Source organism: Allobosea sp. CCNWLY174 (assembly GCF_037120455.1).
GTDB classification, from domain to species: Bacteria; Pseudomonadota; Alphaproteobacteria; order Rhizobiales; family Beijerinckiaceae; genus Allobosea; species Allobosea lupini.
The window spans coordinates 1-108,295 of the sequence record NZ_JBBBBQ010000001.1; the positions used below are offsets into that span (position 1 = coordinate 1).

Consider the following 108,295-nt stretch of genomic DNA (forward strand, 5'->3'; position numbering starts at 1 on the left):
GAGAGCCGGCTGGTGCGCGATACGATCCTCGGCCATCTGCGCGGCCCGCTGCTGACCGCGCCGGGGCAGCAGGTCGCAGGCGCCTTCAGCGCCGATCTGCCCGGCCGCAAAAGCGGTGTCGTGATGCCGGCCCCGCTGCCGCAGCCGCGCTACGCCCTCTGGGGCACGGCCTTCGGCGGCACCGGCAACAGCGACGGCGACGGCAACGCCGCCAGCCTGAGCCGCCGCAGCGGCGGGGCCCTGCTCGGGGCCGACCTGATGGTCTACGACGCACCGGGCTCGTCGCTGAAGCTCGGCGTCGCCGGCGGCTACAGCCAGTCGCGCTTCGATCTCGATGCTAGGCTTTCCAGCGGCAAGCTCGAAAGTGGCCATGCCGCACTCTATGCCGGCGCCCGCTTCGGCAACCTTCGCCTCGATGCCGGCGCGGCCTACACCTGGTCGGAGAGCGACATCCGCCGCCAGGTCCAGATCCGCGGCTTTGGCGACCTGCTGCGCCTGCAGCGTCCGGGGCAGGTCGCGCAGGGCTTTGCCGAGCTCGGCTACGGCTTCGCCTTCCAGGGCATCGCGCTGGAGCCCTTCGCACAGCTGGCGCTGATCCGGGTCTCGACCGATGCCGGCACGGAGCGTGGCGGCGCGGCGGCCTTGCGGGTGCTCTCCAGTGACCAGACGCTCGGCTTCACCACGCTCGGCGTCCGCGCCGAGGCGCAGATCGGGGCGATGCCGCTGTTCGCGCGGGTCATGCTCGGCTGGCGCCATGGCTTTGGCGATCTCACCCCGCAGGCCCGCACCGCCTTCGTCGCCGGCACCACCCCGGCCACCGTCTTCGCCGCCCCGATCGACCGCGAGGCCCTCGTCGCCGAGGCCGGGCTCGACTGGCGGATATCGCAGGCCACCGCGCTCGGCCTGACCTACTCCGCCGCCATCGGGGAGCGCTCCAGAGACCACGCCCTCAAGGGCAGGGTCGAGATGCGGTTCTGAGGCAGGACGTCAAAAAACTGAATTCCGCCCTTGCGGACATTCGGAACAGTCGGCCGGAGCTATCGTCTCAATGTCGACCAAAAGCTGCCGAAGCATCGCGGGCGTCGAACTCAGAGGTGATCGCGATGGCGAGCTTTGTCCTGATACCCGGAGGCTGGCAGGGCGGCTGGGTCTACGAAAAAGTGGCTGAGCTGCTCGCTGCGCACGGGCACAAGGCCCTGCCGGTCACGCTGTCCGGCCTCGGTGACGCGCCTGCCCCGACGGCCAATCTCGATAGTCACATCGACGAGCTCGTCGATGTGGTGAGGGCGCAGCGCGGCGACGTGATCCTCGTCGGACAATCCTATGGCGGCATGGTCGTGAGCGGAGCGGCCGATGCCGTGTCGTCCCAGATCCGGGCGCTGGTCTATGTCGATGCCTATGTGCCTGATGACGGCGACTCGCTCTGGTCGCTGACGACACCGCGTTTCCGGGATGTCTTCATCGCGGGAGCGACGGCCGATGGCCTCACTTGCGCGCCGCCCGCCCATCTCGACCCGCGCTGCCGGCCGCATCCGATCGGGACCTTTCTCCAGGCGATCACTCTCAACGGGCGCTGGCGCGAGGTGCCGCGCAAGACCTTCATCGGCGCCTTCGGCTGGGAGGGAAGCCCGTTCCGGGATCTCCATGAACGCCTGAGTCGCGATCCGGAGTGGTCGACCTTCGCCTTCGATTGCGGGCACAACGTCGCACGGCTGAACCCGGAGGCCCTGGTCGAGGTTCTGCTGACGCAGGTTTGACGGCCTGTGATCGCTGCTAGCGCCCGATCACGCCGCGGCGGCGGAGCAGGAACAGGGTCAGCAGCGACGCGCCGAGGCAGGCGAGGGTGACCAAGCCGGCGCCAAGGTCCCATTCCACCCAGGGCAGGCCCTTCACATTGATGCCGAACAGGCCGGTGATGAAGGTTGCCGGCAGGAAGAGCGCGGTCAGGATCGAGAGCGTGTAGAGCTGCCGGTTGGTCTGGTTGGCCGAGCGCACGGCGATCTCGTCCTGGAGCAGCCGGGCGCGGTCCTGCACCGACTGGATGTCCTGGCGCAAGGTATCGACCCGCAGCAGGAGCCGGAGTGCTGCCGCCCGCACCGTTTCCGGGGCCGAGCGTCCTGACGGGGTCTCGGCGAAGCGCCGGAACAGCAAGTGCAGGCCGGCGAGCTGGCGGTGCAGCTGCACGGCCGAGCGGCGCACGGAGCCGACGCGCTGCGGACCGTCCTCCAGCCTGTCGAGCAGGATCTGGTCCTCGATGCTGTCGGTCTCGTCGGAGAGGCGCACGACTGCGTCGGTGACGTCGTCGATCAGATATTCGATGAGATGCTCGAACAGCTCGGCCGGAGAGCCGATCTGTTCGCCGGCATTGAGCGCCTCGACCGCCTTGCGGACCGATTGCAGCGCCTCACGCCGCCCGGTCAGCAGGAAGCGTTCGCCGACAGCCCAGGCGAGGGTGCCGACAGTGTCGGTACGGTCGACGATGTCGCGGGTCAGGTCGTGGGCAATGCCCCAGACCAGGCTGGCGGAATGGTCGAGCCGCTGATGCGTCTCGCGCGAGAGCAGGAGCTCGCGCGCCGCCGGCGGCAATTCCTTGCGCTCGTCGATCCAGGCCTGGGCCCTGGTGTGGACGAGGTCGAGATGCAGCCAGACGAAGCCGTCTTCCGGCGCCAGCGTCGGCGCTTCGTCGCGGGGGATGAGTCTCGGCGTGCCATCCGCAGTGAAGCGATAGGCCCAGACGATGCCGGTCTGCGAGTGGAGGTCAGGCAACATCGGAGTGTCGACCAATGCGATGACGATGCGCTCGCATCAGCACCGCCAGATGACGGTTTCACGACGCTCGCCGTCAGTCGCGGGCGATCGACCCCGTCGCGGCGATCTCGCGCGCCTGCGCCGATTTCGGAATCTTGCCGGGCGGCAGGAATTTCAGCGGCGTGCCGCCGGCCGCTTTCGGCGTCCTCAGGCCGGCCGGCGTGGCCGGTGGCTTGGGTGTGGTCGCGACCTTGGGCTCGCCGCCGCGCCATTTGCGGGCACCGATGTCGTAGCGCCCATCGCGCCAGGCGGCGAATTCGTGCTCGGAGCCGAAGAAGGCGTTGCGGTCGACGTCGCCGGTGATGCCCGGCACGCGGCCGGTCGTGGTGAATTGCCAGAACTCCCACTGCTTGCGCTCATAGCGATGGTGCAGCGGGGCGGCGGTCGAGCGCAGCCAGTAGGGATGGTCGTTGAACTCGCCTTCCAGCACATCCTCGTGGAAGGTGATGTCGGTATAGATGATCGGCTTCTTGCCGGTGTGCTCCTGCAGCCCTCTCAGCATCTCGCGGATCTTGGCGAGCGCCTTCTCGCGCGGGATCTTTTTGCCGCATTTGGCGGATTCGCCGTTCCACTCGACATCGAGCACCGGCGGCAGCGCGTCGGGATCGCGCGGGATATGGCGCTTGAACCAGCGAACCTGGTCCTTGGCCGGCCGGCACCAGTAGACGAAATGATAGGCGCCGCGCGGCACGCCGGCCGCCTTCGCCCCGGCCCAGTTCTTCCTGAACATCGGGTCGAGATGGTCGCCGCCCTCGGTCGCCTTGATGAAGGCGAAGCGGGTGCCGGCATCCTTGACCTTCTGCCAATCGATATCGTCCTGCCAGCGCGAGACATCGATGCCTTGGATCACGCGGCGGCGCGCATCGCGCACCCCGCCATGGGGATCGGAATCGCCCTTCTTGGGATAAAGCGCCAAAGCTGGCTCGGCACCGAACAGGCCGAGCAGGGCGCAGATCGCCAGCTGGCCGGCAGATTTCGCCCTGCGCCGCGCTTCTGGTCTGTTCTCAGCGCGGGGCGCCATGCTTGTCTCCTCTTCGCAGAAAAGGATAGGCGATGGGCGGGTTAAGAGGTGGTTAGCATTCGAGCGGCCGGCTTCAGGCTTGGTTAACCGGCGGGAGGCTGGCGATGGACGATTCCGGCGGCGAGGATCCCGGCAAGGGCAGTCGGGCCCTGGCCTATGGCGTTCATGTCCTGACGGCGTTCGGTGCCGCGCTCGGCTTCCTGGCACTCCAGGCCGTGTTCACCGGCGACCTGACCCAGGCTTTCGTCTGGCTCGGCGTGGCGCTGGTGGTGGATGCGGTTGATGGGCCGCTGGCGCGACGCTTCGCGGTCAAGGAAAGAGCGAAGCGTTATGACGGGGCGTTGCTCGACCTCGTCGTCGATTTCGTCACCTATGTCTTCGTGCCGGCGGCGATGCTGTTGCGGCCGGAGGTGATGGCGGCGCCCTATGGGGTGATCGCGGGCCTTGCCGTGACGCTGGCGAGCGCGCTCTATTTCGCCGACACCGGCATGAAGACCGACGACTGGTGGTTCCGCGGCTTCCCGGCGGTCTGGAACATCGTCGTATTCTACATCGTCGCCTTCGCGCCGCCGGCCTGGCTGGCGCTGGCGGTGATCCTGATTGCCACGGCTTTGATGTTCCTGCCGGTCGTGTTCGTTCACCCGGTGCGCGTGCGGCGCTGGCGCGGGCTGACGCTGGCCGTGCTGGCGCTGTGGGGCATCGCCGCGGTCGCGACGCTGTGGCAGGGGATGGTGCCGGATATCTGGAGCAAGGCCGGGCTTGCGCTGGCGGCCTGCTACTTCGTCGGGCTCGGCCTGGCGCGGGCCAGGATGCCGCGCGGATAGCCCTTATTCGGAATCCGGTCCGGGTCCTTCGCTCTCTACGACCTCGCCGAGCGGCGCCGGCTGGAAGGAGGCGGCCGCGACCGGCCTGCTCGCGCCCGGCATCATCGCTACTGGAGTATGCTCCGGCCCCGGGGTCGGCTGCGGCGGCACCTTGCGCTCGCGCGTCCAAGTCCTGGTGCCGATGTCGAAGCGGCCCTCGCGCCAGCCGGCGAATTCGCCCTCGTTGCCATAGAAGGCGTTGCGGTCGACATCGCCCTTGATGCCGGGGACGCGGCCGGTGGTGGTGAACTGCCAGAAGGCCCAGGGCCGATTGTTGTAGCGGACCTCGGGCTTGGCCGCGGTGGAGCGGATCCAGTAGGGATAGTCGTTGAACTCGCCTTCCAGGATGTCCTTGTGGAAGGTGATGTCGGTGTAGATCACCGGCTTCTTGCCGGTGAGCTGCTCGAGCTCGGTCAGCATCAACCGGATCTTCTCCAGCGCCAGCGAGCGCTCGACCTTCTTCGGGCAGGTCTTGGAGTGGCCGTTCCATTCGAGGTCGAGCACCGGCGGCAGCGCGTCGGGATCGTTCGGAATCTGCTGCTTGAACCAGACCGCCTGCTCATGCGCCGGGCGGCACCAGTAGACGAAATGATAGGCACCACGCGGCACGCCGGCGCGGCGGGCGCCTTCCCAGTTCCGCTGGAAGGCCGGGTCGACATGGTCGCCGCCCTCGGTCGCCTTGATGTAGACGAAGCGGGTGCCGGCGGCCTTGACCGAGGCCCAGTCGATCTCGCCCTGCCAGCGCGAGATATCGATGCCCTGGATCGGATATTGCCTGGCGGCATCGACGCCGGGATGGGGGCGGGCATCGCCCTTGGACGGATAATTGTCCAAAGCGACGCAGCCACCCAGAGCCGTCAGGGCGGCGAGCAGCGCGAAGGGGGCCAGAGACGAGGATTTCATGCGGCGGGCGATCATTTCCCGGACAATTGCGGAGAAAACTTGACGCCCGGTTTACGTTACCGGTTTTTTCGAGCCTGTCAGGTCCGATCAGGACAGGCGCAGCAGCACTGTCGCGATGCCGAGGAACGAGAAGAAGCCGACCACGTCGGTGATGGTGGTGACGAAGGTGCCGGACGAAATCGCGGGATCGATGCCGGCCTTGTCGAGAACCAGCGGCACGGCGACACCGGCGAGGGCGGCGATGATCAAGGTCGCGACCATCGCAAGACCGATGACGACGCCGAGCGTGGGATTGCCGAACCAGAAGCCGGCGACCAGCGCGGTGATCAGCGCGAAGGCGACGCCGTTGAGCACGCCGACGATCATCTCGCGCCGGAAGAACCGGGCCATGTTCCAGCTGCCGAGCTCGCCGGTGCCCAGCGCGCGGACCGCGACCGTCATCGTCTGGGTCGCGGCATTGCCGCCCTGGCTGGCGACGATCGGTGCGAGCACGGCGAGCGCGACCAGCTTGCCGAGCTGCTCCTCGAACAGCGCCATGACGGAGGCGCTGATAAAGGCTGCGACCAGGCTGATGAAGCGCCAGCGAAAGCGGCCGAGCGCAACCTGGCGCACCGAATCGGAAATCTCTTCTTCCGCGTCGACGCCGGCGAGCTGCTTGACGTCGTCGTCGCCGGCTTCCTCGATCACGTCGACGATGTCGTCGATGGTCATGACGCCGACGAGCCGGCCGGCTGCGTCGATGACAGGCGCCGCGACCAGATTGTAGCGCTGGAACATCCGCGCCACGTCCTCGACATCGTCGGTGGCTTGGACAACGCGGCGGTCGTCCTCGACGAGATCGATGACGCTGACCGGGCGCTTGCTGCGCAGCAGGCGGTCGAGCGGGACGGTACCGACGAAATGGTGGCTGGGGTCGGTCACGAAGATTTCGAAGAAGCGCTCGGGCAGGTCTTCGGTCTCGCGCAGGAAATCGATGGTGTGGCCGACCGTCCAGAACGGCGGCACTGCGATCACCTCGGGCTGCATGCGCCGGCCGGCCGAGCCTTCAGGATAGTCGAGGCCCTGCTGCAGCACCGTACGCTCGGCCGGCGTCAGCTTGTCGAGGATCTCGCGCTTGTCGGCCTCGTCGAGGTCCTCGAGGATGTAGACGGCATCGTCGGTGTCGAGATCGCGCACGCCCTCGGCGACGGTCTCGGGCGAGAGCTCGTCGAGAATCTCCTCGCGGACGGCGTCGTCGACCTCGGTCAAGGCGGCGAAGTCGAAATCGTTGCCGAGCAGCGAGATCAGCTTGGGCCGCTCATCCTGGTCGAGCGCCTCGATCAGGTCGCCGAGATCGGCTTCATGGAGTTCGGCGACGAGCTTCCGCAAGGCGGTGACGTCGGATAGCAGCACGGCCTGCGAGACCTGCTCGAGGAAGCGGGCGTCGATCGCGCCATCCTCGTCGCGGACCTTGCGCTCCGGCGTCTCGCCAGGAGCGGGCTCGGCTTCCACCATGGGTCGCTCCGCGATTCGAGGGCTGGAGAATTCAGGGGCAGGGGATTCGCGCCTGAGCGCGTCAGCGCCCTTGTGTCAGCGCCTCCGCCTGATGGCAACGCGTCACGGCGGGATTCGATGCATCCGCAACGAAAAACGGCGACCCTTGCGGATCGCCGTTTCGCGGACCTTCGTCCTAAACTGGTGCGGTCAAGAGGACTCGAACCTCCACGGGTCTCCCCGCTACCACCTCAAGGTAGTGCGTCTACCAATTCCGCCATGACCGCAGCGGCTCGGAGGTCACCGCGTGGTGGCCGTGAACTCCGGAGCGGCGCGGGTCTAGCAAAAGCCGTGAGCCGGGACAAGCCCTGTTCGGACAGTCTTGTTGACGAAGTTCGCCCGGCCGGAGATCGTCAAGGCACAACGCTGCCGCAAGCGCGCTCCATGCGCAGCCAGCTCAGCGATAATCCCCGCCAGTCTGCGCTCCCGCGCCGGCCATGAGCGGATACGGGAGGACGTCGATGCGCGCATGTTCCATTGCTCTGGCCCTGCACACCTGCCTCATGGCGAGCGCAGCGCAGGCCGCCTGTCCCGACGCGGCCGCGATCAGCGGCTTCTTCGCCGATTGGGAGGGAAAGCGCCCGGCCAAGGCCTTGCCCGTGACGAATCCCGAGGATGCGGCCTGTGCGCGCGGCAAGCTCGTCGCCGAGCTTCAGGGCAAGCTCGGCAAGGTCGTCGGCTACAAGGCCGGGCTCACAGCCAAGGCGGTGCAGGAGCGCTTCAAGGCCGATGGGCCGGTCAGCGGCGTGCTGTTCGAGAAGATGATTCTGAACGACGGGGCGAAGCTGCCGGCAGCCTATGGCGCCCGCCCGGTCTGGGAGGCCGACATGCTGCTCGTCGTCAAGGACGAGGGCATCAACACCGCCAGGACGCCCGAGGAAGCGCTGCGCCATATCTCCGGCATGCGCCCCTTCATCGAATTGCCGGATTTGGCGCTGGCGCCGAGCGAGACGCTCGACGGCACGCAGTTGCTGGCGATCAATGTCGCTGCCCGCTTTGGTGTCGCCGGCCCCGAGGTGCCGCTGAACGCCGATGCGGCGACCGTGGCGCTGCTCGCCGAGACCAGGATCGTCGCGACCGACGCGAGCGGGACAACGCTGGCCGAAGGGACCGGCGCCGCGACGCTCGGCAACCCGCTGAATTCGGTGATCTGGCTCGTGCAGGACCTGGCGAAGAGCGGCCGCAAGCTGGCGGCAGGCGACCTGATCAGCGTCGGCTCGTTCTCGCCGCTGACGCCGCCGAAGCCGGGCCAGCAGGTCACCGTCCGTTATGAAGGATTCGCGGGGACGCCGAAGGTCAGCGTCCAGTTCGAGTGAGTATCGCTCAGGCCCCGTCGGCGACGGTTTCGAGCGTATAAACGGTCGGGCGCATCAGCATCTCGGTGATCTCGACCGAGATGCGGCTGCCGGCGACGACGACATGGCCCTTGGCGAAGGGATGGTTGTTGGCGAGGATCTGGACCTCGTCGTTCTCGGTCGCGTTGAGCTCGATGATCGCGCCGCGGCCCATGCGCAGCAGCTTGTAGATCGGCATCTGGGCCGAGCCGAGCACGACAGTGAGCTCTACCGCGACGTTGTCGAGATCGGCCTTCAAAAGCTGCCTCCGCAGACTTAGCTGAAAACAATTCCACGAACTTGCCAGCGACGCGGAAACCGGCGCATGAGCAGCGGCGAAGCGACATGGGCGCCTGACCGGTTTCCAAGAGTTGAACAAACTAGGTTAAGCCAAAGTGAAGACCCGCGAGGCATTGTCGGTTTCGTTCCTGCCTGAGGCGGGTTCCGAGCCGGTGGAATGGGTGATCGCCGACGAGCCGGTCGGCTATGAGGCAGCCGTCACCGAGATGGAGGCCCGTGCCGCTTTGATCGCGGATGGCGCTGCGCGCGAGCGCGTCTGGCTGGTCGAGCATCCCGCGCTGTACACTGCCGGCACCTCGGCCAGGGACGAGGACCTGCTGACGCCGGAGCGCTTTCCCGTGCATAGGACCGGCCGCGGTGGGCAATTCACCTATCATGGCCCCGGCCAGCGCGTGGCTTACGTGATGCTCGACTTGAAGCGGCGCGAGCCCGACCTGCGCCGCTTCGTCTCGGCGCTGGAAGCCTGGCTGATCGGGACGCTCGGAGCCTTCAACATCCGCGGCGAGCGGCGCGAGGAGCGCGTTGGCGTCTGGGTGCGCCGGCCGGAAAAGGGGCAGGGCGCCGAGGACAAGATCGCAGCGCTCGGCATCCGCGTCCGGCGCTGGGTCTCGTTCCATGGCATCTCGCTCAATGTCGAGCCGGAGCTGGCGCATTTCGACGGCATCGTGCCCTGCGGCGTCTCCGATCAGGGCGTGACCTCGCTGGTCGATCTGGGCCTGCCGGTGACGATGCCCGAGGTCGACAGCGCGCTCAGGGCCGAGTTCGAGCGGATTTTCGGGCCTACGGTGGCCGTTCCCTGACGTTTACCTCGCGTTGACCATCCGCCGGGATGCTTGCCCCGTGACGAAACCATGGGGACGATGACGATGAGGATCATCTTCGCGGGCTGCCTGGCGGCCCTGCTTTCAGCCTGCACCACCACCGAGGAACGCATCGCCGGCGCTGCTGCCGGCGCCGGAACCGGCGCGATCATCGGCGGACCGATCGGCGCCGTCGCGGGCGGGGCGGTCGGCGCCTTCGCCGCTCCGACCGTGACCGGCTCGGTCAAGCGGATGCGGGAATAGCGTTCCGGTCAAATCGCGCACGGCGCATCTGCGCGCCGTCGCCTGTTTGCCTTTTGGCTGCGGCGCGCCATAACCCGCACTGAAGAATTATCGTGAGGGAGCGCGCCGTGGCGGTCATCGAGAGCAAGGTCGATCTCAATTCGGCCGAGGCGCGCACCAATGTCGCGGCCTGGAGCGCGCTGCGCGACCAATTGCTGGAACGGCGCGCGACCGCCGCGCTCGGCGGCAATGCCCGCTCGCGCGAGCGCCATACCTCGCGCGGGAAATTGCTGCCCAGGGAACGCGTGCTGCGCCTGCTCGATCCCGGCTCGGCCTTCCTCGAGATCGGCTCGCTCGCCGCTTACGACATGTACGACAAGGACGTGCATGGTGCCGGAATGATAGCCGGCATCGGCCGGGTCGCCGGGCGCGAGGTGATGGTCGTCTGCAACGACGCCACCATCAAGGGCGGCACCTATTACCCGATGACGGTGAAGAAGCACCTGCGCGCCCAGGAGATCGCGCGCGAGAACAGGCTGCCCTGCATCTATCTGGTCGATTCGGGCGGTGCGAACCTGCCGCACCAGACCGAGGTCTTCCCGGATCGCGAACATTTCGGCCGGATCTTCTACAATCAGGCGACGCTGTCGGGGCTCGGCATCCCGCAAATCGCCGTGGTGATGGGCTCCTGCACCGCCGGCGGCGCCTATGTGCCGGCAATGTCGGACGAGACCGTCATCGTCAGGAATCAGGGCACGATCTTCCTGGGAGGCCCGCCGCTGGTGAAGGCCGCGACCGGCGAGGTCGTCTCGGCCGAGGACCTCGGCGGCGCCGATGTCCATGCCCGGCTCTCGGGCGTCGCCGATCATTATGCCGGCGACGACACCCATGCGCTCGCGATCGCGCGCCGCATCGCCAGCAATTTCAACAGCGTCAAGCGGCCGGACATCGACCTCGCCGAGACGGTCGAACCGCTCTATGGCGCGGACGAGCTCGACGCCGTCGTGCCGACCGATCTGAAGAAGCAGTACGATGCCCGCGAGATCATCGCCCGGCTGGTCGACGGCTCGCAGCTCGACGAGTTCAAGCCGCTCTACGGCTCGACGTTGGTCACGGGCTTTGCCCGCATCCACGGCATTCCGGTCGGCATCATCGCCAATAACGGCATCCTGTTCTCGGAGAGCGCGCTCAAGGGCGCGCATTTCATCGAGCTCTGCTGCCAGCGCCGTATCCCGCTGCTGTTCCTGCAGAACATCACCGGCTTCATGGTCGGGCGCGAGGCCGAGACGCGCGGCATCGCCAAGGACGGCGCCAAGCTGGTGACGGCGGTCGCCTCGGCCCGCGTGCCGAAAATCACCGTGCTGGTCGGCGGCTCGTTCGGTGCCGGCAATTACGGCATGTGCGGGCGCGCCTACTCGCCACGCTTCCTGTTCGCCTGGCCGAACTCGAAGGTCTCGGTGATGGGTGCCGAGCAGGCGGCGAGCGTGCTCGCGACCGTACGCGGCGACAATCTCGAAGCCGAGGGCAAGCCCTGGAGCGCCGAGGACGCAGAAGCCTTCAAGGCGCCGATCCGCGACAAGATCGAATCGGAAGGCTCGCCTTATTACGCCACCGCCCGGCTCTGGGACGACGGCATCATCCTGCCTTCCGAGACGCGCCGCGTGCTGGCGCTCGCCTTCTCCGCCTGCCTCAACGCCGAGGTGCCGGAGACGCGCTTCGGCGTGTTCCGGATGTGATCATCGGGCGTCATGCCCGGGCTGGACCCGGGCATCTCAGGCAAGGTGAGACTCCAACGAGTACCTGATCGTCCTGAGATTCTCGGCTCTGCGCTTCGCTTCGGCCGAGAATGACGCCGGGGTAGCGTTACCCGAACGACGCTTCCAGCATCGCCAGATAATCCGCCGCGCTGGCCTGCCGTGGATTGGTCGCGCTCGAATGGTCTTGCGTCGCTGCCTCGGCGATGGCCGGCAGCACATCGCGCGGCACGCCCATCTGCGACAGGGAGCCCGGCAGGCCAAGGCGCTGCGTCAGCCCGGCGACCCAGGCGGCGAGGTCGGCGTCGGCGGAGAGGCCGAGCACGCGGCGCATCTCGGCATATTTCGCGCCGGAGGCCTGCTCGTTGAAGCTCAGGACCGCCGGCAGCAGCACGGCGTTGAGCGTGCCGTGATGCAGCGAGACCTGCTTCAGGCCACCGAGCGGGTGGGAGAGGGCATGGACGGCGCCGAGCCCCTTCTGGAAGGTGAGGCCGCCCTGCAGGGCCGCCATCAGCATCTCCTTGCGGGCCTCGCGGTCGGAGCCGTCTTTGGTCGCCCGCTCGATATTGAGCGCGGCGCGCTTCAGCCCGTCGAGCGCGATCGCCTCGGCTGGCGGGTTCTCTCGCGGGCTCAGATAGGTCTCGATGCAATGGGTCAGCGCATCCATGCCGGTGGCGGCGGTCAGCATGGCCGGCAGACCGAGAGTCAGCTCGGGATCGCAGATGGCGAGCTTCGGGATCAGGTGCGGCGAGATGAAGCCGAGCTTGCGGCCGTCCTTCAGCGTGATCAGCGCGGCGCGGCCGACCTCGCTGCCAGTGCCGGCGGTGGTCGGCACCGCGATCACCGGCGCGACCTTGCCCGTCACCTTCGGGATGCCGCCGAGGATCGCGGCATAGGTTTCGAGCGGGCCGTCATGGCCGGCGAGCAAGGCGACGCCCTTGGCGAGGTCGATCGGCGAGCCGCCGCCGATGGCGACGAGGCCGTCGCAGTCGTGCTCGCGATAAAGCGCCAGCGCGGCTTCGACCGCTTCCTCGGTCGGGTTGGTGGGAGTGTCGACGAAGAGCGGGGCATTGCCGAGCAGCGGCGAGGCGGAGCGCAGGCGCTGGATCAGGTCGGTCGCTGCCAGGCCGCGATCGGCGACGATCAGCGGGCGCGCGATCTTCAAGTCGGTCAGGCCGGGGGCGATGGTCTTGAGCTCGCCGAAGCCGAACTGGACGGTGGTCAGATAGGTGATCGTCGCCATAAAGTCCTCCCGCCCGCTCAGCTTTTCGGGCGGGCCTGCTTTTTGTCGCGCGCCTGGGGCAGCGGCGCCAGCCCCAGAGCCCCGACGCAGACGCAGAACACCCCGGCACCCAGCGCGATAAAGGCATGGCTGCGCTGCCGGCCGGCCGAGCCCGCATAGGATTGGACGATGCGGCCATCGATGGCGGCTTCGTAGATTCGCAGACTGGCCGGGTCGACGAGGAAGCGGACCTGGCCGCGCTTCAGGCTCTCGATCTCGGGGATGAGGACCTTGGCGACCGGCCTGATCACGACCTTGCCGCGATCGGGCAGGGAGGCGTCGACATACTGGGTATAGTAACTGTCGGGGTTGCGCCCGCTGAGCTCGATCAACACCTGCCGGACCGGCAGGGGCGCTTCCAGCTCGATCGCGACGAGCCGGTCGCGTGTGACGGGCAGGATGCCGTAGCCATAGGCGAGGAAGACGAGGCCAAGGGTTGCGACCCCCGCCCACCAGAATGGCCCTGTTTCCGCCTTCTCAGCCGCCATTGGCTTCGCCGGCGCCTTGCCGTTCGCGCCAGTAGCGCGAGGCCAGCGGCCACAGGTGCCAGATTGCGCCGGCAAGCAGGCCGAAGCCGAATAGGAACGAGCGCCGTGCGCCGCCGGTCAGCGTCTCGGCGGTGTCGTCATAGGCGAGGAAGGTCTTGCCGCGCGAGGTCGCCTCGTAAACCAGCTGGCGATCGGGATCGACCAGGAAGCGGACCTGCTGGTCTCGGTCGAGCCGGTCGATGTCGTCGACCCAGAGGCCGCGGGCGGGCCGGTAGAGCCGCCGGTAGTTGTATCGCCCGTCGTCGCGGATAGCGGCGAGCCAGAGGTCCTGCGTGCGATAGGTCGTCGTCCCGCGGCGCCCCGAGCTGACGCGGATCAGCGGCGTGCTGTAGCTCATCGGGCCGACATGGTCGGCGACGAAGAGGTCGCCGCGCGCCAGCGGCAGGGTGCGCCAGCCGGCAACGAGCAGCCAGAGGCCGAGGACGAGGGAGATCGCGGCGCCGAGCCAGTTCCAGAAATCCGGCGGTTTCGCAGCCTCTGCCATCGCGTCTCCGGATCAGTTCTGCTCGATCGTAACACGCTCCTTGGCGGTGTCAGAGGCCGTGCTGCTCGCCCGCCGCTCGAGCACGAGCAGGGCAAGGCCGGCGGCGATGATCAGCGCGGCGCCGAACAGCATGGCCGGTGTCGGCCAGTCGCCGAAGACGAACCAGCCGAAGACCAGCGCCCAGACGATCAGCGTGTACTGATAGGGTACGACAACCGAAGCCTCGGCCAGCTTGAGCGAGCGCGTCACGCAGATATGCGCGACCATGGCGACGATGCCGAGCAGGCCGAGCAGGCCGAGATCGGCGAGACTCGGCGTCACCCAGCCGAAGGGCAGGAGCAGAAGACCCATCACCAGCGCGCCGAGCGTCTGCCAGAACACCAGCGTGACGTCGGGCGTGCCGCGTAATTGCCGGCCCGTGATCATCATCGCCGCGAAGGAGAAGCTGCCGACCAGCGCGATGATCGCCGGCAGGGAAAAGCTCTGGCCGGACGGGTTGAGCGCGATCGCGACGCCGACGAAACCGGCGACGACCGCAAGCCAGCGCCCGGCATCGACGCGCTCGCCTAGCAGCAGCGCCGCCAGAACCACCGCCCAGACCGGCGCCGCCAGCCAGAGCGTCATTGTGTCGGCGAGCGGCAGATAGGACACTGCCCAGTAGAACAGCGCGACCTCGCAGGAGCCGAGCATGACGCGCAGCAGCTGCAAACCGGGCCGCTCCGGCCGCAGCGTGCGCTGCACACCCTGCTTCAGGACGAAAGGCACGATCACCAGCAGCGCCGCAGCCGAGCGCAGCAGCAGCACCTGGCCGACTGTATAGGTCGCGACCAGCCATTTCCCCATCACGTCGTTGATCGAGAACAGGAGGATGCCGAGCAGCATCATCAGGATGCCGGCGAGCGTGGCGTTTCGGCTGGGCATGGTCTCGTGGGAGGCGGCGTACGGGGCGCCCTTCATGACCTGCAACCGCCGCAACCACAAGCGACGTGCATGCAAGGGGAGGGCGCGCCATCGGTGTGTCCCATATTTTTGCATTGACTTAATTAAGTGATACATTAAATAAAAGCCATGGATCGCTTCACGGCCCTGGCTGACCCGACCCGCCGCCGCATCGTCGAGATGCTCGGCCGGCGCGCCATGGCGGCCGGCGAGATCACCGCGCAGTTCGCCATGAGCGCGCCGGCGATCTCGCAGCATCTCAAGGTGCTGAAGGAGGCGGGGCTGGTCAGCGTCGAAGTCAGCGGCCAGCGCCGGATCTACCGGCTCGATCCCGACGGGCTCGATGCCTTCGATGCCTGGGTCCGGCAGGTGCGCGGCTTCTGGAATGCCGGGCTGGACCGCCTGGAACGAGAACTCGCAAAGCCCGACGACGACTGAGGAGAGGCGTGATGAACGAACATGGCGTGGTCCTGGAGAGCGGCGCGGTCCGCTTCGAGCGGCTCCTGCCCGGCCCGCTCGAACGGGTCTGGTCCTATCTCACCGAGTCCGACAAGCGCGGCACCTGGCTGGCCTCGGGCGAGATCGAGCCACGCGTCGGCGGCAAGGCCGATCTTCTGTTCAAGCACTCGCAAATCACCAGCGAGCCACCGCCCGAGCGCTATCGCGAGATGAACGACAAGGGCTGGCCGTCGAAGGGAACCGTCACGCGCTACGAGCCGATGACGGTGCTGGCGATGACCTGGCCGGGCGAGGGCGACGCAACCTCGGAGGCGACCTTCGAGCTCATCCCCGAGGGCGACAAGGTCAGGCTGGTGCTGACGCATCGCAAGCTCGCCGGCAAGGCCGAGATGATCGACGTCTCCGGCGGCTGGCACGCCCATCTCGGCATCCTGGAAGACAGGCTCGCCGGCGATCCGCCACGCGGCTTCTGGTCGAAGATCGAAGGGCTCGAGGCGGACTACGCCGAGCGGTACGCCGATCAGCCGGACTGACAACGGTCGATTTGCGCTGGTTTTGACCGAGCGGGTGAGCTGCTCTCCCGCTCGTGACTTGGTCCTAGGGTGTCGGATCGGCTAAACTTGCTCCGTTGCAACGGAGTATGTCCGTCATGTTGATCAAGCGTCGCGCCGGCTGGGAGATGCCCGAAAGCCAGGCGACACCGGAAGCCGTCTTCCTCAATCGCCGGCAATGGCTCGCCGGCAGTGCCGGCGCCATCGCCGGTGCCGCCTTGCCGCAGGCCGCCGGTGCGCAGGGTGCCGATCCGACGCTCGACCTCTACCCTGCCAAGCGCAACGCGGCCTACACGCTCGACCGGCCGGTGACCGACGAGGAACTGGCGGCGAACTACAACAACTTCTACGAGTTCGGCACCTCCAAAGAGGTGGCCGCCGCGTCGAAGCGGCTGGTCACGCGGCCCTGGACGATCACGATCGACGGGCTGGTCGAGAAGCCGTTCGAGATCGGCTTCGACGACCTGATCAGGAAGGTCACGCTGGAGGAGCGGCTCTATCGCTTCCGCTGCGTCGAGGCCTGGTCGATGGCGGTGCCGTGGACCGGCTTCCCGCTGAAGGAGCTGGTCGCGCTGGCAAAGCCGCTCTCGGGCGCAAAATACGTCCAGATGCAGACGTTCATGAATCCCAAGATGGCTCCCGGCCAGTCGCAGCGCTGGTATCCCTGGCCCTACACCGAGGGGCTGACCATGGCCGAGGCGACGCATGACATGACGCTGATGGTGACCGGCATCTACGGCAAGCCGATCCCGACCCAGCACGGTGCGCCGCTGCGGCTGATCACGCCGTGGAAATACGGCTTCAAGTCGGTCAAATCGATCAGCAAGATCAGCTTCGTCGCCGAGCGGCCGAAGACCTTCTGGGAGGGTCTTCAGGCCTCGGAATACGGCTTCTGGGCCAATGTGAACCCGGAGGTCTCGCATCCGCGCTGGAGCCAGGCCAGCGAGCAGGTGCTGGGCACGCGCGATCGCAAGCCGACGCTGCTGTTCAACGGCTATGCCGAGCAGGTGGCCGATCTCTACAAGGGACTGGAGAAGGAACGGCTCTGGGCGTGAGCCGGGCTTTCTCCCTTCCCAACCAAGTTATCCTGGACAAGCGGCGATAGCCGCGCCGATCCGGGATCCATTCCGGAGCCTTTCCGAAAAAGGTTCCGGAATGGATCCCGGGTCTACGCTTCGCTCCGCCCGGGACGACAAATGATGGAGACGGCAGGAATCGGGTGCCCTGGAGCCCGCTGCCGCGCTATCGTCCGTTCATGCAGAACTTCTGTCTCTTCACCACCGCGATCGGCACCTGCGCCCTGGTCTGGCAGGGCGAGCGCATCGTCGCGGCGCAATTGCCCGAGCGCGACGAAGATGCCGCCCGGCGGCGGCTGGGGCGGCGCTTTCCAGACAGCGTCGAGGCCGAGCCGCCTACCTTCGTGCGGCAGGCGATCGCCGAGGTCGTGGCCCTGTTGGCCGGCGAGCAGCGCGACCTCTCGCATCTGCCGATCGATCTCTCGGCCACGCCCGAATTCAACCGGCGCGTCTACGCCGTGGCATTGGCAATCCCGCCCGGCGAGACCCTGACTTATGGCGAGGTGGCGGCGCGGATCGGCGAGCCCGGGGCGGCGCGGGCCGTCGGTGTCGCGCTCGGCCAGAACCCGATCCCGATCATCGTGCCCTGCCATCGCGTGCTCGCCGCGGGAGGCAAGACCGGCGGCTTTTCGGCCGATGGTGGCGTCGAGACCAAGCTCAGGATCCTGACGATCGAGAAGGCGCGCACCAGCGCCGAGCCGTCACTGTTCGGCGATCTGCCGCTGCAGGCGCGGCTGCGGTAAAGCAGGGCCCGCTGCTGTGCAGCGAGCCCGTTCGGTGTCGGCCGTCAGTTCTTCGCCAGGCCCAGATCCTTCAGCACGCCGTTGCCGCGCTCGCTGAAGGTCTTCACATAGTCCTGCAACTGCGCCGGCGTGTCCCAGACCGGGGTGATGCCGCGATCGGCCATGCCCTTGCGGACATCCTCGCGCTTCATCGTGCGTTCTGCCGCCTCGTAGAGGATCTTGCGGCGATCGGCCGGCACGCCCTTGGGGGCGGCGATGGCGAACCAGTTCTGATAGGTCCAGTCGAGGCCGGCTTCCTTGGCGCTGGGCACGTCGGGGAAGTTCGGGTGACGCTCCTCGGTCATCATCAGGATGGTGCGCACGCGCCCGCCGTCGAGCATCGCCTTGGCTTCGATCGGCGAGCCGGTGAAGGCGGTGATGCCGCCGGCGGCGAGATCCTGCAGCGCCGGAGCGCCGCCATTGCTCGGCACCCAGCGGATCTGGTCGGCCGGCAGGCCGGCCGCCTTCATCAGCCCGCCCGAGGCGATGTGCCAAGAGCCGCCGGTGCCGGTGCCGGACGAGGTGAAGGTGCCCTTCGGGCTCTCCTTCACCGCCTTGAGGAAGTCGGCCACGGTCTTGTAGGGCGCGTCCGCCTTGACCGTGACGCCCGCGGGAATCAGCGAGACGCGCGAGAACATGTCGACGCTGTCGACCGTCAGGTCACCGAGGCCGAGCGTCTTGAAGAACGAGAGCTCCGGGCTGACGCCGCCGATGGTGTAGCCGTCCGCCGCGCCGGTCGCGATCGCGGTATGGCCCGTGACGCCGCCGCCGCCGGTGCGGTTGATGACGTTGACCGGCTGCTTCAGCTCGGCCTCGAGCCCGTTGGCGAAGATGCGCATCACCGCGTCCATGCCGCCACCGGCCGCCCAGGGCACGATCAACTGCACCGGCCGATCCGGGAAGGCGAAGGCCGGCGCCGCGCCGATCGCGAGCGTGGCTACAGCCAGAGCGAACCTGCGGAAACCCTTCATCGTACTCCTCCCATGCTTTGTCATTGCCGAGCTTGTCCCGGCTTCTTGCATGCAAGGAGTAGAGCGCTCTTGTTTCAGCGGCAAGGGTGTATGCGGAATTTTGTATGCAGGACATGGAGGCCCGCTGCCGTCAGCGGACAACGGCTACGGAAACGCTTGGGTCTTCAAGGTACTCGACGCAGGGAGACCAGAAGGCCCGCTGTGACCAGCGTCACGCCCAGCGCAACGAAGAGGCTGGGCGCCTCGCCAAGGAAGACATAGCCCGCAATCGCAGTCAGACCGGGTACGGCGGCGGTGAAGAGCGCAACCCTGGCGGCGCCCAGCAGTGAGACGGCCCGCGTGTAGACGAAGATCGAGACCGCCCCGATCAGGACACCCTGAAACAGACCTTGGACCAGGAGATCCTGCAGCGAGGCGCGAAACAGCATCTTGCCGGGCAAGACGGCGTAGATCGGCAAAAAGGCGAGCGCCGAGACGACTGCGACGATCGCTGCGGCACGCGTCGCCGGGAGATCGAGCTGGTTCACGTAGAGCCCGTAGCCCGACCAGCACAGCGAGGCTGTCAGCAGGCAGGCATCTCCCAGAAGCAGCCGCCAGGACGCGTGCCCGAAGCCATCCCAGGCCATTGCGACGATGCCGAGGCCGATGACCACCAGCCCGATGGTCTGTCGGCCTTGCGGCAGTCTGTTCGTAACGACCCACAGCAATATGGCGGTGGTCAACGACAATGTGCCGTGCAACAGGACGGCACCGTGCGACGCGGGCGTGAGCGCAAAGCCGGCATAGGCGAACAACGCGAAGCCGAGCCCGCCCAAGATCGACAACGCCAGGGCTTGCGCCGGCCGCAAGCCGCTGAAGCCATGCTTCAGCGCGATCGGCAGCAACAGCAGCCCGCCGATGCCGAAGCGCAGCGCCGCCATATCCGGCAGGGTCAAGGCGGTCGAAAGCCCGGCTCTCGACACGAGGACGAAGCCCGAGAACAGGAGCACGACAAGGCAGGCGTAGGCGATGGCTTGCACGTGGCCGGCTCCTCGCCGGGCTCTGTGCCCGGATCTGGCCAACCTGCAGCACCGAAAGCGATGGCGATATTCACTAGCGGGTATACTTGCGCCGAGTGCCACACGAGCCGGTCAGAAGGCCTGCGCAAGGCCGGCCCCTCGGCAAGGCACTTGCTATTCGAGACGCATGGCGACCTCATCTGCCGCGGCTGGACGATTGCGAGATGGGCGAGGACGATGGTTTCGGTGAGACGGCTCGTTCCGGCGGAGTGGCGCGAGGCCTTTCCGATCGTCGTGCAATTGCGGGCAGCGCTCGACGAGGCGGAGTTCCTGCACCGCGTGCGGCGGCAATCCTTCTCGGGCTACGAGCTGGTCGGCGCCTTCCGTGACGGCGCACTGGTCGGCGTGCTCGGCATGCGACCGGTCCATACGTTGTCGCGCGGGGCGCATCTGCATGTCGACGACCTCGTGGTGGACGAGCGGGTCCGCAGCGGCGGCATCGGCCGGGCGCTGCTCGCCTTCGCCGAGGCGGATGCAAGGGCGCGCGGCCTCAACGCGGTCTTCCTCGATGCCAGGCGCGAGGCGATCCCGTTCTACGAGCGCGAGCGCTACGCCTTCCATCCGGCGCCGTCGATGAAGAAGCTGCTCGGCGGGTGAGGCGGCCGCTCACAGCGGGATCGTGGTCGTCTCCTTGGCAGTCTTGTTCACCACCATGGTGTAGTAGCGCGTGACGTTGCTGCCTTCGCCGAACAGCAGCTCGCAGAGCGCCGTCACCTCGCCCATGTCGGCCACGCGAAGCATCAGGATCACATCGGTCTGGCCGGTGACGCCATAGGCCTGGACGACGGCCGGTTGGCGCGCCGCCAGTTCGAGGAAGCGACGCCGGTTCGGCTCGTCATGCCGGGCGAGCTCGATGGCGATGATCACCTTGAGGCCCTTGCCGCTCCTGGTTGGATCGAGGATCGCGACGGTTCGCAGGATCAGTCCGGCCGCTTCCAGCCGCCTGATCCGGCGCAGGCAGCTCGATGGGGCGAGCCCGACCTCATCGGCCAGCTGCGCATTGGTGCGCGAGGCGTCGGCCTGGAGCAGGTTCAGCAGCGTCCTGTCGATCCGATCCATCGCGGGCATCTCCGGCGAGCCTCGTGCAATAAAATTGCATATAGCCGGCGATTTTGACCACCACCAAGCATGCATCGGCGCTAGCGTCCCGGCACCAATCGAGGATTGCCGCCGATGCCGCTCCAGACCCAATTCCAGCGCAAGACGATCGGGACCTTTGCCGTCTACCGCGAGCTCGTCGTGGTCATGGTGCCGATCGCGATCGCGACTCAGGCTCTGGCCGAGTTCGGGGTTATCAAGGCCGTCTCGCCCTGGCTGGCGCCGGCGATGCAGCTTTTCGGCCTGCCGTCGGAGCTGGCTCTAGCTTGGCTGACTGGTTTGCTGGTCGGGATGTGGGGCGGGGTGGTGGTCCTGTTCACTTTGGTGCCGACGCTGGCGCTCAGCAGCGCCGACATGACGGTGTTCTCGGCCCTGCTGCTGCTGGCGCATGCCATCCCGGTCGAGCAGCGCATCGTCGCCAGGGCTGGGCCGAATTTTTGGGCGACGTCGATCATCCGCATCGCCGGGGCGATGGCCTTCGCCGCGCTGCTGCACCAGCTCTTTGCCGCGACCGGCTGGCTGTCGCAGCCGATGGCCCCGGTCTGGACGCCCGCGGCGGGCGAGGGCGGCTGGCTCGGCTTCTCCTACGGGCTGGCCAAGACACTGGTCGTGATGCTCGCAGTTCTGCTCGTTCTGACCTGGGTGATGGAACTACTCAGAGCGGCAGGCATCCTCGATGTGCTCTACAGGGCACTCGCTCCGCTGTTCCGTCTGGTCGGCCTTAAGCCCGAGGCGCTGCCGTTCACCACTGTCGGCCTGTTGCTCGGCATCTCCTATGGCAGCGGGCTGATGCTGGCGGAGGTGCGCCGGCAGCCGATCGAGCCTCGGCAAATCTTCATCGCCAGCGTCTTCATGGGCTTCGCCCACAGCCTGATCGAGGACACGCTGATCATGGTGGCGCTGGGGGCCGATATCGCCAGCATTCTGGCCGGGCGGCTGATCTTCGCGATTGCAGCGACCGCGGCGATCGCTTTTGTCCTCGACAGGTTTTCGGACGCGCCGGTCGCGGCGAGTGACTCCGCGAGCCGCTCTTAGCTCAGACTGAACGCCTCATGGATCGCGCTCTGGACGCCGCCGCCCATGATCGGGCCGCCGCCGGCGACGTGGATGGCGTCGCCGACCAGCGCCGCCCCCAGTCCATGGCGCGGCGTCAGCATCGCGGCGTATTGCTCCCAGCCGTCGCTGGCGGGGTCATAGGCCTCCATCTGGCCGAAGACGCGATTGGTGCCTTCGCCGCCCATGATGAAGACCTTGCCGCGATAGAGCACGGCGCCATGGCCTGAGCGGGCGGTCGGCAGCGGGTTGCGCGGCGCCCATTTGTCGGTCGCCGGGTCATAGGCGTGGTGCAGGTTCGAATTGGTGTGGAAGCTGTCGACGCGCCCGCCGATGACGTGGATCAGCTGTCCGATCGCCAGCGTCCCTGTGTGGTCGCGCGCCGTCGGCAGCGGCGTGCGCTCGCTCCAGGCATCGGCCTTGGGATCGTAGACGCGGTGCCAGTTGACCGAGGTCTTGCTCTCGGTGGTGTCGCCGATCGCGCCGCCGATCGAATGCAGCAGGCCGTTCAGGCCGACGATCGCGGCCGAGCCGACGGGGCGGGGTAGGGGCGCGATCTCGGCCCATTTGTCCGCCTTGGGATCGTAGACGAAGCAGCGCGGATGCGGCTTGCGGTTCTGCTCGAGGAAGCCGCCAATGGCGTAGAGTTTTCCATCGAGGAAGGCGACGCCGACATGGTTGGCTCCCTGCGGCAGCGGCGCGCCGTCAGCCCACTTGTCGGCCTTGGGATCGTAAGCATGATGGTAGGCCCGGTCGGTGCGCTGCTCGCCGTAGCCGCCGACGATATGCATGCGGTCTTCATGCGCCGCCGCCCAGGCCATTTCGGAGCGCGGCAGCGGCAGCAGCGCCTTCATGCTCCAGCGGCCGGGATTGGCGGCCTTGGGTGCTGGTGAATCGAAGACGTTCTGGGAGGCGGCGAGCTCGGGCTTGCCGATCCGGCCGGGCTGGTTCAGCCGCTCGTAATGCCCGCCATGCTGCTCGTGCCCGGGCTGCTGGGCGAGGGTGGGGGCGGCGAGACCGGCGGCCCCGGCGGCGATGAAACTGCGGCGGCTCAGGCTGGTCATGATACGTCCTCCCATGATGAACCTACGGCTGGCAGGGGCGTTGGCAATGGGCGCCGTCGGCGTGCAAGCTGGCGACGGAATCACGACCTGGTGAAAGGCGAGCCGCATGACGCGCTGGCAATGGCTTCTGGCGCAGTTCACGCGACGGCTCTGGGTGCGCTCGGCCCTGTTCTCGCTGCTCGGTGCGCTGACGGCGCTCGTGGCGATCTGGCTGAAGCCGTTCATTCCGCCGGCCGTCTCGGTCCGGATCGGCGCCGACGCCGTCGATAATGTGCTCGGCATCATGGCATCGAGCATGTTGGCGGTGACGACCTTCTCGCTCGGCGCCATGGTCTCGGCCTACGCCGCTGCGGCGACCGGCGTCACGCCACGGGCGACGATGCTGCTGCTGCAGGACACCAAGGCCCAGAACGCGCTCTCGACGTTCATCGGCGCCTTCCTGTTCAGCATCGTCGGCATCGTGGCGCTCAGCACCGGCGTCTATGGCGGCGAGGGGCGCGCCGTCCTCTTCATCGCGACCATCGCGGTGATCGCCCTCGTGGTGGTCACCCTGCTGCGCTGGATCGAATACCTTTCGCGCCTCGGGCGGCTGGGGGAAACGACCCGGCGGGTGGAGGAAGCCGCAGCCGAGGCGTTACGCGAGCGCCGGCGGAAGCCGCATCTCGGTGCCTTGCCGCCACCAGCCGGGGGCATGGCGGAGGGCGTGCCGATCCTTGCGAGCGAGACCGGCTATCTCCAGCATCTCGACGTCGCAGCGCTCGACAAGCTGGCGCAGGCGGCCGGCGGGCGCATCGACGTGCTGGTACTGCCCGGCGCATTCGTGGCGCGTGAGAGCATCCTCGCCCGTTCGAGTCGCCGGCTGGCAGATGAGCAACTCGGGGCCGTGCAAAAAGCCTTCAGCATCGGCGACATGCGCTCGTTCGACCAGGACCCGCGCTTCGGCCTGTCGGTCCTCGCCGAGATCGCCTCGCGGGCGCTGTCGCCGGCGGTCAACGATCCGGGTACCGCGATCGACGTGATCGGGCGCGCGGTGCGGATCCTGTCGATTTGGGCCGGGGAGGGCGCGCAGGAGGAGCCGGTCTACCGGCATGTCACGGTCCCCGGCCTCGACGAGCACGACCTGCTCGACGACGTGTTCACGCCGTTGGCGCGCGACGGAGCCGCCCTGGTCGAAGTCGGCATCAGGGTGCAGAAGGCGCTCGCCATCCTGGCAGCCACCGGTTCGGGCCGGCTGACGCCAGCTGCGCTGCGCCACGCCGAGCTCGCGGCGGCACGTGCCGTGGCGACGCTGACGTTCGAACCGGACCGGCGCGCAGTGGTCGACCTTTCCGCAAGGGTGCGCGCTGCGGCGAAGCTGGGCAACTGAGCCGGCACGCAGCGCGGGCATCGCGGTTGCGCGGCGGGTCCGCTTCAGCATACTGCATGCGCTGTTATCGTGCGGCACTTGAAACGGTTGAAATTGTAAAAAGACGAGGAAGCGCATGTCTGGGCATAACAAGGTCGCGATCATCACCGGTGCCGGCTCGGGCGTCGGTCGGGCCGTCGCCATCGCCTTCCTGAAGGACGGCTATCGCACCGTGCTGGCCGGGCGCCGCACCGATGCCCTCGAAGAGACGATCACGCTCTCGGGCGCGCCGGCGGCGCAGGCGCTCGCGGTCTCGACCGACGTGACCGACAAGACGTCGGTCGAGGCGCTGTTCGCTGCCACCAAGGCGAAGTTCGGCCGCGTCGACGTGCTGTTCAACAATGCCGGCGTCAATGCGCCGGGCGGCGTGCTGCTGGAGGACCTCTCGCTGGAGGACTGGCAGAGGGTGGTCGACACCAACCTGACGGGCCCGTTCCTGTGCACGCAGGAGGCCTTCAAGGCGATGAAGTCGCAGGAGCCGCGCGGCGGGCGCATCATCAACAACGGCTCGATCTCGGCGCAGGTGCCGCGGCCCAACTCGGCCGCCTACACCGCGACCAAGCACGCCATCTCCGGCCTGACCAAGACCGCCTCGCTCGACGGGCGCAAATACGACATCGCCGTCGGCCAGGTCGATATCGGCAATGCGCTGACCGAGATGGCCAAGAAGATGACCACTGGCGTGCCGCAGCCGGACGGCTCGATCAAGGTCGAGCCGGTGATGGATGTCGACCATGTCGCGACCACTGTCCTGCATATGGCCGGCCTGCCGCTCGAGGCCAACATCCTCTTCGTCACGGTGATGGCGACCAAGGCCCCGCTCGTCGGGCGCGGCTGAGGGGCACGCCCCCACAAGCGCCGGCGCCGTGAGCGGCGATCCGCTGTCGTCCTGGTCGGGCCAGTCCCGGCCGTCCACGGCTTGCGACGAGCGGTTTTTGCGCGACACTGTCCGGGGCGACTCGGGAGTGCCGCGCTTGTCAGCCTTCGATGCCTCGGAACAGCGCGAAAGCGCGGATGGTGGGCGCAAGGCCGACCATGACGGGCACGGCGTTCGCATCGAGAGCGAACCCGGCCACGCCGCGCCGGTCGATCCGAAAGTCGGGCGCGCCTATCGCCTGACGATCTGGGGCATCGCGCTCGGCATCCTGATCTTCGCCGGCAATGTCGTGCTCTGGGCGATTGCCGTGGGCAACAACCAGCTGTTCAAGGACGGAGTCGACTGGGTCTACGACGTCGCGCTCTACGGCATCGCGGCGCTGGTCTTCGGCCGCGACGAGCGGGCCGAGAAGCTGGCGGCGCTCGCCATCGGCGCGGTGATGGCGGTCGCGGGCCTGCACACCCTCTACGACCTCTGGGACAAGATCCTGCGGCCGCGGCCGATCGAGCTCTTCACGCTTGGCTTCTCGGCGGCGAGCGCGATCCTGATCGCCTATCTGATCATCGGCGTGCTCTGGCGCTTCCGGGCCGAGACCAACCCGGTGATCAAGGCGACCTGGCTGTCCTCGCGCAACGATGCGATCTCGACCACGGGCTTTGCGCTGCTCGGCCTTGCCGCTCGGCTGCTCCCGGTGCGCTGGCCGGAATATCTGTTCGACCTCTTCGTCGCCTTCCTCTGCTTCCAGGCGAGCTGGGCGATCTGGCGGGCGACGAAACAGACGCAGGATCGGAAGAAAACCTCATCATAAGACAGGGGTCTGTCGTCCCGGGCGACCGAAGGGAGACCCGGGACCCATGCCTGAACCTCCTTCGGGAAGGCTCCGGAATGGATCCCGGGTCTCCGCTGCGCTCCGCCCGGGATGACCCAAGTAGGGAGGCATGAGAAGAAACTTCTCCTCCGACCAAGGTCGTACGACCCAGTTCTTCCGCCTTGATGGCAAACAAAAAAATCCTGTCCGGCTTCTCCGGCGAGCCGCGTGGCGAAATCATGGCAGCCCCTGCAATTCATGCCGAAACGCGCCGATAGCCCGGCTCTTTCGGCGCCAAGGAGCGCCAGAATGTCCGTCCTGTCTCTCATCCGCCACGGCGTGGCTGCACTGGCCGCGAGCCTCGTGCTCGGCGGCGCGGCGCTGGCACAGTCCGGCCCGCTGGTCTCGACCGAGTGGCTGGAGAAGAACCTCAGCGATCCCAAGGTCAGGATCATCGAGGTCAGCGTCGAGCCCGGCATCTACGAGCGTGGCCATATCCCCGGCGCGCAGAACATCGCCTGGCATACCGATCTGGTCGAGACCGTTTCGCGCGACATCGCCGGTCCGGAGAAGTTCCAGACGCTGGCCCGCAAGCTCGGCGTCGACAAGGACATCACCGTCGTCCTCTACGGCGACAACAACAACTGGTTTGCTGCCTGGGGCGCCTGGGTGTTCGACATCTACGGCCTGCGCGACAACGTGAAGCTGCTCGATGGCGGCCGCAAGAAATGGGAGCTGGAGAAGCGCCCGGTCGCGACCAATCCGGTGCCGGTCAAGGCCTCTACCTTTGCTGTCGGCGAGCCGAACAAGGCGCTGCGCGCCCGCCTCACCGACGTCGTCGCCAGCGTCGAGAAGAAGTCGGACGCCCGCATTCTCGATATCCGCTCGCCCGACGAATTCTCCGGCAAGATCATCGCCCCGGCCGGCTTCCAGGAACTGGCGCTGCGCGCCGGCCATATCCCCGGCTCGGTCAACGTGCCGTGGGCGCGGGCGGTCAACCAGGCCGACGGCACGCTGAAGTCGCCGGAAGAGCTGAAGAAGCTCTATGCCGAGGTCGGCATCGACGGCTCCAAGCCGGTGATCACCTCCTGCCGCATCGGCGAGCGCTCGAGCCACACCTGGTTCATCCTGACGCGCGTGCTCGGCTACCAGGCCGCCAATTATGACGGCTCCTGGACCGAATACGGCAACGTCGTCGGGCTGCCGATCAGCAATCCGGCCGGCACAGTCTGGGGCGGCAAGTAAGCTCCCTGATGAGTATCTCCGACGATAGCGGCGCGCTGGACTATGAGCTGGCGCGCCGGCAGGCGGGGGGGGAGCCGATCAGGCTGCCGCCCCTGCGCTACATCGCTGCAGCGGTCGTCGCCGTAGCGATCGCAATTTCCATCTATCTGGTCGGGCGCCATGGCGATCCGGCGCCGCAGCTCCAGCTCTCGCTGATTTTGGGCGCTGCCTTCGGGTTCGTCCTGCAGAGGGCGCGCTTCTGCTTCTTCTGCATCTGGAAAGACTGGCTCGACCGGCGCGATCCGCGCGGGCTGCTCGGTATTTTCACAGCGCTGGCGGTCGGGCTTGCCGGCTACACGCTGATCTATGGCGCCTGGCTGCCCGATCCCACAGGCACGCGCCTGCCGCCGACGGCGCATATCGGCCCGGTCGGCCCGGCGCTGCTGCTGGCGGGGCTCGCCTTTGGCGCCGGCATGGCGATCTCCGGCTCCTGCATCAGCGCCCATCTCTACCGGCTGGGCGAGGGCTCGCCGACTTCGCCCTTCGCGCTGATCGGCGCAGGCCTCGGCTTCATCCTCGGATTCCTGAGCTGGAATGAGCTCTATCTCCTGACGATCTCGGAGTCGCCGGTGCTCTGGCTGCCGCGCCAGCTCGGCTATGGCGGGGCGCTGCTGGCCGGGCTTGCCGTGTTCGGGGCCGCGGCCTGGTGGCTGCTGCGGGCCGGCAGGCCGAGCGAGCAGGGTGCATCGGAGAACGCGCCAGCCGACCCAATCGCCGCGATTGTCCTGCGACGCTGGCCGGCCTGGCTCGGCGGGCTCTTCGTCGGGCTGATTGGCGTCGCAGCTTATCTTCGCCTGTCGCCGCTCGGCGTCACCGCCGAGCTCGGCTCGCGCTCGCGGCAATTGGCGACCGGGTTCGACTGGTTGCCGGCGCGGCTGGAAGGGCTCGACAGCTTCCGCGGCTGCGCCACCCTGATCCGCGACGCGCTGCTGACTCCGAACGGGCTCTTCGTCGCCGGGCTGGTCGCGGCCGCCTTCGCCGCGGCGCTGGCGGCGGGCGAGTTCAAGCCAAGGTGGCCGACCGGCGGGCATGTGCTGCGCGGTCTGGTCGGCGGCGTGCTGCTCGGCTGGGGCACGGTGTTCGGGCTTGGCTGCACGGTCGGGACGCTCCTCTCGGGCATCTCGGCCGGAGCGGTCTCGGGCTGGGTGTTCGCGCTCGGGCTGGTCGTCGGGACGACGGTGACACTGAAGGCGGGGCGGCGGATGCGGCTGTTGGATTGAGGCGCGGTACCCATCTGCCACTTGCGCAACAAGGCGCAGACATGGGGGCAGGCTGGGCTATAACGGTGGCATCGGTTCGAGGATGTCCCCGAGGAAGCTTGTATGTCGATTGCCGCCAAACTGCCCTCCATCCTGATCGCCAATCGCGGCGAGATCGCCTGCCGGGTGATCCGCACCGCCAGGCGGCTCGGCCTGCGCACGATCGCGGTCTATTCCGACGCCGATGCGCACGCGCTGTTCGTCGAGATGGCGGACGAGGCTTATCGGATCGGCCCGGCGCCAGCACGCGAGAGCTATCTCGATGCGCAGAAGATCCTCGCGGTCGCCAAGCAAGCCGGCGCGGCCTGCATCCATCCGGGCTATGGCTTCCTGTCCGAGAATGTCGAATTCGCCGAGGCCTGCGCCGCGGCCGGCATCGTCTTCGTCGGCCCGCCCGCCTCCGCCATCAGCGCCATGGGCCTGAAGGATGCGGCCAAGGCACTGGTCGAGAAGGCGGGTGTCCCGGTCGTGCCGGGCTATCACGGCGCCGAGCAGGGCGTCGATTTCCTAAGCCAGGAGGCCGAGCGCATCGGCTATCCCGTGCTGATCAAGGCGGTCGCCGGCGGCGGCGGCAAGGGCATGAAGAAGGTTGATCGGCCCGAGGACTTCGCCGATGCGCTTTCCAGCGCCCAGCGCGAGGGCAAGAACGCCTTCGGCGATGCGCGGGTGCTGGTCGAGAAATACGTGCTCTCGCCGCGCCATGTCGAAATCCAGGTGTTCGGCGACAGCCATGGCAATGTCGTCCATCTCTACGAGCGCGACTGCTCGCTGCAGCGCCGCCACCAGAAGGTTATCGAGGAGGCGCCGGCGCCGGGCATGACGCCCGAGGTGCGCGCCGCCATGGGCAAGGCGGCGACGGAGGCGGCCAAGGCGGTCGGCTATGTCGGCGCCGGCACGGTCGAGTTCATCGCCGACGGGCGCGACGGCCTCAGGGCCGACCGCTTCTACTTCATGGAGATGAATACCCGCCTCCAGGTCGAGCATCCCGTGACCGAGGCGATCACCGGGCTCGATCTGGTCGAGCTGCAGCTCAAGGTCGCGGCCGGCGAGCCGCTCGGCTTCACCCAGGATGACGTTCGCGCCGAAGGGCACGCCGTCGAGGCGCGGCTCTATGCCGAGGATCCGGAGAAGGGCTTCCTGCCGTCGACCGGCAAGCTCTGGGCGCTGCAATTCCCGCAGAGCGAGGACATCCGCATCGATACCGGCGTCGAGGCCGGCGATTCGGTGACGCCGTTCTACGATCCGATGATCGCCAAGGTGATCGCCCATGGCCGCACCCGCGACGAGGCGCTCGACCATCTCGCCTTCGCGCTCGGCGAGACCATCGTCGCCGGGCCCCGCACCAATCTCGCCTTCCTGAAGAAGCTGGCCGAGGCCGAGGGGTTCCGGAAGGGTCCGTTCGATACCGGTTTCATCGAGCGCAATATCGAGGCGCTCGGGGCCGAGCCGCAGCCGCTCGATGCGGCCGCGGTCGCGGCGGCGGCGCTGCAACTGGAAGAGGAGCGGCAGGTGGCGCTGCTCGACCTCGCTATCGAGCGGACCGGCGATGAGGCCAAGTCCCCCTGGCTCGACGCCGATGCCTTCTCGATCATGCCACGCCCGGCGCTTGGCCTGCCGCTTTTGGTCGATGGCGAGCGGATCGAGGCCAGGATCGAGTGGAACGGCGACGCAGCGCGCGTCTCGTTGCCTGGCCATCCGCTTGATGAGGGCGAGCACGAGGTGACGCTGGCCCGCGCCGAGGCAGGCACCTATCTCGCGCTGCATCGCGGCCGCCAGACCTCCGTCGCGCTGTTCGATCCGTTCAGCGTCGATCTCGATGCCGTCGCCGGTGCTGGCGGCGTGATCAAGGCGCCGATGCACGGCAAGCTGATCGCGCTTTTCGTCACGGCCGGGGAGGCGGTGGTGAAGGGCCAGCGGCTCGCCATCGTCGAAGCCATGAAGATGGAGCATGTGCTGACCGCCCCGCGCGACGGCACCGTCACCGAGCTCGGCGCCGAGCCGGGCGCGCAGGTGGCCGAGGGCGCGAAGGTGGTCGTGCTCGGGGAGTGAACCTAGAGCCCCTTCCTTCCCTGTGACGGCTTCAAGCCTTCGGGCTTGGTGCGAAGCGGTAATGGATGATGTCCATGACCACGGCCTCTTCGCGCGTCCGATTGCGATAGCCGTGCCGGCGGTCGGCTGGGAAGCGCAGCGACTGGCCCTGCCTGAGCGGCCGCCACTCCTCTTCGACCAGCAACTCGACCTCGCCGTGCTGGACGGTGATGTGCTCGACGACGCCGACGTCGTGCGGCTCCGAGATGCTCTCGAAGCCGGGTGCGAAGGTGAGTTCGTAGAGCTCGAAGCCGAACCTCGCCTCGTAGGGAAAAACAAGAGCCCGCTGCATGCCTTCCTGCGACGGGCGCACGCGCAAGTCGGCGGCGTCGCGCAGAAGCAGCACGTCGCCGCTCCCGCCATCGGCCTCCAGCAGCGCGGTCATGGGAACCCCCAGGCCCGTGGCGAGCTTCCAGAGCGTCGCGATCGTCGGTGCGGATTCGCCCCGTTCGATCTGGCCCAGCATCGCCTTGCTGACGCCGGTGCGCGCCGCCGTCTGGTCGAGGCTCCAGCCGCGGTCGCTTCGGATCGACTTGAGCAGCTTCGGGGTATCGACCGGGCCAACGGGCTTCATAGCAGGAGCTCTCCAGTCTGTGCGTTATTGCGCACGGAAAGTTTGTGCGTTAAAGCGCACGCGTCGTTCCTACCATCTGGCCGAAGGCTTGTCCCATGCAGCCGAACACCAGGCTCGACCTCGACCGCATCCGGCAGGCGCAGCGAGAAATTTCGCCGCTGTTTCGCGATACGCCGCAGTTCCAATCTCAGACACTCGGCGAATTGCTCGGCTGCGAGCTCGTCATCAAACTCGAGACTGCCAATCCTATCGGCTGCTTCAAGGGACGCGGAACCGAAGTCGCGATGGCGCGGCTCGCCAGGAGTTCAGGCCCAAAAACTGCGGTTTGCGCCAGCGCCGGCAATCTTGGCCAGGCGCTGGCCTATAGCGGCCGGTCGCGCGGCATCGACGTCATAGTGATCGCGGGGAGGGGCGCCAATCCCGGCAAGATCGAGCGCATCCGCCGGCTGGGCGGAGCGGTCGAGCTGGTCGAAGGCGATATCGAGACTGCCCGCGAGCGGGCGCGGGAGATCGCGGCTGTTGGCGCAGCGTTCCTGATCGAGGACAGCGAGAACCTCGACACCTGCGAGGGCGCGGCGACGATCGGGCTCGAGCTCGTCGAGGGGGCAGGGCGTATCGATACCGTGCTGCTCGCGCTCGGCGGCGGTGCGCTGGCCACCGGCGTCGGCCATGTCATGAAAACCCTGTCGCCAGCGACCGAGATCGTCTGCATCCAGCCGAAAGGCGCGCCGGCCCTGGCGCTGTCGTGGCGCGCCCGCTCGGTCGTGACGACCGAGAGCACCGACACGATCGCCGACGGCGTCGCCGGGCGGTTTCCGATACCGGAGGTGCTCGACGACCTCATCGCCCTCGCCGACCATGTTCCGCTGGTCGAGGAAGCCAGCATCGTCGAGGGCATGCGGCTGCTCTACCGGCATGCCGCGCTCGTCACCGAGCCCTCGGCGGCGCTCGGCATCGCCGCAATGCTGGAAGACCCGGAGCGCTATCGCGGCAAGCGCGTCGCCACGGTTATCTGCGGGTCGAATGTCCTGCCGGAGCGGTTCAGCGCCTGGATGCGGGATTAGAGCGCGTCCAGCGCGACGATCGCCCGCTCGGCTACGGCGAGATTGATCTGCGCCAGAGGGTCCTCGTCTTCGTCGAACCAGGCGGTCGAGAGTCCGCACCAGGCCAGGATCCACATCAGGAGTCGGCGGCGCTCCAGCCCGGATTTCGCCAGCACGATCTCCAGCCGGCGCTCGAAGCGGCCGGGCAAGACCGCGACCGGCGGTTCGGGGTCGGCGAGATCGGGATCGCAGAACAGGATCGTGTATTCGAAGGCGCGATCACCGATCACCGATTTCGGATCGATGGCGAGCCAGCCCCTGGCCTCGAAATCGAGGACGTTGTCATGGTGGAGGTCGGCGTGGAGCGGCACGATCTCGCGCTGCGCCGGAAGCAATTCGTTGGCGACTGTGGCCGCGCGGGCGAGGATGCCACCGTGCTGCCGAGCCATCGGGAAGAGGTCCTTGAACCAGGTTTCCAGCGGGATCAGGCCTGAGGGCGCCGGGCCGCGCGGCTTCTGCAAAGCGGCGATGGCGTCGCAGAGGATGGCCGTCGCCTCGTCATCGCCAGTTGCACCGCTGCGGGCCAAGGCGGCGAGCGAGTGCTTACCGGTGGCGCGCTCGATCAGCATGGCCTCGCCATTGTCGCTGCGGGCAAAGAGGCGGGCGGCGCCGTCGCCCGCCCAGTAGTCGAGCGGCAGGTAGCCGCGCCGTTCGTCCTCGACTTCGGGCAGCTTCAGCATGGCCGGCTGACTCTGGTGCAGGACGGGCAAAAGCTGGCTGGCATGCGTCCTGATCGGCTCGCCGGCGGGGTCGAGGTTCCAGCGGATCAGCCAGGGCGAAAAGGCATTGGTCGGCATCGTCGGTCGTCTATTCCGTCATTGCGAGGGCGAGCGAAGCAATCCAGGGGGATTGCGCGAGCCGCTCTGGATTGCTTCGTCGCTGCGCTCCTCGCAATGGCGCTGGAGGCTAGTCCGCCGCCCGGCCGCGACCGATCAGCGGAAACTGCTCGACCTCGTAGATCTGGCCGGAGACGTGGCCGCTCTCCTCCGACAGCCAGAAGGCGGTGTGGGCGGCGATCTCGGCCGGCTGCATGATCTGGCCGAAGGGCGCGAATTCGAGCGGCACTTCCTTCTCCCAGCCCGGCTTCTTGCCCTCGCGCTGCTGCGTCGCATCCTCGTTGGCGGTGAAGGTCCAGCCGACATTGAGCTGGTTGACCCGGATGTGCTCGCGCCCGAGCGTGTTGGCCAGGTTGCGCGTCATCGTCATCAGCGCGCCCTTCGACATCGAATAGACGGTGAGGTTGGAATTGCCGCAATATGCGTTGATCGAGCCGACGGTGAGGATCGAGCCGCCGGACTTCTGCAGGCGGAAGGCGCGGATCGCCGCCTCGGCGCAGAGCAGGGGCGCACGGGTGTTGATCGCGACGATATGGTCGAAGAAGGCAGCGGTGGTCTCAGCCAGCACGCCGCGCGGATAGATGCCGGCATTGTTGACCAGGCCGTCGATGCGGCCGAAGGCCTTGCGGGTCGCGTCGACCAGCGCCTGGGCCGTCGCCGGCTCGGCGAGATCGCCGATCGCGCCCGAGGTCGCGGGGCCGAGCTTGCGGCAGGCGGTGTCGACCTCGTTCTGCTCGCGGCCATGGATCAGCACCTTGGCGCCCTCGGCGATCAGGCGTTCGGCCATGGCGTAGCCGATACCGGTCGAGGAGCCGGTGACGAGAATGGCCTTGCCTTGCAGTCCGCGCATGTCGTGTCTCCGTTCGGGTCGGTGGCCTTAGTAGCCTGCGAGCGCGGCGCCGTCATGGCTGCATCCACGCCGGCCAGTCCTGCACCTCTGCCGTCAGGCTCGCCCTTGTGGCGAGCATCCACGTCTTGAACACCGCTCTCGAGAAACGAAGACGTGGATGGTCGGGACAAGCCCGATCATGACGGGAAAGGGGACGCCGGCTTGTGGAGAAAGGCCGTGGGCTCTGGCGAGGGGCCTCGGCGAGGATTAGGTTGCCCGCCATGCCGCTCCATATCCTCAAGCTCTGCGTCGGCGCCGACTCGATCAGCGATCTCGAAGAGTGGATCGCCGAGCGGCAGGCGCAGCGCCGCGCCCGGGGCGAGCCGGCGGAGCAACTGCACACCACCCGCATGGTGCCGAAGCGGATCGAGGAGATCGTCAATGGCGGCTCGCTCTACTGGGTGATCAAGGGCCAGGTCTCGGCGCGCCAACGCCTGATCGATATCCGCCCCTTCACCGATGGCGAGGGCATCGGCCGCTGCCACCTGGTGATGGAGCCGGTGGTGGTGCCGGTCGAGCCGCGCCCATTCCGGCCGTTCCAGGGCTGGCGCTATCTGCAGGACAAGGACGCGCCGCGCGACATCGACGGCCGCAGCGGCGATCTCGGCGTCATGCCCGAGCAGATGCGGCGGGAATTGGCAGAGCTGGGGTTGCTGTAGGCTTTACGCAGCGCTTAGGCCGGCGGCTGCGATACGCTTCGAAGCCTTATGCGAGGCCGCCTACATCATGGTGGAAGCGCCGCCCATCGCGGTCAGGCGCATATGATGCGAACCACCATGCTCAGGATTTTTGCTCGCATTGCCGCTTTCGCCAAACATCTCGATGCGCACCTGACGCGCGGCGTCGAGATGCGTGGCCGGCGGCTGGCCGGGCTGAAGCCTCTCGCAGGCGCACGGCCTGTCAACGCCAAACCTCTCAAGGCGCTGCCCCCGCGCCCGGCTGCTATCGCCGCCCACTAAGCCTGAAAATGGTCTTGTGGGCGGCGGTTCGCCTCACACCCCGATATTGTCGATCAGGCGCGTCGCTCCCAGCCGCGCCGCGATCAGTAGCCGGATCGGGCCGTCGGCGCGCGAGGTCACCGGGGCCAGCGTGTCGGCGTGGCGGGCTTCGAGATAGTCGAGCTCGAAGTCGGCGGTGATGATCTCGTTCTGCGCGTCGGCGACCGCCTGGAACAGTGGGTCGTCATTGCGGATGCGGGCGGCGAGGGCCTGCATCACCCGGTGCAGAGTCGGCGCCAGAGCGCGCTCCTCGGCCGAGAGGTAGCGGTTGCGCGAGGACATTGCGAGGCCGTCGGTCTCGCGGAAGGTTGCCAGCGGCACGATCTCGATGCCGAGATCGAGGTCGCGGGCCATGCGCGTCACCACCTTGAGCTGCTGGTAGTCCTTCTCGCCGAAGACGGCGAAATCGGCCTTGCTCTGTGTGAACAGCTTGCAGCAAACCGTTGCGACGCCTTCAAAATGCGTCGGGCGAAAGCGGTCCTCCAGGCCAACGGCGGCCGGGCCGAGCAGCAGCACGCGGCTGGCGAAGCCCGGCGGGTACATCTCCTCGACCGCGGGGAAATAGATCGCATCGGCGTTGGCGGCTTCGAGCTGGGCGCGGTCGCTGTCGAAGGTGCGCGGATACTTCTTGAAGTCCTCATGCGGCGCGAACTGCGTCGGGTTGACGAAGATCGAGACGATGACGCGGCGGGCGTGCTTCTGCGCCTCGGTCACCAGCGCGATATGGCCTTCGTGCAGCGCGCCCATGGTCGGCACCAGCGCGACCTTCTCGCCGGCGGCATGCCAGGCCGCGACGGCCTCGCGCATCGCCTTGACCGTCTCGAACACCGCCACCTGCGACATAGCGCTTCTCCGAGGCATGTCCCGCAAAAGTGGGGACCATTTTTGCGGGACATGCCCAACTATTAAGTTGCGCGAATTCTGATCGTTCGACCGATACCGGTCGAACGGAAAGCGCGCGGCTTGGGGGACGGGTAGCAAATGCCGGCGACGCGGCCAATATCTTCGGCATGAGCGAATCCCGGCGAACAGCATGACGCGCGACAACGGCAAGGCAGTGGGCAAGGCGGGCGAAACGCGCCCGGCCGAGAATGCTGCGCGCTCCAAGCCTGGCGAGATCGACCGTTTCGTCGCGGCGGCGAAGCAGCTCGCGCCGCTCGCGACCGGGCAGGCGGGGCGGCTCGTCTTCGCGCTCGACGCGACGATGAGCCGACAGCCGAGCTGGGATCTGGCCTGCTCGCTGCAGGGCCAGATGTTCGAGGTCGCGGCCAGGACCGGCGGGCTCGCGGTCCAGCTCGTCTATTTCCGCGGCTTCGACGAGTGCCGCGCCTCGGGCTGGCTCGGCGAGCCGCAGCGGCTGACCGGGCTGATGAACAAGATCGACTGCCGCGGCGGGCAGACGCAGATCGGGCGTGTGCTCAAGCATATCCGCGACGAGGAGCGGCAGGTGCCGATTCGCGCCTTCGTCTATGTTGGCGATGCAATGGAGGAAGATGTCGACCGGCTCTGCGCGCTCGCCGGCGAGCTCGGCCTGCGCGGCGTCAAAGGCTTCCTGTTTCAGGAGGGGGCCGATCCGGATGCGAGCGCGGCGTTCGCCGAGATCGCGCGCCTGACTGGCGGCGCCCATGCCCGCTTCGACGTCAACGCGCCCAATTCCCTGCTCGACCTGCTGCGCGGCGCAGCCGCCTATGCCAGCGGTGGACGCGAGGCGCTGCTGAAGCTCGCGGGGCAGAATGCTGCGGCGCAGAGACTGCTGACGGCGATGGAGGGCCGGACATCGTGAGCCTGCTCTACGGTATCGCCACGCTGATCCTGATCTGGTGGTTGGCCAAGCTCTTCGCCGGCTCCGATCCGAAGAAGCTGGTGCGGCTCGGCAAGGTGGTCGGCGGTACGCTTTCGCTCGGTGTCGCGGCGTTGCTGATGCTGCGCGGCCGCCCGGATATGGCGATCTTCCTCGCCGGGCTCGGCGCCTGGCTGCTCGGCTGGAGCGCCTATGGCCCGGGCGGCCTCAAGATGCCGGAATGGGCGAAGGACTGGGGCGGGACCGGCTCGGCCGGGCGCTCGAAGGTCGCATCGAGCCTGCTCGAGATGGAGCTCGACCATGACAGCGGCGGCATCAGGGGCAAGGTCCTGGCCGGCGCTTATGCGGGGCGCGATCTCGACGATCTCAACCCCACCGAACTCAGTGCGCTGCTGCGCGAATGCCTCGCGGGAGATCCCGACGGGGCACGCCTCCTAGAGGCATATCTCGACCGCCGGGCGCCCGGATGGCGTGAAGACGCTGATCGTCACCGCGACGCGGGGCAGCGCAGCCCGGCGCGCACGGGCGCGATGTCGGACGAGGAGGCCTACGAGATCCTGGGGCTTCACCCGGGGGCGGGCCCGGAGGCGATCCGCGATGCCCATCGGAGCCTGATGAAGCGGATCCATCCGGATGCCGGTGGTACCAGCGGGCTTGCCGCTCGCGTCAACCAGGCCAAGGATACCTTGCTGAAAAAGCATGGCTGATCTCCTTTCCGGACCGGTCAGCCGCGGGTGGCGAAGCAGGAGAAGCCGCCGCGCTTGAGCTGGGCGCAGGCCTTCTCGGCGTCCTTGGACTCCTCGAAGCCGGCGAAGCGGGCGCGGAACAGGGTGGCACCACCCTTCTCGACCTTTTCGGTGAAGGCCGAAGCGTCGGCGAGCGAACCGGAGGCCTTGGCGCGGGCGCGGCTGAGGATGTCCTTGGCCTTGGCCTCGTCGTCGGTGGCGCCGAGCTGGATCACCCATTTCGAGGCGATCGCGGTCTTCTCGGCGGGCTTGGGCTCGGCCTTGGCCTCGGGCGCCCTGGCGACATGCGCCACCTTGACCGGAGCCGGGGCCGGTTCGGGGAGGCGAGCCTCGACCTTCTTCGGCATGGGCTGGACCTCGTCCTTGAGCGCGACTTCAGCGACCTTGGCGATCGAGGACGTGGTGTCGACATTCGCCGGCGGGCGCAGGACCTTGCCTTCAGCCGGGGCGGCGCCGATCGACCAGCGCATCGCCGACGGCGTCGTCGTCGCGGCGACCGGGCGCATGTTGGAGAGAGCGAGCGCCTGGGCGCTGCCGCTCAGGGCGCGCGGCGGCGGCATCTGAGCGGTCGTCGTCGTCGCGGCATAGGCGCGGGCGGCGGCGGGCACTTCAGGCTCGGCGCGCGGACGCGGCACCGGGATCGGCGCAGGGGCCGGGGCGGGCTCGGGCGCCTGGGCGACGAGCGCCGGGCGAGCCGGCGGCTCGGGAGCCGGGGCGGGGGCGGGGGCCGGCGCACGATAACGCTCCTGCTGCGGCTCGGAGGCCTCGGCGATCATCGGGGCGCTGCGGCCGCCGGCGCTGGCGCGCGGCAGGCTGGCGAGGACGAGGTCGGACATGATCTTGTCGCGCGAGGCGCCGGAGCGCCCGCCGAGCACGATCGAGACGATCTGGCGGCCTTCCGACTTGGCCGAGGTCATCAGGTTGAAGCCGGAGGCGCGGGTGTAGCCGGTCTTGATGCCGTCGACGCCCTCGATCTTGCCGAGCAGGCGGTTATGCCCGCGAATCGTGCGCGAGCCGTACTGGAAGGAGCGCATCTGGAAGAGCGGGAAATAGCGCGGGAAACGCTCCTGGATCGCCCGGGCCAGGATGGTCAGGTCGCGCGCCGTGGTGATGTTCGGCGGCGAGTTCGGCAGGCCGTGCGGGTTGTAGAAGCGGGTCGAGTCCATGCCGAGCGAGCGCGCCTTGCGCGTCATCTGCTCGGCGAAGGCCTCTTCGGAGCCGGCGATGGCCTCGGCGACCACGACCGAGGAATCGTTGGCCGAGAGGGTGATCATGCTCTTGATCGCGTCCTCGACCTCGATGGTGGAGCCGGCGCGCAGGCCGAGCTTGGTCGGCGGCTGCGAGGCGGCGTAGGACGAGACCTTGAGCTCGGAGTTCATGGTGAAGCGTCCGCGCTCCATCTGCTCGAAGAGCATGTAGAGCGTCATCACCTTGGTGAGGGAGGCCGGGATGCGCGGCGCATCCTCGTTGACGGCGTGCAGGGTGCGCCCGCTCTTCACGTCGACGACCATCGCCGCATAGGGCGGGGCATAGCCGCCCGAGACATGGCGGCGCTTCTTGCGCGCCGCCTCGGCGGGGGAGACCGTCGCTGTCAGCACGACGGCAGCAGCACTCACCACCCCGATGAACGCAAGCCAGCGCCCGCGTCGGGACCCAACGCAACCAGAAGCCATGCAACTCGCCTCAACTAAACCCACCCGTCCGTCGCAGGCTTTGCAGCGTGGCGCGAAGGACACAGATAAGGAGGTTAGGCGGATGCGGTTACGGAGCGGTTAAGCACCGGACGGCTTTCGCATGACCATTTCGCACGGCCGTCACATGGAACGGTCAGGTTGCAAACCGTCGCCGGTGCACGCTGGGGGGCTCTGCGTTTGATGCATTGCAGCGCAAGCTTGACTTTTATGTTGCGGTGCACAATATCAATAAGCGCCCCGGTGATGGACCTTTTCATCTGACCTAGGGGGCACGGAACCCGGGCCACTCCGGCTCGTCAGCAGAGGCGGCGCATCAGCGCTGAAAGGGACACCATGATCCAGCAGTTCGAGACCATCCAGAAGGCTTCCAAAGAGAACGTCGACGCTGCCCTGAAGGCTTTCGGCGCCACCTCGAAGGGCGTGCAGGCTCTGGCCGTCGAGGCTACCGACTACGCCAAGAAGTCGTTCGAGGCCGGCACGGCCACGATCGAGAAGCTTGCCGGCGTGAAGACGCTCGACAAGGCCATCGAGATCCAGTCGGATTACGTCAAGACCGCTTTCGAGGGCTATGTCGCCCAGGTCACCAAGGTCGGCGAGCTCTATGCCGCGATCGCCAAGGACGCCTACAAGCCGTTCGAGGGCATCGTCGCCAAGGCCGTCCCGACCCCCGCCAAGTGATCGCAGTCGAGTGATTCTGGCGCGGCCGGCTTCGCCCGGCTGCAGCTGATCACGACTTGATTTCAAGAAGCCCGGCCTCGGCCGGGCTTCTTTGCGTTTGGGCTCCGTCCGGATGCCCCTTCGCGGCAATGCTCTGGCAACTGGCGGGCGGCTCTCTGCCTGCGTCGCGTTCAGCCTGACGGCAGCGACCCGAGCCAGGAGCCGCAATGAGCCGTTCGACGATTGCCATGGACGCATCGACCGCCACCGAGGCGCCACCGGCGAACGAGTTCCGTGAGCCGCCCCGGGAGGCCTGGTACTGCGTCAAGAGTGCCGGCAGCCTGGCGACCGGCGCGATGGCGAGCGTGACCGTTCTCGGCGAGCAGGTCGTGATCGGCCGCACCAAGCTCGGCGAGCTGTTCGCCCTGCGCGATCGCTGCCCGCATCGCGGCGCGCCCTTGTCCGAGGGGCGGTTCGACGGGGTCGCGATCACCTGGCCCTTCCATGGCTGGCGCTTCGGGACCGATGGCCGCTGCCGGGCGATGCCGACGCTGGTCGATGGCGACGTCACCGATCCCGGCCAGGTCAAGGTCGGCGAATTCCCGATTCGCGAGAGCGACGGCATCATCTGGCTCTATCTCGGTCAGCGGCCGGAGCTTGCGCCGCCGGTGCCTGTCTTGGCCCTTGCGGGCAAGATGCGCTGCCGCGTCGCCGTCTCGGTTCTGGTCGAGGCCTCCTATGATCTCAGCGTGCTCAGTCTGATCGACCCCGGCCATGTCGGCTATGTCCATAACTCCTGGTGGTGGCGGCCGACCGCGACGGCACAGGAGAAGGTCAAGGACTTCGAGCCGCTGCCCTTCGGCTTCCGGATGAAGGCGCACAAGGCGGCGGCGAACTCGCGCGGCTATCGCCTGCTTGGGCGCCCGCAGACGGAGGTCGACTTCCTGCTGCCGGGCCAGCGGATCGAACGGATCCGGCTCGGCGAGCGCGCGATCATCAACGCGACCTTCGCCACGCCGATCGATGCGCGCCGGACGCTGCTGACCAATGTGCTGCTGTCGGACCTGCCGCAGCTCATGCCGCTCGCGCCGGTGATCAGATGGGCGGGGCACGCCTTCCTGCGCCAGGACCAGCGGATTCTCGAACTCGCCCAGCAGGGGCTGGAGCGCAAGCCGACCATGCTGCTGCTGGGGCAGGCCGACCGGCTGGCGCAATGGTATTTCTGCCTGAAGCGCGACTATGCCGCAGCTCGCCGGGAGGGCACGGTTTTCTCCAATCGGCTTGCTCCGGAGCGCCTGCGCTGGCGAACCTGACGGTCAGGTGCAGCTGCCAAGCCCCTGAGAAATTTGGCTATTCCGGTCGCGCTCCAGTGTTGTCCGCTGCAAAAAGGGCGCTTTGCTGTGGCATGCGCTCGGAACGGGCTGGCGAAGCGGGGGAGACGACTGTAAATTCGTGAGCGAAGCACTATCTTGATGTCAGCCTTCGGGACGGACACCTTGAGCCAAGCAGCCACGACGCCCATCGATGAGGACCTGCCAGCCGGCAACACGCCGTGCGGGGACGCGTCCTTTTTTGCGCCGCGTCTGGCATCGAAGCCGCGGGCGCCATCCGGCCCGACCGACAATGACCGCAGCGGAACCGGCACTGCGGTCCTGACCCGCACGAGGACGCGCAAGCCCAATCTCTACCGCGTGCTGATCCTCAACGACGACTACACGCCGATGGAATTCGTGGTGCATGTGCTGGAGCGGTTCTTCAACAAGGACCGGGCCGAGGCGACGCGCATCATGATGCACGTCCACCAGAATGGCGTCGGCGAATGCGGCGTCTTCACCTACGAGGTCGCGGAGACCAAGGTCACCCTGGTGATGGACCTCGCCCGCAAGCACATGCATCCGCTGCAATGCGTGATGGAGAAGAAGTAGCTTTGAACATCATCCTTTCGAAACTGGACTGGGAGCGCTGACCTTGCCGAGCTTCTCGCGCAGCCTCGAACAGGCGCTTCACCGGGCCCTCGCGCTCGCCAATGAGCGCCACCATGAATATGCGACGCTGGAACACCTGCTGCTCGCGCTGGTCGACGACCAGGACGCAGCCGCGGTGATGCGCGCCTGCAGCGTCGATCTCGACACGCTGCGCCGCAACCTCGTCGACTACATCGATGCGGAATTGACCAACCTCGTCACCGACGGGCGCGACGATTCCAAGCCGACCGCCGGCTTCCAGCGCGTGATCCAGCGCGCGGTGATCCATGTCCAGTCGTCCGGCCGGGAGGAGGTGACCGGGGCGAACGTGCTCGTGGCGATGTTCGCCGAGCGTGAGAGCCACGCCGCCTACTTCCTGCAGGAGCAGGACATGACCCGTTACGACGCGGTCAACTACATCAGCCACGGCATCGCCAAGCGCCCCGGCGCCAGCGAGAGCCGGCCCGTGCGCGGCGCCGAAGAGGAGCCGGAGCAGCGCGAGCAGCGCAGCGAGCAGGCCCAGGACGGCGACAAGGACAAGAAGAAAAAGGAAAGCGCCCTCGAGGCTTACTGCGTCAACCTCAACCGCAAGGCGCGCGACGGGCGCATCGACCCGCTGATCGGCCGCGAGGCCGAGGTGCAGCGCACCATCCAGATCCTCTGCCGCCGGCAGAAGAACAATCCGCTGCTGGTCGGCGATCCCGGCGTCGGCAAGACCGCGATCGCCGAGGGCCTGGCGCTCAAGATCGTGCGCGGCGAGGTGCCGGAGGTGCTGGAGGATGCGACCGTCTTCTCGCTCGACATGGGCACGCTGCTCGCCGGCACGCGCTATCGCGGCGACTTCGAGGAACGCCTCAAACAGGTGATGAAGGAGATCGAGCAGCACCCGAAGGCGGTCATGTTCATCGACGAGATCCATACGGTGATCGGCGCCGGTGCGACCTCGGGCGGCGCGATGGACGCCTCGAACCTGCTGAAGCCGGCGCTGGCTTCGGGCGGGCTGCGCTGCATTGGCTCGACCACCTACAAGGAATACCGCCAGTATTTCGAGAAGGACCGGGCGCTGGTTCGGCGCTTCCAGAAGATCGACGTCAACGAGCCGTCGGTGCCGGACACGATCGAGATCCTCAAGGGGCTGAAGCCCTATTTCGAGGAGTTCCACAAGCTGCGCTACACCAACGACGCCATCAAGGCGGCGGTGGAATTGTCGGCGCGCTACATCCATGACCGCAAGCTGCCGGACAAGGCGATCGACGTGATCGACGAGACCGGCGCCTCGCAGATGCTGGTGGCCGAGACCAAGCGCAAGAAGACGATCGGCGTCAAGGAGATCGAGGCGGCGATCGCGACGATGGCGCGCATCCCGGCCAAGACCGTCTCCAAGGACGATGCCGAGGTGCTGCGCAACCTCGAGACCACGCTGAAGCGCACAGTCTACGGTCAGGAGAAGGCGATCGAGGCGCTTTCCTCGTCGATCAAGCTCGCCCGCGCCGGCCTGCGCGACGGCGAGAAGCCGATCGGCTGCTATCTCTTCGCCGGCCCGACCGGCGTCGGCAAGACCGAGGTGGCGCGCCAGCTCTCGCTGTCGCTCGGCGTCGAGCTCGTGCGCTTCGACATGTCGGAATACATGGAGCGCCACACCGTCTCGCGGCTGATCGGCGCGCCTCCGGGCTATGTCGGCTTCGATCAGGGCGGCCTGCTGACCGACCAGATCGACCAGCATCCGCATTGCGTGCTGCTGCTCGACGAGATCGAGAAGGCGCATCCCGACCTGTTCAACATCCTCCTGCAGGTGATGGACCACGGCAAGCTGACCGACAACAACGGCAAGCAGGTCGATTTCAGGAACGTCATCCTGATCATGACCACCAATGCCGGTGCCGCGGACATGGCCAGGAACGCCTATGGCTTCACCCGCCAGAAGCGCGAGGGCGACGATACCGAGGCGATCAACAAGCTGTTCGCGCCGGAATTCCGCAACCGGCTCGACGCGACGGTCTCCTTCGGCCATCTGCCGAAGAACGTCGTGGCCCGCGTCGTCGACAAGTTCGTGCTGCAGCTCGAGGCGCAGCTCGCCGACCGCAACGTTACCATCGAGCTCTCTGACGAGGCGCGCGAATGGCTGGTCGAGAACGGCTATGACGAGGCGATGGGCGCCCGGCCGATGGCCCGCCTGATCCAGCAGACGATCAAGACGCCGCTTGCTGACGAGGTGCTGTTCGGCCGCCTGAAGAATGGCGGCGCGGTCAAGGTCGTAGTGATCCAGTCCGAGACCGGCATCAAGGTGCTCGGCCTCGAATTCCCCGACGGGCCGGTCAAGCCCAAACCGGAGAAGGACGTCGCCGCCGCAGCCGAGAAGCGCACGCGCAAGCCGCGGGCGAAGACGCCGGGCAAGGCCAAGGCGGCCGGCTCCGGCAGCGCCAAGCGCGGTCCGAAGCCGGATGCTCCGGTCGAGCCGCCGAAGGCGCGCAGCGTCCGTACCGTCCCGAAGGTTCCTTTGACCAAGGCCTGATCGGTGTTCTTCAAGCGCAAATCGGACAGTGTGTGGGCTCAGGAGGGAGAGGTCGCCGCGCAGGCGGCCGCTCACGCGCCCAAGGAAAAGCTCGGCTGGTTCGAGAAGCGGGCCCGCCGGCGCCGCCGGCGGATCATCTTCGAGGAAGTGCTGGGCTGGATCATGGTCCCGGCCTTCCTCTATCTGCTCTATCTCGGCTATCGCGCCGTCGGCGGCATCCCGAAGGAAGGTATGGATTTCTTCCAGGAGATCATCGGCCTCGCGATGAAGAGCTTCTGAGCCGACTTGCACTGGGCGCAAGGCCGGCGCGCGGTCTGGTGGCTGTCATGCGACCAGCGTCATGCGCTTTAAGCAAAAGGGCTCGCAGCTGCTGCGGGCCCTTTTGCGTATCTTTCGGTCCGATGATCCGATCCCCGAGCTCATGGCCTTTCGATCGCAGCAGAGCGCTCCCGCCAGGGACCGCATGCAGAGCGATGGCGAGATGACCGAGGCTGCTCCCGATCAATGGCTCAGACCATGGGCGCGCGGCTTTCGCGATGCTGCGATGCTGCCTGCCTGGGTGGTCGGGCTCTCGCTGATGGGCGTGGGCACATTGGCGCGCGATGTCGGCTATCCCGTCGAGGCCGCGGTGCTCTCGACGATCCTGGTCTGGGCCGGCCCGTCGCAGGTGCTGTTCTTCGCTTCGATCGCCGCTGGCGCCGCCTGGAGCGCCATCGCGCTCGCCATCGGCTTCGCCTCGCTGCGCTTCCTGCCGATGACAGTGGCGCTGCTGCCGCTGCTGCGCCGGCCGGGGCAGAGCGTGGCGCAGCAGATGCTGATCGCGCATTTCGTCGCCGTCACCGCCTGGGTCGAGGCGCTCAGGCGGCTGCCGAACATCCCGCCCGAGCAGCGTGTCGCCTATTTCCTCGGCTTCGCCAATGCGCTGATCGTCGTCAGCGCGTTCTGTACCTATGCGGGCTTTCATCTCGCCGGCGTGGTGCCGGCGCCGGTCGCGGCCGGATTGCTCTGCCTGACGCCGATCTTCTTCCTGTCCTCGATGGTCGCCGGGGTTCGCGGCCTCGGCGACATGGTCGCGATCGGGCTCGGTCTGGCGCTTGCGCCCGCAGCCGGCTGGGCGATCGGCGGCGGTTTCGACCTGATCGCCAGCGGCATCGTCGGCGGGAGCGTCGCCTTCCTGATCCAGCGCTGGCGCAAGGCGCGGAAGGCGGGCGCATGACCCAGCCGATCGCCTTCCTCGACGGGCCATGGTGGCCCTATCTCGCGCTCATCCTGTTCGCGGTGCTGCCGACCGAGATCTGGCGCTGGCTCGCCGTCGCCTTCGCGCGGAAGCTCGACGAGCGATCGCCCTGGCTCGAATGGGTCAGGCTGGTCGCGACCTCGCTGCTGGCCGGCGTCGTGGCCAAGCTGGTCCTGGCGGCGCCGGGTGCGCTCGCCGGCGTGCCGCTCGCGGTAAGACTGGCAGCGCTCGCCGTCGCCGTCACGGTGGTGGTCGCCTTTCGCCGCCGGGTGATGCTGGCGGTGCTTGCGGGCGAGGCGGTGCTGATCGGCGGCGCTGTCTGGCTGGTATGATCGCTCAGGCTGCCGCCAGCGAGATGTGCCGGAGCTTGTCGGGATTGCGCACGACATAGATCGCATGGACGCGCCCGTCGCGGATGTCGAGCGCGGTCGCCTGCAGGGTCTCGCCGCGTTCGAGGCTGAGATAGCCGGGCATGCCGTTGATCAGCACCGGCTTGTACAGCGTGGTCGATTTCTGCTGGCTGATCACCTTTTTGGCGATGCCGGCGAAGAAGCGCAGGACGCGCTCGATGCCGTGGAGCGGATTGAGGATCGCCAGCACCTTGCCGCCGCCGTCGCTGTGGAAGGCCACATCCTGTGCCAGCAGCGTCTGAAGGTCGCTGGTGTCGGCCTTGTGCGCGGCCTTGAAGAAGGCCTCGACGAAGCGCTTCGCTTCGGCCGGATCGATCTTGTTGCGCGGCGGCATGTCGATGCGGACATGCTCGCGGGCGCGCTTGGCGAGCTGGCGGCAGGCGCTCTCGCTGCGATCGATGGTGCGGGCGATCTCGGCGAAATCCAGCTCGAAGACGTCGTGCAGCAGGAAAGCGGCGCGCTCGAGCGGCGAAAGCCGTTCGAGCGCCAGCATCAGTGCGATCGGGGCGTCGAGCTGGGTGTCGACATCGGCTTCGGCGGCGCCGATCTCCTCGACCAGCGGCTCGGGCAGCCAGGCGCCGACATAGAACTCGCGCTTGCTGCGGGCCGATTTCATCTGGTCGAGACAGAGCCGCGTGACCGTGCGGGCGAGATAGGCGCGCGGCGCCTCGACCTCGCCCTGGGTTACGTCGCGCCAGCGCAGCCAGGCCTCCTGAACGATGTCCTCGGCATCGCTGACCGAGCCGAGCATGCGATAGGCGAGGCGGATCAGGAAACGGCGATGGGTCTCGAAGAGATCGTCCGGGGCGGTCATGGCAGCGTCTCAGGCGGCGGCCTTGGCCGGGCGGTCGTTTGGGTGGCTCGTGCGGAAGCCGATGGCGATGCGGTTCCAGGTGTTGATGGTGCCGATCAGCAGGGTGAGCTTCACGGTTTCCTCCGGACTGAAATGGCGGAGCACGTCCTCGTAAGCCTCGTCCGGCGCATGGGTCTGCGCGATCAGGGTCAGCGCGTCGGTCCAGGCGAGGGCGGCGCGCTCGCGCGGGGTATAGAGCGCCGACTCGTGCCAGGCGTCGAGCAGGAAGAGGCGGGCCGGGTTCTCGCCCTCCTTGATCGCGTCTGAGGAATGCATGTGCAGGCAATAGGCGCAGCCATTGATCTGCGACGCCCGCATCTTCACGAGGTGGATCAGGCTGTGCTCGAGGCCGCTCTCCTTGATCGAGGCTTCGAGCGCGATCATCGGCTTCATGGTGTCGGGAGCGGTGGTGTAGGGGTTGAGGCGCTTGCTCATGACGGGGCTTTCGGATCGAGGCGATTCCGGCCCGGCGACGACCGGGCCAGCAGGTTACATCGGTGCAGCGTCAGGCCGCGGCCTTCTCGCGGCGACGATCGTTCGGATGCAGCGTGCGGAAGCCGCAATTGATCCGGTTCCAGAGATTGATCATGCCGATGGCGACCGACAGGTCGACGCAATCCTTCTCGTCGAAATGCTCGCGCAATTCGGCGAAGGCCTCGTCGCTCGGGCTGCGGTCGACGAGCCGCGTCAGCTCTTCCGTCCAGCGCAGGACGGCACGCTCGCGCGGCGTGAAGAGCTCGGACTCCTCCCAGGCGCTGAGCAGGGCGATGCGGATCTCGCTCTCGCCGGCCTTGCGCGCATCGGCGATGTGCATGTGCAGGCAGTAGGCGCAGCGGTTGATCTGCGACGCCCGGATCTTCACCAGCTCGAGCAGGCTGTGCTCCAGTTTCGACTGGTTGACGTAGTCCTGCAGGCCGAGCATGGCCTTGTAGGCGTCGGGGGCGGTCTGGAAGCCGTTGAGGCGCTGGGTCATCGTAGTCTCCATCGGGTGGTGATGAAGACAGGACGAGGCAGCCAGCGCCCGCGTGACATGCTCCTCAAAGATTTTTCAGCGCAGCCCGAATTTTTTCCGCGGCCGCCGCCAGATCCTCGGGCTTCGCCATCTCGCTGGCCGGCGGCTTCATCGCAACGCCGTCATGTCGGGGAATGACGTGGACGTGCAGATGAAAGACGACCTGGCCGCCGGCGCTCTCGTTGAACTGCTGCACGGTGATGCCGTCGGCCCCGAAGGCCTGCATCTGCGCGCGGGCGATGCGCTGGGCGATGGTCGCGACATAACCGAGGTCGTCGGCGTCGATGTCAAGGATGTTGCGGGCGGGGTTCTTCGGGATCACCAGCGTGTGGCCGGGCGCGCGCGGCATGATGTCGAGAAAGGCGAGCGCCCGGTCGTCCTCGTAGACGCGATGGGCCGGCAGTTCGCCGCGCAGGATCTTGGCGAAGATGTTGTTCGGATCATAGGCGGTCATCAGCTGAATCCTGATGGTTCGAAGGAGGTCAGAGGGGGTCACCCTTGCGGAAGGGGCTCTCCTCCGCAAGCGCAGCCACTGCAGAGCCGATCTCCCGCCGTTCGCCGGGCAGATAGGCGGCGACGGCGCGGGCGAGGCCGGGATCGGCGAGGAGATGGGCCGAGCGGGTGATCACCGGGCGATAGCCGCGGGCCAGCTTGTGCTCGCCCTGGGCGCCGGCCTCGACGCGGACGAGCCTGTGCGCGATCGCGTAGTCGATGGCCTGATGATAGCAGAGCTCGAAATGCAGAAAGGGGTGGTCCTCGATGCAGCCCCAGTTGCGTCCGTAGAGCGTATTGCCGCCGCGGAAATTGATGGCGCCGGCGATGTTGCGGCCGGCGCGGCGGGCCAGCACCAGCACGATGCGCTCGCCCATGCGCTGGCCGATCTCGGAGAAGAAGCGGCGGTTGAGATAGGGCCGGCCCCATTTGCGCGAGCCAGTGTCCTCGTAGAACGCGTGGAAATCATCCCAGACGCTTTCGGTGAGATCCGAGCCGGAGAGAACGGCGACCTCGATGCCGGCCGAGAGCGCCTCGCGCCGCTCGCGCTTCAGAGCCTTGCGCTTGCGCGAGGCCAGCGTGGCGAGGAAGTCGTCGTAGCTGGCGAAGCCTTCGTTGCGCCAATGGAACTGGATGTCGTGGCGTTCGAGGAAACCTGCCTCCAGCAGCGCCGTCATGTCCGGCTCCTGCGCGAAGGTGACGTGGATCGAGGAGCCGCGCACCTGCTCGCGCAGTGCGTCGAGCCCGGCGATCAGGGCTTCGCGCGCCTCAGCGGCATGCGGCCCTTCGGCGACGAGCAGGCGCGGGCCGGTCGCGGGGGTGAAGGGAGCTGCGACCTGGATCTTCGGATAGTAGCGGCCGCCGGCGCGCATATAGGCCTCGGCCCAGCTATGGTCGAAGACGTATTCGCCCTGGCTGTGGCCCTTCACGAAGGAGGGTGCGGCGGCGATCAGGCGATCGTCCGCATCTTCGACCAGCAGATAGGCCGGCGACCAGCCGGTGCGGCCACCGACGCAGCCACTCTCTTCCAGCGCGCGCAGAAAAGCGTGCGAAACGAAGGGGTTGTCCGGGTCTGCTTGAGAGATTGAATCCGCTTGCTCTGATGACGATGAAGGCGCTTCTCCTCCCCCCTGTGGGGAGGAGAGAGAGGTGGGGGTCGTGCCGCCTGGCGATCGCTCACTCATTGGCCGCTCACCAAGCGGCACCACCCCCATCCCCAACCCTTCCCCACAAGGGGGAAGGGAGGAGCTCTTCAGGGTCGCGCTGGAGACAACCTGAAGCGAACGGGGATTGGCACAGGCGTCCCAGTCCGCGGCCGGGACGCTTTTCAGCGAGGTCGCTACGCGGACTCTGAGGCCCTCGCGCAGACCGGTTTCGCTCAAGGCAGGAAGCCCTCGAAGACCATCTGGTCGGCATGCGCGGCGGCGCGGGCGCGATCCTCCGGCGTGCGCACCGTCCAGCTCATCAGCGGCAGGCCCAGCGCCTTGCGGCAGAGGAAGGGCGCGGCGCTGGGCAGGTCCGCGACCTTCCAGGAGACGAAGTCGGGTCGGCTCTCCTCGAAATGCAGAAGATTGGCGAGGGCATGCTTCTCACTGGCCGAGAGGCGGTCGTAGTCGCCATAATTGTATTCGTTCATGGCGACGATGCCGCGGGCGAAGCCTGGCGCGAGGTCGCGCAGGGCCGCGACGATCACCGGATCGAAGGATTTCAGCACGATCGGCTGGCCCTTATAGGCTTCGAGGATCTGCGCCGTGCGCTTCGCCAGCCGCAGGTCGCCGTCGAAGCGGCTCTTGATCTCGATCACCAGCGGCGTCCGGCCGCCGATGGCATCGAGGAAGCCGGTCAGCGTCGGGATGTCGTCGCTGGCGCCCTTCAGGCCGATCTGCGCCAGCTCGGCCGCCTTTCGAGTATCGACGCGGCCGGTTTCGGCGGTCAGGCGGTCGAGGACGAAGTCGTGGAAGACGACCGCGTCCTCGTCGGCGCTGAGCTGGACGTCGCATTCGATGGCGAAATTGCCGGCAATCGCGGCGGCAGCAGCCGAGAGCGAGTTCTCGATCACGCCGCCGGCGGCATCATGCAGGCCACGATGCGCGATCGGGCGGGCGGTCAGCCAGGCTTCGGCTGCCATCAGGCGATCTCGAACATGGCTTCGACCTCGACGGCGGCGTCGGCCGGGAGGTTGGCGACGCCGACGGTCGAGCGGGCATGGCGGCCGGCATCGCCGAGCACTTCGACCATGAAGTCGGAGGCGCCGTTCATGATCGCCGGCAAAGCGGCGAAATGCGGGGCGGCGTTGATGAAGCCGCCGAGACGTACGCAGCGCTTGATCCGGCCGAGATCGCCGCCGAGCGCCGCCTTGGCCTGGGCGAGCACGTTGATGGCGCAAAGCCTGGCCGCTTCGAGCCCGGCCTCGTTGAAGATCTCGCCGCCGAGCTTGCCCTTGTGCGCGTCGGAGAGCTTGCCATCGAGGCCGAAGCAGATCTGGCCGGAGATGATCAGGAGGTTGCCGGTGATGACATAGGGAACATAGTTCGCAACCGGCGCGGCTGGGGCGGGCAGGGTGATGCCGAGGGCGGCGAGCTTGGTGTCGATGGCGTTCATGATGAGAGGCTCCCGGCCTGCGCTTGACAGGAGCCTTTCATCGCCGATGGCAGGCCGGCCCGCAAGCGCGGCTCGGCGTGGTCGATCCGCCTGCCGGGCAGGGTGGGTCAGGCGGCGGAACGCTTCGCCAGGTAGCGCTCGGCGGGCGCATTGCGCGAAAGATTGGGGCCGAGCGCCAGCCGTGCGGCGGTATAACGCTCGAAATCGGCCTGGTTAGGCAGCGACGGAATGGTGACGAGCTCGCCCTGGTCGAAGCCGGCCAGCGCGGCGTCGACCATGTCGTCGACCTCCATCACCATTTCCGGCGGGAAACCGCCGACATCGACGCCGGCCCGCGCCCAGATCTCGGTACGAGTCGCGCCGGGCAACACGGCCTGGACGCGGACGCTGGCGGCTTCGAGCTCCTTCTGCAGGGAGATGCTGAGGTTCAGCACATAGGCCTTGGTGCCGCTGTAGCTGCCGTTGAACAGCTCCGGCGCCAGGGCCAGCACCGAGGCGATGTTGACGATCGCTCCGGTCTTGCGGGTCACGAAGTTGCGAGCTGCAGCCGCGGCGAGGCGGGTCGGGGCGATGACGTTGAGCTCCAGCATGGTCTGGAAGCGGTCGATGTCGCCTTCGACCAGCGTGCCGGAGACGGACATGCCGGCATTGTTGACCAGCAGGGTCAGGCTTTTGTCGTCGCGCAGGCGCTGCTCGACCTGAGCGAGATTCGCCTTCACCGTCAGATCGGCCTTGAGCCATTCGACCTTGCGGCCGGTCTCTGAATGAAGGCGCTCGGCCAGCGCCGAGAGACGCGCCTCGTCGCGGGCGACGAGGACGAGATCATAGCCGCGGCGGGCCAATCTGTCGGCGTAGACGGCGCCGATCCCGGTCGAGGCGCCGGTGATGAGGGCCGTGCCGAGCTGCTGCGTTGCCATGTCGAATTTCCGTTCGATGTTAGTGCCATTTTTCATGATGTTCATCATGATTGAATTTACATGATCAGTGTCATATAAAGAGTCAAGAGGCTGGATCACCGATTTTTGGAAGGAGCGGATCGATGCGCGTGAGCCGCGAGCAGATGGCGGAGAATCGCGAGCGCATTCTCGATACGGCGGCGACGCTGTTCCGCGAACGCGGCTTCGACGGGGTTGGCGTCGCCGATGTGATGAAGGCGGTCGGCCTGACCCATGGCGGCTTCTACGGGCATTTTTCGTCGAAGGACGATCTCGCCGCTCAGGCGCTCGGGCGCGCCTTCGTCCACTCCGGCCAATGGGCTGCGGAGGCGAAAGCCGCGAAACCACAGGAGCCACTGCAGGCGATCGTCGATCGCTATCTGTCACCGTCGCATCGCGACGATCCCGGTCATGGCTGCCCGGTCGCAGCGCTCGGCAGCGACACTGCACGCCAAAGCGAGGCGTCGCGCCTTGCCGCAACGGAGGGGGTGCGGGCGGCGATCGAGGGCCTCTGCGCCATCACGCCCGGGGCGACCGCGGACGAGCGCAGAAGCAGCGCCATTGCGGGCTACGCCACATTGGTCGGTGCGCTCGTCCTTGCCCGCATGGTCGACGATGCAGCGCTGTCGGATGAGATTCTGGCAGCGGCCAGGGCAGGGCTTCGATCTCCGCAGAGCTGACGGTCGCAACCTCTGTTGCCCGCCTTGTTTGCGCCATTGCCGCAATGCACCTAGATTTGACGGGCTGCAGTTCGCCCCGGCTAAGAGCGCGAATCGAGGATCGGCATGAAGACGTATCGCGGCGGGATCGCAGGCCTGGCAGTGATCGCGGCGACGGGCGCCTGGGCGCAAGCGCCGGCTCCGACTTCGGCGGAGCGCGTCGTGCTGGTGCCGCACCGGGCGGTCTATGATCTCGTGCTCGACGACGGCAAGCCCTCGCGCGACATCACAACGGCGCGCGGCCGCATCGCCTTCGACTTCTCCGGCGATGCCTGCGACGGCTATGCGCTCTCCTTCCGGCAGGTCACCGAACTGACCAGCGAGGGCGGGCCGCGGGTGATCGATGCGCGCACGACGAGCTTCGAGGAAGGCGATGCCAAGAGCTATCGCTTCAAGACCGAGAGCTCGGCCGCCGGCGCACCGGCCGACATCGTCGATGGCACGGCCAAGAAGGGCGATGCCGGCTACGAGGTGCAGTTGCGTGCGCCCAAGGCCGAGACGCATCGCGAGCCGAGCGCCGCGATGTTCCCGAACGAGCAGATGAAGGCGGTGATCCAAGCGGCGCGCGAGGGCAAGAACACCCTCAATGTGCGCCTCTATGACGGCGCCAACAGCGGCAAGGACGTCTACGACACGCTCTCGGTGATCGGCCGCAAGATCACGACGCCGGCCGCCGAGGCGCCGCTGCGCAAGCCGGAGTTCGAGAAGCTCGCGCGCTGGCCGGTGACGGTCTCGTATTTCAAGGTCGGTTCCGGCGAGAGCACACCGGCTTACACCGTGTCCTTCGAGCTCTATGAGAACGGCGTCACCGGCGCGATCAGGCTCGATTACGGCTCGTTCGCGCTGCGCGGCACGCTCACGCGTCTGGATCTGCTTCCGACGAGCGAGTGCTCGAAGTAGTACGGCGGCGCGTATCGCGCAGCGACAGGCCCTTCCCGATCGCGGCGTCGCCGAACTTGGCGCGGACCTTGTCGAGGGCGCTTTCCATCGCTTTCAGCTTCGGTGTCTCCTGATCGGCGAGATCGCCGCGATCGGCCTCGGCCGGGTTGAAAAAATCGCTCATGCCGATGCCGATAAGCCGGTAGCGCGGCCCGGTGCATTCGCGCCTGAGCAAATCGCGCCCGGCGGAAAAGAGGCGCGCCGCGAGCTGGCTCGGCTCGGGCAGGCGCGCGGCGCGGGTGATGATCTGGAAGTCGTGGGTCTTGAGCTTGAGGGTGACGGTGCGCCCAGCGAGTTCCTGCGCCTTCAATCGCTGCGAGGTCCGCTCGCAGAGCCGCCAGAGGATCGGCTCCAGCTCCTCGAAGCCGGCGAGGTCGACATCGAGCGTCGTCTCGGATGAGACGGTCTTGGCCTCGTGCTCGACCGTGACCTTGCGCGGGTCGATGCCCAGCGCGAGGTTGCGCAGGCGCGGCCCGTCCTTGCCGACCAGGCGGTAGAGCGTCGCGATCTCGGCCTTGGCGAGGTCGCCGATGACGCGGAAGCCCGATTGCGCCAGCTTCGCCGCGCCGGCCTTGCCGATGCCGGGGATCATTCCGACGGGCTTGTTGGCGAGGAAGGCGACAGCCTCGGCCTGGCCGATGATCGAGAAGCCGCGCGGCTTGTCGAGATCGGAGGCGACCTTGGCGAGGAACTTGGCGTAGGAGAGCCCGACCGAAATGGTGATGCCGATCTCGTCCTCGATCCGGCGCTGGAAGCGGGCGAGGGTGAGCGCCGGGCTGGCATGATGGAGGCGCTGCGTGCCACCGAGATCGAGGAAGGCCTCGTCGATCGAGAGCGGCTCGACCAGCGGTGTCAATTCCTGCATCAGCCTGCGGACCTGGCGGCCGACTGCGACGTATTTCGCCATGTTCGGCTTGATCACGACTGCTTCCGGGCAAGCTTTCAAAGCTTTGAACATCGGCATGGCCGAGCGCACGCCGGACATGCGGGCGATGTAGCAACAGGTCGAGACCACGCCGCGCTTGCCGCCGCCGATGATCACCGGCTTGTCGAGCAGGGAGGGATCGTCGCGCTTCTCGATGGCGGCATAGAAGGCGTCGCAATCGATATGGGCGAGATGCAGGCTGTCGCGTTCGGCATGGCGCAGCAGGCGCGGCGAGCCGCAGGATGGGCAGCGGCGCACCGGCGCGCGCGTCTCGTCATGATCGCGCAGGCAGTCGCGGCAGAGCGCCCGGGCTGAGACGGCGATGCCGACCTCGTCGCTCACGGCTCGTAGGCTTCGGGCGGGCCGGCGAGAGTTTCGCGCGCCTGCGCCACCATTTCGGGCTTCAGGTGCAGATTTCCGGCAAACTCGAGCAGCAGCGAATCGCTGGCGCAGAGATGGTCGAGGACGCCGAGGAGGAAGCCTGGTTCCTGAGCGGCGCTGCGCAGGGTTGCAGGGCCGAGGCCGGTGACGGCCAGGAACGGTTCCAGGCGTTCCGGCTCGGAAGCCAGGAAGGCGAGGGCCTTGAGCGCGAGGGTCTGGGCTTCCTCGCTGGTGATCGGGTGCGGCATGGCCATCTATCTATGATCGACGAGTCGGGTTTCGGGTTTGCGTTTCGTCAACTGCTCGCATGTTAAACCTAACACTGAACGCGGCCGACAGCCTGGGGAATCCGACATCGGATGATCGGGACTGTGCGGACTGGGGGACAGATGAAGAAGACGGTTCTGATCGTCGAGGACAACGAGCTCAACATGAAGCTCTTCAACGACCTGTTGGAGGCCCATGGCTATGCGACGCTCAAGACGGCCGATGGCATCGAGGCGATCGAGCTGGCGCGCACGCATCATCCCGATCTGATCCTGATGGACATCCAGCTGCCGGAAGTCTCCGGGCTGGAGGTGACGAAGTGGATCAAGGAGGACGACGCGCTGAAGTCGATCCCCGTGATCGCGGTGACCGCCTTCGCGATGAAGGGTGACGAGGAACGCATCCGGGAGGGCGGCTGCGAGGCCTATATCTCGAAGCCGATCTCGGTAGGCAAGTTCCTCGAGACGGTGCGCGCCTATGTCGGCACGGCCTGAAGGGAACCGCTGAGCCATGTCAGCCCGGGTCCTGGTCGTCGACGACATTCCCGCGAATGTGAAGCTGCTCGAAGCCAAGCTAGGCGCCGAGTATTTTGACGTCATCACCGCGACGAACGGCATCGATGCGCTGGCGATCTGCGAGCGCGGCGAGGCGGACATCGTCCTGCTCGACGTGATGATGCCCGGCATGAACGGCTTCGAGGTCTGCCGTCGGCTGAAGCACAGTGCGACCACCGCCCATATCCCGGTGGTGATCGTGACAGCGCTCGACCAGCCGAGCGACCGGCTGAAGGGGCTCGATGCCGGCGCCGACGACTTCCTGACCAAGCCGATCGACGACACGGCTCTGTTTGCACGGGTGCGCAGCCTGGTCCGGCTGAAATCGGTCACTGACGAGTTGCGCCAGCGCGCGCTCGCCTCGCGCCAGCTCGGCATCGCCGATCCGCTGGCCGCGGCCGCGGCAGAAACCGGGCTCAACGGCCGCGTCCTCCTGATCGAGGACCGGCCGCTGATCGCCGAGCGCCTGACACAGGCGCTGTCTGCCTTTCACTCGATCGAGACGGAAACCGATGCGCAGGCCGCGCTCGCGCGCGCCGCCGAGGGCGATTTCGAGATCGTCCTGGTGAGCCTCGATCTGCAGAACTATGACGGCTTGAGGCTGTGCAGCCAGCTGCGCTCGCTGGAGCGCACGCGCAATCTCTCCGTGCTGCTGCTCGGCGAGGCCGAAGACAAGTCCCGCGTGCTTCGCGGCCTGGAGATCGGCGCGCACGACTTCCTGGTCCGGCCGATCGACCGCAACGAGTTGCTCGCGCGCGCCCGGACACTGGTCCGCCGCAAGCGCTTCGCCGAGCGGCTGCGCGACAGCGTGCAGTCCTCGATGGAAATGGCGGTGATGGACCAGCTCACGGGCCTCCATAACCGCCGCTATCTCGACAGCCGGCTTTCGGCCCTCTTCGACGAGTCGGCCCTCAGGGCGCGGGCACTGTCGCTCCTGGTGCTCGACGTCGATCGCTTCAAGGTCGTCAACGACAGCTGGGGCCACGATGCCGGCGACGAGGTCCTGCGCGAATTCGCTGACCGGATCCGCGCCTGCACGCGCGGCATCGACCTGGTGGCCCGCATGGGCGGCGAGGAGATCGTCGTCGTGCTGCCAGACACCGCGCTCGAGGCTGCGCGGGCCGTTGCCGAACGCATCCGGGAACGGGTCGAGGGCGAAGCCTTTCAGATCCAGCGCGGGCAGCGCGCGATCACGGTGACGGTGTCGATCGGGGTCGCCAGCCGGCGGGCGGGCGATGCCGGGCCGGTCGAGATGATGAAGCGGGCCGACGAGGCGGTCTACCGGGCCAAGGCTGCCGGCCGCAACCGCGTCATCGTCGCCAGCGCCGCCTGAATGGCCACGGCGGGCGAGGTAAGGTTTCCAAGTAGGGTTAAGTTTCGATGAATAATGGTGAATCAATCGTCTCCGATTGATTCGGAGGGGCTTCCGCGTAGGGTGATTTCCAAGAGAACGGTTGCCGAGCAGCCGTCCGGAACGCCCTTCGGAAGCCCAGGTTCCGCCGCATCTCCTGGGTCACCGCTGGGCTCGGCCGGTCGATGACGGGATCCTGGCCTCCTCAGCCCCGTCGTCGGCCGGCCACCTCGTTTTCGGGGTCGTCGCCTCAGCGCAGATAGCGCTCGATGATCTCCGGTATCCAGTAGCCGAGTGCGCCGAAGCCGACGAGCAGCAGGACCAGGAGCAGCGCGGCCCGCACGCGATGTGTCCAGCGGCGCGACTCGTCGACCTCGACAATCAGGCGCAGGAAGCCCCGTACCAGTCCGCCCGGGCGCGGCGGCGGTTCGACTGAAGCGGGGCCGTTGCTCAAGCGATGCTCCTGCGGATGGGCGGGCTGCGCCGCCCGGGCAAGTTAGAAGATCGCTACGGCCGGCGCCAGCGAGTTCGCGCGGGACCGGAGCGAACTGCCCGCGTCGAAGGCGCCTGGCAAATGCATCGGCGAATACTGGTCAAGAACTAGGCGCCGGGCGGCCTGCAAGACTGCATTAACGATCGTCGTCTCATGCTAATCTAATAACGATTCGCACGCCCTGCTATTCGGCTGCGAAGCTGCTGGCCTGACATCTTTGCAAAAGCCGACGCCGATCCGGCCGGCATGGCCTCATCGGCAAGCGGACTCCAAGGAGCGATCCATGCGTCTCATCGCATTGGCGCTCTGCCTCGCATTGCTGCCGTGGGGCGGAGGGCCTGTTCACGCGCATAGCTGGTACCCCTACGATTGTTGTAGCGACCGCGATTGCTGGCCGATGGGGCTCGACGCCGATGCGCGCGAGCCCGAGCCGCGCATCGTTCCGGGCGGATACCTGACCCATGACGGGCACTTCGTCGCCGAGCAGAGCACGCGCGTCTCCAAGGACGGTCGCTTCCACATCTGCCGAAGCGGCGGGATGTTGACCGGCTCGGTGATCGCGCCGTCGCAGCGGCCGATCTGCCTGTTCGTGCCGAAGCCGGCCTTCTGACGAGGAGCGGCCGGGCGATGTTGGGGGGGGCGACCGTCTCCGGCGGCACGCTGGCCGGGACCACGACGCGCCTGCAGGGCGCAATCCAATCGATGCGGCCCTGGTGTTCGACCAGAGCAATACGGAACTTGCGCCGGTGTCCGGCATGGCTTCGTCACCAAGCGCGGTAGCGGCGTCGTCACCTTCACGGGTTCGAGCAGCCTCACCGGCCAGACATCGGTCGAAGCGGGCTCGCTGTCCGTCTACCCTCAAGGGACGCGTCGAGATGCGGTTCTGAAGAGGGAGCCGCCGGCGCGAATGCGCCGATTGAATTTGCGTCGCTATGGAGCAAATCTGTGAGCTGCCGAGTTATCGGATGGCAGCCACGGTCCGACCTCGCGATCGTCGCCTGCAGGTCATCATGGCCCGTCGTTAAGAAGAATGGAGACAGCAGCCATGGCGGAAAACGGCAATCACGAAGCGCTGGACGATCTGATTGCGCTCCTGCGCCGACAAATTTCCGACCTGACGGAACAGGCTGCCGCCGCATCCGGCTCCGGGAGCGAAGAGAGATTGTCGGATCTGCTCAACGAGAAGCAGGATCGCCTCAACGAGCTGCTGAAAGAGCGCTCGGCCGGGGAAAGATGACGTCGCAAGCAGTCGCTGGGCGCGCCGCGCTACAGCGAACGGTCAGGCTCAGTTCTGCCCGCCATTGGCGACGCACCGGTCGATGGCCTTGCGCGACACCTTAGCATCCTTGCCGAGCCCCTGGCTCTTCTGGATGGCCTCGCGGCACTTACGGCGCGGGTCATCCGCCGTTCGCTTGGCTGCCATTGCATCGGCTATCAGGAGGGGTGTGCAGAACAGGCTCAAGGCGATGGCCGAACGCAGCGTTTTCATGCGGATACTCCCCACTCGTAGCTGAAGGCGTCTCGGCTCAGGAAAGCAGGCGGGCAAAACCGACACAATCCCCCAAACAGGTTAGGGGTATGCCCTGCCCAAAACGAAAAAACCGCCCTGCGAAGGGCGGTTTTTCTAAACCAGTCAAGCAGTTAGGCGAAACGCCTTACTTGATCTTGGTTTCCTTGAACTCGACGTGCTTGCGCGCGACAGGGTCGTACTTCTTCTTGGACATCTTCTCGGTCATGGTCCGCGAGTTCTTCTTGGTCACGTAGAAGTACCCGGTGTCCGCGGTCGAGATGAGCTTGATCTTGATGGTCACGGCCTTGGCCATGGCGGAGCCCTCGAATAGGTGGGGCCGCCGTCGGCCCGCGCAGAAAACAAAATGGCCGGGCGAGCCCGGCAATCCGATGGGCGGGGAATGCCGTATCGGCGTGGGTAAGTCAAGGAATATCGGGCGGGCATACGGATTTTCCGCTGCCCCACGGCGTCAGAGCAGCTCGCGCACGAAGTTGCCGCGCTTCTCCCAATAGAACGGAACCGGCAGATATGGGGCAAATCCGGCCTTCAGCCGCTCCTCGACCTCGGCGATGATCACCTTGGTGATGGTCGGCAGGTCGAGCTCGCGTGCTTCGTCGAAGGTGACAGAGACGAGGTCGGTAAGCTCCGAATCGGGGCCGATCACGCCCTCGACCTTGCCGGCGACGGCACGGGCATCGACCGCGAAGAAGCGGGTGTCGAAGCGCTTGGGCCGGCGCGGAGGGGTGATGGCGCGGGCGACGAAGGTGACGGCGCCGAGATCGGGGAAGACGCCCTTGGCCGCGAATTCGGCCCAAGCGCCCGCCGGTGGGCGTTCGGGCGCGCCATACTCGGCGCTGCCGAAGAGCAGGCCGGTCTCCTCGAAGGTCTCGCGGATGGCGGCGAGTGCCAGCGCACGCCCGCGCTCCTCGCTCGGCCGCGCACAACGGGCGAGCAGGCGCTGCTCGCAGGGGCCGGCGAGGGCGCCGGTCGCGGCCATGCGCCGATCGCCGGCTTCGATGCGACCGCCCGGGAAGACGTATTTGCCCGGCATGAACTTGTGGCCGGCATGGCGCTTGCCCATCAGCACCCTGGGCTTCTTCCCGGAATGATCGAGGATCAGCATGGTCGCGGCGTCACGCGGGCGCAGGTTGACGCTGGTGCGTGCCCGCTCGGCCTGGGTCAGGGTGACGGTGTGGTCACTCATCGACCGCCCACGGCCTTCATGGCGGGCTGGCGCTCGGGCCTGGGCATGGCGCCGCCGAAGCCGTGCATGCGCAGCGCCCATTGCAGGCCGATGACCGCGCCCTTGGCCGGCTGCATCAGCGCCAGGCTGAGGAAGACGGTCAGCGGCAGCCAGACCCAGAGGTGCAGCGCGATCGACCAGTTGCTGTACTTCTCGGCCAGCAGGATGCCGCCGACGACGATGTGGCCGACGATGGTGATGACGATATAGGGCGGCAGGTCGTCGGCACGCTGATGGTGCAGGGTCTCGCCGCAGGCCGCGCAGGAATCGACGGGCTTGAGGAAGGTGCGAAACAGCTTGCCTTCGCCGCAATGCGGGCAGCGACCGAAGAGGCCGCGACGCATAGCTTGACGCCAGTCGCGAGCCTGGACCGGCTTGGGTTGGTGACAATGTATGGACATGGGATGTCTTCGTTAATGCGGGGCGTCAGCGCTTGCGGCCCGATCGTTTGGGCGGGGGGCGGCCCTGCTTTCGCCCCATAGGTAAAGCAGGCCGTGACCTTTTGCCAGAGCGGTCGGATGTCGCGGGCCTGCCCTCTGTGAGCAACTCGAAGCGAAGCGCACCCGCGACCGGCGCCGCCTCGACCAGTTTGACATGGACGCGGTCGCCTAGGCGCCAGCTTTCGCCGGTGCGATCGCCGACCAGCGCATGGGCGCGCTCGTCATGGCGATAATAGTCGGCGCCCAGGGTTGAGGCCGGGATGAAGCCGTCGGCGCCGGTGCCGTCGAGCTTGACGAAGAGGCCGGCGCGGTTGAGGCCGGCGATGCGCCCGTCGAAGCTCGAACCGATCTGGTCGGCGAGGAAATGGGCGATCAGCCGGTCGGTGGTCTCGCGCTCGGCCGCCATGGCGCGCCGCTCGGCCGCCGAGATCCGGGTCGCGACCTCGCGCAATTCGGCGAGCGAGGTCGATTTCGGCAGGCCGTCATCGCCCAGCCTGAGCGCGGAAACCAAGGCGCGGTGCACGATCAGGTCGGCATAGCGCCGGATCGGCGAGGTGAAATGGGCGTAGCGGCGCAGGTTGAGGCCGAAATGCCCGTAGTTCTCGGCGACGTATTCGGCCTGCGCCTGGGTGCGCAGCACGACCTCGTTCATCAAGAGCTCGTTCTCCGAGCCCTTGATCATGGCGAGGATGCGGTTGAACAGCACCGGCCGCAGCGCCGCGTCCTTGGGCAGCTTGATGCCGATCGAGGCCAGGACCTCGCCGAGCGCCCGCATCTTCTCGAGCGAGGGCTCGTCATGGCAGCGATAGATCAGCGGGATCTTCGCCTTCTCCAACGTTTCGGCCGCGGCGACGTTGGCGAGGATCATGAATTCCTCGATCAGCCGGTGCGCGGCGAGCCGCTCGGGCACGATCACGCGGGTGACCTTGCCATTGGCGTCGAGGACGAGCTTGCGTTCGGGCAGATCGAGATCGAGCGGCTGGCGGGCGTCGCGGGCGCGCGCGGCCGAGCCATAGGCGGCCCAGAGCGGCATCAGGATGCTGTCGCGAATCGGGCCGGTGAGATCGTCCGGCTTGCCGTCGATCGCGGCCTGGGCTTGTTGATATGAGAGCTTCGCGGCCGAGCGCATCATGATGCGGTGGAAGGAATGGCTCTTCTTGGTGCCGTCGGCCTTGAGGATCAGGCGGACGGCGAGCGCCGGCCGATCCTCGCCGCCGCGCAGCGAGCAGAGATCGTTCGAGATCCGCTCCGGCAGCATCGGCACGACGCGGTCGGGGAAATAGACCGAGTTGCCCCGCTCCAGCGCCTCGCGATCGAGCGCCGAGCCATGGCGGACATAAGAAGCGACGTCGGCGATGGCGACGGTGACGATATGGCCGCCGGGGTTGTCGGGATCGTCGTCGGGCGCCGCATGGACCGCATCGTCATGATCCTTGGCGTCGGCAGGGTCGATGGTGATCAGCGGGAGGCTGCGCCAATCCTCGCGACCGGCGAGCGTGGCAGGTTTCGCCGCTTGCGCCTCGGCGATCGTCGCCGGCTGGAATTCGTTCGGAATGCCATGGGCGTGGATCGCGATCAGCGAGACCGCGCGCTCCGACTTCAGCGAGCCGAGGCGCTCGCGCACCCTGGCCTGGGGCGGGCCGAACCGGCTTTCGCGGGCAAGAGAGACCGAGACGAGATCGCCATCCTCGGCGTTGCCGGTCTGCCCCTTCGGGATCAGAGCCTCGCGCCCCTGGGCCTTCTTGTCGACTGGAACGAGCCGGCCGGAGCCGTCGGGGAGGGCACGGAAGATGCCGAGAACCTGCGCCTTGGCCTTACCCATGACCTTGAGGGTGCGGCCGGACCATTGATAGCCCTCGACGCCGCGTAGCTTCGTCAGCTTGAGCAGAACGTGGTCGCCGACGCCGGGGGCGGCCGCTGCCGGGGTCTTCGGCTGGCGGCGGAATTCGCGCTGGCGCTCGAGCAGAATCTTCGGCGCCTCGCCCTGGTCGGCCTCGTTCCATTCGAGCGGAGCGGCGATCAGGTCGCCTTCGCGGTCGCGCGTCTTGATCTCGCAGAGCAGGACCGCGGGCAAGGCGGCATGCGGCTTGACCGGGCCGGAGCTGCCATTTTCCTCCAGCTCGAGCTCACGCAGCAGGCGCTTCAGCCAGATCTTGCCGCCGCCATCGAGCTGGAAGGCCTTGGCGATGTCGCGGCGGCCGGGCTCGCGGCCGGCGGCGCGCTCCTCCGCGATGAAGGCGAGGATGGCGTCGCGGGAGAGATCGGTGTCGGGACGGGGCAAGGGCGCGGGCCTCGTCAGCTGCGGCTGGGCGCGATGATCATGGCTGGTTTCTGCCACGCCGTAACCGGGCGCGCCAGAACGGCCTGTGCAGAACTGCTGCCCGAAAAGGAGAAGGGCTGCCCTTGCGGGCAGCCCTTCCATTGCCGAACCGCAGCCCCGGTAACAGGGCTAAGCGTCACGGAAACTCACGCGCAACCGAACCCCTCATGGGACGAGTCCAGGCCATGCGCCCCCCGCGACAGCGGTTGATGACAATGAGACACTGGATCACCTCCTTTCAGTTGTTACCGACAAGGAGAGGCTAGGGTGATTCCAAGCGCGCCGTAAACGGTAAAGATTCAGCGGCTCACAGAGCCTGCGACTGCAATAAAATCGGTCATTGCGCCGACTTCGGATATTTCTGCTTATTTTGTGGGCAGGTCTTTTGCCTGTTTGGTGATCAGGTTCCGGCCTCGCGCATGATCTTTGCGTTGCGAAGCGTATCGCCCGCAGGAAATCGCTTGGGAAAGCGCTCGCAACACGTTTGTTGCGACGCCCACCGAACCGGAATTCGGGTTGGCACGTGGCTTGCGATCATTCCCGCCAGCCGACAAGGCAACTGCGCCCGGGAGGGGCGCGGTCAACAGGGACCCTCGGGGGACATCGCAGTGAAACTCACTCGTCGCGTGGTCATGGGCGCCGCCTTCGCAGGCGCCACGGTTCTCTCCTCTCTGCTACCGGCGCAGGCGCAAGAGACCATCAAGGTCGGCATCCTGCATTCGCTCTCCGGCACGATGGCGATCTCGGAGACGACGCTGAAGGACGTGATGCTCATGCTCATCGATGAGCAGAACAAGAAGGGCGGCGTGCTCGGCAAGAAGCTCGAGGCGGTGGTGGTCGATCCGGCCTCGAACTGGCCGCTCTTCGCCGAGAAGGCGCGCGAGCTGATCGTCAAGGACAAGGTCGCGGCCGTGTTCGGCTGCTGGACGTCCGTGTCGCGCAAATCGGTGCTCCCGGTATTCAAGGAGCTGAACTCGATCCTGTTCTACCCCGTCCAGTACGAGGGCGAGGAGAGCGAGCGCAACGTCTTCTACACGGGCGCCGCGCCGAACCAGCAGGCGATCCCGGCCGTCGACTACCTCGCCAAGGAAGAGAAGGTCGAGCGCTGGGTCCTCGCCGGCACCGACTACGTCTACCCCCGCACGACCAACAAGATCCTCGAGGCCTACCTCAAGTCGAAGGGGGTCAAGTCCGAGGACATCCTGATCAACTACACGCCGTTCGGCCATTCCGACTGGCAGACCATCGTCTCCGACATCAAGAAGTTCGGCACGGCCGGCAAGAAGACCGCCGTGGTCTCGACCATCAACGGCGATGCCAACGTGCCGTTCTACAAGGAACTCGGCAACCAGGGCATCAAGGCGACCGACATCCCGGTCGTCGCCTTCTCGGTCGGCGAGGAAGAGCTCGCGGGCATCGACACCAAGCCACTGGTCGGCCATCTCGCCGCCTGGAACTACTTCCAGTCGGTCAAGACGCCGGAGAACGAGGCCTTCATCAAGCAGTGGAAGGCCTTCAAGAAGAACGACAAGGCCGTGACCAACGACCCGATGGAAGCCCATGTCATCGGCTTCAACATGTGGGTGAAGGCGGTCGAGAAGGCCAAGTCCACCGATCCCGACAAGGTCATCGACGCGCTGCCGGGCATCGAGGCGCCGAACCTGACCGGCGGTGTCTCGAAGATGCTGCCGAACCACCACATCACCAAGCCGGTGCTGATCGGCGAGATCAAGGCCGACGGCCAGTTCGACGTGGTCTCGAAGACCGGTCTCGTCGCGGGCGATGCCTGGTCGAAGGAGCTCGACGGCTCCAAGGACCTGGTCGGCGACTGGGTCGAGAAGAAGTGCGGCAACTTCAACGTCAAGACCGGCAAGTGCGGCGGCGCCTGAGTTAAGAGGGGGAAGGGCGGCACGGACGATCAACGGCCGGCCGCCCTTCGAATTGCCTGAGCACGCCGCCGGATAGGCCGGCGGCGTGCATACAGCCGACCAGCCAATCGAAGCGAGACATGCGGATCCTTCCCAGCCTCCTGCGCCTGCTTGCGCTCGCGATGACACTCGCCTTCGCGCCGGCCATAGCGCTCGCACAGAGCGCCGACGACGCCTTCGCGCGGCTCAACGCCGACAGCTTCTCGGACACGGCGCGCGCCATCGACATTCTCGTCCAGGGCGCCCATCCGAATGCGGCTGTGATCATCGAGGCGCTGGCCGATGGACGGCTGCTCGCCGGCGGCGGCGTCGTCGTGGTGAAGACCAGGGAAGGCGGTTTACTCGATGCCAGAACCGGGCAGGCGCTCGCAGCCGCACCGGCAGGGCTGAACCCCGTCAGGCTCAACAACAACGTCCGCCGGGTGATCCAGGGCGCGCTCGGCGGGCTCGGGCTGATCAATCCCGATCCGGCCAAGCGCGTCGCGGCGGCCGAGGCGGTGTTCCGGGCGCGTGACGTCTCGGTGCTGCCAGTCCTCGAAGCCGCCATCGCCAAGGAGACCAACGATCGGGCGCGCCGGGCGCTCCGCGAGGCGCAGGCCGCGATCCTGATCGTCAAGACTGACGCGCCGCCCTTCGACCGCATCGCAGCCGTCGATGTGCTGCGCGAGCGCGGCGACCAGGATGCGCTGGCGACGCTGCGCGCCCTGCCGGGCGACGCCTCGCCGGGTTTGAGAGAGGCTCAGGCGCGCGCCATTTCCGAGATCGAGGGCAGGCTCGCTCTATGGCGGGCCGGCCAGAACCTCTGGTACGGGCTCTCGCTCGGTTCGGTGCTGCTGCTCGCCGCGATCGGGCTCGCCATCACCTTCGGCGTGATGGGCGTCATCAACATGGCGCATGGCGAAATGGTCATGCTCGGCGCCTACACCACCTTCATCGTGCAGGAGGTGATCCGGGCGCGCTTTCCGGGGCTGTTCGACTGGTCGCTGGCGATCGCGATCCCCGCCGCCTTCATCGTCGCCGGCGCCGTCGGCATCGCGATCGAGCGCGGCGTCATCCGCTTCCTCTACGGACGGCCGTTGGAGACCTTGCTCGCGACCTGGGGCATCAGCCTCATCCTGCAGCAGGCGGTGCGCACCGCCTTCGGGCCAACCAACCGCGAGGTCGGGGCACCAGCTTTCATGTCCGGCGCCTTCGAGCTCGGCGGTCTAGCCATCACCTGGAACCGGCTCTGGATCATCGTCTTCGCCGCTCTCGTCTTTGCGGCCCTATTGGCGATCCTGAAGCTGACCCCGATGGGCCTGCAGATGCGCGCCGTCACCCAGAACCGGCGCATGGCCTCGGCGATGGGCATCCGCACCGGCCGGATCGACGCGCTGACCTTCGGGCTCGGCTCGGGCGTTGCGGGATTGGCCGGTGTCGCGCTCTCGCAGATCGACAATGTCAGCCCCAATCTCGGCCAGAGCTACATCATCGACAGCTTCATGGTCGTGGTCTTCGGCGGTGTCGGCAATCTCTGGGGCACGCTGATCAGCGCCATGAGCCTCGGCGTCGCCAACAAGCTCCTGGAGCCCTACGCCGGCGCCGTGCTCGGCAAGATCGCGCTGCTCGTCTTCATCATCCTGTTCATCCAGAAGCGCCCGCGCGGCCTGTTCGCGCTCAAGGGCAGGGCGGTGGAAGCATGATCACTCGCTTCCTCCTCTCGAACATGGACAAGCGGGGCTATGCCTTTCTCGCCATCGTCGCTGCGATCGGTCTTCTGGTGCCGCTGGCGAACCTGCTGATCCCGGCCGGCTCGCCCTTCCATGTCTCGACCGCGACCATGTCGCTGTGGGGCAAGTACCTCTGCTACGCGCTGCTGGCGATCTCGCTCGACCTGGTCTGGGGCTATTGCGGCATCCTCTCGCTCGGCCATGGCGCCTTCTTCGCGCTCGGCGGCTACGCGATGGGCATGTACCTGATGCGCCAGATCGGCTCGCGCGGGGTCTACGGCAACCCTGTCCTGCCCGACTTCATGGTCTTCCTGAACTGGCAGGAACTCCCCTGGTACTGGTACGGCTTCTCCTCCTTCCCGTTCGCGATGCTGATGGTGCTGCTGGTCCCCGGCCTGCTCGCCTTCGTTTTCGGCTGGTTCGCCTTCCGCAGCCGCGTCACCGGCGTCTATCTCTCGATCATCACCCAGGCGCTGACCTATGCGCTGCTGCTCGCCTTCTTCCGCAACGACATGGGCTTCGGCGGCAACAACGGCCTGACCGATTTCAAGGACATTGTCGGCTTCAACGTGCAGGCGCAGGGCACGCGCGCGGCGCTGTTCGCGATGACCTGCACGATGCTGATCGCCGGATTCCTGCTCGCGCGGGGCATCGTCACCTCCAAGCTCGGCAAGGTGGTGATCGCGATCCGCGACGCCGAATCTCGCACGCGCTTCCTCGGCTACCGGGTCGATCGCTTCAAGCTCTTCGTCTTCACCGTCTCCGCCTGCATGGCCGGCGTCGCCGGCGCGCTCTACGTGCCGCAGGTCGGCATCATCAACCCCAGTGAATTCGCCCCGGCCAACTCGATCGAGACCGTGATCTGGGTCGCGGTCGGCGGGCGCGGCTCGCTGGTCGGCGCCGCGCTCGGCGCCGTCGTGGTCAACTGGGCCAAGACGATGTTCACCTCGGGCTTCATGGCGCCGTACTGGCTGTTCGCGCTCGGTGCGCTCTTCGTCTTCGTCACGCTGTTCATGCCGAAGGGCATTCTGGGGACCGCGCAGGGCTGGTGGGAGAGCCGCAAACGGCCCGCGCCCGTGCCAGCGGCCGAACCGGCGCCGGCGGAGTAACCGACATGAACGCTCCCACCCCCGGCGCCCTGACCTCCTCGCTGCTCTATCTCGACGGCGTCAGTGTCGCCTTCGACGGCTTCAAGGCGATCCGCGGCCTGTCGCTGACGATCGAACCCGGCGAGATGCGCGCCATCATCGGCCCGAACGGTGCCGGCAAGACCACCATGATGGACATCATCACCGGCAAGACCCGACCCGACGAGGGCACGGTGATGTTCGGCGGCTCGGTCGACCTGACTCGGCTCGATGAGGCGGCGATCGCCAATCTCGGCATCGGCCGCAAATTCCAGAAGCCGACCGTGTTCGACTTCCACACGATCGAGGACAACATCCTGCTGGCGCTGAAGTCGAAGCGCACGGTGTTGAAGACGCTGTTCTGGCAGACGGAAGGGCCGCAGCAGAAGCGCATCGACGAGATCCTCGGCATCATCAAGCTCGCCGACAAACGGGACAAGCTCGCCGGCTCGCTCTCGCATGGCCAGAAACAGTGGCTCGAGATCGGCATGCTGCTGGCGCAGGATCCCAAGCTCCTGCTCGTCGACGAGCCGGCCGCCGGCATGACCGATGGCGAGACGGCGCAGACCGCGGTGCTGCTCAAGGAGATCGCGCGGGATCACTCGGTCATCGTGGTCGAGCACGACATGGGCTTCATCCGCGAGCTCGGCGTGAAGGTCACGGTACTCCATGAGGGCTCTGTATTGGCGGAGGGACCCCTCGATCAGGTTAGTGCCAATGAACGAGTCGTCGAAGTCTATCTGGGGCGCTAAGCATGCTGCGGAAACGTAGAAGCCGGTTTTCCGATCAGGTCATGCGGCGGGACAACTGCTCATGCTGACTGTGGATGCCATCGACCTCCATTACGGCGCCGCCCAGGCCTTGCGACGCGTCTCGGTCACCGCCGAGATCGGCAAGGTCACCTGCGTCATGGGCCGCAACGGCGTCGGCAAGACCTCGCTGATGCGCGCGATCGTCGGCCAGCAGCCTATCAGCGGCGGCAGGATCAGTTTCGGCGGTGAGGATATCTCGACCTTGCGCACCGAGGACCGGGCGCGCGCCGGCATCGGCTTCGTGCCGCAGGGCCGCGAGGTCTTCCCGCTGCTGACGGTGAAGGAAAACCTGGAAACCGGCTTTGCGCCCTTGCCGCGCAAGGAGCGCTTCATCCCGAACGAACTGTTCGACCTATTCCCCGTGCTGAAGTCCATGCTGGGCCGGCGCGGCGGAGACCTCTCGGGTGGCCAGCAGCAGCAGCTCGCGATTGCGCGGGCGCTGGTCACCCGACCCAAATTGCTGGTTCTCGACGAGCCGACCGAGGGCATCCAGCCCTCGATCATCAAGGACATCGGCCGCGCCATCGACTATCTGCGGAGCAAGGGCGGCATGGCGATCGTGCTGGTCGAGCAGTATTTCGACTTCGCCCGCGATCTCGCCGATACGATGTTCGTGATGGACCGCGGCGAGGTCGTTCTGGCCGGGCCGATGGCGGAGCTGGATGGCAACCAGGTGCAGCGGTTGATTCAGGTGTGACGCTCGGACCCCGCTGATCAGATGTCAGCGGGGCCGGTGCAGCCTCAGCTCAAGCGGAGAGGTCGCGCGCGGCGAAGACCTCCTTCGCCGCGAACAGCCCGTTCAGCGCCGCCGGGAAGCCGGCATAGACTGCCATCTGGATCATGACCTCGGTGATCTCCTGGCGCGACAGTCCGACGTTCAGCCCGGCCTCGATATGGACCTTGAGCTGCGGCTGGGCGTTGCCCATCGCGGTCAGCGCCGCGATCGTCGCGATCTCGCGGGAACGCAGGTCGAGCCCCGGCCGCGAATAGATGTCTCCGAACGAGAACTCGAACACGTAGTTTGCGAAATCGGGGGCGATGTCGGCGAGCGCCGCGATCACCCTGTGGCCAGCCTCGCCATCGATCTCAGCGAGAGCCCGCCTGCCGCGCTCCAGCCTGCTGGTTTCGGCGTGTGCGTTGATGTGCGTCATGGTCTTCGATCCTCTTCTCGATGTCGGCATAGCCGGCGATCTTGGTGTCGAGGACGAGAAGGCAGGCTTCGAGTTCGGCGACGCGAGCGCGAACCTGCTCGCGGTGCCGTTCCAGCAGACTACGACGATCGGCTTCCGTACCGGAACCAGCTTCGCGCAGCGCCGCATAGCGCAACATTTCGCGGATCGGCATGCCGGTGGTCTTGAGCCGGCCGAGGAAGTCGATCCAGGTCAGGATCGAGGCGTCGTAGTCGCGCTGGCGTGACCGGTCCCTGTCGGCATAGGGCAACAGCCCGATCCGCTCGTAATAGCGGATCGTATGGGCCGACAGTCCCGAGCGCCTGGCGAGTTCACCGATCTTCATGGCCGCCTTCTCATCACGACGCTGGGGAAGCTACGAGTTCGAGCGCACTCCAAGTCAATGCGCTCGGCGAAAGTTTTTTCCGGGCGCCGTGCGCCCGTCTCAGAACTCCAGCGGCGCGTTGTCGATGACCTCCTTCATCACGAAGAAGGTGCGGGTCTGGCGCACGCCGGGCAGCGCCAGCAGCGTCTTCGCGTGCAGCTTGTTGAAGTCGGCGAGGTCCCGCACGCGGATCTTGAGGAAATAGTCGAAATCGCCGGCGACGATGTGGCAGTCGAGCACGACGGGCAGTGCCTTCACCGCCTCCTCGAACAGGCCGAAGCTTTCCGGGGTCGAGCGGTCGAGCACCACGCCGACGATGGCGAGCGTGCCCTTCTCGACCTTGTGCGGATCGATCTGTGCGCGCACGCCGGTGACGTAGCCCTCGGCGAACAGGCGCTGGATGCGGCGATGGCAGGTGGCGGCGCTGGTGTTCACCCGTTTGGCGATCTCGGCATTGCCCATGCGCCCGTCGGCCTGCAGCAGACGCAGGATTCTGAGGTCGATTTTATCGAGTTCAGCTTCCATGAACGATTCTTCCGTTTTAGCCGCTCTTCTTGTCGCCAGAAGTATCAGATTGAGAATTTTGCGAAAGCAGAGAGAAAATCAAAAGCCAAGTTCGGGAGCACCTTTCAGGAGCGTTTTGCTAGCGTTTGCGGGTCATTCCACGAGGGGAACCCGCCATGCTCGCCAAGTTCGAACGCTACCCGCTGACCTTCGGGCCTTCGCCGATCGAGAAGCTGCCGCGCCTCTCGGCCCATCTCGGCGGAGGCGTCGCGCTCTATGCCAAGCGCGAGGACTGCAATTCCGGCCTCGCCTTCGGCGGCAACAAATTGCGCAAGCTCGAATACATCGTCCCGGATGCGATCGCGTCCGGTGCCGACACGCTGGTTTCGATCGGCGGCGTGCAGTCGAACCACACCCGCATGGTCGCCGCGACCGCCGCCAAGATCGGCATGAAGTGCCGCCTGGTGCAGGAGAGCTGGGTGCCGCATGAGGACGCGGTCTACGACCGGGTCGGCAACATCCTGCTGTCGCGGGTGATGGGCGCCCATGTCGAGCTGGTCGACGAGGGCTTCGACATCGGCATCAGGGCGAGCTGGGAAAAGGCGCTGGAGGACGTGAAGGCCAAGGGCGGCAAGCCCTATGCGATCCCGGCCGGCGCGTCCGTGCACAAGTTCGGCGGGCTCGGCTATGTCGGCTTCGCCGAGGAGGTGAGGGCGCAGGAGGAGGAACTCGGCTTCAAGTTCGACTATATCGTCGTCTGCACGGTCACCGGCTCGACCCATGCCGGCATGGTCGTCGGCTTCGCCAAGGACGGACGCCAGCGCAACGTCATCGGCATCGACGCCTCGTTCACGCCGGCGCAGACCAGGGCGCAGGTGCTCGACATCGCGCAGAAGACCTCCGAGCTCGTCGGCGGCAAGCAGATCACGGCGGACGATATCGTGCTGAACGAGGACTACGCCTATCCGGTCTATGGCGTGCCCTCGAAGGAGACGATCGAGGCGATCCGCCTGTCGGCCCGGCTCGAAGGCATGATGACCGACCCCGTCTATGAGGGGAAATCGATGCAGGGCATGATCGACCTGGTGAAGAAGGGCTTCTTCCCGGCGGGATCGAAGGTGCTCTACGCCCATCTCGGCGGCGTGCCGGCGATCAACGGCTACAGCTACACCTTCCGCAACGGTTGAGCGTCATGGAGGCGCTCGTCCTCTGTGAGATCGCGGCTGGGCGCGACGATCTGCGCGACGCCCTGCTCGCGCGGGTCGGCCGACTCGGCCTCAACGGGCGGGCGAAGCTCAGCTTCGTCGCCCGCGACCGGAACGCGCCTGGCAACACGCTCGTCGCGGTCGGCTTCCCAGACGCGGCCAGCGCCGAACGCTTCGCTGCCGAGGCCGTTTGCGACGGGCTTGCTCCGGCCGAGGTGAGGCTGCTCGCGGTCGAGCCCACCTGGCAGGCCGACCCGCTGCCGCTGATGTTCCCCTGATATGGCTGCGTCGCCAGCGCCGGTCGGCTGAACTCTTCCCTTCCCCCTTGTGGGGAAGGGATAGGGATGGGGGTGGTGCCGCTTGGCGAGCGTTGGCAGGACTGGCAGCAGCGGGAGTGCTGTCTGGTTCGGCCGATCACTCCGGCTTTGCGACCCCCACCCCTTCCCCTCCCCACAAGGGGGAGGGGTTCTCCGGTGTGTGTTTCGTGCCGCTACGGTCTGGCGCCGGCTGCGTCCGGCAGGTTGCCAATGACCGTGCCCGCCGCCTTCGGCTTGGTCAGCGGCGCGGGTGTCGGCTGGTTGCCGTAATGGATCAGGTCCTGGCCGGCATGGATGTCGCTGGCGACCTGGAGGTCGAGGCGCTCGGCGTCGCGGCGGCGGACATCCTCGACGATCTCGGCGGCTTCCTCCTCCGGCACGCCGAGCGCCCGCAGGACCTCGCCGCCGAAGACCATTGCGGATTCGAAGGTCTCGCGGATCTGGTAGTCGACGCCGGCGCGGATCAGGTCCATCGCATGGCCGCGGTCGAAGGCGCGCACGAACAGCTTCGCATGCGGGAACTCGGCCTGCGCCACCTGTACGATCGCATTGGCCGTCTCGCGCTTCTCGACGCAGACCAGGATCGCCTCGGCCTGATGGGCGCCCGAGGCGTGGAGGATGTCGGCGCGGGTGCCGTCGCCATAGTAGACCTTGAAGCCGAAGGTCGCGGCGGCCTGGATCATCTCCACGTCGGTCTCGATCAGCGAAATGCTGCAGCCGCGGGCGAGCAGGGTCTGGCTCGCGACCTGACCGAAACGGCCGAAGCCGACGACGAGGATGCGCCCCTTGAGGCCCTCGGCGTGCTCGACGCCATCCAGCGATTCCTGCTCGGGCGGCATGAAGCGGTCGATGGCGAGCACGACCAGCGGTGTCAGCGCCATCGACAGGATCACGATCGCGCTGGCGATGGCGTTGATGCGTGCGTCGAAAATGCCCGCAGCCGCGGCGGCGCTATAGAGCACGAAGGCGAATTCGCCGCCCTGCGAGAACAGCGCCACGCGGGTGATCGCATTGCGCGTGCGGGTGCGGAACAGCTTGGCGACGATGAAGATGCCGGCCGCCTTGACCAGCATGAAGGCGGCGACGCCCAGCGCCACGACCTGCCATTCCCGGGCGATCAGCTTGAGATCGAGCGACATGCCGACCGCGAGGAAGAACATGCCGAGCAGGAGGCCGCGGAACGGCTCGATATCGGCCTCGAGCTGGTGGCGGAAGGTCGATTCCGACAGGAGCACGCCGGCGAGGAAAGCGCCCATCGCCATCGACAGGCCGCCGAGCTGCATCGCCAGCGCCGAGCCGAGCACGACGAGCAGCGCCGCGCCGGTCATGACCTCGCGGGCCTGGGCATTGGCGAGCAGCCGGAACATCGGATTGAGCAGCCATTTGCCGGCGATGACGAGGCCGACGAGCGAACCGGCGCCGATCACCAGCGGCATGATCCCGCTGCTTTCGGCGGCCTTCGCGGGCGCAAGCACCGCGACGACGGCGAGCAGCGGCACAATGGCGAGGTCTTCGAGCAGCAGGATCGAGACCGCCTGCTGGCCCTGCGGTGTCGAGGCTTCGCCGCGCTCGTTCAGCATCTGCATCACGACTGCCGTCGAAGAGAGCACGAAGCCCATGCCGGCGATAAAGGCCGCGGCCGGAGGCAGCCCGGCGAGGATGCCGACGCCGGTCAGCAGCGCGCCGCAGAGCCCGACCTGGGCGACGCCGAGGCCGAAGATCTCGCCGCGCAGGTTCCAGAGCCGCGAGGGCTGCATCTCCAGCCCGATGATGAACAGGAACATGACGACGCCGAACTCGGCGACGTGGAGCACGCTCTCAGGGTTGGAGAACAGGCCGATGCCGGAGGGGCCGATGACGAGGCCTCCGGCGAAATAGCCGAGCACCGAGCCGAGCTTGAGCTTGCGGAAGATCGGCACCGCGATGACGCCTGCTCCCAGAAGCCCGACAGCCTGAACCAGATCCTGAGAGAAGCCTTCAGCCGCCATAACGCTCCCTTTGCCTGCCTTCGCTGTGGATATCCGTGCCTTCGAAACAGAAGGCGCCCAGGCGGTTTAGGCAAGCTTTCGTCCGGCCGCCAGAGCGCCCCGACAACACGATGCGGCTAGCGTGCCGGCCGGCCAGCGCTTGCCGGCCGGCTTCCATCGGGGCATTTAGCATCGCCAAAGCCGGCTCTCTGCCGGCAGCAGGAGCGTTCGCTATGCAGCTTGGAGTGGTCGGCCTCGGCCGCATGGGGGCCAATATCGTCCGGCGGCTGCACCGCGCCGGGCACAATTGCGTGGTCTATGACCGCGATCCGAAGCCGGGCGAGGCGCTGTCGAGAGACGGTGCCGTCAATGTCGGCGATCTCAAGGAGATGGTGGCCAAGCTCGAGGCGCCGCGAGCGATCTGGATCATGCTGCCGGCTGGGGAGATCACTGAGAAGACGCTCGCCGATCTCGCGGCGATGATGAGCCCCGGCGACACGCTGATCGATGGCGGCAACGCCTTCTGGAAGGACGATGTCCGGCGCGGACGCGAGCTCGAGGCCAAGGGCCTGCACTATCTCGATATCGGCACCTCCGGCGGCGTGCACGGGCTCGATCGCGGCTATTGCCTGATGATCGGCGGCGACAAGGCGACCTTCGACCGGCTCGAGCCGATCTTCCAGGCGCTGGCGCCGGGCAAGGGCGGGATCGAGCCGACAAAGCATCGCGAGGTCCGCAATCCGACGGCCGAGCAGGGCTATCTGCATTGCGGCCCGGCGGGCGCCGGCCATTTCGTCAAGATGATCCATAACGGCATCGAATACGGGATGATGCAGGCCTTCGCCGAGGGCTTCGACCTCCTGCGCAACGCCTCGGCCAAGGACGGCCTGCCGGAGGAATACGGCTTCGACTTCGACGTCGCCGAGATCGCCGAGGTCTGGCGGCGCGGCTCGGTCGTGACCTCCTGGCTGCTCGACCTGACCGCCGAGGCGCTCGCGGCCGACGAGGAGCTCGGCGCCTATTCCGGCCATGTCTCGGATTCGGGCGAGGGGCGCTGGACGGTGCAGGCGGCGATCGAGACGGCGACGCCGGCCGAGGTGTTGACCTCCTCGCTCTACACCCGCTTCCGCTCGCGCAAGGACCATACCTTCGCCGAAAAGATCCTCTCCGCCATGCGCGCCGGCTTCGGCGGCCATGTCGAGCCGAAGAAGCAGGGCTGAGCGAGCATGACCTTTGCCAATGGCGCCGGGACACCGGCGGTTATCGTCGTGATGGGCGTGGCGAGCTCGGGCAAGACCTCGCTCGGCGAGCGGCTGGCCGAGAGGCTTGGCTGGCCGTTCCGCGACGCGGACTCGTTTCATCCCCCGGCCAACGTCGCGAAGATGTCTTCAGGCATCCCGCTGACCGACGAGGACCGCAAGCCCTGGCTGGCGGCGATCGCGGCCTGGATCGATGAATTGCGGACGACCGGCGGCAAGGGCATCGTCACCTGCTCGGCGCTGAAGAAGGCCTATCGTGACGTGATCGTGGGAAACCGGCCCGACGTCGCGCTGGTCTATCTCAAGGGCTCGCGCGAATTGATCGGTCAGCGCATGGCCGCCCGCCAGCACCATTTCATGCCGCCGGCGCTGCTCGACAGCCAGTTCGCGACGCTGGAGGAACCGGGTGCCGACGAGAAGCCGCTCGTCGTCCAGGTCGAGGCGAGCAGAGAGGCGATCGTCGAGCAGGTGGTTCGGGAGCTGCGGCTGGGGTGAAGCGCACGATCGTCATGCTCGCCCTTGTGGCGAGCATCCACGTCTTGAACACCGCGTTGTGGGAAGGAAGGCGTGGATTGTCGGGACAAGCCCGACCATGACGGTATGGGCGTCGTTGTCCACCCGCTGGAACTCCGACGGGCGCGGACTGCAATTCGGCTCCTAGTTTCAACCGATTGAAAAAAGGCCGCAATCGGCGCAATGGTTAGGGGAGGCGGGGGAGCCGCCGGTCCCAAGGTATCAACATGCTCGACAAAGCCGTTCCGCCGCGCACGCTGAAGCTCAACGCCGCCGACAATGTCGCGGTCGCCGTCGATCCGATCGATGTCGGCGTCAGTGCTGCCGGGGTCACCGCGCTGCAACGCGTCCCGCGCGGCCACAAGATCGCGCTGAGCCGGATCGCCAAGGACGAGCCGATCCGCAAGTTTGGCCAGATCATCGGCTTCGCCACGCTGGACATCCCGCCCGGCGAATGGGTGCACGAGCACAATACCGGCTTCCACGCCTTCGAGCGCGACTATGCCTATGCCGCCGAGGCGAAGACGGAGTTCGTGCTGCCGGTCGAGCAGCAGGCGACCTTCGAGGGCTTTCGCCGCAAGGCCGGCAATGCCGGCACGCGCAACTATGTCGGCATCCTGACCTCGGTGAACTGCTCGGCCTCGGCTGCGCGCTTCATGGCCGAGGAGGTCAAGCGCTCGGGCCTGCTCGCCGACTATCCCAATGTCGACGGCGTCATCGCGCTGACGCACGGCACCGGCTGCGGCATCGACTACAATGGCGAGAGCTTCGAGGTACTGAAGCGCACGACCTGGGGCTATGCCTGCAACCCGAACATGGCGGCGGTGCTGGTGGTCGGCCTCGGCTGCGAAGGCTTCCAGATCAAGCGGATGAAGGAAGCCTACGGCGTCGAGGAGAGCGATGTCTTCCGGACGCTGACGATCCAGGAGACCGGCGGCACCAGGAAGGCCGTCGCGGCCGGGATCGAGGCGCTGAAGGTGATGCTGCCGATCGCCAACCAGGCCAGGCGCGAGACCGTGCCGGCCTCCGAGCTGATGCTCGCTCTGCAGTGCGGTGGCTCGGACGGCTATTCCGGCATCACCGCCAACCCGGCGCTCGGCAAGGCGGTAGACCTCCTCGTCGAGCATGGCGGCACCGCGATCCTCTCCGAGACGCCGGAGATCTACGGCGCCGAGCACCTGCTCACCCGCCGCGCCGCCACCCGCGAAGTCGGCGAGAAGCTCGTCGGCATCATCAAGTGGTGGGAGGACTATACGGCCCGCGCCCGGATGGACATGAACAACAACCCGTCGCCCGGCAACAAGGCGGGGGGGTTGACCACCATCCTGGAGAAGTCGCTCGGCGCTGCCGCCAAGGGCGGCACCAAGACGCTGGCCGCCGTCTACCACTATGCCGAGCCGGTCCGAAGCAAGGGCTTCGTCTACATGGACACGCCCGGCTACGATCCGGTCTCGGCGACGGGGCAGGTCGCCGGCGGCGCCAACATCCTCGCCTTCACCACCGGCCGCGGCTCGGCCTATGGCTGCAAGCCGACGCCCTCGGTCAAGCTCGCGACCAACACGCCGATGTATCTGAAGCAGACCGACGACATGGACCTCAATTGCGGCGATGTCCTCGACGGCGTGACGCTGGAGGAGAAGGGCAAGGAGATCTTCGACTACCTGTTGAAGATCGCCTCGGGCGAGAAATCGAAGTCCGAGGAGATGGGCTATGGCGACGCCGAGTTCGTGCCCTGGCAGATCGGCGCGACGATGTGAGGTGAGGGCGCGAGCGAGGTGCTGTTACAGCCTCGCTCTAGCCTGACGTTCCGGGCCGGCCGGTTGGCCAGGTCGACAGCGCCTGCGCGGCGATGGCCCGCAGCACGTCGCGACTGAAGCCGGCCTTCGCCTGCACCGCCATGCCGTGAATCACCGTTAGCACGAACGCTGCGAGCACATCGGGCTTGGCCGTCTCTGGCAGGTCGCCCTCGGCCTTGGCCCGCTCGAAGCGCTCGCGAAGCAGCGCCTCGCCGGCGGCGCGCGCCTCGATCAGCATCTGCCGCACCGGCTCCGCCTCGTCCGATCCCGCCACGATGCCGTTGATACCGAGGCATCCGGTATGGTCGGGATAACGCGTGTTGACGTCGATCGCGCCATAGATGACGCCTGCCGCGACCTCGCGTGCCGTCGGCAGTAGAAGTGCCTTCGGAAAGTGATCGAGATAGCGCTCGTAATAGCGGTTCAAGGCCAGGCCGAAGAGCGATTCCTTGTTGCCGAAAGCCGAATAGAGGCCCGGCCGCTCGACGCCCGTCGCCTGCGTCAGGTCGGCATAGGACGCGCCCTCATAGCCCTTGCGCCAGAAGACGCAGAGCGCCGCGTCGAGTGCTTCCTCGACGTCGAACTCGCGATGGCGTCCCATCAGTGCGGTCCAGCTCTTTTCATAACGGCCATTATTAAACCGCTTGACAGGCCTTGTCCATATTTCATACCAATCATTATAGTAACAATCGTTACGATAATCGGGCAGCCGCCCGCCGATGGCCCATACGGCATATTCATCCGGAGAGTTTCCCATGTCGAAGATACTGGAGGGCAAGGTCGCCCTCGTGACCGGCGGCTCGCGCGGGCTTGGCGCCGCCGTGGCCGAAGCGCTGGCCGACCAGGGCGCGGACATCGCGATCAGCTATGTCGCTTCGGTCCAGAAGGCGCAGGCCGTGGTCGAGAAGCTGACGGCGAAGGGCGTCCGCGCGCTCGCGGTCCAGAGCGACCAGGCCGACATGGCCGCGGCCAAGCCGCTGGTCGATACGGTGAAGTCGCATTTCGGCAGACTGGACATCCTGGTCAACAACGCAGCCATCGCCGTACAGGGCAAGACGGTCGATAGCCCCGATCTCGATACGTTCAATCTCGATCGGCAATGGCAGATCAACGTCATGGGACCCGTGGCCCTGACCCGCGCGGCGGCTCCCGTGCTGTCGGATGGCGGCCGGATCGTCTTCATCGGCTCGCGTCTCGGCACGTACGCCCTGATGCCCGGGGTGGCCGATTATGCCGGAAGCAAGGCCGCGCTGATCGGATATGCGCGAGGGGTCGCCCGCGATCTCGGCGCACGCGGCATCACCGCCAACGTGGTGCAGCCCGGCGCGATGCCGACGGACATGATGGTCGATGCTCTCGGCAGCACGGACGCTCCCGAAGCATTCCTAGACCTGCACCCGATCCGCCGCCTCGCCACGCTCGAGGAGGTGGCCGGCACCGTCGGCTTCCTGGCAGGTCCGCATGCGGGCTATATCACCGGCGAGGTGATCAGCGTGTCGGGTGGCGTAGGGATCTGAAGCGGCCTGGCGGCGCGTCAGGAAAAACGGTCCCAGGCGGCCTGTCGGGAAATGCCGAGCGCCTCGCCGATCGCAGCCCATGAGACCTTGCGCTTGCGCAGGACATCGACGGTCCGGCCGAGCCCGGTGGCGGCGTGCTCGTAAAGTGCAGCCTCGACCTTGAGCCAATGCAGCAGCCGCTCGCTCGGGAGCGTCTCCAGTTGCTGAATACTCCGGACCTCCGTATCCGGCCGCGGCGCATCGACCGGCAGCGCCATGAACGCGTTGCACTTGGCAACGCACTCATTGCAGATGAAGACGGCCGGCCCGGCGACGAGCTTCTCGACGTCGTGCTGGCTCTTTCCGCAGAAGGAACAGTGCAGGAGCGGCTTCAACGCCTTGCCCGGTTGCTTCCGGCGTCCGCTGGAACCGGTTTCGGCCGGAGCCTGATCCGAGACCACCATGTCCGTCTCCTGTCAAGGTAAGCTTGACGAAAGGACTACTCCGGTCTGCGGAGTCTTGTCAAGGTTGACTTGACGTTGGCGAGAAGTCAGTCGCTCTCGGCCGTGCTTATGCACGTGACGGCAGACTGCTCTGCAAAAGCGCCTCTGCTCGGGCCAAGCAGGCGCGGCTATCCGCCAAACCCTATCCAGTCTCATCGAGCCCTGTTCCATGCGCAATTTTCTGATGGTCACCTTGCCCCGTCTCGTCCTCGGCCTGCTGTTCCTCGTCAGCGCGGTCGACGGCTTCTGGTGGCTCGCCACCGGCACTCACCTGATCCACCCGCCGACGTCCGAACGCGGACTAATCTTCGAAGCCGCGCTGCAGAACTCCGGCTTCTTCTGGCCCTTCCTCAAGGCGGTGAACCTCGCCGGCGGCCTGAGCCTGCTGTTCAATGTCGTGCCGGCCTTCGGGCTCGCGCTGATCGCGCCGGTGATGGCGGTGATCGTGCTGTTCCACTTCGCCATCAACCCGGCCGGCATTCCGGTCGCGATCATCCTGATCGTGGCGGGCGGGCTACTGGTCTACGCCTATCGCGGGCGCTACGCGGCGCTGCTGCGCTGAGACCTCGCGTTTCAGAGCTCCGAAGCGAAGCCCCAGTGCGGGACATGGGCGGCGAGCTTGTCGAGCAGCCGCCCGAGCTGGCCTCGCTCATCGCCGGAAAGGCAATCGAGCATCGCTGCCTCCCTTGCCTTGAGCGCCGGAATGTAGCGCTCGTAGAGGGCGCGGCCGTCCGCCGTCAGGAAGAGGAGCTGGCGGCGGCTGTCGGCCTTGTCGGGCTCGCGCCGGATCAGCTTCTTCTTCTCGAGCAGGATCACGGCGCGGCTGACGCTCGCCTTGAGATGGCCGGAGAACTCGCAGAACTCGCTGGCAGTGGCGCCGTCACGCACGGTCAGAAAGATCAGGATGACGATCTCCGGCCGGGTCAGCCCGAACTCCATCTCGATCGCCCGGAAGGAGGGCTCGCGATAGAAGTTGAGGATATAGCCGATCTTGTAGGCGGTCGGGATCGCGGTGCCGTCGAGGATGGCGCGTCGCTGCCCGGCGTCGAGCTCGCGGGCCTCGTCCTGCGGAATTAGTCTCATATTAGACTTTTTTGTTGCGCGCGCCATGAGCCGGTCCTAGCATTCTCGCTAAGCAATGGCACGGTTTTGCCGTGCCGGGAGGAGGCGATGGACCAGGCTGGTGCCACAAGGCGGCAGGCGCTTTCGTACGCGCCGGAGCAGCAGTGCTTCTATTCGGGGACGGACGCCCATCCGATCTATGTCGACCGGCTCGGGGGCGCTCAAGCGGGGCGCTTGCCGATCGTCCTCGTCCATGGCGGCGGCCATACCGGCGCCTGCTATCTGACGACACCGGACGGTCGGCCGGGCTGGGCGCCTGTCTTCGCCTGCAGCCGCGTGGTCTTCGTGCCGGACTGGCCGGGCCATGGCCGCTCGCCAATGCGGCCGGATTTCGCGACGCTGTCGAGCGTCGAGATCGCGCAGAGCCTGCAGCGGCTGCTGGAGGAAATCGGACCGGCGGTGTTGCTGGTGCATTCCGCGAGTGGACCGATGGCCTGGTGGATCGCCGAGCGGAGCCCCAAGGCGGTCGCGGCGATCGTCGGCATCGCGCCGGGCGGGCCGGCCAATCTTCTGCCGGTTCTGCCCGACGATGCCGAGGCGGTGGCGAAGCTGAAGGACGATGAGAGCCTGGGCTGTCCCGTTCGGGTCGAGGAAGACAAGCCGCTCTTCATCCCGCCCGAGTTCATGCGGGCCTATTGGGCCAATTCCGCGCGCTTTCCGCAGCAGGGCTTCGAGGCCTATCGCCGCTCGATCGTGCCCGAGAGCGCGCGCCTGATGAACGAGCGCTTCAATATCGGCGGCAAGGGCTTGCGCATCGCCGATCCGGCCAATCTGGCCAAGATGCCTATCCTGATCGTCACCGGCGACAGCGATCCGCGCCATCCGCGCGCGGTGGACGAGGCGACGGCACGCTTTCTTGGTGCCGAGTTCGTCTACCTGCCGGAGCGCGGCATCGCCGGCAACGGCCATATGCCGATGTGCGAGGACAACAGCGACGAGATCGCGGCCCTGATCGTCGCCTGGCTGGAGGCAAGGGGTCTTTGACGCTCGAACCGGCGGCGTTCAGCCCGCCGGACGACAAGCTCGGGAGGATAGTGATGCGGTCGCTTCTCGCAGGCGGCGCCCTGATGGCGCTCGCCACCATGCCGGCGCTGGCCCAGGTCAGCGATGACGTCGTCAAGATCGGCGTGCTGACCGACATGGGCGGTGTCACCGCCGATATCGGCGGCAAGGGCTCGGTGATCGCAGCCGAGCTGGCGGTGAAGGAGTTTGGCGCCACGGTGCTCGGCAAGCCGATCCAGATCGTTGCCGCCGACCATCAACACAAGGCCGATCTCGGCACCTCGATCGCCCGGCAATGGTTCGACATCGACAAGGTCGACGCTGTCGTCGACGTGCCGAATTCCGCGGTGGCGCTGGCGCTACAATCGCTCGCCCGCGAGAAGAAGCGGATCGTGATGTATTCCGGCGCCGGCACCACGGCGCTGACCAATGAGCAGTGCTCCCCCTATGGCTTCCACTGGACTTACGATACCTATGGCGTCGCGCGCGGCACCGCCTCGGCCGTGGTCAAGGCCGGCGGCACCTCGTGGTTCATGCTGGCCTCCGACTACGCCTTCGGCCACCAGCTCCAGAAGGACGCTACCGACGTGGTCGAGGCCAATGGCGGCAAGGTCGTCGGCGCGGTGCGCCACCCCCTCAACAATGCCGATTTCTCGTCCTTCCTGCTCAGGGCGCAATCCTCCGGCGCCAAGGTGATCGGTATCGCAAATGCCGGCGGCGACACCATCAACGCGATCAAGCAGGCCGGCGAGTTCGGGCTGGTCGAGCAGGGTCAGAACCTCGCGGCGCTGATCTTCTTCCTGCAGGACGTGCACAGCCTCGGCCTGAAGGCGACGCAGGGCACCTACCTGACCACTGCCTCCTATTGGGATCTCGACGAGCCTTCGCGCGCCTGGTCGAAGCAGTTCCTGGAGAAGGCTGGGATGATGCCGTCCATGCTGCATGCCGGCGTCTACGGCTCGGTGCTGCACTATCTCAAGGCGATCAAGGAAGCCGGCACCGACGATCCCGACAAGGTCGCTGCCGCGATGCGCGCGATGCCGATCAACGACGCCTTCACCAAGGACGCCAGGATCCGTGCCGACGGCCGGGTGCTGCGCGAGATGTATCTCGCCCGCGTCAAGAAGCCGGCGGATTCGAAGGGGCCGTGGGACTATTTCGAGATCGTGCGCAAGATCGCGCCGGAGGAGACGGTCTGGCCGCTGTCGGAGAGCAAGTGTCCGGCGGCGAAGGGGTAAGCTTCCTTCGCAACAACATATGTGTGTCGTCCCGGGCGCGGCGAAGCGAAGACCCGGGACCCATTCCGGAACCTTAATCGGATAGGCTCCGGAATGGATCCCGGATCGGCGCCGCTACGCGGCTTGTCCGGGATGACAGCGTGGGGATGCCGAGGACTAGCGGCCTGCCACGATCAGAGCGCGAAGCCCTTCAGCCGCTCGCCGAGTGCGGCGATGCTCTCGGCCGCGACGTTGGCGATCGCGATGCGCAAATGCTGCTCCTGCCCGGGCCCGAAATAGGGGCCGGGCAGGGCCAGCACGCCGCGCTCCTGCACCAGCCGGCGGACGACCTCCGCAGCCGGCACGCCCTCGAAGGGGTGGGCGACATAGGCGAAATAGGCGCCGGCGGCGAGCACGGTCCAGCCGTTCAGCGGCGCGATCGCCTGGCGGAACAGTGCGGCGCGGGAGTTCATCTCGGCGCGATTGGCCTCACGCCAGGCGCGGATGCCGTCGATGCCCCAGGCGACCGCGCTCTGGCCGGCGCGGACCGGGCTGATCTGGACGCAGTCGAGCACCTTGCCGATCTGGGCGAGCGCCGCCTCGCCGGCGGTGATCGCTCCGAGCCGCCAGCCGGGCACCGCATAGGCCTTGGAGAAGCTGTAGAGGCCGATCAGCGAATCCTGCCAGTCGCTTGCAGCGAAGAGCTCATGCGGGCGGTCGGCGCCCTCCGGCAGGAAGTCGCGATAGGTCTCGTCGAGCACCAGCCAGATCTTCCGCCTGCGGCATAGCGCGGCGAAGGCGGCGATGGTGGCAGGCGGATAGACGGCCCCGGTCGGATTGTTCGGCGTCACCAGGACGATGGCGCGAGTGCGCTCGTCGATCAGCGCCTCGGCGGTTTCGGCATCCGGCACGAAGCCGGCTTGCGGGTCGCAGGGCAGCGGGCGCGGCTCGACGCCGAGCATGTTCAGCGTCATCTCGTGGTTGAAGTACCAGGGCGTCGGCAAGAGAACATTGTCGCCGGCGCGAGCCAGCGCCATCATCACGGTGACATAGGCCTGGTTGCAACCGGCGGTGATCGCGATCTCCTGCGGCCGGATCGCCCCGCCATAGAAGGCGCTGCTCTCGGCGGCATAGGCCTCGCGCAGGACATCGTCGCCTACGATCGGTCCGTAGCGCGTGCTCTCGGCGGTCGCGGCGGCCTCGGCGAGGCGCTCGAGCAGGATGGCGGGCGGCGGCGAGCCGGGTACCGCCTGCGACAGGTCGATCAGCGGGCCGGCTCCGTCGGCATAGCCGCGGGCCCAGGCCTTGGCCTCGGGGATCGGCGGCGTCGCGGTGTCGATGAGATCGGGATTGAGCGGGGCGGGAGAGGACGCAGGCATAGCTGGAACATTGGCTGGAGCAAGAGCTGCGTCAATGCGCTTGCACTCCTCGCCTTCAAGCGAAACCATCCCTATGTCTTGAACAGGGTCAACTCGGGAGCGGATGGTGGGTGGCGACAGCGGCAGCAATGAATGGCTGCGGAATTATGTTGAGAGTTCACTCTCAAGGATCATTAATTTATTAATATTAGGAGCTTTGTGGTTTTTGCTCGAAATAATCGGAGTTTTCACGATATTAAATTTTGCTGTTCTGGGAGTGATATCTACGATCATCTTTTCCGTCTTGGACTATAAATTTCGCTGGACCTCCATAAAGTGAACGACGAATTCGAATCCAACAAATCACTCGTGGATTGCCTGGAGCGAGATACATAAGTGGACATAAACCCAGAGGACGCGATCGAGGAACTGCACGCCATGCTCGACCGCGCCCGGGTGATCGTGCCGTTCACCGGGGCGGGGATCTCGACTGAATCGGGCGTGCCGGATTTCCGTACGCCGGGCTCACCCTGGATGAGCAACAAGCCGATTCCGTTCGATATCTTCCTCGCCAGCCGCGAGGCGCGGATCGAGGCCTGGCGGCGCAAATTCGCGATGGACGACCATTATCGTGACGCCAAGCCCAATCGCGGCCACCGGGCGCTGGCGACATTGGTGGCGGAGGGGCGCTCGCCCGGCGTGATCACCCAGAACATCGACGGCCTGCACCAGGCTTCGGGCATCGCCGAGGATGGGGTGATCGAGCTGCACGGCAACGGCACCTATGCCACCTGCCTGACCTGCGGCTGGCGGCACGAGCTTTCGGCGATCCGCGAGGCCTTCGAGGCGAGCGGCGAGCCGCCTTCCTGCATGATGTGCGCCGGGATCGTGAAGACCGCGACGATCTCCTTCGGCCAGCAGATGCCGCAGCAGCCGATGCTGCGGGCGCATGAACTGACGATGTCGGCCGATCTCTACCTGGTTGCAGGTTCCTCGCTCGTCGTCTTTCCGGCTGCGACCTTTCCGGTGATCGCCAAGCGCAACGGCGCCAAGCTCGTCATTCTCAATCGCGAGCCGACCGATCTCGACCCGATCGCCGATCTCGTCGTGCGCAGCGAGATCGGGCCGGCCTTAGCGCGACTGGCGAATTGATCAGTCGCGCGAAGCGAACGCCAAGCGCACTGCCAGCCCGCCAAAGACGGCGCCGAGGATGCGCTGTGGCCAGAGCGCCAGATGCGCCCGGCTCGCAATGGCGCGGCCGAGCCGGCTCGCCGTCAGGATGACGATGCCGTTGGCGATGAGGCCCATGAGGTTGAGGATCGTGGCCAGGACCACGACCTGCAGCAGCAACGAGCCGGCCTCGGGCTTCAGGAACTGCGGCAGCAGGGCCAGCATGAACAGCGCCATCTTCGGGTTGAGCAGATTGGTCAGCAGGCCCTGCAGGAAGATCTGGCGCAGCTGGAAATGCGCGGCATCGGCCGTCGGCGCGAACAAGGTCGCGGGAGAGCGCAACGTCTTCCAGGCGAGCCAGGCGAGATAGGCCGCGCCGGCCCAGCGCAGGGCGTCATAGGCGGCCGGCACGAGCAGGAAGAGCTGCGACAAGCCGTAGGCGGCAGCAAGCGCCTGGAGATAGCTGCCGGTGGCGATGCCGACATAGGTCATGAAGCCGGCGGCGCGGCCCTGGCTCATGCTGCGTGAGGCGATCAGCAGCATGTCGGGGCCGGGCGTCGCCGTCAGCACGGCGCAGGCGGCAGTAAACAGAGCGAGCGTGGCGACATCGAGCATGGCGGGGTCCTTCAGGCCAGCGGCTTGGCGAAGCGTTGGAAGGCATCCTTCGTCGGCGTGGTGCCGGCACCGGGCTGCTGCGGGCGCAGGAAGCAGCCATCGGCGACAGTGGCGGGGTCGGCGAAGGCGTCCTTGATCCAGGGAATGTATTCGAGCACCGGCGTCGCCGGATGCCAGTAGGCGAGATGGACGTGGACTTGGCTCATCTCGCCGGCGTGGGGCGCGACCGGCAGGCGATGGGCCAGCGCCAGCTCGGCGACCTGGATGTATTCGGTGACGCCGCCGAGGCGCGTGACGTCGGGCTGGACATAGTGGATCGCGCCGGCCTGGACGAAGGCGCGGAAGGCATCGAGCGTATAGAGCTGCTCGCCGAGCGCGACGGGAATTGACGTCGAGCGGGCGAGCTCGGCATGCGAGCCGATGTCGTCGTACCAGAGCGGCTCCTCGAACCAGAACAGGTCGAGTGCCTCGGCGCGGGCGCAGAAGCGCTTGCAGGTCGGCAGGTCCCATTTGCCGTTGCCGTCGATCGCCATGGTGACATGGTCGCCGATGGCGCGGCGCACCGCTTCCAGCCGCCCGATATCGGTCATCGGATCGGCATGGCCGACCTTGATCTTGATGCGATGGAAGCCGTCGCGCTCGACCGCCATGCGTGCGCCCTCGACCAGCTCGTCCTTGGGGATCGAGAGCCAGCCGATATCGGTGTTGTAGGCCTCGAGCTTCGATTTGCTGGCGCCGCCGAGCAGGTGCCAGAGCGGCACGCCCGCCTTCTTCGCCTTGAGATCCCAGAGCGCGATGTCGACGGCGGCCAGAGCCAGCTGAGTGATGCCGGCGCGGCCGACCCATTGCAGCGCCGGATGGCGGGCGAGCTTCAGCCAGAGCCGCGAATGCTCGGAGGCGTCCTCGCCCGCCAGCAGCGGCGCGTAGCAATCGCGGATGCACGACGTGATCAGCCGGTCGGAGGCGAGATCGGCATGGGTGCCGGTGAAGCCGTAGCCGGTGAGCCCGTCCTCGCTGACGATCTTCGTGCCGACCACGCCCCAATGGCTGATCCGGTGGGTCGAGTCGGCGATCGAGCCGCCGGTCACCGGGATATGAAGGATGAAGGGCTCGATACGGGCGATGCGCATGACGGTGCTCCGGCTCTTGCCTCGCGACTCTTGCCTCGCGACTCTTTGGCCGATCATCGACCTGATGCGCGGAAGCGACAAGGCGCGGCTTTCGGCGACCCTACGCGCGCTTTGCGCATGCTGATGATGTGGATGAGCGGTAAGCGGCTGTTTCCCGGCTTCGTCCGGGTGCTATCGTCACGTCACGAATCACGTTCGCGGCGGAGATGAGCGGAACATGTCCGACGAATACGGCGACGGAGGCAGGCCACCGGTCGGCCCGCTGCAATCGCTCAACCGGATCGTGCGTCTGGACGGGCCTGAGACGATCGCCGAGCAGGTGGTCGAGATCATCGGCCACGTCAAATGGTTCGATGTGAGCAAAGGCTACGGCTTCGTGGTGCCACAGGATGGCGGGAGCGATGTCCTGGTCCATGTCACCACCCTGAAGCGCGACGGCTTCCATGCCATCGCCGAAGGTGCGCGCATCGTGCTCGAGGCGGTCGCCAAGGCGCGTGGTCGCCAGGCCACGCGCGTGCTCTCGATCGACACCTCCGCGGCGCGCCATCCGGCCGAGATGCCGATGCCGCGCACCAATGCGACGGTGACGCCGACCAGCGGGCTGGAGCGCATGGTGGTGAAGTGGTTCAACCGCCTGCGGGGGTTCGGCTTCGTCTCGGCGGGCGAGGGCGCGCCCGACATCTTCGTCCATATGGAAACACTGCGCCGCTACGGCATCGTCGAGCTGATTCCGGGGCAGACCGTGCTGGTGCGCTACGGGCCTGGACCGAAGGGGCTGATGGCGGCCGAGATCCGGTTCGAGCAGGGCGGGCCGCCCAGTTCGCACTGAGAAGGATCCTTTCGGAGAAGGCGCCCTGAGGCGCCTTTTTTGTTGCGGTTCGGATGGCGATTCACGACTAGCATGCAGCGCCGGATATCGACGAGGCGCCGGTGCAGATGGGCGAATCCTTCGACCTCCCCCGCGAAGATCTCGACTGGTCGCTGCAATATGCCGAGGCGAGCGCGAGGAGGCGGCAGGCCCGGAGTTCGTGACCTCAGCCGCTTCTGAACAGAAACGGCGAATTTGAGTGAATCGGCTTCACCTGACCTCAAGGAACCTGCGGCTAGAGTGTCTTCGTTATGGGGACATGTCGATTGCCGTGCTGCTGATCACCGACCGTCCGGAAGAGAGCCAGAAACTCGAGCGACTCCTGTCGCTGTGGGGACCGTGCGATGTCGTCGACCTGTATCGTCCGGCACGAGGCGGGCCGGTGCCGGCGCGGCTGCTCGTCAGCGACGTCGATCTGTCGAACCGCGTCGCGGTCGAGGCCATCCGGGATCGGGTCGCGGCGCACCGGCGCAAGGGCATGCCCTTTCTCTGCCTGCTGCGGGACCAATCTCCGCGCCTGACGATCCAGGCCAATGCGATCGGCGCGAGCGCCGTCCTGCCGGCAGGCCTCCCGGCAAGGACCCTGCTCGACGAGATCGGCCGCATTCTCAATCCTGAAGGATGCGGCGCGATCCAGCAGAACTTCATCGCGGCATCCGCCGGCATGGCCGACCTGCTTTCGGCTGCCGCGGAAGGTCGGGCGCTGCCGGTGGCTGCTATCGAAGGCAGCGTCGAGGCGATCAACCGCGCTGCCGACGACCGCGATCTCGGCGCCTGGCTCGAGCTGGTCTGGAACCATGACGATGCGACCTATCAGCACTGTCTGCTGGTGGCAGGTCTCGTCGCAGCTTTTGCGCGGGCGCTCGGTTTTCCCGAAGAAGCGCGCAAGCAGGTCACCAGTGCCGCAGTTCTGCACGACATCGGCAAGGCCCGCATTCCGCTCGCGATCCTGCACAAAGCCGGCAAGCTGACGACGGAGGAGCTCGCGATCATGCGCGAGCACCCGCAGATCGGCTATGAGATGCTGCAGCGGCAGGGAGCCTTTGCCGGCGAAGTCGCCGAGGCCGCGCGCAGCCATCATGAATATCTCGACGGCACCGGCTATCCGCGGGGGCTGAAGGCACACGAGATCTCGGACGTCGTCCGGATGGTCACGATCTGTGATATCTACGCGGCACTGATCGAACGACGTCCCTACAAGGCGCCGATGGCTCCGCAGGAGGCCTATGCCACGCTTGTCGGAATGGGCGCCAAGCTCGATGGCGACCTGCTGCGGGCATTCCGGGCCGTGGTGCTGCCCGGCTGAGGCTCAGAGCGCGAAGGACGTGCCACAGCCGCAGGAGCTGGTCGCGTTCGGGTTGATGATCCTGAACGACTGGCCGACGAGGTCGTCGACGAAATCGATGGTCGAGCCGTCGAGCAGCTCGAGCGACGTTTCGTCGATCAGCACGGTCGCGCCGTCGCGCTCCAGCACGAGGTCTCCATCGGCCTTCTCGCGGTCGATGTCGAAGACGTACTGGAATCCCGAGCAGCCGCCGCCGGCGACGCTCACGCGCAGCATCGAGCCCGGTGCCTCGCTCGCCATCACCGCGAGGATACGGCTCGCGGCCTTGTCGGTCAGCGAGATCGCGTGCGGTTTGGCTTCGATCGCCATGGTCATGCGCAGAACATCCTTGCTCCTGCCTCGTCAGCAAAGGTAATGGCGCTGGCGCATCGCTTCAAGCCGCGCCTGCCCAAGGGGCTGCCATGCCGCAAGCACACGAGACCGCCACAGCCCCGACGCGCGAGCCGGGCGACCGTTGGCGCGCGCCTTACGCCTGCCGGACCGCAACGAGTCGCGGCCGACTGGTCGATGAACCCGGCTCGGCGACACGCAATCCGTTCCAGCGCGACCGCGATCGCATCATCCATTCCACCGCCTTCCGCCGGCTGAAGCACAAGACCCAGGTCTTCGTCTCGCATGAGGGCGACCATTTCCGCACCCGCCTGACCCATACGATCGAGGTGGCGCAGATCGCCCGCGCTCTGGCCCGCGCGCTCGGGCTCGACGAGGACCTGGCCGAGGCGCTGGCGCTGGCGCACGATCTCGGCCACACGCCCTTCGGCCATACCGGCGAGGATGCGCTCGGCGAATGCATGGCCGGCTTTGGTGGGTTCGACCACAACGCCCAGACACTCCGGATCGTCACCCGGCTGGAGCGGCGCTATGCCGGCTTCGACGGGCTCAACCTGACCTGGGAAACGCTGGAGGGGCTGGGCAAGCACAACGGCCCCTTGCTCGATGCCGACGGCAAGCCCACCGAGCGCTATGCCAGGACCGGCATTCCGGTCGCGATTCTCGAATACCAGGAGAAGCAGGATCTCTGGCTGGATAGTCATGCCTCGGCCGAGGCGCAGGTCGCGGCGCTCGCCGATGACATCGCCTACAACGCCCATGACATCGACGACGGCCTGCGCGCCGGGCTGTTCGATCTCTCCGAATTGCGCGCGGTGCCTTTCCTCGCTGGTTTGCTCGACGAGATCGATGCCCTGCATCCCGGGCTGGAGCGCCCGCGCGCGATCAACGAAATGGTTCGCCGCGTGATCACCCGCTTCGTCGAGGACGTGATCGCAGAATCCGAGGCGCGGATCGTGGCGCTGGCGCCCGCCGATGCCGACGCGATCAGGCGGGCCGATGCGCCGGTCGTCGCCTTCTCGCCGGCTCTGGCCGCCGCCGACAAGGCGATCAAGGATTTCCTCTATCCCAACATGTATCGCCATCCGCGCATCGGCGTGATCCGCAAGGAGGCGGCCGACATCGTCCGCGACCTGTTCGTGCGCTTCCAGGCGCAGCCACAGGCCATGCCGGCCGAATGGGCGGCCGGATGCGACGGACTCGACGAGGCGCGGCTGGCACGCCGGATTTCCGACTATATCGCGGGGATGACCGATTCCTACGCGCTCGACGAACACCGGCGCCTGTTTGACGCCACCCCGTCGCTGCGATAGGGCCGGGCGCTTCCCTACGCATTCCTGGTCGCCATGAACATTTTCGAGACTTTCTCCGCACGCCTCGCCACCGTCCTTGCCGGACTGGCTGAAACCGGCCGCATCCCGGCCGGCCTGTCGCTGGCGCGCGTCGTGGTCGAGCCGACCAAGGATCCGGCCCATGGCGATCTCGCCATCAATGCCGCCATGGTGCTGGCCAAGGAGGCCGGCATGGCGCCGCGCGCGCTGGCCGAGCTGATCGTCGTCGAGCTCGCCAAGGACGGCGATGTCCTCAAGGCCGAGATCGCCGGGCCCGGCTTCATCAACCTGACGCTGCAACCTGCTGTTTTCACTGAGGTTCTCAAGGCTGCTGTGCTGGCCGGCGCCGAGCATGGCCGCGGCGCCGCCAAGGGCGAGCCCCGGATTAATGTCGAGTACGTCTCGGCCAATCCGACCGGGCCGATGCATGTCGGCCATGGCCGCGGCGCGGTGTTCGGCGATGCGCTGGCGAGCCTGCTCGCCTTCGCCGGGCGCGACGTCACCCGCGAATACTACATCAACGATGCCGGCGCGCAGGTCGATGTGCTCGCCCGCTCCGCCTTCCTGCGCTATCGCGAAGCGCTGGGCGAGGATATCGGCGCGATCCCGGAAGGGCTCTATCCCGGCGACTACCTGGTCTCGGTCGGGCAGACGCTGGCGAAGGACTACGGCCCGGCGCTGCGCGACCAGCCCGAACGGGACTGGCTGCCGCTGGTGCGCCAGGCGGCGATCGACGGGATGATGGCGATGATCCGCGACGATCTCGCGGCGCTCGGCGTCGTCCACGACCTGTTTTTCTCGGAGCGCTCGCTGCAGGGCCGGGACGGCAATTCAAACGCCGTGCACCAGACGATCGAGGATCTGCGCGCCCGCGACCTGATCTATGAGGGCCGGCTGCCGCCGCCCAAGGGGCAGAAGGACGAGGATTGGGAGGATCGCGAGCAGACCCTGTTCCGCGCCACAAAATTCGGCGACGACGTCGACCGGCCGCTGCTGAAGTCGGATGGCAGCTACACCTACTTCGCCAACGACATCGCCTATCACCGTTCGAAGTTCACCCGCGGCTTTGCCGAGATGATCGATGTCTGGGGCGCCGACCATGGCGGCTACGTCAAGCGCATGCAGGCCGCGGTGAAGGCGGTGACGAACGGCGAGGGCGCGCTCGACGTCAAGCTCTGCCAGCTCGTGCGCCTGCTGCGCAATGGCGAGCAGGTCAGGATGTCGAAGCGCTCGGGCGACTTCGTCACGCTGCGCGAGGTCATCGACGAGGTCGGTCGCGATGCGGTGCGCTTCATGATGATCTTCCGCAAGAACGACGCGACGCTCGACTTCGACCTCGCCAAGGTGGTCGAGCAGTCGAAGGACAATCCGGTCTTCTACGTCCAGTACGCGCATGCGCGCTGCGCCTCGATCTTCCGGCAGGCAGCCGAGGCTTTCCCGGATCTCGACCTGTCGCCGCAGGCGCTGGCGCAGTCGGATCTTGGTTTGCTGACCGACGAGTCGGAGATCGGTATCGTCAAGATGATCGCGGCGTATCCGAGGATGATCGAAGCCGCGGCTTCGTCACACGAGCCCCATCGTGTCGCCTTCTTCGTGCACGACCTGGCCAGCGCCTTCCACTCGCTGTGGAACAAGGGCAAAGACTCGCCGCAATTACGGTTCGTTAATCAAACTGATCGAAAGTCGACATCGGCAAGATTGGCGTTCGTGCATGCGGTACGCAGCGTCCTTGCTTCCGGTCTGGCGGTCGTTGGGGTGACGGCGCCGGAGGAGATGCGCTGACGGGTCCATCCCGGCGCATCGGGTGCTTTGCGGATCAGGATGATCCGGCCAGCGCCCGCCGGGTCCGATACGAAGGCGGTGTTGGCCGATATGCCGAAAGGCGGGTCGGCTGGGCTTTCGTCAGATTGACCGCGCTGTGGCGGCGTCCTTTGATGGATGGCGGCATGCGCTGGAATGGATCAAGTCATGAGCGAGCCAGCTAGAAACCGATTCGCCCTCGATCTCGACGATCTCGAGCGCCAGCTGCGCGGGGCGGCCCAGCCGCAGAAGCCGGGCGCGGCTTCGGATCCGCTGATGGAGCTGACCCGTCTCGTCGGTCAGGACGATCCGTTGAAGGAGCTCTTCGCCGGTCGCCCCGCCGAGCCGACGCGCCCCGCGGCTTCGGCCGCGCCGCAGCCCGCCTCCTGGACTCGGGCCGAGCCCGGCTTCCAGCCGACGCTGGTCACCGCGCCGCCGGTGCAGCCGGTCTCGCCGCCGGCCGATGTCCGCGGTGCGCTCGACGAGTTCGAGGCGCTGCTGCGCCGGACCGAGCCGGTGCGGACCACGCCGCAGCCTGTTGCGCAGGCAGCCGCAGCGCCGGCGCATCATTATGACGAGCCGGAGCCGCTCCCGGTGCGCGCGCAGCCCTATGCGATGCAGGACGGGCCGCACGCCTATGTTCCCGAGCAGCCCCGCGATCTCGACGAGGCTGCCGGGCACGGCCATGTGCAGGCGCAGGCCTATGCTCCCGAGCCCGCACCCGACTATCATCAGGCAGCGCCGGACTATGACGCGCAGCATCAGGATGCCGAGGACGAGCATCGCGATTTCCGGCGCTCGCGGTCGCGCAAGGGCATGCTGACGGCAGCGGCGCTGGTCATCGTCGCGGTCGGCGGCGTCGGTGCCGCCATGGTCTTCCGCAATGGCAAGCCGGCCGGTGTCAACGGCCAGCCGCCGGTGATCGCGGCCGATACCGGCCCGTCCAAGGTCGCCCCCGTCAATCCGGGCGGCGCCGAAATCCCGAACCAGAACAAGCAGATCTACGAGCGCAGCGGCGACGCCAGCGCCGACAAGACCAAGGTGGTCAGCCGCGAGGAGCAGCCGGTCGACCTGCAGCAGGCGGCGCGCGCCATGGCGCCGCGCCCGACGCAGGGCTCGAACGGCGCAATCACGCCGACCGACACCGCCGCCGCCGGCCTCGCTCCGACCGAGCCCGGTCTGGTGCCGATCCCGGCCGTGCCGGGGCTCGGCGAACCACGCAAGGTCCGCACGGTGGCGATCCGTCCCGACGGCACGCCGGCGCCGAGCAATGCCACTGCGTCGAGTGCCCCGGGACAGGGCATCGTGACCGGCTCGGCTCCGTCGAATCGTCCGGCCTCGGCGACCCCGGCCCAGACCGCCCAGGCCGCTCAGCGTCCGCAACAGCCGAGCGCGACGCCCGCCGCTGCCCCGAAGACACAGGAGCGGGCTGCCGCTCCGGCGACGCCGCCGGCTGCCCAGACGCCCCCGGCCAACACCCGTACCGCCGCGCTGGCACCGCAGCAGGCCGAGCCGGCGGCCACCGCGCCGCGGGCCGATCCCAATGGCGGCTTCGCCGTGCAGCTCGGCGCGCCGGGCAGCGAGGCCGAAGCGCGCGCCACCTTCGCGGCGCTGCAGCGCAAATATCCCGGCCAGCTCAACGGCCAGAGCCCGATCGTGCGCAAGACCGAGCTCGCCGGTGGCAAGACGGTCTACCGCCTGCGCGTCGGCCCGTACTCCCGCGAGGATGCGAGCTCGATGTGCTCGGCGCTGCAGGCTGCCGGCGGGCAGTGCTTCATCGCCAAGAACTGAGCGGACGCAGGCGGAGCCCAGGGTTCCGCCGCCGATAGAACCAAAGCCGGCCGCGATCGTCGCGGCCGGCTTTTGCTTGCGTGGGGCTTCGCCGGCGGGGCAGGCTGGTCGGGATCTCCCGCGATGCAGGCTTAGGCGATGTCTCCCGATCCAATTCCCGGTCGCGCCGCCGACCCGCGTTTCCTCGATTGCGAGAGTTCGGCGCCGGAGGCCGTGCCGCATCGCGCCGTCGCGGTCATCGGCATTCCGGCCGCGACGCCCTATCGGTCGGGCCGCGCCCATAGCGCATCGGCGCCGGCCGCGATCCGCCGCGCCAGTGCGGCCCAGGTCGCCAAGCTCGCGCATTACGATTTCGATCTCGGCGGGCCGCTGCTGCCCGCTGGTGGGCGCCTGGTCGATTGCGGCGATCTCGCCTTCGATCCGGACGACCTGCCCGGCAACCGTGCGCGAATCGCGGCGACCTATGCGACGCTGCTGGCCCGCGGTGCGGCGCCGCTCCTCCTCGGCGGTGACGACAGCGTCCAGATCCCGGCGCTCGGCGCCTTCGCGGCACGCGGCGAGATCACGATCCTGCAGGTCGATGCCCATATCGACTGGCGCGAGGAGGTCGAGGGCGAGCGCTTCGGTCTGTCGAGCACGATGCGGCGTGCCTGCGAGCTCGACGGCGTCCGGACGATCGTGCAGGTCGGCGCCCGCGGCACCGGCAGCGCCCGACCCTCGGATGTGGCGGAGGCGAGGGCTGCCGGGGCGCAATTGATCGACATGAGCATCCTGCGGGCCAAGGGGATGGCACCCGCGATCGCGGCCGTTCCGCCGGGCCGGCCGGTGGTGGTCTGCTTCGATGTCGACGGTTTCGATCCCAGCGTCGTGCCAGGCGTGCTCGGCCGCACGCCCGGAGGGCTTGCCTATGGCGATGTCGTCACGCTGCTGAACGGCGTGGCGGAGCGGGCGCCGGTCATCGGCTTCAACATCGTCGAATTCGTGCCGGAGGCCGATATCGACGGCCTCGGCAGCCGCACGGTCTGCCGGCTGGCCATGCTGGGAGCCGGCCTGCTGGCCCGCAGCGCCGCGCGCTGAACCGCATGCCCATGCCGATGTGCGGGAATCCCGGATTGCTCCCGCGATCCGGACATGCACCCGTTGCAGCGTCGTGGCTGGAGCACGGTCAGCGCGTGCTCTAGCTTCGCCCCGAATCCGTGGCCTAATCCGCTCTGAAAATGCGGAAGGCCTGCACGTGAGAGGAAGCACCATGGACCGCCGCAAGCTGATCAAGACGACCGCCGCCGGAGCCGCCGCCGCGACGATCGCCGCGCCGGCGATCGCGCAGACCAATCCGAAGATCAACTGGCGCCTGACCTCGAGCTATCCGAAGAGCCTCGACACGCTGTTCGGCATCTCGACCCAGGTCGCGAAGCGCGTCGCCGAGGCGACCGACGGCAATTTCCAGATCCAGACCTTCGCCGCCGGCGAGATCGTGCCGGCGCTGCAGGCGCTCGATGCGGTCCAGAACGGCACGGTCGAATGCAGCCACACGCTGGCGAGCTTCTATATCGGCAAGGACACGGCCTTCGCCTTCGAGACCTCCTTGCCCTTCGGCCTCAACACGCGCCAGCAGAACGCCTGGCTCTACCAGGGCGGCGGGATCGAGCTCTGCCGCGACCTGATGAAGAAGTTCGGCGTCCACACAATCCCTTCCGGCAACACCGGCGCGCAGATGGGCGGGTGGTTCCGCAAGGAGATCAAGAGCCTCGCCGATCTCCAGGGCCTCAAGTTCCGCATCGCCGGCCTGGGCGGCCAGATCATGGCCAAGCTCGGCGTCGTCCCGCAGACGCTCGGCGGCGGCGACATCTATCCGGCGCTGGAGCGCGGCACGATCGACGCGGCCGAGTTCTCAGGCCCCTATGACGACGAGAAGCTCGGCTTCGTGAAGGTGGCGAAGTACTACTACTATCCCGGCTTCTGGGAAGGCTGCGCCAATGTCAGCTTCATCGCCAACCAGGAGAAGTGGAACGGGCTGCCGGCGCATTACCGCGCCATCGTCGAGGCGGCCTGCGCCGAGGCGAACGCGCTCTGCATGGCGAAGTACGACCACGGCAACCCGGACGCGCTGCTGCGCCTGATCGCCGCCGGCGCCGAACTGCGACCCTTCCCCCAGGACGTGATGCAGGCAGCCTTCAAGGAAGCCTTCGCGCTCTATGCGGACCAGGCGGCGAAGAACCCGAACTTCAAGACGCTGTGGGATTCCTTCCTGCCTTACTGGAAGAAGGAGCAGCTCTGGTTCCGCGTTGCCGAGTTGCCGTTCGACGCCTTCAACGCGCAGGCGTCGCAGTCGCTGCGCTGAGGCTAGCGCATTCGGTTGATCCAGCTCGTTATGCTCGCCCTTGTGGCGAGCATTCACGTCTTGAATGTCGCTTTGCCCGAAGGAAGACGTGGATGGTTGGGACAAGCCCGACCATGACGGGAAACGTGAGCCCGCAATGACGCGATGCTCATCGCCCCCGAATCGGCGATAACGGCGCCATGACCTCGCGCGCCTTCATTGCCGGCTGCCTCGGCACGAGCCTCACCGCCGACGAGCGGGCCTTCTTCCGCGACGCCCGGCCGTGGGGCTTCATCCTGTTCAAGCGCAATACGCAGGATCCGGCGCAGGTGGCTGCGCTGACGGCGCAGATGCGCGATTGCGTCGGCTGGCACGCGCCGATCCTGATCGACCAGGAGGGCGGGCGAGTGCAGCGCATGGGGCCGCCGCACTGGCCGCCCTATCCGCCGGCGCTGGCCTTTCTCGCCATCAACGATCCCGTGCAGCAGCGCGAGATCGTCCGGCTCTCGGCGCGATTGATGGCGCATGATCTCAAAAGCGTCGGCATCGATGTCGACTGCCTGCCGGTGCTCGACGTTCCCGTCGCCGGCAGCCATGACGTGATCGGCAACCGCGCCTATGCCCGCGACCCCACCATGGTGGCGACGCTCGGCCGCGCCGCGGCTGAAGGGCTGATAGCCGGCGGCGTGCTGCCTGTGATCAAGCATATGCCCGGCCATGGCCGGGCCAAGGCCGACAGCCATCACGACCTGCCGGTGGTCGAGGCGAGCCTGGACGAGCTGCGCGCCCATGATTTCCGCCCGTTCCGGCATCTCGCCGACATGCCGCTGGCGATGACGGCGCATGTCGTCTTCACCGCACTCGACAAGCGCCGGCCGGCGACGATCTCGCGCAAGATCATCAGAGAGATCATGCGTGGCGAACTCGGCTATGACGGTTTGATCATGACCGACGACATCTCGATGAAGGCGCTGTCGGGCTCGTTCGAGGACAAGGCGAAAGCGGCGATCAGAGCCGGGGTCGACGTGGTGCTGCACTGCCATGGCATCATGGATGAGATGGTCGCGGTCGCCGGCGCCGTTCCGGAGATGACCGGACCGCGAGCGCGCCGCGCCGCGATGGCACTGGCACGGATCAGGCACGAGCCCGAGCCGCTCGATGTGGACAGCACCCGCGCCCAGCTTGCCAGCGCCCTTGCTTTGGGCGGCAGTTAGGCTGATTCTCTCCCCGGGGCTGTGGCTCCGCCGACCGGGCGGAGCAGGTCATGGGGATTTGGCCATCGATGGCCGCTGAGCTGCCATTCCAGGAGGACGGCACGCCGGAACGCGCGTCCGGCGAGCCCTCGTTCGTGATCGACGTCGACGGCTATGAAGGGCCGCTCGACCTGCTGCTCGATCTTGCCCGCCGCCAGAAGGTCGATCTCGCCCGCATCTCGATCCTGGCGCTGGCCGAGCAGTACCTGTCCTTCATCGAAACGGCGCGGGCGCTGCGGCTCGAACTCGCCGCCGATTATCTGGTGATGGCGGCGTGGCTCGCTTATCTCAAGTCGCGCATGCTGCTGCCGGAGCCGCCCAAGGGCGAGGAGCCGAGCGCGGCCGATCTCGCCACCGCACTGGCGCTGCGCCTGAAGCGGCTGGAGACGATCCGCGCGGCGGCGCAGCGGCTCGCCACCCGTGAACGGCTCGGCCGCGACGTCTTCGCCCGCGGCGCGCCGGAGGTGATCGCTGTCGAGGATCGACCAGTCTGGCAGGCGGAGCTCTACGACCTGCTGGCGGCCTATGCGCAGCAGCGCCAGAAGCGCATCCGCCAGCCGATGAGCGTCGGCCAGCGGCAGGTGCTGTCGTTGGTCGAGGCGCGTGAGGCGCTGGCGCGGCTGGTCGGCGAGGCCGGCGAGTGGACCGCGATCGACGGCTATCTCACCCGCTACATGAGCAGCCATGGCCTGCCCGTCGAGACGATGACCGCGACGGTCCGGGCCTCCTCGCTCTCGGCCATGCTGGAGATGGTGCGCGAGGGCCTGCTCGACCTGCGCCAGGACGGTGCCTTCTCGCCGCTCTATGTCCGCCGCCGCTCGGCGCGGCCGCCGACGCTCGGCCTGTGAGGCGTTGATGGCCGTCGCTGAAGCCGAGCGCGAGGACGAGGAGGACTGGGACGCCGACGAGGCGCTGGCGCGCGCCTGCCGCATCGTGGAGGCCTTGCTGTTCGCCTCGGTGCAGCCGCTTTCGGCAGAGGACCTCGCGAAATCGGTGCCCGCGAATGTGCCGATCGAGCGGGTGATCGCCGAATTGCAGCAGACCTACGCCCTGCGCGGGGTGACGCTGCATCGCGTCGCCGGCGGATATGCCTTCCGCACCGCGCCAGATCTCGCCTATCTGCTCGCGCCGGAAGCCGAGGCGCCGCGCAAGCTCTCGCGCGCCGCGCTGGAGACGCTCGCCATCATCGCCTACCACCAGCCGGTGACGCGGGCCGAGATCGAGGAGATCCGCGGCGTTGCCACCGCCAAGGGTACGCTCGACATCCTGCTCGAAGCGGGCTGGGTGCGCCTGCGCGGCCGGCGCCGTTCGCCGGGGCGGCCGGTGACCTTCGGCACGACGCCCGCCTTCCTCGACCATTTCGGGCTCGACCGCATCGACGACCTGCCGGGGCTGGAGGAACTGAAGGGGGCCGGCTTCATCGAGGGGCGCCTCGCCAAGGACCTCACCGTGCCGGTGCCGGATGACGATCCGGGCTTGCGCGACGACGAGGATCCGCTCGGCGATCTGTTCACGCCGCTTGACGACGGCGACGCCAGCTAGCACAGCGCAGGCGATCGAGCCCGGCGGGCCGGCAGGAGAACGAGTTGGCTCGAAGCGAAAGCAGGATGCGCTGGCTGGGGTGGGGACGGCGCGGCACCGCTGGCGCCGCGATCCCGATGGCGCTCGGTTTCGATGGCGTCACCCAGCGATTCGGCGCGGTGACGGCACTGGACCAGGTCTCGCTCAGCGTCGCACCGGGTGAGATCGTCGCTTTGCTCGGCCATTCGGGCTGCGGCAAGACGACGCTGCTGCGGCTCGCCGCTGGCGTCGAGCGGCCGAGTTCGGGGCGTGTTCTGCTCGAAGGGCGCGACGTCTCCTCGCCGGCTCACTTCGTCGAGCCGGAGGCGAGGGGGGTCGGCCTCGTCTTCCAGGATTACGCGCTCTTCCCGCATCTTTCGGTGCGCGAGAACGTCCGTTTCGGCCTGCGCGGCTATGGCAATGCCGAAGCCGATGCGACGGCGCTGCGCGCGATCGCCCGCGTCGGCCTCGCCGATCTCGCCGAGGCCTATCCGCATATGCTTTCGGGCGGCGAGCAGCAGCGTGTGGCCCTTGCGCGCGCGGTTGCACCGCGTCCAGGCGTGCTCCTGATGGACGAGCCCTTCTCCAATCTCGACCGCCGCCTGCGCGACGTGGTGCGCGACGAGACGATGGCGCTGCTGCAGGAGATCGGCGCAACCTCGATTATCGTCACCCACGACCCGGAGGATGCGATGCGCGTCGCCGACCGGATCGTGCTGATGCAGCAGGGACGGATCGTCCAGAGCGGCACCGCCGAAGAGCTCTATCGACGGCCTACCAGCCTCTTTGCCGCCCGATTTTTCTGCGATCTTACCGAAATCGAGACTGTTGCGCGGGACGGCGCGGTGGATACCCCGCTCGGACGGTTCCCGGCGGCAGGTCTGCCCGAGGGCGCGCCGGCGATCCTCGGCATCCGGCCGCAAGCAATCCGGCTGGTGCCGAAGGGCTTCTGCCTGCAGGCGCGGGTGATGACCCGGCGCTTCCTCGGCGAGGTCGACCATGTCGAGCTTGCGGTCGATGGTCTCGACAAGCCTCTGGTGGCGCGGCTGCCGCTGCGCGGTTCGGTCGCCGAGGGCGAGGATGTCGGCATCGACATTGCGATGGACGAAGTCCTTGTGTTCCCTGTAGGGGACACCTAGGTTCCGGCACAAGCATCTGGCCCCTCGGCACAACCGGGGCCGCGCGTTCAAATTCGGAGGAGTACCGCCATGGGTGGCGTCAGCATCTGGCACTGGATCGTCGTCGGCGTCATCGTCATGCTGCTCTTCGGCCGCGGCAAGGTGTCCGAACTGATGGGCGATGTCGCAAAGGGCATCAAGTCGTTCAAGAAGGGCATGGCCGAGGACGACACGCCGCCGCCGGCCGCGCAGCAGCCTGTCGATCCCAAGGTGATCGACCAGAGCGCCCAGAGCGCCCAGACCGCGAGCCCGCAGCCGGCCAAGGCCGAGACCAAGGCCTGATCTCGTAGGAGCGGACCTGCCGATCAGGTGAATCCTGATCGGTTTCGATTCCGGCGCCTTCCTGGCGCCCTACAAGATTTCCAAAGGACCGGCCGTCGATGTTCGACATCGCCTGGAGCGAAATGCTGCTGATCGGGGGCGTCGCGCTCGTCGTGATCGGCCCCAAGGAATTGCCGGGCGCACTGCGCACGGCCGGGCAGGCGATCGGCAAGATCCGGCGCATGGCTGCCGAGTTCCAGGGCCAGTTCAACGACGCGATGCGCGAAGCCGAGCTGACCGACCTGAAGAAGCAGGTCGACGACATCGGCAATTCGATCCAGGCCTCGACCAATTTCGATCCGATCGAGCCGATGAAGGATTTCGGCGCCACCGACGCCTCGAAGCCGGCTGCGGCCGACGACAAGGCGATGAAGGATGCCGAGGCGACGCTTGCGGCGCTGCCCGCTCCCGAGTTGCCGGCACCCGTCAGCATCGAGCCAGCACCCGTCGCCGAGCCCGCGCCGGAAGAGAAACCCAAGCGCCGCCGCAAGACGGTCGCGACCGAGGAGCCGGCCGTGCCGACCGAGATCGCGGCTGAAGAGCCGCCGGCCAAGCCGGCCCGCAAGCGCAAAGCCAAGGCCGCCGAGGCCGAGGGCGGAGAGACGGCATGAGCGTCGTCGAGACGAACGCCCAGGCGAGGCGCGAAGGCGAGGATGAGATCGAAGCGTCGCGCGCGCCGCTGATCGACCATCTGATCGAACTGCGCTCGCGGCTGATCAAGTCGCTCATCGCCTTCCTGGTCATGTTCTTCATCTGCTTCGCCTTCTCGACGCAGATCTACAACATGCTCGTCCTGCCCTATGTCTGGGCGGCGGGGTCGAGCGCCAATGCGCAGCTGATTTATACCGGCCCGCTCGAGCTGCTCTTCACCCATATCAAGGTCGCGGCCTTCGGCGCCGGCTTCTTTGCGTTCCCGGTGATCGCGACGCAGATCTACAAGTTCGTCGCACCCGGCCTCTACAAGAACGAGCGGCAGGCTTTCGCACCCTATCTGGCGGCGACGCCGATCTTCTTCGTGCTCGGCGCGGCGCTGGTGTTCTTCTTTGCCATGCCGGTGCTGATGAAGTTCTCGATCGGCATGCAACAGGCGGCGAGCGAAGGGCAGGCCGGCATCGCGCTCCTGCCCAAGGTCAGCGAGTATCTCTCGCTGATCATGACGCTGATCTTCGCCTTCGGCATCTCGTTCCAGCTGCCCGTGATCCTGACCCTGCTCGGCCAAGCGGGCATCATCGATTCGCAGTTCCTGAAGGACAAGCGCCGCTACGCCATCGTCTTCGTCTTCGTGATCGCGGCCGTGCTGACCCCGCCCGACGTGATCTCGCAGCTGATGCTCGCCGTGCCGATGCTGCTGCTCTACGAGCTCTCGGTGTTCTCGGTGCGCCGGGTCGAGAGGAAGCGCGATGCGACGAAGGTGGCCGAGGACGCAGACGCCTAGCGCAGCTCGGTTACTCACCAAATTCATGTGATCACTCGTTCAAAAGTGATGATATCCGCCGCAGATCCTTGGCGCTGCTGGCGGATCCTGGTGCTGTGCGCTCAGGCCGCCGCCGAACAGAAGCCTCCCATTCACGTTGATGCACAGGGTTGTGATCGTCGGCTGCGGAGCCTTGCTCGCAACACAATGTTAATGTGAACAGCGGATGAACGGATGCGCGGCCACCTCACAGCCGCGCAGGTGGATGCGGTGGTGACGTGAGCGGATTCTGGCGCCTGGTGCTGTTCGGAAAAGGGCCCCGCGATGCGGCCTCGCCGGGCCGTGACCTGCGCATCGACGTGATCCGCGGCCTGATCTTGCTGGTGATCTTCGTCAATCACATGCCGGGCAATATCGTCTCCTCCTTGATGCCGCATAATTACGGCTTCTCGGATGCTGCCGACACCTTCGTGCTGCTCGCCGGCGTCTCGGCTACGTTTGCCTATGGCCGGCTGATCGACCAGCGGGGGCTCCTCGTCGGCTCGCTCAAGGTCGGCGCCCGGATCTGGACGCTTTACATCGCCCACCTGGCACTGTTCGTGCTGGTCTGCGGCATCGTGGCGACGGCGGTCGTGCGGACCCAGAATGCACTCTATGTCGAGGCGATCAACATCCAGCCTTTCTTCAGCGATACAGCGGCGGCGATCGTGAACGCGTTGGGCCTGGTCTACCAGCCCTATTATCTCGACATCCTGCCGCTCTACATCGTGCTGCTGGCGGCGTTCCCGCTGATCTACCTTACCGCGCGGACCAGCCCTCTGGCGGCGCTCGCGGTTTCCGTCGCGATCTGGCAGGGCGCGACGCTTGCCGGACTCAACCTGCCGAACCATCCGGGCGATGGCGGCTGGTTCTTCAATCCCTTCGCCTGGCAGATGCTGTTCACGTTCGGCGTCGTGATCGGCCGGCTCGGCCTTGTCGGCGCCGGCGTGCCGAAACTGCGCCTCGTCGACGCCGCGGCCGTCGTGATCGTCCTGTTCGCCGCAATGGTGAAGCTGTCCTCGGGTAATCCGTTCGGCGTCGCGCTGTTGAACGAGTGGATCGACAGCCTGCAGATCGGCATCGACAAGACCAATCTCGCCTGGCCGCGCGTCGTGCACCTGGCGGCGCTGGCTTGGCTCGTATTGCGTTTTCTCCGCCCTGACGCAGGCATTCTTACCAGCTTGGCGGGCCGGCGGCTGGCCTCGCTCGGGCGGCATTCGCTCGAAGTGTTCTGCGCCGGCATAGTCCTTGCGATCATCGGGCAGATCATCCTTGCGGAGACATCCTTCGCTCTTTCGATCCAATTGATCGTGAACCTCAGCGGGATTACCATCCTGCTCGGGCTAGGAACCTTTCTGTCGTGGTACAAGACGCTCACGGCACGCGCCGCAAGCGCCCCTCGCGAGCAGGCCGCTACGGCCTGAGTGCGCTCCTTCTGCTCCTGGCGTCGGCTCTGCCGGCCATTGCCGGGCCCAAGCCGCTCGCGCAGATGGTGGACGGACGCTGCCGCGCCGGGGCGGCCCAGCACCCGTTCAAGCCGACGCTGACGGCCGCCAAGCGCATCCTTACCGAGACGAACCGGCTCACCATCGTCGCTCTCGGTTCGTCGACGACCGCCGGTACCGGCGCCAGCGATGCCGACCGCAGCTATCCTGCCGTACTCGAAGCCGAATTGCGCCGGCGCCTGCCTGGGCGCGAGGTCAAGGTGCTCAATCTCGGCGTCGGTGGCCAGTCGGCCTATGAGATGTATCTGCGGCTGGAGGCCGAGGTGATTCCGGAGAAGCCGGCGCTGGTGATCTGGCAGACGGCGGTGAACGACGCCATCCGCGACATCGGCGAGGAGAAGCTCGCCAAGATCCTGCGCAAGGGTGCTCACAAGCTGCAGGAGGCCGGGATCGATCTCGTGCTGATGGATATGCCCTGGCTGCCGCGCGAGGGTCGCTATCCGAAATACGACGACTACCGCGCCGTGCTGGCGAAGACGGCGAGTGAGAGCGGCGTGCCGGTCTTCCCGCGCTACGCGATGATGAAGGCCTGGTCGGGCACGAAGCTGTTCAGCGAGGAGGAGATCGTCGGCATGGACGGGCTGCAGGTGGTCGAGGCCGGCTATCGCTGCCTCGCCATCCGCCTCGCCGACGGCATTGTCGCCGACCTCGGCGAGGGGCGTGAGTCGGGCAAGCCGACGAATTGAGGCAGCCTCAGCGAGCGATCACCTCGATATCGCGGTCGCGGCCGGCCTCGACCTTGAAATCGCGCGAGAAGACCTGGCCTTCCTGCCGGGCGATAAGCACGTAGTCGCCCTCGGCCAGGATCACCTGCGGGAAGGCGCCGATCGCCTCGCGGATGACGTCGCCGCCCGGGGTGAGCACGCTGAAGGCGGTGCCGGCGAAGGCCTCGCCGCCGGGGCCGGCGACGAGCTTCAAGGTCACCTGCGCAGCGCGGTGATGCAGGGTCGCCTGGGTGACCTGGCCGGATTCGACCCGGACGTCGGAGCGCTGGATCGCGTTCGAATCGCCATAGGTCGAGACGATGTGATAGGTGCCCTCGGGCAGGCGGATCAGCTCGCCTGACTTGACGCTGGACGCGACCAGGCGGCCTTCCGAATTGCCCTGCAGCGGCACGAACACCGAGAAGTTCAGCAGATTGGGCGCGATCGGCGTCTCGCCGATCGAGCCGGCGAGCGAAAGGCCGCCGGCGCTGATGCTGAGCCGGTCGGTCAGTCCCTGCGGGCCGAGCGTGACGCGCTTCGTCGCGCTGGCGAAGCCATAAGCGGCGTGAAGCAGATAGATGCCCGGATCGAGCGGGAAGCTGGGCTCGGCATTGTTCGAGCGGGCGATGATCTTGGGCGGCGAGCCGTCGGCGGATTCGCTCAGCACGCGCCAGACCAGCCCGGAGCGGACCGGCTTGCGATTGCCGGAGAACTGGGCGCTGAGGGTGAGCATCGCCTGGCCAGGGCGGGCGGCGGGGGCGATATCCGGCGGCGGCGAGCCGGGCGTCGTGGCCGAGGGCGTCGCGCCGGGCGTCTGGGCGAGCGTCGAAGAGACGGTGAGCGCAGATATCATCAGCGCAGCCATCGCCGCACGCGTCGCTTTCGCGGGGAGTGCTGCCACCGTCTTCAATTCTTTGCGTTGAAACATGCGCTGCGCCGTCATCATCCTTGCACCGGGGAAGGAGCAGGTTCGCTTGTCCTCATCATGGCGAAACCTTAACTGGGAACCGTCATCCCCGTCGCTGCGCCATCTTCCGGATCGTTCATGACCGACACGCTCTCACTGCTCAAGCTCCGTCGCTCGGTGCCACCGCAATTTCTCACCGCTCCGGGGCCGGACGATGCGCAACTGCGCGAGATCCTGACCGTGGCGGCGCGCGTGCCCGACCATGGCAAGCTCGCGCCCTGGCGCTTCATCGTCTTCTCCGGGGCTGCCAAGGAGAAGGCAGCCGAGATCGTCGGAGCCGTCTTCAAGGAACGCAATCCGCAGGCCGACGAGGACAAGGTCGCCTTCGAGCGCAAGCGCCTGCTCCATGCCCCCGTCGTGATCGCCGTGGTCTCGCGGGCCCGCAAGCACGAGAAGATCCCGGAATGGGAGCAGGAGCTCTCGGCCGGCGCCGTCTGCATGAACATGCTGATCGCGGCCGAGGCGCTCGGCTTCAACGGCTCCTGGCTGACCAACTGGTTCGCCTTCGACCGCAAGGTGCTCGATGCCTTCGGGCTCGCGCCGGACGAGCGCGTCGCCGGCTTCGTCCATCTCGGCAAGGCGGATGGCCGCCCGGCCGACCGCGAGCGGCCGGACCTTGCCGCGATCGTCAGCCGGTTCGGAGCATGAGCGCGATGTACTACACGGATCAAGGGCGCGATCTCGATTTCCGGCACGATCCGTTCAAGGCGATCGTGACGCCGCGGCCGATCGGCTGGATCAGCGCGGTAAACGCCAAGGGCGAGGTCAATCTCTCGCCCTACAGCTTCTTCAACGCCATCTCGTCACGCCCGAACATCGTGATGTTCTCCTCCGAGAACAAGAAGGATGCGGTGGCCTTCATCGAGGAGACCGGCGAGTTCACCTGCAGCCTGGTGAGCAAGGCGCTCGACCAGCAGATGAACCTGACCTCGGCGCCGCTGCCGCGCGGCGAGAATGAATATGTCCATGCCGGGCTGGAGATGGCGCCGTCGCGCATCGTCAAGCCACCGCGGGTCGCCGCCAGCCCCGCTGCGCTCGAATGCAAGCTGCTCTCGATCCAGCAGCTCAAGGACATCGACGGCAACGACGTGCCGCGCTGGATGGTCCTCGGCCAGGTCGTCGCGACCTATGTCGGCGAGGCCTTCGTCCATGACGGCCGCTTCGACACGGCCAAGGCCAATCCGATCGCGCGCTGCGGCTACAGCGACTATGCCGAGGTCAGCGAATTGTTCTCGATCGTTCGGCCGGCCGGAGGCTGAGCGCCATGGTCCGGCGCCATGACGAGGAGCCGGACGAGCAATGGCGCATGACCGTGAACCTGCTCGCGATCATTGCCGTGCTGGTGATGATCGGGGCGGGGTTCTGGCTGCTGCGCGAACTGAACGCCGCCAAGAAGGCGCAGGAATGCCTGGCAAGCGCGGCGCGGCATCAATGCCGGCAGATCGGGACCCGGTGACCGCGTCCCGAAACTCGAATCAGCGGAAGCGCTTGCGCCGGATCATTGACGCAATCTGTCAGCCCGCGCCTTCAAGCGGCGGGCGCGCATCAGATGCGGCCGGTCGAGCATCTCGCCGTCGAGCCCGACCACGCCGAGGCCGGGGTTCTCGTCGAAGAGCTTGATGATCGCCTCGGCCCGGGCGAGCGCTTCGGGCGAGGGCGAGAAGACCTCGTTGATGACAGGCACCTGGGCCGGATGGATGGCCATCTTGCCGGTGAAGCCGTCGCGGCGTGCGGCGATGCATTCGGTGCGCAAGGCCGCCTCGTCCCGGAAGGCGGTGAAGACGGTGTCGATCGCGTCGACCTGCGCCGCCGAAGCCGCAAAGAGCAGGAGCGAGCGTGCCAGCCGGTAGGGATCGGCATAGGTGCCGCTTTCCAGCCGGTTGGTCTCGGCGCCGAGATCGGCCGAAAGATCCTCGGCGCCCCAGGTCAGGCCGGAGAGGCGGTGGCTGGCGCCGGCATAGCTGCCGAGACCGAAGATGCCCTTGCCGGTCTCGGTGGCGATCGCGATGATCTTGGTCCCGCCGTCGGGCAGGTCATACTCCGCCTCGCGTACCGCGACATGGGCTGCGAGATGGCTGAGATCGGGCCCACCCTCCGCCTTCGGCAGCATGATCGCGTCCGGGCTGCCCTGCATGACGACATCGAGATCGGCCTCGGTCATGCC

116 protein-coding genes, 1 tRNA gene and 2 pseudogenes (1 of these 119 cut by a window edge) are annotated in these 108,295 nt (G+C 67.0%); 71 read left to right on the top strand and 48 right to left on the bottom strand.

Features of this window, described 5'->3' with window-relative positions; all coding sequences use genetic code 11:
* Together V7S63_RS00005 and V7S63_RS00010 are read left to right on the top strand one after the other, a co-directional pair.
* On the top strand, positions 1 to 978 hold a 978-nt coding region (locus V7S63_RS00005), incomplete at its 5' end, for an autotransporter outer membrane beta-barrel domain-containing protein (RefSeq protein WP_336528764.1).
* A gap of 125 nt (positions 979 to 1,103) precedes the next feature.
* Positions 1,104 to 1,757: an alpha/beta fold hydrolase gene (locus V7S63_RS00010; protein WP_336528765.1), complete on the top strand. Its 654-nt coding sequence runs from the start codon at positions 1,104 to 1,106 to the stop codon at positions 1,755 to 1,757.
* 16 nt (positions 1,758 to 1,773) lie between these two features.
* Here the strand turns inward: V7S63_RS00010 and V7S63_RS00015 are convergent, their stop codons facing one another.
* Positions 1,774 to 2,769, bottom strand: a complete 996-nt coding sequence (locus V7S63_RS00015) for a CorA family divalent cation transporter (RefSeq protein WP_336528766.1) — start codon at positions 2,767 to 2,769, stop codon at positions 1,774 to 1,776.
* A 73-nt stretch (positions 2,770 to 2,842) separates the two neighbouring features.
* The gene (locus V7S63_RS00020; RefSeq protein ID WP_336528767.1) at positions 2,843 to 3,829 is read right to left on the bottom strand and encodes a glycoside hydrolase family 25 protein; all 987 of its coding nucleotides are present in this window, start codon (positions 3,827 to 3,829) and stop codon (positions 2,843 to 2,845) included.
* A gap of 104 nt (positions 3,830 to 3,933) precedes the next feature.
* Here V7S63_RS00020 and V7S63_RS00025 point away from each other — a divergent pair, with 104 nt between their 5' ends.
* Positions 3,934 to 4,653, top strand: a complete 720-nt coding sequence (locus V7S63_RS00025) for a CDP-alcohol phosphatidyltransferase family protein (RefSeq protein WP_336528768.1) — start codon at positions 3,934 to 3,936, stop codon at positions 4,651 to 4,653.
* A gap of 3 nt (positions 4,654 to 4,656) precedes the next feature.
* Here V7S63_RS00025 and V7S63_RS00030 read toward each other — a convergent pair whose 3' ends face one another.
* From V7S63_RS00030 to V7S63_RS00040, 3 genes are all read right to left on the bottom strand, one after another.
* The gene (locus tag V7S63_RS00030) at positions 4,657 to 5,595 is read right to left on the bottom strand and encodes a glycoside hydrolase family 25 protein (protein ID WP_336528769.1); all 939 of its coding nucleotides are present in this window, start codon (positions 5,593 to 5,595) and stop codon (positions 4,657 to 4,659) included.
* 87 nt (positions 5,596 to 5,682) lie between these two features.
* On the bottom strand, positions 5,683 to 7,089 hold the full coding sequence (gene mgtE / locus V7S63_RS00035) for a magnesium transporter (RefSeq protein WP_336528770.1): 1,407 nt from the start codon (positions 7,087 to 7,089) through the stop codon (positions 5,683 to 5,685).
* A gap of 181 nt (positions 7,090 to 7,270) precedes the next feature.
* Positions 7,271 to 7,355, bottom strand: a tRNA-Leu gene (locus tag V7S63_RS00040).
* A gap of 234 nt (positions 7,356 to 7,589) precedes the next feature.
* Here V7S63_RS00040 and V7S63_RS00045 point away from each other — a divergent pair.
* Entirely contained in the window at positions 7,590 to 8,444 is an 855-nt protein-coding gene (locus V7S63_RS00045; RefSeq protein ID WP_336528771.1) for a 2-keto-4-pentenoate hydratase, read from the top strand.
* Positions 8,445 to 8,451: 7 nt separating this feature from the next.
* On the opposite strand, the gene V7S63_RS00050 is transcribed toward V7S63_RS00045, so the two are convergent.
* Complete coding sequence (locus V7S63_RS00050; RefSeq protein ID WP_336528772.1) at positions 8,452 to 8,721, bottom strand: FliM/FliN family flagellar motor switch protein; 270 nt, start codon at positions 8,719 to 8,721, stop codon at positions 8,452 to 8,454.
* Between the two features lie 136 nt (positions 8,722 to 8,857).
* Between V7S63_RS00050 and lipB the strand changes: the two genes are divergently transcribed.
* From lipB to V7S63_RS00065, 3 genes are all read left to right on the top strand, one after another.
* Positions 8,858 to 9,562, top strand: a complete 705-nt coding sequence (gene lipB / locus V7S63_RS00055) for a lipoyl(octanoyl) transferase LipB (protein WP_091842135.1) — start codon at positions 8,858 to 8,860, stop codon at positions 9,560 to 9,562.
* A gap of 66 nt (positions 9,563 to 9,628) precedes the next feature.
* The gene (locus V7S63_RS00060) at positions 9,629 to 9,826 is read left to right on the top strand and encodes a hypothetical protein (protein ID WP_091842296.1); all 198 of its coding nucleotides are present in this window, start codon (positions 9,629 to 9,631) and stop codon (positions 9,824 to 9,826) included.
* Between the two features lie 116 nt (positions 9,827 to 9,942).
* Positions 9,943 to 11,541: a carboxyl transferase domain-containing protein gene (locus V7S63_RS00065; protein ID WP_442896423.1), complete on the top strand. Its 1,599-nt coding sequence runs from the start codon at positions 9,943 to 9,945 to the stop codon at positions 11,539 to 11,541.
* 127 nt (positions 11,542 to 11,668) lie between these two features.
* Here V7S63_RS00065 and V7S63_RS00070 read toward each other — a convergent pair whose 3' ends face one another.
* From V7S63_RS00070 to V7S63_RS00085, 4 genes are read right to left on the bottom strand one after another with little or no spacing between them, the layout of a single operon-like run.
* Positions 11,669 to 12,802, bottom strand: a complete 1,134-nt coding sequence (locus tag V7S63_RS00070; RefSeq protein ID WP_336528774.1) for an iron-containing alcohol dehydrogenase — start codon at positions 12,800 to 12,802, stop codon at positions 11,669 to 11,671.
* 17 nt (positions 12,803 to 12,819) lie between these two features.
* On the bottom strand, positions 12,820 to 13,329 hold the full coding sequence (locus tag V7S63_RS00075) for a hypothetical protein (protein ID WP_336528775.1): 510 nt from the start codon (positions 13,327 to 13,329) through the stop codon (positions 12,820 to 12,822).
* Entirely contained in the window at positions 13,319 to 13,873 is a 555-nt protein-coding gene (locus tag V7S63_RS00080; RefSeq protein WP_336528776.1) for a hypothetical protein, read from the bottom strand. The genes V7S63_RS00075 and V7S63_RS00080 overlap by 11 nt, the downstream gene beginning before the upstream one ends.
* A 12-nt stretch (positions 13,874 to 13,885) precedes the next feature.
* Complete coding sequence (locus V7S63_RS00085; RefSeq protein ID WP_336528777.1) at positions 13,886 to 14,830, bottom strand: DMT family transporter; 945 nt, start codon at positions 14,828 to 14,830, stop codon at positions 13,886 to 13,888.
* A gap of 111 nt (positions 14,831 to 14,941) precedes the next feature.
* On the opposite strand from V7S63_RS00085, the gene V7S63_RS00090 reads away from it, so the two are divergent.
* The 4 genes from V7S63_RS00090 to V7S63_RS00105 all read left to right on the top strand — a co-directional run bounded on the left by V7S63_RS00090 (position 14,942) and on the right by V7S63_RS00105 (position 17,641).
* Positions 14,942 to 15,250 carry a metalloregulator ArsR/SmtB family transcription factor gene (locus V7S63_RS00090; protein ID WP_091842119.1) on the top strand — a complete coding sequence of 103 codons (309 nt, stop codon included), beginning with the start codon at positions 14,942 to 14,944 and terminating at the stop codon, positions 15,248 to 15,250.
* Between the two features lie 11 nt (positions 15,251 to 15,261).
* Positions 15,262 to 15,804, top strand: a complete 543-nt coding sequence (locus V7S63_RS00095; protein ID WP_336528778.1) for an SRPBCC family protein — start codon at positions 15,262 to 15,264, stop codon at positions 15,802 to 15,804.
* 116 nt (positions 15,805 to 15,920) lie between these two features.
* On the top strand, positions 15,921 to 16,877 hold the full coding sequence (gene msrP, locus V7S63_RS00100) for a protein-methionine-sulfoxide reductase catalytic subunit MsrP (RefSeq protein ID WP_336528779.1): 957 nt from the start codon (positions 15,921 to 15,923) through the stop codon (positions 16,875 to 16,877).
* 200 nt (positions 16,878 to 17,077) lie between these two features.
* Positions 17,078 to 17,641: a methylated-DNA--[protein]-cysteine S-methyltransferase gene (locus tag V7S63_RS00105; RefSeq protein ID WP_336529643.1), complete on the top strand. Its 564-nt coding sequence runs from the start codon at positions 17,078 to 17,080 to the stop codon at positions 17,639 to 17,641.
* A 44-nt stretch (positions 17,642 to 17,685) separates the two neighbouring features.
* Here the strand turns inward: V7S63_RS00105 and V7S63_RS00110 are convergent, their stop codons facing one another.
* Both V7S63_RS00110 and V7S63_RS00115 read right to left on the bottom strand, forming a co-directional pair.
* Positions 17,686 to 18,651 (bottom strand): Bug family tripartite tricarboxylate transporter substrate binding protein, encoded by a 966-nt coding sequence (locus tag V7S63_RS00110; RefSeq protein WP_336528780.1) that lies wholly within the window; start codon positions 18,649 to 18,651, stop codon positions 17,686 to 17,688.
* 164 nt (positions 18,652 to 18,815) lie between these two features.
* Complete coding sequence (locus V7S63_RS00115) at positions 18,816 to 19,670, bottom strand: DMT family transporter (RefSeq protein WP_336528781.1); 855 nt, start codon at positions 19,668 to 19,670, stop codon at positions 18,816 to 18,818.
* 225 nt (positions 19,671 to 19,895) lie between these two features.
* Here V7S63_RS00115 and V7S63_RS00120 point away from each other — a divergent pair, with 225 nt between their 5' ends.
* Positions 19,896 to 20,306 carry a GNAT family N-acetyltransferase gene (locus V7S63_RS00120; protein WP_336528782.1) on the top strand — a complete coding sequence of 137 codons (411 nt, stop codon included), beginning with the start codon at positions 19,896 to 19,898 and terminating at the stop codon, positions 20,304 to 20,306.
* Positions 20,307 to 20,315: 9 nt separating this feature from the next.
* Here V7S63_RS00120 and V7S63_RS00125 read toward each other — a convergent pair whose 3' ends face one another.
* Positions 20,316 to 20,768: an Lrp/AsnC family transcriptional regulator gene (locus V7S63_RS00125; protein WP_336528783.1), complete on the bottom strand. Its 453-nt coding sequence runs from the start codon at positions 20,766 to 20,768 to the stop codon at positions 20,316 to 20,318.
* Positions 20,769 to 20,882: 114 nt separating this feature from the next.
* On the opposite strand from V7S63_RS00125, the gene V7S63_RS00130 reads away from it, so the two are divergent.
* Positions 20,883 to 21,842 carry a nucleoside recognition domain-containing protein gene (locus V7S63_RS00130; RefSeq protein ID WP_336528784.1) on the top strand — a complete coding sequence of 320 codons (960 nt, stop codon included), beginning with the start codon at positions 20,883 to 20,885 and terminating at the stop codon, positions 21,840 to 21,842.
* On the opposite strand, the gene V7S63_RS00135 is transcribed toward V7S63_RS00130, so the two are convergent.
* Positions 21,839 to 22,924 (bottom strand): Kelch repeat-containing protein, encoded by a 1,086-nt coding sequence (locus V7S63_RS00135; RefSeq protein ID WP_336528785.1) that lies wholly within the window; start codon positions 22,922 to 22,924, stop codon positions 21,839 to 21,841. The genes V7S63_RS00130 and V7S63_RS00135 overlap by 4 nt on opposite strands.
* A gap of 106 nt (positions 22,925 to 23,030) precedes the next feature.
* Here V7S63_RS00135 and V7S63_RS00140 point away from each other — a divergent pair, with 106 nt between their 5' ends.
* From V7S63_RS00140 to V7S63_RS00165, 6 genes are all read left to right on the top strand, one after another.
* Positions 23,031 to 24,290 carry a DUF2254 domain-containing protein gene (locus tag V7S63_RS00140; RefSeq protein WP_336528786.1) on the top strand — a complete coding sequence of 420 codons (1,260 nt, stop codon included), beginning with the start codon at positions 23,031 to 23,033 and terminating at the stop codon, positions 24,288 to 24,290.
* A 115-nt stretch (positions 24,291 to 24,405) separates the two neighbouring features.
* Positions 24,406 to 25,167 carry an SDR family oxidoreductase gene (locus V7S63_RS00145; protein WP_091842095.1) on the top strand — a complete coding sequence of 254 codons (762 nt, stop codon included), beginning with the start codon at positions 24,406 to 24,408 and terminating at the stop codon, positions 25,165 to 25,167.
* 136 nt (positions 25,168 to 25,303) lie between these two features.
* Positions 25,304 to 26,014: a cation efflux transmembrane domain-containing protein gene (locus tag V7S63_RS00150; RefSeq protein WP_336528787.1), complete on the top strand. Its 711-nt coding sequence runs from the start codon at positions 25,304 to 25,306 to the stop codon at positions 26,012 to 26,014.
* Between the two features lie 309 nt (positions 26,015 to 26,323).
* Positions 26,324 to 27,259: a sulfurtransferase gene (locus tag V7S63_RS00155; RefSeq protein ID WP_336528788.1), complete on the top strand. Its 936-nt coding sequence runs from the start codon at positions 26,324 to 26,326 to the stop codon at positions 27,257 to 27,259.
* Between the two features lie 8 nt (positions 27,260 to 27,267).
* Positions 27,268 to 28,518 (top strand): YeeE/YedE family protein, encoded by a 1,251-nt coding sequence (locus V7S63_RS00160; protein ID WP_336528789.1) that lies wholly within the window; start codon positions 27,268 to 27,270, stop codon positions 28,516 to 28,518.
* Positions 28,519 to 28,620: 102 nt separating this feature from the next.
* Positions 28,621 to 30,606: an acetyl/propionyl/methylcrotonyl-CoA carboxylase subunit alpha gene (locus tag V7S63_RS00165; protein ID WP_336528790.1), complete on the top strand. Its 1,986-nt coding sequence runs from the start codon at positions 28,621 to 28,623 to the stop codon at positions 30,604 to 30,606.
* Between the two features lie 31 nt (positions 30,607 to 30,637).
* Here the strand turns inward: V7S63_RS00165 and V7S63_RS00170 are convergent, their stop codons facing one another.
* A complete protein-coding gene (locus V7S63_RS00170; RefSeq protein WP_336528791.1) occupies positions 30,638 to 31,219 on the bottom strand; it encodes a helix-turn-helix domain-containing protein in 582 nt (193 codons plus the stop codon).
* A gap of 95 nt (positions 31,220 to 31,314) precedes the next feature.
* Here V7S63_RS00170 and V7S63_RS00175 point away from each other — a divergent pair, with 95 nt between their 5' ends.
* On the top strand, positions 31,315 to 32,283 hold the full coding sequence (locus V7S63_RS00175; protein WP_336528792.1) for a threonine ammonia-lyase: 969 nt from the start codon (positions 31,315 to 31,317) through the stop codon (positions 32,281 to 32,283).
* Here V7S63_RS00175 and V7S63_RS00180 read toward each other — a convergent pair.
* Entirely contained in the window at positions 32,280 to 33,119 is an 840-nt protein-coding gene (locus V7S63_RS00180; RefSeq protein WP_336528793.1) for an aminoglycoside phosphotransferase family protein, read from the bottom strand. The two genes, V7S63_RS00175 and V7S63_RS00180, sit on opposite strands and share 4 nt — an antisense overlap.
* Before the next feature lie 109 nt (positions 33,120 to 33,228).
* A complete protein-coding gene (locus V7S63_RS00185; protein ID WP_336528794.1) occupies positions 33,229 to 34,008 on the bottom strand; it encodes an SDR family NAD(P)-dependent oxidoreductase in 780 nt (259 codons plus the stop codon).
* Positions 34,009 to 34,268: 260 nt separating this feature from the next.
* Here V7S63_RS00185 and V7S63_RS00190 point away from each other — a divergent pair, with 260 nt between their 5' ends.
* Entirely contained in the window at positions 34,269 to 34,706 is a 438-nt protein-coding gene (locus V7S63_RS00190; RefSeq protein ID WP_091842072.1) for a DUF1489 family protein, read from the top strand.
* 333 nt (positions 34,707 to 35,039) lie between these two features.
* On the opposite strand, the gene panC is transcribed toward V7S63_RS00190, so the two are convergent.
* Positions 35,040 to 35,888: a pantoate--beta-alanine ligase gene (panC, locus tag V7S63_RS00195; protein ID WP_336528795.1), complete on the bottom strand. Its 849-nt coding sequence runs from the start codon at positions 35,886 to 35,888 to the stop codon at positions 35,040 to 35,042.
* Between the two features lie 190 nt (positions 35,889 to 36,078).
* Here panC and V7S63_RS00200 point away from each other — a divergent pair, with 190 nt between their 5' ends.
* Positions 36,079 to 36,828 carry a VWA domain-containing protein gene (locus V7S63_RS00200; RefSeq protein ID WP_336528796.1) on the top strand — a complete coding sequence of 250 codons (750 nt, stop codon included), beginning with the start codon at positions 36,079 to 36,081 and terminating at the stop codon, positions 36,826 to 36,828.
* The gene (locus V7S63_RS00205; protein ID WP_336528797.1) at positions 36,825 to 37,553 is read left to right on the top strand and encodes a DnaJ domain-containing protein; all 729 of its coding nucleotides are present in this window, start codon (positions 36,825 to 36,827) and stop codon (positions 37,551 to 37,553) included. The genes V7S63_RS00200 and V7S63_RS00205 overlap by 4 nt, the downstream gene beginning before the upstream one ends.
* Positions 37,554 to 37,570: 17 nt before the next feature.
* On the opposite strand, the gene V7S63_RS00210 is transcribed toward V7S63_RS00205, so the two are convergent.
* A complete protein-coding gene (locus V7S63_RS00210; protein ID WP_336528798.1) occupies positions 37,571 to 39,208 on the bottom strand; it encodes a serine hydrolase in 1,638 nt (545 codons plus the stop codon).
* Between the two features lie 411 nt (positions 39,209 to 39,619).
* Between V7S63_RS00210 and V7S63_RS00215 the strand changes: the two genes are divergently transcribed.
* From V7S63_RS00215 to V7S63_RS00245, 7 genes are all read left to right on the top strand, one after another.
* Positions 39,620 to 39,964 (top strand): phasin family protein, encoded by a 345-nt coding sequence (locus V7S63_RS00215; protein ID WP_091842063.1) that lies wholly within the window; start codon positions 39,620 to 39,622, stop codon positions 39,962 to 39,964.
* 206 nt (positions 39,965 to 40,170) lie between these two features.
* On the top strand, positions 40,171 to 41,256 hold the full coding sequence (locus V7S63_RS00220; protein ID WP_336528799.1) for an aromatic ring-hydroxylating dioxygenase subunit alpha: 1,086 nt from the start codon (positions 40,171 to 40,173) through the stop codon (positions 41,254 to 41,256).
* A gap of 270 nt (positions 41,257 to 41,526) precedes the next feature.
* Positions 41,527 to 41,868, top strand: a complete 342-nt coding sequence (clpS, locus tag V7S63_RS00225) for an ATP-dependent Clp protease adapter ClpS (protein ID WP_244544047.1) — start codon at positions 41,527 to 41,529, stop codon at positions 41,866 to 41,868.
* A gap of 43 nt (positions 41,869 to 41,911) precedes the next feature.
* Positions 41,912 to 44,419, top strand: coding sequence for an ATP-dependent Clp protease ATP-binding subunit ClpA (gene clpA / locus V7S63_RS00230; protein WP_091842057.1), 2,508 nt, complete (start codon positions 41,912 to 41,914; stop codon positions 44,417 to 44,419).
* Between the two features lie 3 nt (positions 44,420 to 44,422).
* Complete coding sequence (locus V7S63_RS00235) at positions 44,423 to 44,698, top strand: hypothetical protein (RefSeq protein ID WP_336528800.1); 276 nt, start codon at positions 44,423 to 44,425, stop codon at positions 44,696 to 44,698.
* A 202-nt stretch (positions 44,699 to 44,900) separates the two neighbouring features.
* Positions 44,901 to 45,635 (top strand): AzlC family ABC transporter permease, encoded by a 735-nt coding sequence (locus V7S63_RS00240; RefSeq protein ID WP_336528801.1) that lies wholly within the window; start codon positions 44,901 to 44,903, stop codon positions 45,633 to 45,635.
* Positions 45,632 to 45,988 (top strand): AzlD domain-containing protein, encoded by a 357-nt coding sequence (locus V7S63_RS00245; RefSeq protein ID WP_336528802.1) that lies wholly within the window; start codon positions 45,632 to 45,634, stop codon positions 45,986 to 45,988. Before V7S63_RS00240 ends, V7S63_RS00245 begins: the two co-directional genes overlap by 4 nt.
* Positions 45,989 to 45,992: 4 nt before the next feature.
* Here V7S63_RS00245 and V7S63_RS00250 read toward each other — a convergent pair whose 3' ends face one another.
* The 8 genes from V7S63_RS00250 to V7S63_RS00285 form a co-directional block, all read right to left on the bottom strand.
* Entirely contained in the window at positions 45,993 to 46,880 is an 888-nt protein-coding gene (locus V7S63_RS00250; protein ID WP_336528803.1) for a sigma-70 family RNA polymerase sigma factor, read from the bottom strand.
* A gap of 9 nt (positions 46,881 to 46,889) precedes the next feature.
* Positions 46,890 to 47,354, bottom strand: a complete 465-nt coding sequence (locus V7S63_RS00255; RefSeq protein ID WP_100959636.1) for a carboxymuconolactone decarboxylase family protein — start codon at positions 47,352 to 47,354, stop codon at positions 46,890 to 46,892.
* Positions 47,355 to 47,424: 70 nt separating this feature from the next.
* Entirely contained in the window at positions 47,425 to 47,892 is a 468-nt protein-coding gene (locus tag V7S63_RS00260; RefSeq protein ID WP_100959637.1) for a carboxymuconolactone decarboxylase family protein, read from the bottom strand.
* Positions 47,893 to 47,956: 64 nt separating this feature from the next.
* On the bottom strand, positions 47,957 to 48,385 hold the full coding sequence (locus V7S63_RS00265) for an HIT family protein (RefSeq protein WP_091842038.1): 429 nt from the start codon (positions 48,383 to 48,385) through the stop codon (positions 47,957 to 47,959).
* Positions 48,386 to 48,413: 28 nt separating this feature from the next.
* Positions 48,414 to 49,607 carry a GNAT family N-acetyltransferase gene (locus tag V7S63_RS00270; RefSeq protein ID WP_336528804.1) on the bottom strand — a complete coding sequence of 398 codons (1,194 nt, stop codon included), beginning with the start codon at positions 49,605 to 49,607 and terminating at the stop codon, positions 48,414 to 48,416.
* Between the two features lie 194 nt (positions 49,608 to 49,801).
* Positions 49,802 to 50,551 (bottom strand): glycerophosphodiester phosphodiesterase family protein, encoded by a 750-nt coding sequence (locus V7S63_RS00275; protein WP_336528805.1) that lies wholly within the window; start codon positions 50,549 to 50,551, stop codon positions 49,802 to 49,804.
* Positions 50,551 to 51,024 carry a RidA family protein gene (locus V7S63_RS00280; RefSeq protein WP_091842033.1) on the bottom strand — a complete coding sequence of 158 codons (474 nt, stop codon included), beginning with the start codon at positions 51,022 to 51,024 and terminating at the stop codon, positions 50,551 to 50,553. The genes V7S63_RS00275 and V7S63_RS00280 overlap by 1 nt, the downstream gene beginning before the upstream one ends.
* A gap of 107 nt (positions 51,025 to 51,131) precedes the next feature.
* The gene (locus V7S63_RS00285) at positions 51,132 to 51,941 is read right to left on the bottom strand and encodes an SDR family NAD(P)-dependent oxidoreductase (RefSeq protein WP_336528806.1); all 810 of its coding nucleotides are present in this window, start codon (positions 51,939 to 51,941) and stop codon (positions 51,132 to 51,134) included.
* A gap of 122 nt (positions 51,942 to 52,063) precedes the next feature.
* On the opposite strand from V7S63_RS00285, the gene V7S63_RS00290 reads away from it, so the two are divergent.
* Positions 52,064 to 52,639 (top strand): TetR/AcrR family transcriptional regulator, encoded by a 576-nt coding sequence (locus tag V7S63_RS00290; RefSeq protein ID WP_336528807.1) that lies wholly within the window; start codon positions 52,064 to 52,066, stop codon positions 52,637 to 52,639.
* A gap of 105 nt (positions 52,640 to 52,744) precedes the next feature.
* Positions 52,745 to 53,578 (top strand): cell envelope integrity EipB family protein, encoded by an 834-nt coding sequence (locus V7S63_RS00295; protein WP_336528808.1) that lies wholly within the window; start codon positions 52,745 to 52,747, stop codon positions 53,576 to 53,578.
* On the opposite strand, the gene V7S63_RS00300 is transcribed toward V7S63_RS00295, so the two are convergent.
* Together V7S63_RS00300 and V7S63_RS00305 are read right to left on the bottom strand one after the other, a co-directional pair.
* Positions 53,535 to 54,884, bottom strand: coding sequence for a DNA polymerase IV (locus tag V7S63_RS00300; protein WP_336528809.1), 1,350 nt, complete (start codon positions 54,882 to 54,884; stop codon positions 53,535 to 53,537). The two genes, V7S63_RS00295 and V7S63_RS00300, sit on opposite strands and share 44 nt — an antisense overlap.
* Positions 54,881 to 55,177 carry a DUF3572 domain-containing protein gene (locus tag V7S63_RS00305; protein ID WP_336528810.1) on the bottom strand — a complete coding sequence of 99 codons (297 nt, stop codon included), beginning with the start codon at positions 55,175 to 55,177 and terminating at the stop codon, positions 54,881 to 54,883. Before V7S63_RS00305 ends, V7S63_RS00300 begins: the two co-directional genes overlap by 4 nt.
* A gap of 135 nt (positions 55,178 to 55,312) precedes the next feature.
* On the opposite strand from V7S63_RS00305, the gene V7S63_RS00310 reads away from it, so the two are divergent.
* Positions 55,313 to 55,684, top strand: a complete 372-nt coding sequence (locus tag V7S63_RS00310; protein ID WP_091842024.1) for a response regulator — start codon at positions 55,313 to 55,315, stop codon at positions 55,682 to 55,684.
* Between the two features lie 16 nt (positions 55,685 to 55,700).
* Positions 55,701 to 57,077 (top strand): PleD family two-component system response regulator, encoded by a 1,377-nt coding sequence (locus V7S63_RS00315; protein WP_091842022.1) that lies wholly within the window; start codon positions 55,701 to 55,703, stop codon positions 57,075 to 57,077.
* Between the two features lie 268 nt (positions 57,078 to 57,345).
* Here the strand turns inward: V7S63_RS00315 and V7S63_RS00320 are convergent, their stop codons facing one another.
* Positions 57,346 to 57,549 carry a hypothetical protein gene (locus tag V7S63_RS00320; protein ID WP_091842020.1) on the bottom strand — a complete coding sequence of 68 codons (204 nt, stop codon included), beginning with the start codon at positions 57,547 to 57,549 and terminating at the stop codon, positions 57,346 to 57,348.
* Positions 57,550 to 57,871: 322 nt separating this feature from the next.
* Here V7S63_RS00320 and V7S63_RS00325 point away from each other — a divergent pair, with 322 nt between their 5' ends.
* From V7S63_RS00325 to V7S63_RS00330, 3 genes and pseudogenes are all read left to right on the top strand, one after another.
* Complete coding sequence (locus tag V7S63_RS00325; protein ID WP_244544037.1) at positions 57,872 to 58,198, top strand: hypothetical protein; 327 nt, start codon at positions 57,872 to 57,874, stop codon at positions 58,196 to 58,198.
* Positions 58,199 to 58,363: 165 nt separating this feature from the next.
* Positions 58,364 to 58,537, top strand: a pseudogene (locus tag V7S63_RS28715) (hypothetical protein); the annotation flags it as partial.
* Positions 58,538 to 58,633: 96 nt separating this feature from the next.
* Positions 58,634 to 58,825, top strand: a complete 192-nt coding sequence (locus V7S63_RS00330; protein ID WP_091842015.1) for a hypothetical protein — start codon at positions 58,634 to 58,636, stop codon at positions 58,823 to 58,825.
* A gap of 48 nt (positions 58,826 to 58,873) precedes the next feature.
* Here the strand turns inward: V7S63_RS00330 and V7S63_RS00335 are convergent, their stop codons facing one another.
* From V7S63_RS00335 to rnr, 5 genes are all read right to left on the bottom strand, one after another.
* Positions 58,874 to 59,077: a hypothetical protein gene (locus V7S63_RS00335; RefSeq protein WP_336528811.1), complete on the bottom strand. Its 204-nt coding sequence runs from the start codon at positions 59,075 to 59,077 to the stop codon at positions 58,874 to 58,876.
* Between the two features lie 166 nt (positions 59,078 to 59,243).
* Complete coding sequence (gene rpmG, locus V7S63_RS00340) at positions 59,244 to 59,411, bottom strand: 50S ribosomal protein L33 (RefSeq protein WP_091828458.1); 168 nt, start codon at positions 59,409 to 59,411, stop codon at positions 59,244 to 59,246.
* A 156-nt stretch (positions 59,412 to 59,567) separates the two neighbouring features.
* Positions 59,568 to 60,302, bottom strand: coding sequence for an NUDIX hydrolase (locus V7S63_RS00345; protein WP_336528812.1), 735 nt, complete (start codon positions 60,300 to 60,302; stop codon positions 59,568 to 59,570).
* Positions 60,299 to 60,742, bottom strand: coding sequence for a DUF983 domain-containing protein (locus V7S63_RS00350; RefSeq protein ID WP_100961957.1), 444 nt, complete (start codon positions 60,740 to 60,742; stop codon positions 60,299 to 60,301). The genes V7S63_RS00345 and V7S63_RS00350 overlap by 4 nt, the downstream gene beginning before the upstream one ends.
* A gap of 25 nt (positions 60,743 to 60,767) precedes the next feature.
* Positions 60,768 to 63,062 carry a ribonuclease R gene (rnr, locus tag V7S63_RS00355; RefSeq protein ID WP_336528813.1) on the bottom strand — a complete coding sequence of 765 codons (2,295 nt, stop codon included), beginning with the start codon at positions 63,060 to 63,062 and terminating at the stop codon, positions 60,768 to 60,770.
* 671 nt (positions 63,063 to 63,733) lie between these two features.
* On the opposite strand from rnr, the gene urtA reads away from it, so the two are divergent.
* The 5 genes from urtA to urtE all read left to right on the top strand — a co-directional run bounded on the left by urtA (position 63,734) and on the right by urtE (position 69,374).
* Positions 63,734 to 64,990, top strand: coding sequence for an urea ABC transporter substrate-binding protein (gene urtA, locus V7S63_RS00360; protein ID WP_091828464.1), 1,257 nt, complete (start codon positions 63,734 to 63,736; stop codon positions 64,988 to 64,990).
* 119 nt (positions 64,991 to 65,109) lie between these two features.
* Complete coding sequence (urtB, locus tag V7S63_RS00365; protein WP_442896389.1) at positions 65,110 to 66,711, top strand: urea ABC transporter permease subunit UrtB; 1,602 nt, start codon at positions 65,110 to 65,112, stop codon at positions 66,709 to 66,711.
* Entirely contained in the window at positions 66,708 to 67,847 is a 1,140-nt protein-coding gene (urtC, locus tag V7S63_RS00370; RefSeq protein WP_091828466.1) for an urea ABC transporter permease subunit UrtC, read from the top strand. Before urtB ends, urtC begins: the two co-directional genes overlap by 4 nt.
* Before the next feature lie 5 nt (positions 67,848 to 67,852).
* Positions 67,853 to 68,617 (top strand): urea ABC transporter ATP-binding protein UrtD, encoded by a 765-nt coding sequence (gene urtD / locus V7S63_RS00375; protein WP_336528814.1) that lies wholly within the window; start codon positions 67,853 to 67,855, stop codon positions 68,615 to 68,617.
* 61 nt (positions 68,618 to 68,678) lie between these two features.
* On the top strand, positions 68,679 to 69,374 hold the full coding sequence (gene urtE / locus V7S63_RS00380) for an urea ABC transporter ATP-binding subunit UrtE (protein WP_100961953.1): 696 nt from the start codon (positions 68,679 to 68,681) through the stop codon (positions 69,372 to 69,374).
* Between the two features lie 49 nt (positions 69,375 to 69,423).
* Here urtE and V7S63_RS00385 read toward each other — a convergent pair whose 3' ends face one another.
* The 3 genes from V7S63_RS00385 to V7S63_RS00395 form a co-directional block, all read right to left on the bottom strand.
* Positions 69,424 to 69,828: a carboxymuconolactone decarboxylase family protein gene (locus V7S63_RS00385; RefSeq protein WP_091828472.1), complete on the bottom strand. Its 405-nt coding sequence runs from the start codon at positions 69,826 to 69,828 to the stop codon at positions 69,424 to 69,426.
* Positions 69,764 to 70,192 carry a MerR family transcriptional regulator gene (locus tag V7S63_RS00390; RefSeq protein WP_091828474.1) on the bottom strand — a complete coding sequence of 143 codons (429 nt, stop codon included), beginning with the start codon at positions 70,190 to 70,192 and terminating at the stop codon, positions 69,764 to 69,766. Before V7S63_RS00390 ends, V7S63_RS00385 begins: the two co-directional genes overlap by 65 nt.
* A gap of 99 nt (positions 70,193 to 70,291) precedes the next feature.
* Positions 70,292 to 70,756, bottom strand: a complete 465-nt coding sequence (locus V7S63_RS00395) for an Lrp/AsnC family transcriptional regulator (protein ID WP_336528815.1) — start codon at positions 70,754 to 70,756, stop codon at positions 70,292 to 70,294.
* A 155-nt stretch (positions 70,757 to 70,911) separates the two neighbouring features.
* On the opposite strand from V7S63_RS00395, the gene V7S63_RS00400 reads away from it, so the two are divergent.
* Together V7S63_RS00400 and V7S63_RS00405 are read left to right on the top strand one after the other, a co-directional pair.
* Positions 70,912 to 71,922: a 1-aminocyclopropane-1-carboxylate deaminase gene (locus tag V7S63_RS00400; protein ID WP_336528816.1), complete on the top strand. Its 1,011-nt coding sequence runs from the start codon at positions 70,912 to 70,914 to the stop codon at positions 71,920 to 71,922.
* A gap of 5 nt (positions 71,923 to 71,927) precedes the next feature.
* Positions 71,928 to 72,218 carry a hypothetical protein gene (locus V7S63_RS00405; RefSeq protein WP_336528817.1) on the top strand — a complete coding sequence of 97 codons (291 nt, stop codon included), beginning with the start codon at positions 71,928 to 71,930 and terminating at the stop codon, positions 72,216 to 72,218.
* Positions 72,219 to 72,430: 212 nt separating this feature from the next.
* Here V7S63_RS00405 and V7S63_RS00410 read toward each other — a convergent pair whose 3' ends face one another.
* Complete coding sequence (locus V7S63_RS00410; RefSeq protein WP_336528818.1) at positions 72,431 to 74,245, bottom strand: monovalent cation:proton antiporter-2 (CPA2) family protein; 1,815 nt, start codon at positions 74,243 to 74,245, stop codon at positions 72,431 to 72,433.
* 212 nt (positions 74,246 to 74,457) lie between these two features.
* Between V7S63_RS00410 and gnd the strand changes: the two genes are divergently transcribed.
* The 3 genes from gnd (at position 74,458) to V7S63_RS00425 (ending at position 77,753) form a co-directional block, all read left to right on the top strand.
* The gene (gene gnd, locus V7S63_RS00415; RefSeq protein ID WP_336528819.1) at positions 74,458 to 75,444 is read left to right on the top strand and encodes a phosphogluconate dehydrogenase (NAD(+)-dependent, decarboxylating); all 987 of its coding nucleotides are present in this window, start codon (positions 74,458 to 74,460) and stop codon (positions 75,442 to 75,444) included.
* A gap of 6 nt (positions 75,445 to 75,450) precedes the next feature.
* Entirely contained in the window at positions 75,451 to 75,978 is a 528-nt protein-coding gene (locus V7S63_RS00420; protein ID WP_336528820.1) for a gluconokinase, read from the top strand.
* A 245-nt stretch (positions 75,979 to 76,223) separates the two neighbouring features.
* Positions 76,224 to 77,753: a UxaA family hydrolase gene (locus V7S63_RS00425; protein ID WP_336528821.1), complete on the top strand. Its 1,530-nt coding sequence runs from the start codon at positions 76,224 to 76,226 to the stop codon at positions 77,751 to 77,753.
* 37 nt (positions 77,754 to 77,790) lie between these two features.
* Here V7S63_RS00425 and V7S63_RS00430 read toward each other — a convergent pair whose 3' ends face one another.
* Positions 77,791 to 78,393, bottom strand: a complete 603-nt coding sequence (locus V7S63_RS00430) for a TetR/AcrR family transcriptional regulator (RefSeq protein WP_336528822.1) — start codon at positions 78,391 to 78,393, stop codon at positions 77,791 to 77,793.
* Positions 78,394 to 78,547: 154 nt separating this feature from the next.
* Between V7S63_RS00430 and V7S63_RS00435 the strand changes: the two genes are divergently transcribed.
* Positions 78,548 to 79,309 (top strand): SDR family NAD(P)-dependent oxidoreductase, encoded by a 762-nt coding sequence (locus V7S63_RS00435; RefSeq protein WP_336528823.1) that lies wholly within the window; start codon positions 78,548 to 78,550, stop codon positions 79,307 to 79,309.
* Between the two features lie 266 nt (positions 79,310 to 79,575).
* Here V7S63_RS00435 and V7S63_RS28720 read toward each other — a convergent pair.
* A pseudogene (locus V7S63_RS28720) lies at positions 79,576 to 79,683 on the bottom strand (ClpX C4-type zinc finger protein); the annotation flags it as partial.
* Positions 79,684 to 79,960: 277 nt separating this feature from the next.
* On the opposite strand from V7S63_RS28720, the gene V7S63_RS00445 reads away from it, so the two are divergent.
* Positions 79,961 to 80,353, top strand: coding sequence for a hypothetical protein (locus V7S63_RS00445; protein ID WP_336528824.1), 393 nt, complete (start codon positions 79,961 to 79,963; stop codon positions 80,351 to 80,353).
* Between the two features lie 11 nt (positions 80,354 to 80,364).
* On the opposite strand, the gene V7S63_RS00450 is transcribed toward V7S63_RS00445, so the two are convergent.
* A complete protein-coding gene (locus V7S63_RS00450; RefSeq protein WP_248307480.1) occupies positions 80,365 to 80,874 on the bottom strand; it encodes a MarR family winged helix-turn-helix transcriptional regulator in 510 nt (169 codons plus the stop codon).
* A gap of 87 nt (positions 80,875 to 80,961) precedes the next feature.
* Here V7S63_RS00450 and V7S63_RS00455 point away from each other — a divergent pair, with 87 nt between their 5' ends.
* Complete coding sequence (locus tag V7S63_RS00455) at positions 80,962 to 81,897, top strand: alpha/beta fold hydrolase (protein WP_336528825.1); 936 nt, start codon at positions 80,962 to 80,964, stop codon at positions 81,895 to 81,897.
* A gap of 53 nt (positions 81,898 to 81,950) precedes the next feature.
* Complete coding sequence (locus V7S63_RS00460) at positions 81,951 to 83,153, top strand: ABC transporter substrate-binding protein (protein WP_336528826.1); 1,203 nt, start codon at positions 81,951 to 81,953, stop codon at positions 83,151 to 83,153.
* 173 nt (positions 83,154 to 83,326) lie between these two features.
* Here the strand turns inward: V7S63_RS00460 and V7S63_RS00465 are convergent, their stop codons facing one another.
* A complete protein-coding gene (locus V7S63_RS00465; protein WP_336528827.1) occupies positions 83,327 to 84,511 on the bottom strand; it encodes an aminotransferase in 1,185 nt (394 codons plus the stop codon).
* Positions 84,512 to 84,928: 417 nt separating this feature from the next.
* On the opposite strand from V7S63_RS00465, the gene V7S63_RS00470 reads away from it, so the two are divergent.
* Positions 84,929 to 85,642: an SIR2 family NAD-dependent protein deacylase gene (locus V7S63_RS00470; protein WP_336529645.1), complete on the top strand. Its 714-nt coding sequence runs from the start codon at positions 84,929 to 84,931 to the stop codon at positions 85,640 to 85,642.
* On the opposite strand, the gene V7S63_RS00475 is transcribed toward V7S63_RS00470, so the two are convergent.
* Both V7S63_RS00475 and V7S63_RS00480 read right to left on the bottom strand, forming a co-directional pair.
* Positions 85,643 to 86,275, bottom strand: a complete 633-nt coding sequence (locus V7S63_RS00475; protein WP_336528828.1) for a LysE family translocator — start codon at positions 86,273 to 86,275, stop codon at positions 85,643 to 85,645. It abuts the gene before it with no gap.
* A gap of 11 nt (positions 86,276 to 86,286) precedes the next feature.
* Positions 86,287 to 87,405 carry a mandelate racemase/muconate lactonizing enzyme family protein gene (locus V7S63_RS00480; RefSeq protein ID WP_336528829.1) on the bottom strand — a complete coding sequence of 373 codons (1,119 nt, stop codon included), beginning with the start codon at positions 87,403 to 87,405 and terminating at the stop codon, positions 86,287 to 86,289.
* Positions 87,406 to 87,622: 217 nt separating this feature from the next.
* On the opposite strand from V7S63_RS00480, the gene V7S63_RS00485 reads away from it, so the two are divergent.
* A complete protein-coding gene (locus V7S63_RS00485; protein ID WP_091828504.1) occupies positions 87,623 to 88,234 on the top strand; it encodes a cold-shock protein in 612 nt (203 codons plus the stop codon).
* A gap of 298 nt (positions 88,235 to 88,532) precedes the next feature.
* Positions 88,533 to 89,579, top strand: coding sequence for an HD-GYP domain-containing protein (locus tag V7S63_RS00490; RefSeq protein ID WP_336528830.1), 1,047 nt, complete (start codon positions 88,533 to 88,535; stop codon positions 89,577 to 89,579).
* A 3-nt stretch (positions 89,580 to 89,582) separates the two neighbouring features.
* On the opposite strand, the gene V7S63_RS00495 is transcribed toward V7S63_RS00490, so the two are convergent.
* Complete coding sequence (locus tag V7S63_RS00495; RefSeq protein WP_244624008.1) at positions 89,583 to 89,933, bottom strand: HesB/IscA family protein; 351 nt, start codon at positions 89,931 to 89,933, stop codon at positions 89,583 to 89,585.
* 86 nt (positions 89,934 to 90,019) lie between these two features.
* On the opposite strand from V7S63_RS00495, the gene V7S63_RS00500 reads away from it, so the two are divergent.
* The 14 genes from V7S63_RS00500 (at position 90,020) to V7S63_RS00565 (ending at position 105,146) form a co-directional block, all read left to right on the top strand.
* On the top strand, positions 90,020 to 91,261 hold the full coding sequence (locus V7S63_RS00500; protein ID WP_336528831.1) for a deoxyguanosinetriphosphate triphosphohydrolase: 1,242 nt from the start codon (positions 90,020 to 90,022) through the stop codon (positions 91,259 to 91,261).
* 33 nt (positions 91,262 to 91,294) lie between these two features.
* Entirely contained in the window at positions 91,295 to 93,061 is a 1,767-nt protein-coding gene (gene argS, locus V7S63_RS00505) for an arginine--tRNA ligase (protein ID WP_336528832.1), read from the top strand.
* A 186-nt stretch (positions 93,062 to 93,247) separates the two neighbouring features.
* On the top strand, positions 93,248 to 94,870 hold the full coding sequence (locus V7S63_RS00510) for an SPOR domain-containing protein (protein ID WP_336528833.1): 1,623 nt from the start codon (positions 93,248 to 93,250) through the stop codon (positions 94,868 to 94,870).
* Between the two features lie 138 nt (positions 94,871 to 95,008).
* Positions 95,009 to 95,947 carry an arginase family protein gene (locus tag V7S63_RS00515; protein ID WP_336528834.1) on the top strand — a complete coding sequence of 313 codons (939 nt, stop codon included), beginning with the start codon at positions 95,009 to 95,011 and terminating at the stop codon, positions 95,945 to 95,947.
* Between the two features lie 172 nt (positions 95,948 to 96,119).
* Entirely contained in the window at positions 96,120 to 97,211 is a 1,092-nt protein-coding gene (locus V7S63_RS00520) for a TRAP transporter substrate-binding protein (RefSeq protein WP_091828515.1), read from the top strand.
* Positions 97,212 to 97,390: 179 nt separating this feature from the next.
* Positions 97,391 to 98,404 carry a beta-N-acetylhexosaminidase gene (nagZ, locus tag V7S63_RS00525; protein WP_336528835.1) on the top strand — a complete coding sequence of 338 codons (1,014 nt, stop codon included), beginning with the start codon at positions 97,391 to 97,393 and terminating at the stop codon, positions 98,402 to 98,404.
* Positions 98,405 to 98,472: 68 nt separating this feature from the next.
* Positions 98,473 to 99,291 carry a segregation and condensation protein A gene (locus V7S63_RS00530; RefSeq protein ID WP_336528836.1) on the top strand — a complete coding sequence of 273 codons (819 nt, stop codon included), beginning with the start codon at positions 98,473 to 98,475 and terminating at the stop codon, positions 99,289 to 99,291.
* 7 nt (positions 99,292 to 99,298) lie between these two features.
* Positions 99,299 to 99,985 carry an SMC-Scp complex subunit ScpB gene (gene scpB / locus V7S63_RS00535; protein WP_091830439.1) on the top strand — a complete coding sequence of 229 codons (687 nt, stop codon included), beginning with the start codon at positions 99,299 to 99,301 and terminating at the stop codon, positions 99,983 to 99,985.
* A gap of 65 nt (positions 99,986 to 100,050) precedes the next feature.
* Positions 100,051 to 101,142 (top strand): ATP-binding cassette domain-containing protein, encoded by a 1,092-nt coding sequence (locus V7S63_RS00540; protein ID WP_100960759.1) that lies wholly within the window; start codon positions 100,051 to 100,053, stop codon positions 101,140 to 101,142.
* A 69-nt stretch (positions 101,143 to 101,211) separates the two neighbouring features.
* Positions 101,212 to 101,463, top strand: coding sequence for a twin-arginine translocase TatA/TatE family subunit (locus V7S63_RS00545; protein WP_442896390.1), 252 nt, complete (start codon positions 101,212 to 101,214; stop codon positions 101,461 to 101,463).
* 98 nt (positions 101,464 to 101,561) lie between these two features.
* The gene (gene tatB / locus V7S63_RS00550; protein ID WP_336528837.1) at positions 101,562 to 102,113 is read left to right on the top strand and encodes a Sec-independent protein translocase protein TatB; all 552 of its coding nucleotides are present in this window, start codon (positions 101,562 to 101,564) and stop codon (positions 102,111 to 102,113) included.
* Entirely contained in the window at positions 102,110 to 102,937 is an 828-nt protein-coding gene (tatC, locus tag V7S63_RS00555) for a twin-arginine translocase subunit TatC (protein WP_100960752.1), read from the top strand. The genes tatB and tatC overlap by 4 nt, the downstream gene beginning before the upstream one ends.
* A 257-nt stretch (positions 102,938 to 103,194) precedes the next feature.
* Positions 103,195 to 104,379 carry an OpgC family protein gene (locus tag V7S63_RS00560; protein ID WP_336528838.1) on the top strand — a complete coding sequence of 395 codons (1,185 nt, stop codon included), beginning with the start codon at positions 103,195 to 103,197 and terminating at the stop codon, positions 104,377 to 104,379.
* Entirely contained in the window at positions 104,316 to 105,146 is an 831-nt protein-coding gene (locus tag V7S63_RS00565) for an SGNH/GDSL hydrolase family protein (protein ID WP_336528839.1), read from the top strand. The genes V7S63_RS00560 and V7S63_RS00565 overlap by 64 nt, the downstream gene beginning before the upstream one ends.
* 7 nt (positions 105,147 to 105,153) lie before the next feature.
* Here the strand turns inward: V7S63_RS00565 and V7S63_RS00570 are convergent, their stop codons facing one another.
* Positions 105,154 to 106,017 (bottom strand): hypothetical protein, encoded by an 864-nt coding sequence (locus tag V7S63_RS00570; RefSeq protein ID WP_248307422.1) that lies wholly within the window; start codon positions 106,015 to 106,017, stop codon positions 105,154 to 105,156.
* A gap of 192 nt (positions 106,018 to 106,209) precedes the next feature.
* Here V7S63_RS00570 and V7S63_RS00575 point away from each other — a divergent pair, with 192 nt between their 5' ends.
* The 3 genes from V7S63_RS00575 to V7S63_RS00585 are packed head-to-tail and all read left to right on the top strand — an operon-like array spanning position 106,210 to position 107,587.
* Positions 106,210 to 106,779: a nitroreductase family protein gene (locus tag V7S63_RS00575; protein ID WP_091828534.1), complete on the top strand. Its 570-nt coding sequence runs from the start codon at positions 106,210 to 106,212 to the stop codon at positions 106,777 to 106,779.
* Positions 106,780 to 106,784: 5 nt separating this feature from the next.
* Positions 106,785 to 107,390, top strand: a complete 606-nt coding sequence (locus V7S63_RS00580; RefSeq protein WP_091828535.1) for a flavin reductase family protein — start codon at positions 106,785 to 106,787, stop codon at positions 107,388 to 107,390.
* 47 nt (positions 107,391 to 107,437) lie between these two features.
* Complete coding sequence (locus V7S63_RS00585) at positions 107,438 to 107,587, top strand: hypothetical protein (protein ID WP_158673339.1); 150 nt, start codon at positions 107,438 to 107,440, stop codon at positions 107,585 to 107,587.
* 42 nt (positions 107,588 to 107,629) lie between these two features.
* Here the strand turns inward: V7S63_RS00585 and V7S63_RS00590 are convergent, their stop codons facing one another.
* Positions 107,630 to 108,295, bottom strand: partial view of an HpcH/HpaI aldolase/citrate lyase family protein gene (locus V7S63_RS00590; RefSeq protein WP_336528840.1) — the 3' portion only. 213 nt of this gene lie beyond the right edge of the window; only the last 666 of its 879 coding nucleotides appear in the window; its start codon lies off the right edge, out of view — the gene reads right to left on this strand; the stop codon is at positions 107,630 to 107,632.

Excerpts from the sequence above, each read along its gene's own strand:
- panC (WP_336528795.1), bottom strand. The coding sequence starts at position 35,888 with ATGTCGCAGGTGGCGGTGTTCGAGACGGTCAAGGCGATGCGCGAGGCC.
- V7S63_RS00395 (WP_336528815.1), bottom strand. The coding sequence starts at position 70,756 with ATGGAAGCTGAACTCGATAAAATCGACCTCAGAATCCTGCGTCTGCTG.
- V7S63_RS00570 (WP_248307422.1), bottom strand. The coding sequence starts at position 106,017 with ATGATATCTGCGCTCACCGTCTCTTCGACGCTCGCCCAGACGCCCGGC.
- V7S63_RS00515 (WP_336528834.1), top strand. The coding sequence starts at position 95,009 with ATGTCTCCCGATCCAATTCCCGGTCGCGCCGCCGACCCGCGTTTCCTC.
- V7S63_RS00490 (WP_336528830.1), top strand. The coding sequence starts at position 88,533 with ATGTCGATTGCCGTGCTGCTGATCACCGACCGTCCGGAAGAGAGCCAG.
- V7S63_RS00010 (WP_336528765.1), top strand. The coding sequence starts at position 1,104 with ATGGCGAGCTTTGTCCTGATACCCGGAGGCTGGCAGGGCGGCTGGGTC.
- V7S63_RS00110 (WP_336528780.1), bottom strand. The coding sequence starts at position 18,651 with ATGAAGGGTTTCCGCAGGTTCGCTCTGGCTGTAGCCACGCTCGCGATC.
- V7S63_RS00400 (WP_336528816.1), top strand. The coding sequence starts at position 70,912 with ATGCTCGCCAAGTTCGAACGCTACCCGCTGACCTTCGGGCCTTCGCCG.
- V7S63_RS00275 (WP_336528805.1), bottom strand. The coding sequence starts at position 50,551 with ATGGCAGCCGAAGCCTGGCTGACCGCCCGCCCGATCGCGCATCGTGGC.
- V7S63_RS00075 (WP_336528775.1), bottom strand. The coding sequence starts at position 13,329 with ATGGCGGCTGAGAAGGCGGAAACAGGGCCATTCTGGTGGGCGGGGGTC.
- V7S63_RS00425 (WP_336528821.1), top strand. The coding sequence starts at position 76,224 with ATGCTCGACAAAGCCGTTCCGCCGCGCACGCTGAAGCTCAACGCCGCC.
- V7S63_RS00105 (WP_336529643.1), top strand. The coding sequence starts at position 17,078 with ATGCAGAACTTCTGTCTCTTCACCACCGCGATCGGCACCTGCGCCCTG.
- V7S63_RS00175 (WP_336528792.1), top strand. The coding sequence starts at position 31,315 with ATGCAGCCGAACACCAGGCTCGACCTCGACCGCATCCGGCAGGCGCAG.
- V7S63_RS00305 (WP_336528810.1), bottom strand. The coding sequence starts at position 55,177 with ATGGCCATGCCGCACCCGATCACCAGCGAGGAAGCCCAGACCCTCGCG.
- V7S63_RS00445 (WP_336528824.1), top strand. The coding sequence starts at position 79,961 with ATGCGCAATTTTCTGATGGTCACCTTGCCCCGTCTCGTCCTCGGCCTG.
- V7S63_RS00290 (WP_336528807.1), top strand. The coding sequence starts at position 52,064 with ATGCGCGTGAGCCGCGAGCAGATGGCGGAGAATCGCGAGCGCATTCTC.
- scpB (WP_091830439.1), top strand. The coding sequence starts at position 99,299 with ATGGCCGTCGCTGAAGCCGAGCGCGAGGACGAGGAGGACTGGGACGCC.
- V7S63_RS00315 (WP_091842022.1), top strand. The coding sequence starts at position 55,701 with ATGTCAGCCCGGGTCCTGGTCGTCGACGACATTCCCGCGAATGTGAAG.
- tatB (WP_336528837.1), top strand. The coding sequence starts at position 101,562 with ATGTTCGACATCGCCTGGAGCGAAATGCTGCTGATCGGGGGCGTCGCG.
- V7S63_RS00450 (WP_248307480.1), bottom strand. The coding sequence starts at position 80,874 with ATGAGACTAATTCCGCAGGACGAGGCCCGCGAGCTCGACGCCGGGCAG.
- V7S63_RS00130 (WP_336528784.1), top strand. The coding sequence starts at position 20,883 with ATGCCGCTCCAGACCCAATTCCAGCGCAAGACGATCGGGACCTTTGCC.
- msrP (WP_336528779.1), top strand. The coding sequence starts at position 15,921 with ATGTTGATCAAGCGTCGCGCCGGCTGGGAGATGCCCGAAAGCCAGGCG.
- mgtE (WP_336528770.1), bottom strand. The coding sequence starts at position 7,089 with ATGGTGGAAGCCGAGCCCGCTCCTGGCGAGACGCCGGAGCGCAAGGTC.
- V7S63_RS00385 (WP_091828472.1), bottom strand. The coding sequence starts at position 69,828 with ATGACGCACATCAACGCACACGCCGAAACCAGCAGGCTGGAGCGCGGC.
- V7S63_RS00545 (WP_442896390.1), top strand. The coding sequence starts at position 101,212 with ATGGGTGGCGTCAGCATCTGGCACTGGATCGTCGTCGGCGTCATCGTC.
- V7S63_RS00280 (WP_091842033.1), bottom strand. The coding sequence starts at position 51,024 with ATGAACGCCATCGACACCAAGCTCGCCGCCCTCGGCATCACCCTGCCC.
- V7S63_RS00155 (WP_336528788.1), top strand. The coding sequence starts at position 26,324 with ATGTCCGTCCTGTCTCTCATCCGCCACGGCGTGGCTGCACTGGCCGCG.
- urtB (WP_442896389.1), top strand. The coding sequence starts at position 65,110 with ATGCGGATCCTTCCCAGCCTCCTGCGCCTGCTTGCGCTCGCGATGACA.
- V7S63_RS00580 (WP_091828535.1), top strand. The coding sequence starts at position 106,785 with ATGTACTACACGGATCAAGGGCGCGATCTCGATTTCCGGCACGATCCG.
- V7S63_RS00485 (WP_091828504.1), top strand. The coding sequence starts at position 87,623 with ATGTCCGACGAATACGGCGACGGAGGCAGGCCACCGGTCGGCCCGCTG.
- V7S63_RS00020 (WP_336528767.1), bottom strand. The coding sequence starts at position 3,829 with ATGGCGCCCCGCGCTGAGAACAGACCAGAAGCGCGGCGCAGGGCGAAA.
- V7S63_RS00200 (WP_336528796.1), top strand. The coding sequence starts at position 36,079 with ATGACGCGCGACAACGGCAAGGCAGTGGGCAAGGCGGGCGAAACGCGC.
- V7S63_RS00015 (WP_336528766.1), bottom strand. The coding sequence starts at position 2,769 with ATGTTGCCTGACCTCCACTCGCAGACCGGCATCGTCTGGGCCTATCGC.
- V7S63_RS00410 (WP_336528818.1), bottom strand. The coding sequence starts at position 74,245 with ATGGCGGCTGAAGGCTTCTCTCAGGATCTGGTTCAGGCTGTCGGGCTT.
- rpmG (WP_091828458.1), bottom strand. The coding sequence starts at position 59,411 with ATGGCCAAGGCCGTGACCATCAAGATCAAGCTCATCTCGACCGCGGAC.
- V7S63_RS00145 (WP_091842095.1), top strand. The coding sequence starts at position 24,406 with ATGTCTGGGCATAACAAGGTCGCGATCATCACCGGTGCCGGCTCGGGC.
- V7S63_RS00255 (WP_100959636.1), bottom strand. The coding sequence starts at position 47,354 with ATGAGCAAGCGCCTCAACCCCTACACCACCGCTCCCGACACCATGAAG.
- V7S63_RS00330 (WP_091842015.1), top strand. The coding sequence starts at position 58,634 with ATGGCGGAAAACGGCAATCACGAAGCGCTGGACGATCTGATTGCGCTC.
- V7S63_RS00095 (WP_336528778.1), top strand. The coding sequence starts at position 15,262 with ATGAACGAACATGGCGTGGTCCTGGAGAGCGGCGCGGTCCGCTTCGAG.
- V7S63_RS00215 (WP_091842063.1), top strand. The coding sequence starts at position 39,620 with ATGATCCAGCAGTTCGAGACCATCCAGAAGGCTTCCAAAGAGAACGTC.
- gnd (WP_336528819.1), top strand. The coding sequence starts at position 74,458 with ATGCAGCTTGGAGTGGTCGGCCTCGGCCGCATGGGGGCCAATATCGTC.
- V7S63_RS00455 (WP_336528825.1), top strand. The coding sequence starts at position 80,962 with ATGGACCAGGCTGGTGCCACAAGGCGGCAGGCGCTTTCGTACGCGCCG.
- V7S63_RS00470 (WP_336529645.1), top strand. The coding sequence starts at position 84,929 with ATGCTCGACCGCGCCCGGGTGATCGTGCCGTTCACCGGGGCGGGGATC.
- V7S63_RS00420 (WP_336528820.1), top strand. The coding sequence starts at position 75,451 with ATGACCTTTGCCAATGGCGCCGGGACACCGGCGGTTATCGTCGTGATG.
- V7S63_RS00480 (WP_336528829.1), bottom strand. The coding sequence starts at position 87,405 with ATGCGCATCGCCCGTATCGAGCCCTTCATCCTTCATATCCCGGTGACC.
- V7S63_RS00180 (WP_336528793.1), bottom strand. The coding sequence starts at position 33,119 with ATGCCGACCAATGCCTTTTCGCCCTGGCTGATCCGCTGGAACCTCGAC.
- urtE (WP_100961953.1), top strand. The coding sequence starts at position 68,679 with ATGCTGACTGTGGATGCCATCGACCTCCATTACGGCGCCGCCCAGGCC.
- V7S63_RS00465 (WP_336528827.1), bottom strand. The coding sequence starts at position 84,511 with ATGCCTGCGTCCTCTCCCGCCCCGCTCAATCCCGATCTCATCGACACC.
- V7S63_RS00030 (WP_336528769.1), bottom strand. The coding sequence starts at position 5,595 with ATGAAATCCTCGTCTCTGGCCCCCTTCGCGCTGCTCGCCGCCCTGACG.
- V7S63_RS00325 (WP_244544037.1), top strand. The coding sequence starts at position 57,872 with ATGCGTCTCATCGCATTGGCGCTCTGCCTCGCATTGCTGCCGTGGGGC.
- V7S63_RS00250 (WP_336528803.1), bottom strand. The coding sequence starts at position 46,880 with ATGACCGCCCCGGACGATCTCTTCGAGACCCATCGCCGTTTCCTGATC.
- V7S63_RS00540 (WP_100960759.1), top strand. The coding sequence starts at position 100,051 with ATGCGCTGGCTGGGGTGGGGACGGCGCGGCACCGCTGGCGCCGCGATC.
- V7S63_RS00260 (WP_100959637.1), bottom strand. The coding sequence starts at position 47,892 with ATGACCCAGCGCCTCAACGGCTTCCAGACCGCCCCCGACGCCTACAAG.
- tatC (WP_100960752.1), top strand. The coding sequence starts at position 102,110 with ATGAGCGTCGTCGAGACGAACGCCCAGGCGAGGCGCGAAGGCGAGGAT.
- V7S63_RS00295 (WP_336528808.1), top strand. The coding sequence starts at position 52,745 with ATGAAGACGTATCGCGGCGGGATCGCAGGCCTGGCAGTGATCGCGGCG.
- V7S63_RS00285 (WP_336528806.1), bottom strand. The coding sequence starts at position 51,941 with ATGGCAACGCAGCAGCTCGGCACGGCCCTCATCACCGGCGCCTCGACC.
- urtA (WP_091828464.1), top strand. The coding sequence starts at position 63,734 with ATGGGCGCCGCCTTCGCAGGCGCCACGGTTCTCTCCTCTCTGCTACCG.
- V7S63_RS00140 (WP_336528786.1), top strand. The coding sequence starts at position 23,031 with ATGACGCGCTGGCAATGGCTTCTGGCGCAGTTCACGCGACGGCTCTGG.
- V7S63_RS00475 (WP_336528828.1), bottom strand. The coding sequence starts at position 86,275 with ATGCTCGATGTCGCCACGCTCGCTCTGTTTACTGCCGCCTGCGCCGTG.
- V7S63_RS00190 (WP_091842072.1), top strand. The coding sequence starts at position 34,269 with ATGCCGCTCCATATCCTCAAGCTCTGCGTCGGCGCCGACTCGATCAGC.
- V7S63_RS00510 (WP_336528833.1), top strand. The coding sequence starts at position 93,248 with ATGAGCGAGCCAGCTAGAAACCGATTCGCCCTCGATCTCGACGATCTC.
- V7S63_RS00435 (WP_336528823.1), top strand. The coding sequence starts at position 78,548 with ATGTCGAAGATACTGGAGGGCAAGGTCGCCCTCGTGACCGGCGGCTCG.
- V7S63_RS00240 (WP_336528801.1), top strand. The coding sequence starts at position 44,901 with ATGACCGAGGCTGCTCCCGATCAATGGCTCAGACCATGGGCGCGCGGC.
- V7S63_RS00265 (WP_091842038.1), bottom strand. The coding sequence starts at position 48,385 with ATGACCGCCTATGATCCGAACAACATCTTCGCCAAGATCCTGCGCGGC.
- V7S63_RS00060 (WP_091842296.1), top strand. The coding sequence starts at position 9,629 with ATGAGGATCATCTTCGCGGGCTGCCTGGCGGCCCTGCTTTCAGCCTGC.
- urtD (WP_336528814.1), top strand. The coding sequence starts at position 67,853 with ATGAACGCTCCCACCCCCGGCGCCCTGACCTCCTCGCTGCTCTATCTC.
- V7S63_RS00390 (WP_091828474.1), bottom strand. The coding sequence starts at position 70,192 with ATGAAGATCGGTGAACTCGCCAGGCGCTCGGGACTGTCGGCCCATACG.
- V7S63_RS00135 (WP_336528785.1), bottom strand. The coding sequence starts at position 22,924 with ATGACCAGCCTGAGCCGCCGCAGTTTCATCGCCGCCGGGGCCGCCGGT.
- urtC (WP_091828466.1), top strand. The coding sequence starts at position 66,708 with ATGATCACTCGCTTCCTCCTCTCGAACATGGACAAGCGGGGCTATGCC.
- V7S63_RS00245 (WP_336528802.1), top strand. The coding sequence starts at position 45,632 with ATGACCCAGCCGATCGCCTTCCTCGACGGGCCATGGTGGCCCTATCTC.
- V7S63_RS00575 (WP_091828534.1), top strand. The coding sequence starts at position 106,210 with ATGACCGACACGCTCTCACTGCTCAAGCTCCGTCGCTCGGTGCCACCG.
- V7S63_RS00345 (WP_336528812.1), bottom strand. The coding sequence starts at position 60,302 with ATGAGTGACCACACCGTCACCCTGACCCAGGCCGAGCGGGCACGCACC.
- V7S63_RS00125 (WP_336528783.1), bottom strand. The coding sequence starts at position 20,768 with ATGGATCGGATCGACAGGACGCTGCTGAACCTGCTCCAGGCCGACGCC.
- argS (WP_336528832.1), top strand. The coding sequence starts at position 91,295 with ATGAACATTTTCGAGACTTTCTCCGCACGCCTCGCCACCGTCCTTGCC.
- V7S63_RS00405 (WP_336528817.1), top strand. The coding sequence starts at position 71,928 with ATGGAGGCGCTCGTCCTCTGTGAGATCGCGGCTGGGCGCGACGATCTG.
- V7S63_RS00185 (WP_336528794.1), bottom strand. The coding sequence starts at position 34,008 with ATGCGCGGACTGCAAGGCAAGGCCATTCTCGTCACCGGCTCCTCGACC.
- V7S63_RS00520 (WP_091828515.1), top strand. The coding sequence starts at position 96,120 with ATGGACCGCCGCAAGCTGATCAAGACGACCGCCGCCGGAGCCGCCGCC.
- V7S63_RS00080 (WP_336528776.1), bottom strand. The coding sequence starts at position 13,873 with ATGGCAGAGGCTGCGAAACCGCCGGATTTCTGGAACTGGCTCGGCGCC.
- nagZ (WP_336528835.1), top strand. The coding sequence starts at position 97,391 with ATGACCTCGCGCGCCTTCATTGCCGGCTGCCTCGGCACGAGCCTCACC.
- V7S63_RS00085 (WP_336528777.1), bottom strand. The coding sequence starts at position 14,830 with ATGAAGGGCGCCCCGTACGCCGCCTCCCACGAGACCATGCCCAGCCGA.
- V7S63_RS00460 (WP_336528826.1), top strand. The coding sequence starts at position 81,951 with ATGCGGTCGCTTCTCGCAGGCGGCGCCCTGATGGCGCTCGCCACCATG.
- V7S63_RS00070 (WP_336528774.1), bottom strand. The coding sequence starts at position 12,802 with ATGGCGACGATCACCTATCTGACCACCGTCCAGTTCGGCTTCGGCGAG.
- V7S63_RS00160 (WP_336528789.1), top strand. The coding sequence starts at position 27,268 with ATGAGTATCTCCGACGATAGCGGCGCGCTGGACTATGAGCTGGCGCGC.
- V7S63_RS00270 (WP_336528804.1), bottom strand. The coding sequence starts at position 49,607 with ATGAGTGAGCGATCGCCAGGCGGCACGACCCCCACCTCTCTCTCCTCC.
- V7S63_RS00165 (WP_336528790.1), top strand. The coding sequence starts at position 28,621 with ATGTCGATTGCCGCCAAACTGCCCTCCATCCTGATCGCCAATCGCGGC.
- V7S63_RS00335 (WP_336528811.1), bottom strand. The coding sequence starts at position 59,077 with ATGAAAACGCTGCGTTCGGCCATCGCCTTGAGCCTGTTCTGCACACCC.
- V7S63_RS00045 (WP_336528771.1), top strand. The coding sequence starts at position 7,590 with ATGCGCGCATGTTCCATTGCTCTGGCCCTGCACACCTGCCTCATGGCG.
- V7S63_RS00500 (WP_336528831.1), top strand. The coding sequence starts at position 90,020 with ATGCCGCAAGCACACGAGACCGCCACAGCCCCGACGCGCGAGCCGGGC.
- V7S63_RS00090 (WP_091842119.1), top strand. The coding sequence starts at position 14,942 with ATGGATCGCTTCACGGCCCTGGCTGACCCGACCCGCCGCCGCATCGTC.
- V7S63_RS00495 (WP_244624008.1), bottom strand. The coding sequence starts at position 89,933 with ATGACCATGGCGATCGAAGCCAAACCGCACGCGATCTCGCTGACCGAC.
- V7S63_RS00170 (WP_336528791.1), bottom strand. The coding sequence starts at position 31,219 with ATGAAGCCCGTTGGCCCGGTCGATACCCCGAAGCTGCTCAAGTCGATC.
- V7S63_RS00025 (WP_336528768.1), top strand. The coding sequence starts at position 3,934 with ATGGACGATTCCGGCGGCGAGGATCCCGGCAAGGGCAGTCGGGCCCTG.
- V7S63_RS00585 (WP_158673339.1), top strand. The coding sequence starts at position 107,438 with ATGACCGTGAACCTGCTCGCGATCATTGCCGTGCTGGTGATGATCGGG.
- V7S63_RS00310 (WP_091842024.1), top strand. The coding sequence starts at position 55,313 with ATGAAGAAGACGGTTCTGATCGTCGAGGACAACGAGCTCAACATGAAG.
- V7S63_RS00530 (WP_336528836.1), top strand. The coding sequence starts at position 98,473 with ATGGCCGCTGAGCTGCCATTCCAGGAGGACGGCACGCCGGAACGCGCG.
- V7S63_RS00220 (WP_336528799.1), top strand. The coding sequence starts at position 40,171 with ATGAGCCGTTCGACGATTGCCATGGACGCATCGACCGCCACCGAGGCG.
- V7S63_RS00430 (WP_336528822.1), bottom strand. The coding sequence starts at position 78,393 with ATGGGACGCCATCGCGAGTTCGACGTCGAGGAAGCACTCGACGCGGCG.
- V7S63_RS00350 (WP_100961957.1), bottom strand. The coding sequence starts at position 60,742 with ATGTCCATACATTGTCACCAACCCAAGCCGGTCCAGGCTCGCGACTGG.